Genomic DNA, 115,343 nt, shown 5'->3' with positions numbered 1-115,343 from the left:
CTGCCGAAAGAAAAGCCGCACAGCCAGAGTGCGTCTTTCGGGCGCACCTTCTGCACCCACTCGGCCACCGCCAGCAGGTCGAGCGTTTCGCCGCGGCCGTCGTCGTAGACGCCTTCGGAGGCGCCGACGCCGCGGAAGTTGAAGCGCACGGTGCGCAGGCCCAGCTCGCGCAGGCTGCGCTCGGCCATGGTCACGACCTTGTTGTGCATGGTCCCGCTGTGCAGCGGATGCGGGTGGCAGAGGATGGCCGTGCCAGCCCGGGCCAACTCGGGCTCGGGCAGGTCAGTGACGAGCTCCAGCGCGCCGGCTGGGCCGGGCAGGAGGAGTTCGGCGGTGCTGTCCGGGAACTGGGCGGGGGCAGTCACTGCGGTCATCGGCGAGTCACCAGAGAAGGGGATCGGGGCGCCTGCCTGAGCGGCTGCAGCGCCCGGATTCTACGCTCAGCCCGCATCGGCACGCGGCTGGCGCAGCACCAGGATCAGCGGGTCATGGTCCGAACTGGCCCAGGGCTCGGCGCTGTACGCGTCCGGTTCGCGGGCGTGGCTGCGGTACTTGAAGGCCTCACTCTCGTCGGCATTGATCGCCCAGATCGCGGCATCGCGGACGTCGCTGGCCAGGGCCGGGCTGGCCAGGGCGTGGTCGAGGCTGCCCACATAGCCGCGGAAGTTGTAGCTGAACTGGCCGCTGCGTCCGGCAAGCTCCAAAGCATCGCGATAGCCGGCGTTGCGCAGCAGGCGCACCGGGTCTTCCTGGCTGTAGGCGTTGAGGTCGCCGACGATCAGCCGGCGTCCGCCGTCGGCACCGGCGCTGGGGTCGGTGTCCAGCCACTCCAGCAGCTCGCGGGCAGCGGCCACGCGCGCGGCATTCCAGCAGGCCTGGCCGTCGCCCTGGTCGCGGTCGCCGCCTTGGGCGTTCTCGCAGCCGCCCTTCGATTTCCAGTGGTTCACCACCACCGAAAACGGAGCGCCGCCGGCCAGCGGCTTGAACGTCTGCAGCAGCGGCACGCGGCTGCCGTGCTCGAAGGCACCGCTGTAGAGCGCAGCAGGCGCGCCGACCGGCTCGACCGCGCGAGCGCGGTAGATCAGTGCCACCCGGATCTGGTCATCGCCGAGGGCTTCTGGCGTGCTCACGAACCGGTAGTCGCCGGCGGCGGGCTCACCCTCGGCCTCGGCGATCGCGGCATTCAGGGCATCCACCAGCTCGGCCAGAGCGCTGCGCGCGCCATACCCGTCGTTCTCGACTTCGACCAGGCCAGCCACGTCGGCGCGCGCGCCCAGCAGCACCTGCACCAGCTTGGCGCGCTGACGCTTCAGATCCTCGGCGCTGGCGGCGCCGCGCGGCGTGGGAAAGCCCGCGCCTCTGCCGTTGCCGTTGAAAAAGTTCTCAAGGTTGAAGCTGGCCACGCGCAGGCCGTCCTGCAGCGCCGGCTGCGGCGGGCGCGGCGCCTGCGACGCGATCACCAGGTCACGGCGCAGCTGCAGCGCCCAGCGATCGCCGCGCTGCTCCAGCAGGCCTTCGGCGCCCTCCAGGGTGCTGCCTGCGCGCAGCGGCGCGGCAGATGTCAGCGGGGTGGGCAGGAACCACAGCCGCTCCGGATACTCGCCGCGGCGGCCGTCGTCGAGGATCAGACTGCGGCGATCCTGTTCCTCACCGAAGCCCCGTGCCTCGGCCCCCGGCGGGAACACATCGGTCACCTGACGCAGGCGCTCGCCGAAGCTGACCGTGAGCTCGCCAAAGCGCAGCAGGCCGTCGTTGCCGCTGACCGTCAGCGGCGCTTCGACGCGCAGCCACATGCCTTCATGGCGCTCGTGATCCTGGGCGCGCGCCGGCGCTTCACGGATGACCACCGCCGCGGCGGCGCCGCGACCCAGCACTTCGACCCGGGCCCCGGTCAAGGTGGTCATGGTCGCGCCCTCAGGGCCCAACTCGCTGACCACCGCATTGACCCGCACCCGATCACCGCGGCGCACCCGCGGCTCGGACTCGCGCGGCCACTGCACGAAGATGCCGTCGGAGGTGGCGGGGTCGCCGTCGTCTTCACCCACGGCATCCTGCAGGAAGAACCCACCCAGGCCGCCGCTGAAATTCCCTGTGACCACGCCCTGGATGCGCAGGCGCTGCCCTTCGAAGGGGCTGCGCTCGCCGCTGCCCTGCAGCTCGCCGATATGGCGCGGAGAGGTGGGTACCTGCGCGCTGTCCGGCGGCGGCGAGCAGGCCGGAAGCAGGGGCAGGGCCAGCAGCAGAACGAGAGGGGACAGGCGGGGCAGGTTCATCGGGGGCGGGTTCCTGCAGAGACGACGACGCCGCCTCGGGGGCGGCGTCGTGGGAGCGAGCGGCAAGGCCGGCGCGGAATTACTTCAGGTTGTCGATCATCCAGCGCACCGAGGCCTCGACCTGGGCGTCGCTGAGCGCGGGGTTGCCGCCGCGCGCCGGCATGATGCCAGCGGAGCCCTGGTAGCCCTCGATGGCGTGCTTGATCAGGATATCGACGCCTTGCGGGAGGCGGTTCGCCCATGCGGCCTGCTCCATCTTCGGAGCGCCGGCAGCGCCCGAGGTGTGGCAGGCCCCGCACAGCTGGTTGTAGATGAACTCACCGTCGAGGCTGCCCTCGTAGGCCACCATCGAAGCGGCCGCCTTGGCGGCGGCCTCGGCCGCGGCGGCCATCGCGGCGGCGCCGGTCTCGCCGGCATACACCGCGCCGATCGGCTGCAGCCGCTCGAGCGTGCGCTGCTCGGCCAGGGTGTTGGGCTCCTTGGGTGCGCTGAGGTACATCGCACGTGCGCCCAGGATCAGCACGACCGTCAGCACCGCGAGGGCGGCGATGATCATGGAGAAGCGCTTCAGGAAGACGAGATCGTGATTGACCACGGGATCACCTGCGGTTGTCTGTAGACGGCGGCGCGGCCGGCGCATGGGACGGCGCGGAAACCGCGGGAGTATAGCGGCGGCCCCGCAGACGCGGAAGCGCAGTCCGGCGCGGGCTGGCGGCGGGTGACGCGGTATCGCCCAGCCGGTAGGCTGCGGGGCCCGCAGGTTCCCTCCCAGCCGATGTCACCCCAGCCGCGCACCCGACCCCCCAGCAGTGAGCCCGAACGCAGCCGTGTGCGTCGGCAGCGTCTGGGCTGGGGGCTGCTGCTGCTGAGCACGGCGCTGGGCCTGTTGACCTTTACCGACCGCTATCTGAGCCGGATCACCGGCGGGCGCTCAGCCGACCTGCTGCGCGTGCTGTTCGAGGAGATGTCCGGGGCCTGGGCCGCCGCCCTGCTGGTGCCGCTGATGGTGATGCTGGCGCGGCGCTTTCCGGTCCATGGGCGTGATTGGCTCAAGCACCTCGGCCTGCATGTGGGTTTTGCGTTCGCGGTGGGTGCCGCGCACACCGCCTTGGCCGCTCTGCTGCGCACCCTGCTGGTCGCCCTGCCCGGCTTTTCGGACCAGAGTTACCTGCCTGATCTGCAGCGCGTGCTGCTGGCTCTGCCGAACCAGCTGATCGTGTACGCGCTGGTGATCGCCATCACCCATCAGATCGACCGCTATCGGGCCGCCCGCAATCGTGAGCTGGAAGCCGAGCGCCTGCGCGCCAGCTTGACCGAGGCTCAGCTCGAAGCCCTGCGTCGGCAGCTGGAGCCGCACTTCTTGTTCACCACGCTCAACGCTGTCAGCGAGCTGATCTACAGCCGTCCCTCTGCCGCGGAGGAGATGATCCGCCGGCTCTCGGCGCTGATGAAGCACGCCTTCGCGCCGGCCCGCGAGCACGAGGCCACGCTGGCCGAAGAGCTGCGCGTGCTCGACCTCTACCTCGACATCATGCGGCTGCGCTTCGCCGAGCGACTGTTCGTGCAGATCGATGTGCCCGAGGCGCTGCGCGCGATGCGGGTCCCGCGTCTGCTGCTGCAGCCGCTGCTGGATGCCGCCCTGCGGCGCAGCGACGAGCCCGAGCAGACCCTGGTCGCGGTCAAGCTGATCGCCCGTGAGGTCGAGGGCAAGCTGCGCCTCACCGTGGTCGACCAGTCGGCCTGCAGCGCCGAGCCCGAGAGCGACATCGGACTCGCCAACGCCGCCGAGCGCATCCGCCGCCTGTACGGCGAAGGCTTCGGGCTGCGTCGTCGCCGCGAGCCCGAGGGCAGCGCCATCGACGTCGACCTGCCCCTGCAGCCAGGCGCTGCCAGCACCACGGGTCGGCAGCGCGCGCTCGGCCTGCTGTGAGCGCTGGCGCGCCTGCGCAGGCATAAGAGTTCTCGCCCTGCGCTTGGCAGTCCTGGCGGGCAGCCGCGATGATGTGTGACCTCGCTCACGCCGTGTACCGCCCATGACCGTCGCCGCCCCCGAACTTCACGTCCTCATCCTCGCCGCGGGCGAGGGCAAGCGCATGCGCTCGAAGCGGCCGAAGGTACTGATGCCGGTCGCCGGCCAGCCGATGCTGGCGCATGTGATCGCCGCCGCGCGCACGCTCGCGCCCGAACGCATCCACATCGTCTACGGCCACGCCGGTGAGCAGGTCCGCGCGGCCTTCAGCGGGCAGGCTGACCTGTCCTGGGTGGAGCAGACCGAGCGCCGCGGCACCGGCCATGCCGTGCAGCAGGCCCTGCCGGTGCTGCCGGCGGAGGGCCGTGTGCTCGTGTTGTATGGCGATGTACCGCTGATCCGCAGCGCGACCCTGCGCGCGCTGCTGGCCGCGCCCACGGCACTGGCGGTGCTCGGCGCCCGGCTCGACGACCCGACCGGTTACGGCCGCTTGATCCTGGATGCCGAGGGTCGCGTCGAGGCCATCGTCGAGCACAAGGACGCCAGCGAAGCCCAGCGCGCGGTGCGCTGGATCAACACCGGCCTGATCGCCTGCGAGATCCCGCGTCTGCGCCGCTGGCTGGCCGAGATCCGCGCCGACAACGCCCAGGGCGAGTACTACCTCACCGACATCTTCGCGCTGGCCGCCCGCGACGGCGACCGCGCCGCCTGCGTCGAAGTGATGGACGCCAGCGAGAGCTTCGGCGCCAACGACCCGCTGCAGCTCAGCGAGCTTGAAGCCCTGTACCGCCAGCGCGAGGCGCGCGCCCTGCTGCAGGCCGGCGTGCGCCTTGCTGATCCCTCACGCATCGACGTGCGCGGCCGCGTGCAGGCCGGCATGGACGTCGAGATCGACATCGACGTCGTGCTCGAAGGCGACATCACACTCGGCGACGATGTGCAGATCGGCCCGTTCTGCCGCATCCGCAATTCGACGCTGGCCGCAGGCACCGTGATCCAGGGCCACTGCGAACTCGATGGCGTCGTCACCGACGGCCCCTGCACGATCGGCCCCTTCGCCCGCCTGCGTCCCGGCACCCGGCTCGCCGCCGGCGTGCACATCGGCAACTTCGTCGAGACCAAAAACGCCACGCTCGGCGAAGGCAGCAAGGCCAACCACCTGAGCTACCTCGGTGATGCCGTGATCGGTGCGAAGGTGAACATCGGCGCCGGCACCATCACCTGCAACTACGACGGTGCGAACAAGCACCGCACCACCATCGAGGACGGCGCCTTCATCGGCAGCAATTCCGCGCTGGTCGCCCCGGTCACCGTCGGCGCCGGCGCCACCCTCGGCGCCGGCAGCACGCTCACCCGCAACGCCCCCGCCGGCCAGCTCACCGTGGCGCGGGCGCGGCAGCAGTCGTTTGCGGAGTGGAAGAGGCCTTCCAAGAGCCGGGATTAGGAGGAGAGCCGGGATTGGGGATTGGGGATTGGGGATTGGTAGAGCGCGCTTGTGCCGGCCTTCAGTGCTGCGCTCTGAGCGGGTACCGAGGACGTCAGCACCGGGCGCTTCGCTGCCTGAGAGCCGGGATTGGAGATTCGGGAGTCGGGATTCGTAGAGCGCGCTCGCGGTGATCTTCCGGGCTGCGCTCTGGCCCGAGACCAAGGACGTCAGCCTTGGGCTCTCCGCTGTGGAGGCCGGGTCTTGCGCACGGACAGCGAGCGCAGGCTCCGCGCTTAGCCCCTCTCCCCTCGTGGGAGAGGGTTTGGGGAGAGGGGGGCCACCCGTCGCAGCCTTCACCCCTCTCCCCCCGCCCCTCTCCCTCAAGGGGAGAGGGCAGACCGCATCGGGTCGCGCCCGTGTCGGGAAGTCGCGGCGCGCGCGCTCCGAATCCCCAATCCCGAATCCCTAATCCCCGCTCTTCGCAAACCGCTGCCCGAAGAAATTGCCCTCGTTCCAGCGCGGGCGCTGGGCCTCGTCGGCGACGCGCTGGGCGACCACCTGGTTCAAGCGCGCGAGACGCGCGGCGCTGGGATAGTGGATGGGCTGCTTGGCATCGTCGTTGGGCTGGTGATAACGCTCGCGCAGGAAGGTGTCGAGCTGGGCCAGGCCGTCCACCGCCGGGTCGCGGGCGACCACGCCGCCGTCCATGTAGACCGCGGGAATGCCCTGGCGGATGAAGGCGTACTGGTCGCTGCGCACGAATACCACCTCTTCGGGCTTCGGGTCCGCTGACAGCTCGATGCCGAGCTCGCCTGCGGCCTGCTTCACGATCGGCGCGAGAGAGCTGTTCTCCACGCCGATCGGAATCACGTCGCGCAGGTCGGTGAGCATCACCGGCATGTCCATGTTGACGTTGGCAATCAGGCCCTCCTTTGCCACCGTCGGCCAGCGCGCGAAGTATTCGGCGCCCAGCAGGCCCTTCTCCTCGGCGGTCAGCGCGATGAACAGCTGCGAGCGCTTCGGGCGTGGCGCTGCCATGGCTTGGCGCGCGGCTTCCATCAGGATGGCGCTGCCCAAGGCGTTGTCGAAGGCGCCGTTGTAGATGTTGTCGCCTTCGACCGGCGCGCCGATGCCGACATGGTCGAGGTGCGCGGTCAGCACCACGTGTTCGAGGGCCAGCTGCGGGTCGCTGCCCGGCAGGCGGCCGACCACGTTGACGCTGTCGACCGCCTGCTGGCGCGTCTGCCCGGCCATGCGCACGCGCCAGGGCAGCTCGAAGCCGACCAGCTCACCGCGCTCCAGCCGGTCGAAAACCTCCTCGGCCGCCATCGGTGCGCCGGCGAACAGTCGCTCGGCCACATGCGCGCCCATGGCCGCGGTCGCGGTCAACTCGGGGAAGCTGTCGACGGCCTTGCCGTCCGGTCCGCGCAGGCGCATGGCGGGCACCAGCCAGTTGCGCGCGCCGCGCGCCCAGGGCGATTTGGCCTCGCGCTCGGGGTCGCCGAGGGTGATGACCCCGACCGCGCCGCGCTCGACAAAGCCCGCGTTCTTGACCAGGCCCGAGCTGTAGTAGGCACGCTCGTCGTTGGGGAAGCGCTCGGGCGCACCGCCCAGCACCACCACGACCTTGCCGCGCACGTCGAGCCCACGGAAATCGTCGTGCTCGAACTCCGGCGCGGCCACGCCCTGGCCGACGAAGACCAGCGGCGCTTCCAGCGCATGGGTGTTGGCGTTGAAGTTCACGCCGGGCAGGAAATCGGCCTGGAACTCGAAGCGCTCGCTGCGGCCGGCGTTGTCGCCGACGCCCTCCAGCACCAGCTCGGCCGCGCCCGGCACGCGCTGCGCCTCGATCAGCGGCACGCGCTGGAAATAGCTGCCCTCATCGCCGCCCGGCTCAAGCCCGAGGCGGCGGTACTCGGCGGCGACGTAGTGCGCGGCGATGTCATAGCCGCGAGTGCCGGCGGCACGGCCTTCCAGCAGATCGTCGGCCAGGAAGCGCAGGTCGGCCTCGATCCGCCGCGCGGCGCCAGCGTCGTCGCCGGACGGCGTGACGTCGCCCTGCGGTGCGAGGCTGCAGGCGCTCAGCGCCAGGGCGAGCGCTGCGGCGAGGGCGAGCGGGCGAGAGTTCGGCGACATGCGCATCTCCAAGGATGACGAACAGGGCAAGCCGCTACTTTGGCCGCTGCAGCGAGACCAGTAAGGGCCGAAGGTCACTGCGGGCGGCAACGCCGCTGGCGGCGTGCGGACCTGCTGCGGCTTCTGTGCTAGAAGCTCTGCCATGAGCCAGCCTCCTCGCGCCGACAGCCTTGCCAGCGGTCGCCGCTTGCACCGCAGCCCAGCGCTGCGCGTGCGGCGTCGGTGTGTTGTGCTCGCTTGGCTCGCTGCACTGGCGCTGCCGGCGCAGGCGGCTGTGGTGGAGCGATCGGCCTGGCGTGCTGCCGAGCTGCTGCTTGGACTGGCGCTACTGGGGCTGGCCGGGCTGCTGCTGCATCAGCGTCGCCGCAGCCGTCGCGCGCTCGAACGCGCGCTCGAAGAGGGGCGCCTTGCGCAGCAGAGCCTGCGCGAGCTCCTCGACAATGCGCCGGCGGCGATCTGGCGGACCGACGCCCACGGCCGACTGGTCTTCGCCAATCGGCGCCTGTGCGAGGGGCTCGACAAAGGCGAGGACGCGCTGAAGGCGCTGCCGCGTTTCTATGACGCGTTCGAGCCGGCGGTAGGTGCGCGCATGGCCGGTCGCGACGCCCAGGCCCTGGCGCGCGGCGAGCCGGTGTTCGGCCAGGAGACACGCGAGGATGCGCACGGCCGGCTTCGCCACTTCGATCTGGTCAAAGTGCGCGTGCTCGACACCGCCGGCCGCGCCGAGGGCGTGGTGTCTATCGCCACCGACGTCACCGAGCAGCGCGAAGCCGAGGCGCGCCTGCAGCAGCGCTACGCACTGGAGCGCGAGCTGCTGCAGATTCTGCGTGGCCTGGTCTCGGTCGACCACGCCGAGGTGGACGCCGCGCTCAATCGGGCGCTGGCCCTGATCGGCGGGTCGGTCGACGCTCAGCGCAGCTACGTGTTTCTCATGCACGAAGGCGGGCGGCGCGCCGACAACACCAGCGAATGGTGTGCCGCCGGCGTCGAGCCGCAGCGCGCCGATCTGCAGGGCTGCGAGGTCGACGCGACCTGGCCTTGGGCGATCTCCGAGCTGCGTCGCGGGCGCTGCGTCGAGGTGGCGGATCGCGCCCACCTGCCGCCCGAGGCGGCCGTCGAGGCCGCGCGCATGGCCTCGCAGGGCCTGGCCGCATGCCTGCTGCTGCCGATGCTGGCGGGCGGTGAGCTGGTGGCCTTTGTCGGCTTGGAATCCACCCGCGGACGCTCGCGTTGGAGCGAGGCCGAGATCGGGCTGCTGCAGGTGGTCGGCGAGCTGCTTACCCAGGCGCTGCTGCGCACCCGCGCCGAGCGCCAGCGTCAGGCTGCACTCGATGAGCTGCACGCGCTTTTCAACGCCGTTCCCGATCTGATCTTCGTGCTCGATCACGACGGCCGTTTCCTCGACTTCAAAGGCGGCGACATCGGCCTGCTGATGCTGCCACCCAGCGAGTTTCTGGGGCGCAGGCTCGAAGAGGTGTTGCCCCCCGAGCTGGCCGCGCAGACCCGTCAATCCTTGACCGAAGTGCTCGCCACGGGCGGCTCCGCGCGCTTCGACTACCGCATCCCGATCCGCGGTCAGCTGTGCGACTTCGAGCTGCGCCTGGTCAGCCTGGCCGACGGCCGTGCGCTGTCGATCTCACGCGACATCAGCGTGCGCAAACGCTTCGAGCGCGCACTCGCCGACAGCGAACAGCGCTTCCGCGAGCTGCTGGAAGCGCTGCCCAGCATCGCCGTGCAGGGCTACGACGCCGAGCTCAAGGTCACCTTCTGGAACGCGGGCAGCGAGCAGCTCTACGGCTATCCGCGCGCACATGCGCTCGGCCGCAGGCTGACCGAGCTGATCATTCCGCCGCCTTTCCGCGGGCTCGTCGAGCAGCGCGCCGCGGCATGGTTCGCGGGCGCCGAGGTCGCGCCGCCCGAGGAGTTGCGCCTGCTGCGTGCCGATGGCGAAGAAGTCGTGGTGCTGTCGAGCCACGCCATGCAGCTCAAGGCGGACGGCAGCCGCGAGCTGTTCTGTCTCGATATCGATCTCGGCCCGCTGCGCCGCGCCGAAGAGCAGCTGCGCCTGGCCGCCAGCGTGTTCACCCACACCCAGGAAGGCGTGCTGATCACCGATCCCGAAGGTCGGATCCTTGAAGTCAACCAGGCCTTCGTCGAGATCACGGGCTACGCGCGCGAGGCGGTGATCGGACACACGCCCGCTCTGCTCAAGTCAGGCCGCCACGATCAGACGCTGTTTGCCGAGATGTGGCGCAGCCTGGTTGAACAGGGCCACTGGGCGGGCGAGGTGTGGAACCGCCGGCGCAACGGCGAGGCCTACGCGGAATACCTCAAGATCAACGCGGTGCGCGATGACAGCGGCAAGGTGCTGAACTACGTCGGCCTGTTCGCCGATATCACCGCGCAGAAGTCCTACCAGCAGCACCTGGAGCGGATCGCCCACTTCGATTCGCTCACCGGACTGCCCAATCGGGTGCTGCTGGCCGACCGTCTGCGCGAGGCGATGGCGGAGGCGCGCAGAGAGCGGCAGCAGGTTGCAGTGGCCTACATCGATCTCGATGGCTTCAAGGCGATCAACGACCACCACGGCCACGACATCGGCGACCGCTTCCTGTGTGCGGTGGGCGAGCGCATGCGTGCGCAGCTGCGCGAAGGGGACACGGTGTCGCGTATCGGCGGCGACGAGTTCGTAGTGTTGCTGGTCAATCTGCCCGATGGCGGACCGCTGGAGGCGCTGCTGCAGCGGCTGCAGCGCGCCCTGTCCGAACCGCTGCAGCTGGAGTCGCTGCAGCTGCCGGTGGCTGCCAGCATTGGCGTCAGCCTGTATCCGCAGGACGAGGAGCTCGAAGCCGAGCAGCTGCTGCGCCAGGCCGACCAGGCCATGTACCAGGCCAAGCACGGCGGCAAGGGCCATGTGCGCTATTTCGATGCGGCGCTGGATGCGAGCAACCGCAGCCGCCAGCAGCGGCTGCAGCGCCTGCGCGAGGCGCTGGCGGCGGAAGAACTCGTGCTGTTCTACCAGCCGCGCGTGGATCTGCGTTCGGGTCAGGTGCTCGGCATGGAAGCACTGATGCGCTGGCAGCACCCCGAGCGCGGCCTGCTGCCGCCGGACGATTTCCTGCCGGTGACCGAGGGCGAGGAGCTCGGCATCGCGCTGGGCGAGTGGGTCTTGCGCCGCGCGCTGCGTGATCTGTTGGCCTGGCAGGCGCAGGGCCTGGCGCTGGGCGTGAGCGTGAACATCGCGCCGCGCCACCTGCTGAGCGCCGGCTTCGTCGAGCGTCTGCAGGCGCTGCTTGCCGGCTTCACCCAGCTGGAGCAGGGCAGCCTCACGCTGGAGGTGCTCGAAAGCAGTCTGCTCGACGATCTCGATCGTGCCACCGCGGTGATCGCGCGCTGCCGTGAGCTGGGTGTGGGCTGCGCGCTCGACGACTTCGGCACCGGCTATTCGTCGCTGTCCTACCTGAAGAATCTGCCCTTCAGCGAGCTCAAGATCGACCGCAGCTTCGTCCGCGACATGCTGGCCGACCCGGAGGATCTGGCGATCATCCAGGGCATCGTCGCGCTGGCGCGGGCGTTCCAGCTTCGGCTGGTGGCCGAGGGCGTGGAGAGCAGCGAGCATGCGCGCGCCCTGCTGCGCATCGGCTGTACCCAGGCCCAGGGCTACGGCATCGCCCGGCCGATGCCTGCCGCCGAGGTCGCGCCGTGGCTGAGCGACTGGCGTCCCGACCCGGACTGGTCACGCATCCGCGAGCTGCCCGCCGGCGGACAGGGGGCGATGTTCGTGCAGGCGGGGCATCGAGGTTGGCTGCAGCAGCTGGATGACTGGCTGGGCGGCGCCGACACGGCCACACCGCCGCCGGCGCGACCGGCACGAGGGCTCGGCCGCTGGCTGGCCGATTTGCCGCCGGTGCTGCGCGAGGGGCAGATCGCGAGGCAGGTCTGGCTGGACTACCAGACCCTGCACCAGCGCTTCGACAACGCGGTCGCGGCCTACGCCAGCGACGGCATCAGCGCCGCTCGCCCGCAGCGCGAGGCGCTGCTCGACAGCGGCCGACGCTTCATCAAGGGCCTGGAGGCGCTGGTGGATGCGCTGGCCCAGAGTGCGGGCGGCAGCACCTGAGACGGCCTACTCCCAGGGCTCGACCTTCTCGACGTCGATCACGTAGTGCGACTGCGCCACGCTGTTGCGCGTGGGCTTGATCTCGATCTTGCCGTACACCCAGTAGGCCGCCCAGATCTCGGTCATCTCGATCGGCTCCTCTGGGGCGGCGAACACGATCTGGTTCGGCGGCGGCGGCGGCACGTGGATGCAGGCGCCGAAGTAGGGCACCACGAAGAACTCGCTGATCTTGTTGTCTTCGGTAATCGTCACCGGAACGATGTAGCCGGGCAGGCGGCCCTCGGCGCCGTTCAGCGTCAGCACCGGCGTCGACTCGCTGTAATCCGGCGCCACCGGTTCGCCCTCATGGTCGACCACAGCCTGGTCCTGCAGCAGCTTGAGCTCCTCCTCGGGGATCAGCTCCAGCCAGTCGAACGTCCGCACCTCGGCAAGCGCGGGCAGGGCAAACAGGGCGAATGCAAGGCTGAGCAGCAGACGTTTCATCGTGGGGTTCCGGGGAGTGGGTGGGGCCGAAGCGGCCTACTGGCGCACCATCATGCCGTCGGCCAGCGAGCGCCGATAGGCCAGAAAGGCAGGGATCAGGCCCACCGCCACGCCGGCGCCCAGCACCAGGCCGAGCAGCTTGAGCTCGGCCAGGCTGGGCCAGCCCAGCTCGATGGCGATGCCCGAAGCGCGTTCGAGGGTGGGCGCCATCAGCGCCAGGCCGCCGTGCAGCAGGGCGAGGCCGAGCAGCAGCCCGACCGCGGTCAACAGCAGAGCCTCCAGCAGCAGCAGGGCCGAAACCGTGCCAGGGCCCGCACCCAGCGCACGCAGGATCGCCATCTCGCGGCGGCGTTCGCTCAAGGTGCCGAGCAGGGCCGCCAGCATGCCCAGCAGGCCGGCGGCGACCACGCAGGCGGCGGTGAGCATCAGCGCTTTCTCGACCACGCCAAGCATGCCCCACAGCTGCTGCAGGGCGACGCCCGGCAGCACCGCAGTCAAGGGCTCGGCGCGGAACTCGTTGACCGCGCGCTGCACGGCGAAGGTCGCCATGCGCGATTCCAGACCGACGAAGAACGCGGTGATCGAGCGCGGCTGCAGGCGCTCGGGCGGGATCTCATCCGGTGCCCGGCCGATCCGCGTGCCGGCGCGCCAGTTGATGTGGATGGCCTCGATCGCCTCCAGGCTGACGTGCACGCTGTGGTCGATCGGCGTCCCGGTGCGGGCGAGCACACCGACCACGGTGAAGGGGCGGTCGTCGTGCTGGTTGGGGTTGAGGGTGCCGGTGCCGTGCGCAAGCACGATCGAGTCGCCCAGGGTGTAGCCCAAGCGCTCGGCCACTTCGGCGCCGAGCACCGCCTCGAACAGGCCGTCGAAGGCTTGGCCCTCTGCGAATCGCAACTCGCGGTTGCCGCCGGTGCGCACGTGCTCGAAAAAGCCGGCGGAGGTGCCGACCACGCGATAGCCCTTGTGCGAATCGCCAAGGCTGATCGGCACCGTCCAGGCCACGTCTTCGCGTTCGGCGATTTCGCGGTAGCTGGCCCAGCTGACGTTGTTGGTGGCGTCGCCCAGGTGGAACACCGAGTACAGCAGCAGCTGCACCGGATGCGCGCGCGCGCCGACGATCAGATCGGTGCCGGCAACGGTGCGCAGAAAGCTGTTGCGCGCCTCGTTGCGCAGGCGCTCCACGCCCAGCAGCAGCAGCACGCTGAGCGCAATCGTCGCCACCGTCACCAGCGCCGTGAAGCGGCGGTTGGCGAGGCTGGCCCAGGCCAGCCGAAGCAGTGCGCTCATGCGGCGGCCTCCGTACGTGCGCCCTCGGCCTGCAGTTCGGGCAGGGACAGGCTGCGGTCGAACAGCGGCATCAGTCCGCGATCGTGGCTGACGAACAGCAGGGCGCTACCGGCCTGCGCGCACTCGCGCAGCAGCAGGGCGATGAACTCCTCGCGCAGCTCCGAATCGAGCGCCGAGGTGGGTTCGTCGGCCAGGATCAATTCCGGTGCGCCCAGCAGGGCGCGCGCGGCGGCCACGCGCTGCTGCTGGCCGACGCTGAGCTGGGCGGCGGGGCGCTGCACCAGCGCATCGCGCAGGCCAAGCTCGGCCAGCAGGCGGGTGGCCTGGGCACGGGCACTGCCGTCACGCGCTGCGGCACGTTCGCCGCGGCGCTTCGAGAAGCGCGCCGCCAGCAGCACGTTGTCCAGCGCCGACAGAAACGGCAGCAGGTTGAACTGCTGGAAGATCACGCCGATGTGGTCGGCGCGCAGGCGATCGCGACGGCGCTGCGACAGCCGCTCGGCCGCGTGCCCTGCGATCTTCAAACTCCCGGCCTGCGGCGCGAGTGTGCCGGCGATCAGGCCAAGCAGGGTGCTCTTGCCGCTGCCGCTGGGGCCGGCCAGGAACAGGCGCTCGCCGGCCGCGAGGCGGAAGTGGCGGATCGCCACCGTCGGCACTGCACTGCCCGGCCAGGCGAAGCGCAAGGCATCGAGTTCGAGCGCCGGCACCGGCGCATTTGCGGAAGTCATGGCTGCAGTCGGATCACGCTCTGGCCCGGCGCCAGTCGACCGCCGTCCTGGGCCGAGTCGGTCACCAGCTGGTAGTCGATGCGCTCAAGTTTGGGGAAGTGCTGGAACAGCCGCACCTCGATCGCGCCCAGCGCATCCGGTTGGCTGCATTCGAAGCGATGGTAACTGCGCCAGTTGCTGTGGCTGCCGTGTCCATGGTCATGGCCCTCGTGCTCATGCTCATGGTCGTGCTCGTGCTCGTGCTCGTGGTCATGGTCATGGTCATGGTCATGGTCATGGTCATGGTCATGCGCGTCGGTGTGTTCTGGCAGCGCGGCTTCGATGCGCGCGGTCTGCGCGGTGCAGCCTGCCGCGGCGTCCCAGCCGTACAGCGCGCTGGCGTTGTTCAGCAGCAGCCGCGCCTGCTCGACGCGGGTCACTTCTTCGGCGCCCTCAGGGGCGCGCTCGAAGCCCACGAAGTTGTAGGCCGCGCCTTCGATCTGCAGCTCAAGGGTGTTGCCGGCCAGAGCAATGTCCAGGCGCGCTGCGCCATGTTCGTGCGCGCCCTGCTCACGGTTTTCGCTGGACGCTGCCGCGGCGTCGCTGGCTCCGTGGTTGTGCGCCAGGCTGACACCGGGAGGCAGCAGCGCAACCAACAGCAGCGTGGAAAGAGGTCGAAGCATGGAGGTCTCCCGTCGATGAGATGTTCGCTGTGACGACATGCCAGTGTGGCCGTCGATGCGGAGTATCACGCCACCTGTGAGCGTGATTGAGTTATGTTATAGCTATAACGCTCTCGCGGCGCTCCCATGTCCTCACTCCTCGCTCCCCGCTTCCATCGCCGTTGGATCGATCGCCTGGGCCTCGGTCTGGCCATGCTGTGCGCCCTGCACTGTCTCGCCACCGCCGCCGTACTGATCGGATTTCCCGCACTGTGGCTCAAGCTGCGCTACCAGGTGCCGCACTACCTGTGGCTGTTTGAAGCCGAACGCTGGATCGCCGGCTTCAGCCTGGGCATCGCGGCCCTGGCCTTGCTGCTGGCTTTCCGCAGGCTGGAGGCGCCGGCCGCGCGCAGTCTGCTGCTGGTCGGTGCAGGCGGCGTGAGCGCCGGCCTGTGGTGGTCGCCGCTGGCGCACAGCCTGTGGAGCGTAGCGGCGGTCAGCGGCGGCGCCCTGTTGATTGCGCTCGGTCACTACCTGCAGCTGCGCGGCTGGCGACGCTGCGGCTGACGGCCACAATCGCTGTCCGAACGCTCACACAAGCTCCGTATCCTCGGCCACTCCCACCCATCGCCGAGGCTTCGCCATGCTGCGTACCGCCCTGCTTGCTGCCGCTCTGAGCCTCCCCATTGCCGCCGCAGCCGAAGAGCGTGTGGTGCTGGTGCTCGATGCCTCCGGCTCGATGTGGGGCCAGATCGACGGCCGCAGCAAAATCGAGATCGCCCGCGAGACCGTGGCGGGCCTGGTAGGCGAATGGCAGCCGGAGAACCCCCTGGGCCTGGTCGCCTACGGCCACCGTCGCAAAGGCGACTGCGCCGATATCGAGACCTTGATCGAGTCCGGGCCGCTCGATGCCGCCGCCTTTCTTGGGCAGGTGAATGCGCTGAACCCGAGGGGCATGACGCCGCTGTCCGCGGCCGTCATCCAGGCCGCCGAGTCGCTGCGCCACGTCGAGCAGAAGGCCACCGTGATCCTGGTCTCCGACGGCGAGGAAACCTGCAATCTCGACCCCTGCCAGGTCGGTCGTGAGCTGGAGGCCGCCGGAGTCGACTTCACCGCGCATGTGATCGGCTTCGACGTCGCCAACCCGCAGCACCGGGCTCAACTGCGCTGCCTCGCCGAAAACACCGGCGGTCGCTACTTCAACGCCCGCAACGCTGCCGAACTGTCCGGTGCACTGGGCGCCGTAGTGGCGGTCAGCACCGAGCCCGCGCCGCCGCCGGCCACCGCCACCCTGGACGCCGCCGACAGCGCATCCGCTGTATCCAGCGTTGCGGTGCGCTTCACCGGCCCGGCCGACCGCGGCGACTTCATCGGCCTGTACCGCGCGGCCGCCACGGGGGGCGAACTCGAACTCACCTACGCCTGGGTGGACAGCGCAGAGAACGGACAGGTCAGCGTGCCCACGCCAGCCGCGGCCGGTGCCTACGAGCTGCGCTACGTGAGCCCGCTGCGCAAGGATGCGGTGCTTGCCCAGCGCCCGCTGAACCTCACCGATGTCGAGGGCGCCATCGACGGCCCGGCCGAAGCCAGCGCCGGCACGCGCATCCGCGTCAGCGCCCGCGGCCCCGTGGATGCCCGTCACTGGATCGGCTTCGCGCCGGCCGGCAGCGGGCCGGGCAGCTTCCTCGACTACCAGCGCCCGACCGGCGCGCAGAGCGAGGTCGAGCTGCAGGTGCCGGCCGAACCCGGCGACTACGAACTGCGCTATGTGCTGAACGAATCCGAGCGCGTGCTGGCCAGTCGCCCGATCAAGGTGCTCGCGGCCAGCGTCTACGTGCGCGGTCCGGCGGAGACGAGTGCCGGCAGCGTCATCGAGGTCGAGGCCGACGGCCCGGTCGACGAGGCGCACTGGATCGGCTTCGCGCCGGCGGGCAGCGAGGCCGGCAGCTACCGCGACTACACCCGTCCGGTGGCGGGCCAGACCCGCTACAGCCTCCGCGCCCCCGGTGAGCCCGGCGACTACGAGCTGCGCTATGTGCTGAACGGTTCCGAAGCCGTGGCCGCCCGTCAGCCGATCCGCGTGCTGGCCGCGCAGGTGCGTCTTGAAGCGCCCGCGGAATCGCTGGTCGGCATGCTGGTGCCGGTCACCGTCGAGGGCCCTGCGGGGGGCGGCGCCTGGGTCGGCTTCGCTCCCGTGGGGGCAGACGATAGCGCCTGGGACGGCGAGTACTCGGGGTTCGAAACCAGCCCCATGGCCGTGCAGCTGACCGCACCCGAAGCGCCCGGCAGCTACGAACTCAAGCTTGTCAGCGGCGACGGCAAGGTGCTGGCGCGACGGCCGATCACACTGCGGTGAAAGTCCGCTTGCACAGACGACGATGGCGGGCCTGTGAAGCGAACGCTTAGACGCGCAAAACTCGGGGGCAGAACGCTGGGCGGTGCGCGGCCTGGGTCTGCGCGCGCCAAGGCAGGGCGCTTGCGCGCGCGCGCGCGGGCACAGGGATGCGGTCGGCCGCCCGCCCGCAGGACGCCTGTACCGGTGATTCGCAGATGAGCACGCTGCGCCGCGCCCTCGCCGAGATCGCTCCGCTCGCCGCGCTTGCCGCGCCGCTGGTGGCCGGCCTCGTCGCCTCGACCGGGGTGACCCTGGTCGACACCGCGATGCTGGGGCCGCTGGGTGCCACGCCGCTGGCGGCGGTGTCGCTGACCACCTCGGTGGCGATCATCTTCTACGCGGCCCTGTATGGATTCGCCGGCCCGGTCGGCCTGTTCGCGGGACGCTGCTTCGGCAGCGGCGAGCTCGGCGGCATCGGCCACATCGCCCGGCACGGCGCGCTGCTGGCCAGCGTCGGCGGACTGGCCGGTGCGCTGTTGATGGCCGCGGGCCTGCTGGTGCTGCCCTACGCCGGGCAGCCCGCCGAGGTGGTGAGCGTGATCGGTCCCTACTGGCTGTGCCTCAGCGCATCCATGCTCGCCTTCACCCACGCGATGGTGGTCAAGAACCTGCTCGATGCGGCGGGCCGGCCCTGGCTCAGCGTGGCTGTAATCGTTCTGCCGGCCTTGCTCAACGTGTTCTTCAACTGGCTGTTGATCTACGGTCACTGGGGCTTTCCGCGACTCGGGCTGACGGGGGCGGGCATCGCCAGCCTCGCGGCGCAGGCGATCGGTGCGGCGGCGGGTTGGCTCGTGGTGCGCCGACTGCCCTCGCTGCGCGCCTGGTGGGGGCCGCGGCGTTTGGAGCGCGCCGAGCTTTCGCGGCAGTGGAACGAAGGCCGTCCGATGACGGTGCAGCTGTTCCTCGAAGGCGCCGCGGTGGCCGTGGCCGGCGTGCTGATCGGGCTGTTCGGCGCCGTCGCGCTGGCCGGCAATCAGGTCGCGCTGTCCGTTGGCAGCACGCTTTACATGCTGCCGCTGGGCGTCGCCGGCGCGGTCACGATCCGCATCGCGCAGGTGATCGGCGCCGGCGAATGGCCGCGCGTGGCCGCGATCGGGCAGGCCGGGCTGCTGGTCGTGACCGCCTGGATGGGCGGCTTCGCTCTGCTGTTCCTGTTCGCGGGTGCGTGGATCGGTGCGCTCTTCGTCGACGACCCTGCGGTCATCGCTGCGGCGGCGGCGATCTTCTTCGTGTTCGGCTTCACCCAGCTGATGGACGGCGTGCAGTCGGTCAGCCTCGGCGCGCTGCGCGGCATGCTCGACAACGATTTCCCAACCCGCGTCTCGCTGATCGCCTACTGGCTGATCGCGCTGCCGCTGTCGGCCCTGCTGGGCTTCGCGTTCGAGCTGGGCGCGCCCGGCGTCTGGGCGGGCTTCGGCGTTGGGCTCGCGGGCGCGGCCGGCTTGCTCGCCTGGCGCTTCGTGAAGCTCGCCGCCAGCGAATCGCCGCCCGCGTCGCACGACGCCGACGCCTGAGGCCGTGCCCGGCGCGGCGGCGAAGCGCGCGACCGCGCCTGCCGACGGCTGTGGCCGGCCGAACCTTGCGAATCGCCTAGAACAGCTCACCCTGCGGGGAGGCTGGCGCGATCCGCACCGCCACGCGCCGACGCTGGCTGCCATGGCGCTCCAGCACTTCGCGGTTCAAGCGCGAGAGTTCCGGCTGCTGCTGGCGCCAGGCGCTCAGGCGGGCGCGCGCCTCGCGCGCGGCCTGCACGTGCTCGACGATCGGCGCCGGGTAGTCGCAGCCGATCACCGCGCCGTACTTCGCCTGCTGCACAGCACCCATCTTCCAGGGCTCATGGATCCAGGCGGCCGGCACGTTCGCCAGTTCGGGCAGCCAGCGGCGGATGAAATCGCCGTCCGGGTCCTGGTCCTGCGACTGCTTCACCGGGCTGTACATGCGCGGGATGTTGATGCCGGTGACGCCAGCCTGCATCTGCACCTGGCTGTAGTGGATGCCGGGCTCGTAGTCGGTGAAGCAGCGCGCCAGATGCAGGGCCGGCTGCCGCCAGTGCAGCCACAGCTGCCAGGAGGCGATCGCAACCAGCATCGCGCGCATGCGGAAGTTGAGCCAGCCGGTCTGCACCAGCGCGCGCATGCAGGCATCGACGAAGGGCCAGCCGGTCTCGCCGCGCGCCCAGGCCTGGAAGCGCGCAACGTCGAAATCGCCCTCGCGCAGGCCGTCGTAGCCAGGGTTGACGTTGCGGACTTCGATGGCCGGCTCGGACTCGAGCTTCTGGATGAAGTGGCAGTGCCAATGCAGCCGCGACTCGAAGCTGGCCAGCGCCCGCGGCCACTGACCTCGCAGCTCCTTCGGCAGCTGCTGCAGCTCGGCGCGTCGAAGCCGCGCGGTCTGCACCGCCTCGCGCATCGACAGCGTGCCGAGCGCCAGGTGCGGCGACAGCCGCGAGCAGGCGCGGCCGGCGGTGAGCGGGCTCGACATTTGCCGGGTGTAGTGCTCGCCGCGCTCATGCAGGAAGCCCTGCAGGCAGCGCAGCGCAGCGGCGCGTCCGCCGGGCTGCACGGTTTCATCCCGTGCGGAGGCCGCCAGCCCGCGCGGCCACTCGGGAATCGCGCCCGGCACCAGCGCCGTATGCGCGGGCAGTGGAAGCAAGCCGCGCGGCGCCGCGACCAGCGGGGCGTCCATTAGCGCTTCCCACTGGCTGGCCCAGCGCGCGCGGCGCTTCAAGCCACGGACCACGCCGAACTGCCGCCACTCGCGGAACACCACGCCGCGCTGACGGCACCAGGCGGCCACCGCACGATCGCGGGCGAAGGTCCAGGCGTTGCCGGTTTCCTCGTGTGCGTACAGCGCATCGAAGGGCAGGGCGCGGTGCAGGGCCTCGAGCACCGCGCAGACCTCGCCCTCGCGCACCACAAGCGGCTGGCCGAGCGCGGCCAGCGCCTCCCGCAGCTCGTACAGCGCCGGACGCAGCACCCGCCAGTGCCGCGCGGCCACGTCATCGAGCTGCCAGTAGCCGGGCTCGACCACGTACAGCGGCAGCACCGCGCCGCGTTCGGCGGCAACGGCCAGCGGCGCGTGGTCCTGCACGCGCAGGTCGCGTTTGAACCAGATCAGTGTGGTGGGGAGCGTCATGGGCGCGCAGTGTTGCGGGGTGGGCTCGCGCGGGACGTGAAGCGAGAGCGCCGCGAATCTGCAACCTTTGTTGTTTCAGAGTCGCGCTCCGGCAATGCTCGACCCCGAATCCCGAATCCCGAATCCCGAATCCCGAATCCCGAATCCCGAATCCCGAATCCCGAATCCCATGCTCGTCCAAGCCCCCCGCAGCACCCCCAGCGCCACCGAATTCGCCATCCTGATCGCCGTGGTCCTGGCCGCCCTCGTCTGGTCCGCCATCGACCCCACCGATCGCCTGACCTGGCTGCTGGAAGTGGTCTGGGTGATCGCCGCCCTGCCGCTGCTGATCGCCACGCGCCGGCGCTTTCCGCTGACCCGGCTGCTGTACTGGCTGATCGCGCTGCACTGCCTGATCCTGATCTACGGCGGCGCCTGGACCTATGCGCTGACGCCGCTGGGCCTGTGGGTGCAGGACGCGCTGGATCTCGCGCGCAACCACTACGACCGTCTCGGCCACTTCGCGCAAGGCTTCGTTCCGGCCATCCTCGGCCGCGAGCTGCTGCTGCGGCAGACCGCGCTGCGCGAGGGCGCCTGGCTGTTCTATCTGGTGACCTCGGCCTGTCTCGCCTTCTCGGCCTTCTTTGAGATGCTGGAGTGGTGGGCGGCGCTGGTCTGGGGCGGCGCCGCCGATGCCTTCCTCGCCACCCAGGGGGACGTCTGGGACACCCAGTGGGACATGTTCCTCGCGCTGTGCGGCGCGATCGCGGCGCAGCTGCTGTTCGGTCGCTGGCATGCACGGCAGCTGCCAGCGGCCTGAGTGCGATCCGCTAGACTTCGCGGCGTTTGGCGCGGCACGAGCTGCGCGCTTCGAGACCCTCCATGAAGATTTCGCTTGGCTCAGGCGGCGTGCGCTTCCCCGGCTGGCTGCATGTCGACGCCGATCCGCAGTGGCAGCCCGATGTGGTCGCCGACCTGTCGCAGCCGCTGCCCTTTGCCGATGACTACGCCGACTTCCTGCAGTCCGAGGACTTCATCGGCCAGCTCAGCTTCGCCCAGGCCCGCGAGCATCTGCGCGACTGTCACCGCGTGCTGAAGCGCGGCGGCGTGCTGCGCCTTCTGACGCCCGATCTCGCCGTGCTGGTCGACCACTACCAGCGCGGCGACACCCGCGTGCTGGAACTCTGGAAACGTGAGGTCGGCATCCCGCTGGTCACCGACACCCTTGGCGAGCTGATACACGCCGCGCTGACCTTCGCCGGGCAGAAGAGCTTCTACGACGAGGCCACCCTGCGCGCCCTGCTCGAGCCGATCGGCTTCGAGGTGCAGCGCGTGGCGTACAACGCGAGCGCCTGGCCTGAGCTCCGCGGCCTGGACCTGCGCAGCCCGGACAACGCGATCAGCCTCTACCTTGACTGCCGCAAGCGCTGAGCATGGCCGCGCGTCCGCGTCTGCTGAGTCCACGCGCCTGGCTGCGGCGCGGTCGCGAGTTCACCGAGCTGTTCCTGCTGCCAGTCGCCCTGACCCTGCTGCCCTGGGCCTGGGTGCTGCGGCTCACCCGCGGGCTCTCGCGCTGGCAGGGCTGGTACGTGGAGGAGATCCGCGAATCGGTGGCGCGCGCCGAGCGCTGCGGCTGGGCGCCGGATGCGGCCGCCTTCGCGCGCAGGCTGCGCTGGCGTCTGCTGATCGAGCACATGGACTGCTTCCTGGTGCCGATGCGCGGCCGCGGCTATCTGCGGCGCTGGGTGCGCGCCAGCGGCGACGCGCTGCCCGATCGCGGACCGGTGATGTTCATCGGCACCCACCACGGCTGCGGCTACTGGTTCCTGCCCTATGCGAAGTCGCTGGGCCTGTGCCCGAACATCGTGGCGCCGCGGCTGGGCCCTCTGCTCAGCCGCTCCTCGCTGTTCGGCAACCTCTACGTGCGCCTGCGTCACAAGCTGATCGCCTTCGCGGCCGGCCGACCGCTGGTGTATCGCGGGAACGCAGGTGAGGCGGTGCGGCAGATTCTGATCGAGGGTGACTGCGGCTTCGGCCTTTGCGACATGCCCACCAACCGTCCGGATGCCATCGAGGTCGAGCTGGCCGGGCTCGACACCCGGCTGGCGCAGAACATGTTCGAGATCGCCGCCGCGGCCGGCGCGCCGGTCTATCTGTTCGCCACCGACACCGACCTCGACAGCGGCCAGCGGCAGATCCACTTCCAGCGCGTCGATGCGCTGCGAATCGAGGACCAGGTGCGGGCGTTCGCCGCGATGCTCGACGCTTCGATCCGCCGCGACCCCAGCGGCTGGCGCTTCTGGTCGATCGCCCACGCCTTCTTTCCGGGGCGGTTCCCCGAAGCGCACTGGAGACCCTGATGGCGCGCCTCGTTCTGACCTACCACGCCACCCGCCTCGAAGACTGGTCGCGGAGCGGCGCCGACCTGCTGGGCCTGCGCGCGGATCTGGCGCTGCTGGCGCGCGAAGGCGTGCCGGTGCTGCCGCTGGCGGACCTGCTCGCTCCTGGCTGCACGCGCGGCGTGGCGATCACCTTCGATGACGGCACGCGCATGGATGGCGAGTCGATCACCCACCCCCGCCTGGGCGTGCTGCCCTCGATGCTGTCGGTGCTGGTCGAGGCCCGCGCCGCGCATCCGCGCCTGTGCGTGTCGAGCTTCGTCATCGCTTCGGCGCAGGCGCGCGCCGACCTCGAGGCGGGGTTGGTCGACGACTACGGCCCGGCCCTGATGCACGACGGCTGGTGGCGCGCCGCCGCGCACTCCGGGCTGATGGAGCTCGAAAACCACAGCTGGGACCACAACCATCCGCTGGTAGCGCGGACGGCGCAGCGCGATAACCGCCGCGGCAGTTTTCTCGATATCGAGACCGAGGCCGAGGCCGAGGCGGAGATCAGCGCTGCCAGCGCCGAGATCGAGCGCGTGGTGGGCCGCCGGCCGCGCTGGTTCGCCTATCCCTTCGGCGATGTCAGCGACTTCCTGCGGCGCGACTGGCTGCCGCGGCGCGGGCCGCAGATCGGGCTGATGGCGGCCTTCACCACCGAGCCGCGCGCGCTGTCGCCGGACGACGAGCGCTGGGCCCTGCCGCGTTTCGTCAGCGGCCGCGACTGGCGCGACGACGATGGCTTGCTCGATCTGCTGCGGCGCGCAGGGGGCCTAAGCGAGCGGTAGGCGGATGCGCTGCGCCAGCGCGCGCCGGTCGCCGCCGCGGCTCAGCTCCGCGGCGGATCCGTCTCCGCTGAGCCTTGGGCCTCACCTCGATCTGCTGCGCGCGTGAAGCGCACCTCGCCCGCTTCGATCCGCAGCGGAAACTGCACCACCACGCCGCGCAGGGGCGGGACCTTGGGCGAGGGTGGACGCTGCGGGCCGTCCCACAGGGGCTGCACCTCGTTTGGCCGCGCCGGCTCCCAGGTCGCCTGCTCCAGCGCGCGCTGCTCGGCTTCGAGCTCTTCCTCGATCTCCCAGCTGTAGCGCTTGCGCGGCGGCAGCGGGTCGAGCCGCGCCCACAGCAGTCCGCTGATCACGCCGAACACCGCGCCGGCGAGGTGGTACTCCCAGCTCACGCCGGGCTCGCGCGGCAGCACCGTCAGCAGCATGCCGCCGTAGAGAAAGAAGGCGACGAAGCCGGTGGCGATGGCGACGCGGTCGCGGCGCATCAGCCCCAGCGTCAGCAGCAGGAACATCAGGCCGTGGGTGAGCCCGCTGGCGCCGATATGGAAGCTTTCGCGGGCGAAGCCCCACACCGCGAGGCCGGCCAGCGCCCAGATCAGCGGCAGGCTGCGCCAGGTGGCTTTGGGGAACGAGGCGAAGGCGAGGGTGCCCAGCACCAGCAGGGCCAGCGTGTTCGACATCAGATGCGCCACCGAGCCGTGCAGCAGCGGCGCGGTCAGCACGCCGAGCAGGCCGGCCCACTCGCGCGGACGGTTGCCGAGCACGCCGAAGTCGGTGTCGAAGGCGAGCTCGAAGGCCTTGATCCACCACAGCAGCACGATGAAGCCGCCGGCGATGAACAGACCGCGGCGGAAGCGCTGGCGGTCATGGGCAGCCTGGGTGGCCGGGTCGGGATGGGTTTCGTATACGGGGAGGTCCATGCCGTCGTGGATTTGGGGCGCGTCGCCCTTTGCGCAAGGGTGACCGGGGGCGCGTCGCGCCCGCGAAACGAGGTGACGAGGCCGCAGTCGGCCGCCTCGCGAGCGGCGCCCTTTCAGCCCAGCTTCATGCCAATCGCGCTCGGGCCTGACTCTGCGTACGCGTCGCAACGTATTGAAAAGGCAAAACAAACGCTGTTCATGAGGGCGCTGCGCCGCCCGCTGGGGGCGGCGATCGCTGCGGCTCGGAGCGCCGCGCTCACCCGCTCTTGCTCTTGCTGCACTGCCGCAGGCCGTAAGATGCGCGCCGTCACGCTTCTCCAAGCGCCTTTCGCGCCTCGTGCGTGCCTCGCACGCGACTCACGACACCCCGAATGACCGAATCCACCGCCATCGAGTTCGACCGCGTCACGCTGGCGCGTGGCCCGCGCGTGATCCTGCGCGAGGCCAGCCTGCGCGTGCCGGCTGGCAAGGTGACCGCGGTGATCGGTCCGTCCGGCGCCGGCAAGTCGACCCTGCTGCACGCGGTGACGGGCGAACTCGACGCCCAGGCCGGCCGCGTGCGCGTGCTCGGCTTTGAGCACCCCGCGCGCAGCACCGCCGAGCTGTTCCGCCTGCGTCGGCGCATGGGTGTGCTGCTGCAGGGCAATGGCCTGTTGACCGACCTTTCGACCTTCGAGAATGTCGCCCTGCCGCTGCGCGAGCACACCCGCCTGCCGGAGCCGGTGCTGCGCGAGCTGGTGCAGATGAAGTTGAACGCGGTCGGCTTGGCCGAGGCCGGCGCGCTGATGCCGCAGGAACTCTCGGGCGGCATGGCGCGCCGCGTGGCGCTCGCTCGCGCGCTGGTGCTGGACCCGCCGCTGATGTTGTACGACGAGCCGCTGACCGGCCTCGACCCCATCGCCTGCGGCGTGATCCTGTCCTTGATCCGCAACTTGAACGACAGTCTGGGCCTGACCAGCTTCGTGATCACCCACCATGTCGCCGAGAGCCTCGCGATGGCCGACCACGTGGTGGTCGTCGCCGAGCAGGGCATCGTCTTCGCCGGTTCGCCGGATGCACTGAACGCCACCCGCGATCCCCTGCTGCGTCAGTTCCTCGACGGCGCGCCGGACGGCCCCATCGGCTTCGACTATCGCCGCAGTGGCGCGGGGGCTTCGCATGGCTGAGATGCTCGCTTCGCTCGGCCGGATGGGCCTGTTTCTGCTGCGCGTGCTCGGCGCGATCCGGCCGGGCCACGGCTTTGTGCGCGACACCGCCGCGCAGATCTATTCGATCGGCTCGCGCTCGGTCTCGATTGTCGCGGTCGGCGGTGCCTTTGTCGGCCTGGTGCTCGCCCTGCAGGGCTACCGCACCTTGAGCACCTTCGGTGCCGGCAGCTCGCTGGGCACGCTGCTGGGTCTCACCCTGTATCGCGAACTCGGGCCGGTGCTGGCGGCGATCCTGTTCTGCGGGCGCGCCGGCTCGGCGATGGCCGCCGAGCTGGGCCTGATGCGCGCGACCGACCAGATCACCGCGCTGTCGATGATGGCGATCGATCCCGTGCGCAAGGTGGTCGCGCCGCGCTTCTTGGCCGGCGTGATCAGCCTGCCGGTGCTGACCATGGTGTTCTGCGCCTTCGCCATTCTCGGCGGCTACGTGCAGGGCGTGCTGGTGCTGGGGCTCGACAGCGGCTTCTACTGGAGCTCGCTGCAGCAGAGCATCGACCTGGTCGACGACTTCGGCCAGTCCATCGTCAAATCGATCTTCTTCGGCATCGCCACCACCCTGATCGCCACTTACGCCGGCTACCACGCGCCGCCCACCATCGAGGGCACCTCGATCGCCACCACCCGCTCGGTGGTGATGGGCTCGCTGATGGTGCTGTGCCTCGATTTCATCCTGAGCGCAACGCTGTACTGAGGACGCCATGGCAACTTCTGCAAAGACCGAATGGAGCGTCGGCTTCTTCATCCTGATGGGCTTCGCCTGCGCCCTGGTGCTGGCCTTCGCCTCCACCAACTCGAAGGACGGCCTGCGCGGCGAGAGCTACAGCGTGACCGCGCGCTTCTCCAACGCCGGTGAGCTGAAGGTGCGCGCGCCGGTGCGCATCGCCGGGGTCAAGGTCGGCGAGGTCGCGAGCGTGGTGCTCGACCCGGTCAGCTTCGATGCCATCGCCACGCTGCGGATCAGCAGCGATGCCGGCGAGCTGCCCGCGGACACCGCCGCCGCGATCTATACCAGCGGGCTGCTGGGCGATCGCTACGTGGGCCTGGCCCCGGGCGGCGACCCCGAGCCGCTCAAGGACGGCGACGAGATCCTGCTGACCCAGTCGGCTGTGGTGCTGGAACAGCTCATCGGCCAGTTCATGTTCGGTAACGGCGAATCGGGCGAAAAGACCGACGCCAGCCCTGCCGCTGCGGAGTAAAGGAGACCCCTATGCGCATCACCCATCTCGTGCAGTCGAGCCTGCTTGCCCTGCTGCTCTGCGCCAGCGCGGCGGTCGCCGCCAACGCCCGCCCCGCGGCTATCGTTGAAGAGCGCACCGAAAGTGTGTTGAAGACCCTGGTCGAGCAGCGCGCCGAGTTCAGCGCTGATCGCGGCAAGCTCAACGCCTTCGTCGAAAGCGAGCTCGACGCCCTGTTCGACCGTGAGTACTCAGCCCGCCTGGTGCTGGGTCGGCACAGCCGCGGCGCCGATCCGGCCAAGGTCAGCGCCTTTGCCAACGCCCTGGTAAAGAGCCTGCTCAACAAGTACGGCGCCGCCATGCTCGACGCCGACCCCAGCCTCGATGTGCGCGTCGCCGGCGAGACCGAGCTGCGCGGCGGCCAGATCGTGCGCGTGGCCAGCGAGATTCACCGCCGCGGCGGCGCCCCGGTCAAGGTCGACTATCTGTTCCGTCCGGTGGGTGAGGCCTGGCTGGTGTTCGATGTGATCGTCGAAGGCGTGTCCTACGTGCAGACCTTCCGCACCCAGTTCGATGAGCGCCTGCGTCGGCAGAGCCTGGACGAAGTGATCGAGGGCCTGAACCGCGGCGAGATCGATGTCCAGGGCTGAGCCCGCCCTGCAGATGCGCTTCGAGGCCGGCGTGCTGAAGCTCGCCGGACGCCTTGGCGTCGAAGAGGCCGCGACCTTGCTCGGCGAGGCCGCGCGCCACAGTGCCGCCCTGCAGCGCATCGACCTCGGTGCGCTCGACGACATCGACAGCGCCGGCGTCGCCTGCCTGCACCTGCTGCGGCGTGAGGCCGGAAGCGCTGGCCGAACGCTCGCCCTGCAGCCGGTCTCGTCACGCTACCGCGCCATCTGCGTCGCGCATCGACTGTCCACCGACTGACGCGCGAGCTTGCTCCTCCTCAGTCCAGCCCCACCCCCACGCCACACCCCGTCGCACCGAGCGCAGGAGAGCGCCATGAACACACGCATCGCACGCAGCCTCGTCGTCAGCGCGCTCGCGCTGGCGCTGCTCGGCCTGGGCCAGGATGGCCGCGCGCAGGACACCACCACGCCCCCCAGCTGGGGCCCGGGGCTGGACCTCGAGAACTCCGGCCCGCGCAGCGCCGCGGCCCAGGAATCGCAGAGGCAGCCTGATCCGTGGGAGCGCTTCAACCGCCCCATGCATCGTTTCAACATGACCCTGGACCGCTTCGCCCTGCGGCCCGTCGCCAAGACCTACCAGACCCTGACCCCGGCGCCGCTGCGTAACGGCGTGCGCAAGTTCTTCAGCAACCTGCAGCAGCCCTTGGCCTCGCTCAACCTGCTGCTGCAGGGCGAGCCGGGCCCGGCCGGCGCCGCGCTTGGCCGCTTCGCGATCAACGCCACCGTTGGCATCGGCGGCTTCTTCGATCCGGCCAGCCGCATGGAGATTCCCTACCGTGACGCCGACTTCGGCCAGACCCTGGGGCGCTGGGGCTGGCGCGACTCGCGCTATCTGGTCATGCCGATCTTCGGGCCGGGCACCCTGCGTGATGTCGGCGGCCGCCTCGCCACCACCCGCGTCAGCCCGATCAGCTGGACCGCCAGCGAGTACGGCTGGGGCGTCAGCGTGATGTACGGCATCGACGCGCGCGCCAGCGCCCTGCAGTTCGACGATCTGCTGCGCGAAGCCGAGGACGACTACCTGCTGGTCCGGGACGCCTACCTGCAGCGTCGCCGCTGCCAGATCGAGGACTGCAGCAGCGATCTCCCCGACTACCTGCTGCCCGACTACGACTACGAGATCCCCGACGTCGACCTCGGTGAGATCCGGCGCTGAGAGCATGTGAAAGATCCATCCCCCTACGGCGGCCGCCTCTGGCTGCCCGTGGCGGCAGCGCGCTGCGCGAATTCCGCGGTCACTGGCTCGCCAAACGCCCTTGAATTCACGTACCGCGCCTTGCCACGCACACCCAGAGACGCCTGCGCTATGGCGTCGGGATTTTTTCACTCGCTCTGAGCCCGGCCGGAGGGCGGGCTGAGCACCCGCCCGCCGCTCGAATTCACGGCCGGACGCTCCAGTCGCGCCTACGCTTCGCAGCCCAGGGGCCGATGCCGCCCGACCGCAGACCTCAGGCGTTTCCATGTCCACGCAGCCGCAGCCCGACCGCCTTGATGCCGTGCTCGACCAGGTCTGGAGCCTTCTGATCGAAGGCGCCGCGCGCCGCCAATCGCCCTTCCACCAGGGCGTGTTCGCCAGCCTTGGCGCGTACGGGCCCGACGCGCGCTACGTGGTGCTGCGTCGGGCCGAGCGCGAGACCTCACGCCTCGCTTTCCACACCGATCGCCGCTCGCCCAAGCTCCGCCAGTTGCACGACGACCCGCGCGCCAGCTGGTGTTTCTTCGGTGAGGGCGTGCAGCTGCGTCTCGCCGGTCGCGCCACGCCGCAGCTCGTGGGCGAGGCCGTCGACGCCGCCTGGCAGCGCACCACCGACTTCGGGCGTCGCTGCTACACCGTCGACAACGCGCCGGGTGCCGCCCTCACCGAGGCCGGCAGCGGCCTGCCGGCGGATGCGCTTCAGCCCGGCCTCGCGCCCGCAATCGTCGAACTGGGCCGCGAGCACTTCGCCCTGGTCGAGTTCACTCTTGAGCGGATCGACTGGCTGCACCTCGCCCACAGCGGCCACCGCCGCGCGCAGTTCGAGGCCGAGGACGGCTGGCACGGGCGGTGGGTGCAGCCCTGAGGGTCAGCGCCGGACGCGCGACCACGGAGCAAGTTCAGGATGGACGTGATCCGTGTCGCCCTGGCGCGCCCAGGATTCCGCGCATGTCACACCCCACCCTGTCGCATACTCCGGCCCGCCGTCCTTTCGCCACCGGAGCTGCGCGTGACGCCTGCGATCGAACTCATCGGCCTTGAAAAGTCCTTCGGCCCCAAGCACGCCGTGCGCGATCTGCACCTGAGCGTGCCGCGCGGTGCGCTGTACGGGATCATCGGCCCGAACGGCGCCGGCAAGAGCACCTCGCTGCGCATGCTGCTGTCGATCCTGTTTCCCGATCGCGGCGAGGTGCGGGTGCTGGGCTTCGATTCGGCGCTCAAGGCCAAGGACCGCATCGGCTATCTGCCGGAAGAGCGCGGCGTCTACCGCAAGATGAAGGTGGCCGACTTCCTTCTGCACATGGGCGTGCTCAAAGGCCTGTCGCGCGCCGAGGCCAAGCGCCGCGCCCAGCAGTGGCTGGAGCGTGTGGGCCTGCCCGAGGTCGCCAGGAAGCGCTGCGAGGAGCTGTCGAAAGGCATGCAGCAGAAGGTGCAGTTCATCGCCGCGACGATCCACGAACCCGAGCTGCTGATCCTCGACGAGCCCTTCAGCGGGCTTGACCCGGTGAACATGCGGCTGCTGAAGAGCCTGATCGAAGCCGAGCACGCGCGCGGCTGCACCGTGCTGTTCTCGACCCACGTCATGCCGCAGGCCGAGACCATGTGCGACCACATCGTCATGATCCATCAGGGCCGCAAGGTGCTGGACGATACCCTGGCCGGGATCCGCGCCGGGCATCAGCGCAACGCGATCCAGCTGGAGCCGCTGCGGCCCGCGGCGGAGGTGCCGGCCAGCGTGCGCGCCTTGCCCGGCGTCACCGGCATCAGCGCGCAGGAGGGTGGCTACCGCATCGCCCTGGCCGAAGGCACCGACCTGCCGGCCACGCTGGCCGCGCTGGCGCGCGAATGGCCGCCGGCCAAGCTGGAGATCGTCCGGCCCAGCCTGGAGGACATCTTCATCGACATCGTCGGCACCGACCTCAACGGGGAGCAGGGCGCATGAGCAAGGTGCTGCAGATCGCCTGGCGCGAATTCGTCTCCACCGCCCTGACCAAGGGCTTCCTGTTCGGTCTGGTGGCGGTGCCAGCCATGATGTTGGTCGGTCTTCTGCTGGTGCCGCTGCTGACCAACTTCAAGACGCCGCCCGTGCGCGGCGAAGTCGCCGTGCTCGACCTCTCGGGCGCCGGCATCGACGTGCGGCTGGCCGAGGCGCTGTCGCCCGAGGCCTTCGCCGAGCGCCGTCGCAAGACCCAGGCGCGCATCGATGCGGTGATGCCGGACGCCCTGCGCGGCCTGCAAGGTGGCGCACAGGCGCAGGCGGGCATGGAGGCCGCGCTCGGAGAAGTGCCCACGCTCAGCATCACCGCGCTCGCGCCCGGCGCCGATCTCGACGCCGAGAAGGCGCGCCTGCTGGATACCGGCGAAGGCGATGCGCGTCGCCTCGCCCTGCTGGTGATTGCCGCTGACGCCGTGCGCGCGGGCGACTCGGGCACGCTGGGCAGCTACGAGTTCTACATCCGCAAGAAGCTCGACGAACGCGTGGTGGGTGAGATCCGCGACGCCCTGCGTCCGGCCTTGATCGATGCGCGCATGCAGGCCAACGGACTCGATGCCTCGCAGGTCCGCGCCTTGAACGAGCTGCCGCGGGTGCGCGCCGTCACCGTTGGCGAAGACGGCGACAGCAGTGCGGCGCTGGCGGTGGGCGAGATCCTGCCGATCGCCTTCATGATGCTGATGTTCATGGCCATCATGACCGCCGGCCAGATGCTGGTGACCACCACGGTCGAGGAGAAATCCAGCCGCGTGGTCGAGGTGCTGCTGGCGGCGGTGTCGCCGACCCAGCTGATGGCCGGCAAGATCCTGGGTCAGCTCGGCGTGGGCCTGCTGATGATGTCGGTGTACGCCGGCCTCGGCGTGCTGGCGCTGTTGAGCTTCGCCCTGACCGGTCTGGTCGAGTTCTGGCAGCTCGCCGTGTTCGCTCTGTTCTTCCTGATCGCATTTGCCACCTTCGGTGCGCTGATGGCGGCGGCGGGTGCCGCGGTAAACGAGCTGCGCGAGGCGCAGAGCCTGCTGACTCCAGTGGTGCTGCTGGCGGTCGCGCCGATGCTGCTATGGATGCCGATCCGCAGCGACCCGAACTCCACGCTGGCTACCGTGCTCAGCCTGACGCCGCCGGTCAGCCCCTTCGTGATGGTGATGCGGATCAGCTCGAACACCCCGCCGCCGGTGTGGCAGATCGGTCTGGCCCTGCTGATCGGCCTGCTCTCCGCAGCCGCCGCCATGTGGGTGGCCGGCAAGGTCTTCCGCGTCGGCCTGCTGATGCACGGCAAGCCGCCGAACTTCGCGACCCTGCTGCGCTGGGTGCGGATGGCGTGAGCGGGATGGGGGACGATCGCTGCGCTTGTACGTGCCTGGACGGCCGCACATGACAGCGGTGAGGTTGAGGGTTCGAGTACTCGGGCTGACAGCACTCGGCCTCGCCGCATCGGCGGCTTTGCTTTGGCTCTGCCTGCGTCTGCTTTCCGCCTCGGAGGCTCCGTCTGCGGCCAGCGCAATGCTGGTTGCCGAAAAAGACAGCGCTGCCCCGGACGGCGCTGCGGATCGCCCGGCCGAGTCGCTTGCGCGGAGCTCTTCGTCGCCCTGGAGCGCGCACGCTTCGACGGCGGATCTGTCGGCGCTTCGGCTGCCTGCGCGCGGCACTTCGGTGCTCGATGTGGTGGCGGCCCTGGACAGTCGCGCCCGCGGGGGCGATGCCGTTGCCGCCTGCAGGCTGGCCGTGGAAGTTCTGACCTGTTCACCGCAGAACCTGGATCGCCAGCTTAGGTCGGGCCATGCGCGGTCTCAAATCGAAGCCCTCGCTCCCGAGGACCCGAGGCGATCCGTATGGCTCGCAAGGCTGGAGGAGATTGCGGATCGCAACGAGCAGCGTGCGCGTGCGTGTGAGGGCGCAGATGGGGCGCTGTTGAGGCGCGCCCCCCACTACGCGCTGATGGGTGCGCTCAGGCGCAATCCCACATCCACTGCGATTTTCCTGTCCAGTGATCAGGTCACGGCTGGCATGCTCGTGGCCGACCCTGCGCTGGCCGCCGCCTACCGCCAGCATGGCTGGCCGATGCTGCGCGGGCTGATCGAGAGCGGACATCCAATGGGCGCTTTCCTGTGGCAGGCCGCGCTGCCGAGGCCCGCTTCCGGAGGACTGCAGCCGTTCTCACTGTCCCCGATCTCGGAGTTGATCCCCGCGGACTGGCGGCGGCCTGAGCTTGCCTGGGCCCTGTGGCAGCGTGTCTCGCAGGCCATGGAGGTTCCCGCCTTCGGTCTGCCCGCGGGGTCCACCGATCCCGCCGCCCAAAGCGACGCTGAGACGCTGTTCCAGCGCTACTTTGCGCGAAGTCCCTGGATGCACTTGAGGGACGTGCAGGATGAGCCGCCAGATTCGCCGCTGCGAGGGCTCGACGTCGACGCGCACTACCAGCGGCAGCTGAACTATTGTGACCCGGCGTATCTTCCTTGAGGCGGGCGAACCGGAGCGTGCCATGGGCTGGCCGGAGGCTGAGGGTGCCTAGGTTGGCTTCACCACCATCAGCCAGAAGATCGTGAGCACGCTGAGAAAGGCCGGCCAGCCCAGCCAGAACCACGCCCGCATGGCGCGGTGGTAGGCGGGCGGAAGTTCGCCGCCCGAGCCCGCGGCCGCCGCGGCCAGATCGCGCGCCCGCAGCTGCAGCCACAGCACCGGCAGCCAGCAGGCGCCGACCACGAAGAAAAGCACGACGGAGGCGCGCCACCAGAAGGCCTCGATCGGCCAGCCGAGCTGCGCCGACAGCAGCAGACCGGTCACCAGCTGAACCACCACGGCAGGCGCGGTGAAGCAGGCATCGGCGATCACCACCGTGCGCGCGGTCGCCGCGATCACCCGCGCGTCGCCGCGCAGATGCGCCACCCAGAGGAAGAAGGCGATGCCGAGCCCGGTGCCAAACAGCAGCGTGGACGACAGGATGTGGATCCACTTCAGCCACAGATAGTCCATCGCCCTACCTCCGATCGCTCAGCACCCACAGCACGGCGAGTGCCGGCAGCAGGACGAGATTCTTGGCCAGCCCGCCCAGCGGGTCCAGCCACAGCGCGGGCACCAGCGCGCCGAACACCCCCGTGTAGCCGAGCACCAGCAGCAGGGTCGACGCCACCGCGGCGCGCGCTCGCCAGCCGCTCGCCAGCCATAGCGCAAGCACGAGGTCGACGCCGCCGGCGAAGCGCGCCAGGGCCACGGGTTCAAGCTGCGCCAGCAGACTGCCGGACGCCATCGCTTCGATCTGCGCGGCGGGCGTGACAAAGCCCGCCCAGGCCGAGATCAGGCACAGCAGGATCACGGTCCAACGGAGTACGGGGCCCAACAGATACAGCTGCGCCTGCCAGCGGTCCTGCGCCTGGCTGGGCGTCTGCGCCAGCACCGTCTCCAGATCGCGCGGCGCGGTGCCGAAATCGGCGAGCAATCGTTGATGTGCATCCGGCGCGCAGACATTGCCGCGCTTCAGCATCCGCCACATCGTCTGGCCCATCGGGCCGACGCCGAAACGCTCGCCCACTGCCACCGCGGCATCCACGGCCCACAGCGGCGTCGGCAGCGTGCGCGCGCCTGGGATCCGCAGCCACGCCCGCCAGCGCAGCAGGTAGTCGCGCAGGCTCAGCGGCTGCGCGCAGCCGACCTCGAACACGCCGCGCTGCTCGGCTTCGAGCGCGGCCACCACGAGTTCGCCCAGGTCTTCCGCCGCCAGCGGCTGCACCGGCCATGCGCCCGCGCCCGGCAGCGGCACGGCGACCGGCAGGGCCGACAGTGCGCGCAACAGCGAGGTGCCCCCATAAGAGCCGCGCGGCGTGTAGACGATCGAAGGCCGCAGCACCACCGCGCGCAGCTCAAGGGCCAGCAGTGCGGCATCGAAGCGGTGCTTGGAGGCGATGAACTCGCCGTCGGCAGGATCGCCGAGCGCCGAGATCTGCACGAAGTCGCGGACGCCGTGTTCCACGCAGGCCCGCGCCAGCGCCAAAGGGCCGGTGTGGTGGATCGCCTCGAAGGACTGCGTGGGCGTCTCGCGCAGAATGCCCGCGACATTGACCACAGCATCCACGCCGTCGAGCAGGGCGCGCCAGTCGGTGCTGTCCTGCGCCCGCGCGAAGTCGCAGTGGCGTTCGTCCGCAGCGGTCGGCTGCGAACGCACGCCGCGGATCACACGCCAGCCGCGGGCACGTAGGGCGGCGATGATGAAGCCGGCGAGGAAGCCGTGGGCGCCGGTGATGAGGGCGGTGCGGGGAGGTTGGTCAATCCGGACGGGACACATGGACATCCTGCTCACTGCTTCGCCCCAAGCCCGGACTCCACTTGGAGGTGCTGGCTTTCGTTGAGCGAATGATCTGCCTGAAGGCGGAATTCATCTGCTCGGACAAGCAATGCGTTGCCCGTCTCGCGATCCCCGGCATCTTCCAGAGCTGCGGCTGCCGAGAGGGCGCCGATCTGGATAGTCAAATCCAGCGACGCAAGCAAATGTGGCGCAGCCGCGAACGGAAGAGATGCGTTGCATGCCGAAAGAAGATCCAAGGCGAGCGTGCCACGATGCGTAAGGTCATGGAGCTTGCTCACCGCTGCTCTCGACAAATGCACAAGGTCCAGTTCCCGAGCGCAGATCCTCACCGGAAGCTGTAAAGAGTCGAGGTCTTTCAATGTCTGCGCCAGGAGCTCGAATCGGCCCGTCCCTTCGGCGATTTGGCATAGCTGAACGTCTCTCGCAAACCAACGCGCCCAACACCCACGCAGGAAGGCTTCAGTTTGCGGACGGATCAACGCTAGCGCGCTACCTACATGACCCAGCTTCAGAAGCGCGCCAAAGCTTGCACCGTCTTGATTCGCGAGAATCCACAGCCGTCGGGAAATGTGCTCGCGTGGGACGTTCCCGATAGCAAGGCCCTCCAAGGCGTCCTGAAACGCCGTGGCAGTCCGGAGATGGCAGATGACTACTGACCTGAATGCTTCGTGGTTCATATCGTGAATGCACTCCAACAGCTCGCACTGGCTGACCTTTCCAGCCGAGCCCAGTGTGCAACCGGCATCGTCATGGTGTGCGGTGGCATAGCCCCTCTCCCCTTGTGGGAGAGGGGTTGGGGAGAGGGGTGAGACACCGTGCCGGAAGCCGCCTACCCCTCTCCCCCGACCCCTCTCCCACAAGGGGAGAGGGGGGAGGCGCTCAATCCGACTCACCGGGGAACTCTTGCGCGTCGCACTACCGCAGCCACCGCCACAGCGTACTGCGCGATACCCCCAGCGCTTCCGCGGCCGCATTGCGTGATCCCCCATGCCGTTCCAGCAACGCGTGCAACTCGGTGGCCGAGGGGCGAGTCGACGTCGCGCTCACCGCAGCGTTGCCGACCCGCAGGGAAGCGAGCGCCGACGGATCAAGCGCAGCCGTCGTTACGCCAAGGCCCAACTCCGGCGCCAGCCGCATCAACAGCGCCGCCTCGATCTCCACCACCGCCGGATCGACCTGCGCATGCAGCCGCTCCAGCAGGTTGCGCAGCTCGCGCACATTGCCGGGCCATGGGTACGCAGCCATCAGCGCGATCGCTTCGGCGCTGAACTTCAGTTCGCGCATGCCCAGGCCGCGGCGGCGCAGGCTGTCCTGCAGGCTGCTGATGAGGGCGGGCAGGTCCTCGCGTCGCTCGCGCAGCGGCGGCAGGCGCAGGCGCAGCACGTCGAGGCGGTAGAACAGGTCGGCGCGGAAGCGTCCTTCGGCGACCGCCGCGCGCAGGTCGACGTGGCTGGCGGCGATCACCCGCAGGTCGACCGGGATCGGGTTCGACGCGCCGACGCGCAGCACCTCGCGTTCCTCCAGCACGCGCAGCAGGCGCGTCTGCAGGGCCAGCGGCATCTCGCCGATTTCGTCCAGGAACAGGCTGCCGCCGCTGGCGGTTTCGATCAGTCCGGCTCGGCCGCCACGGCGTGCGCCGGTGAATGCGCCTTCGTCGTGACCGAACAGCTCGCCTTCCAGCAGCGACTCCGGCACCGCGCCGCAGTTGATCGCCACGAATGCGCCGCGCCGGCGTGGGCTGACGCCGTGCAGGGCCTGGGCGACCAGCTCCTTGCCGCTGCCGGTTTCGCCCTGGATCAACACCGTGGCCGAGCTGCTTGCCGCGCGGCGGATCTGCTCGCGCAGCTCGACCATGGCGGCGCTGGCGCCGACCAGATCCTCCAGCGCATGCCGCGGCGCGCCGGGCTTCTTCGCGCGCGGGCTGGGGGCGTGTTCCTCCTGCGCGATCAGCGGGCGCGCGACGTCGAGCGCGCTCTCGAAGGCCTGACGGATCGAGTCGGCCGAGTACATCAGCACGCCCGCCACGCCGGCCTGTTCGGCCAGTTCAGTCACAAGCCCCGTGCCGACGATCGCGCGCACGCCCTGGCTGACGAGATCGCCCACGGCTGAGCGCGCTTCTTCCGCCGTGATGAAGCTGCGCTGGGCGATGTCGAGGCCGAAGTGGCGCTGGAACTCGGCGAACACCGGCAGATCGGTTTCGTGGGTGATCACGCCGATGCGTTCGGCGATGCGCCGCGCGCGCGACAGCGCCTGCATCAGATCGAAACCCGAAGCGCGCACCAGCACCAGCGGACGGCTGATGCGATTGCGCAGGTAGGCGCCGTTGCTGCCGGCCGAGATCAACACGTCGACGCGCTCGCTGGGCAGGCGCGTGCGGATGTGGCGAACGGCGTCCTCGAAGCCGAGGTTCAAGTTCTCGATGCGCGCGCGGCCGTCGAACTCGGGCGTGACTTCGCGCAGCAGCTGCGAGAGGCGCGAGACGGAGGCCGTCCAGATGACGGGCAGGCGGGTCGATTCGGGATGCGCGCTCATGTCGCGTGTTTCAGTGCTGGTGGCGCATTGAAACACTCTTGCGACGGTACAAAACAGCGGGGCCCCGCAGACAGCCTGCGGGGCCCCGGGTGTGGCTTCGGCGTCCGGACCGAGCGGGAGCGCACGGCCTCGGACCGGGGCTCAGCGTTGCTGCATGCGCAGGCCGTCCGCGCCCGCCTCGAAGCCGTTGCTGAACACGCCAAAGGGTTGCACCGGATCGGTGTCCACGCCCGTGTTGTCGCTGGCGGCGCGCTCGACGGTGCCGGCGGGTGGCTGCAGGCTGGCGCTGAACTGCAGGGTGCTGCCGGGCGTGGCGTTGAGGCGCCCCCCGACCTCGAAGCGCAGCATGCCGCCCACCGGCAGATCCACGCTCAGCGCCGGCGCACCCGTGCCGGAGGCCGAGGGGCAGCTCGCGCCCTGCAGTGGCGTACAGATCCACTCGATGTCGCCGAGTGCCGCGGGCGTCGAAACGCTGAACCCTGCGCCCGGCGCGGGGCTCGGGCCGGCGTTGCCGAGCTCGATGCGATAGACCACGGCGCCCTGCGGTGCGACGCTGCTGACGCCGTTGTCGACGCTGATCTGCAGGTCGACGCCGGGCTGGATCTGGACCGTGCGCACCAGTTCCGGCGCGGGGTCGTAGTTGGCATCGCCGGTCTGGTTGGCGCGCAGCTCGCAGGTGCCGGCGCTCAGCAGCTGCAGCTCGTTGCCACTGAAGGCGCACACCGTCGGCGTGAGGTTGCTGACCTGCACCGGCTGGCCCGAGGGGCCACCCGTCGCCGCCAGAGGCAGCGGCGCATCGCCCAACACCGCAGTGGCCGGCAGGTTCAGCTGGATGCTCTGCGCGAAGCGGCGGGTCACGATCAGCTGGAGGGTCTGCTGGCTGCCGTCCTGGGCGATCACAGTCACCGGCACGACATTGGTGCCGGCATTGAGATTAACCGGCAAGGCGGTCCCCGTCGCCGCCAGTTGGCCGCCGACCAGCACCGCTGCCGAGGGGTCTCTCGCCGTCGCGCGAACAGGAATCTGCTGGACCGCATTCGCAACGACCAAGCGGTAGAGGCCAACCGCCGGATTGAAGGCCGGAGTGAGGCTCTGGCCTGGCACCTGCAAATCCGAGAGGCCGCGGGCGAACACGTTGACCGAAACGCTGGCGCTGACCGGCTGGTACTCCGCATCGCCCTCACGGGTGGCGATCACGGTGCAGGTTCCCACGTCGCTGCCGCTGAGCGTGGTTCCCGACAGCGTGCAGGGCGAGCCCGCTTGGAGGGCAAAGCCGAGCGCGCCACTCGACTGGCCGCCTGCAGCACTCACCACGGTGCTGCCGCCCAGCAAGACCAGCGGGGTCTGCGCCGAGACGCCGAATCCGCTCTGCAGCGACCGCAGGATCTCGAAGGTCTGGGTGATTCGTGCGGCCGGTCGGTACTCCGCCGTGCCGGCCTGGTCAGCGGCCACGGTGCACTGGCCGATCGCCCGCAGGCTCAGCGCGCCGGTGGCCGAATCGACCTCGCAGACCTCCGGGCTCAGGCTGCTGAAGCTCACCGCCAGCCCGCTGCTCGCGGTCGCGCTCACGCGGGCACCGCTGGTATTGCGGGGCAGGGGGCCGGGGTTGGGGCCGAAGCTCAGGCTCTGCACGCGGCGCGTGCTCACCGCTGCGGTGGGTTCCGACGCGGGGCTGTCGCCCAGCGCATTGCGGGCCACCACGGTGAAGGTGTAAGCGGTGCCGTCCTGCAGGCCCGAAACGGGGCAGGGCGAACCTGCGCAGAGCCCGCTTTGCACGTTGCCCGGCTGACTGGTCACCACATAGCCCAGGATCGCAAGCCCGCCATCGCGAGCAGGCGGCAGGAAGCTGACGGTCGCACTGGCGTCGCCGGCTGCAGCCGTGGCCGCCGTGGGCGCATCAGGGACAGAACGCTGCACCACCACTACCGGCACCAGCCTGGACAGCGTGGTGCCATCACCCAGCTGGCCCCTGCTGTTGGAGCCCCAGCAGCGCACACCGCCGGACACCAGCACGGCGCAGCTGTGGCGGTGACCGGTTGCAATCGATGCAACCTCGCTGAGGTCTGTCACCTGCACGGGGGTCAGCAGACGCTGCGTGCTGGTGCCGTTTCCGAGCTGGCCGTTGCTGTTGCGTCCCCAGCATCGCGCGGTACCGTCGTCCAAGGTCGCGCAGCTGTGCTCCATGCCGCCGCTGACGCGGGCGACGCCCGTGCCCAGATCGGTGACCGCGCTCGGCAGCGCTTGGCGAGCGAGGGAGCCATTCCCCAGTTGACCGAAGACGGCGAGCCCCCAGCAGAGCGCGGCGCCAGCCCTGACGCCGCAGCCGTGGCTTCCGCCGAAGCGGATCCCGGCATAGGCCGCATCCAAGGCCTCGACCGGGGTCGCCGACGACTGGCTTGTGCCGAAGGTGCCCAGGGCGAGCTGGCCATCACCGTTGCTGCCCCAGCAGTAGGTCGCGCCCGCCGCGCTGCGCGCACAGGCTGAGGTGCCGCCTGCCTCGATGCTCTGCATGGGGCCCGGCAGGCCGACCACGCTCACCGGCGCAAACGGAAAGTCAAAGCTGCCATTGCCGAGCTGGCCAAAAGTGTTTGTGCCCCAGCATTCCACCGCGCCCGAGTGGAGCAGGGCGCAGCTGAAACCGTTGCCAGACGCCACCGCGATTGCCGCGCGGCCCAGCTCGACATCCACCGGTCGGCTCAAGGGGCTGTTGTTGCCGGGCAGGTAGTCGACAACGCTTCCCCAACACTTGACCCCGCCCTGCGCAGTCAGGACACAGGCGTGATTGTCACCCACCGCAAGTTGGGTCACGCCCTGCGACAGCCCCAGCACATCGCTGGGAAAGGCGCTGGTCTCGAAAGGGTCGACGCCACCGTTACCGAGCTGCCCATGAACGTTGGCCCCCCAGCAGCGGACGGCGCCAGTGCTGGTCAGCAGGCAGGTGTGGTTCTCGCCGGCTCCGATGGCGGTCACGCCGCTGACGGCGGTCTGGGCGCTGGCCGCGGGCAGACCGATGCCCACGGTCAACGTGAGCAGCGCGCAAGCGACCTGCAGCAGGCGGTGAAGAGCGGCGCCAAGTCGGCGCGCACGGGGTGTGGCGTACTGCATGGGAACGGGGTCCTCCGCTGGGTTTAAAACAGGTCGGGAACGCCAGGAGGTGGGCGGGGCGCACCGGTCGAGCCTGTTTCGAGCGTTTTGCGCCGGCACCCCTGGCCATCCTTGGCGTGTTCCCGTTTGCGCGACGGGAACGGCTGAGCCCGCAATTCTAGGTGCTCGACTTGAATCTGCCGAGACGCGCGAACGGCAGGCGCCATGTTTCATGCGTGTCTCGCGATGGGTAACGTGTCGCGCATTTGCGACGTCGTGAAACGTGCCTGCCGGCCTGAAGCGCCCGATTCTTCAATGCAATCCGTCCTGTACGGCAGGCGCGCGCAAGCAGCGCAGTTGGCACGGGTCTTGATGTAACAGGCTCAGACCCCGTGCGCTGCAACGCGCGCATCCGCCCCGATCCTTCGACCAGGAGTTCCCATGAGCCACGTTTCCGCCGGCGCCAAGTTCCGCGCCGCCGTTGCCAGCGAGAAGCCGCTGCAGCTGCCGGGCGCGATCAATGCCAACCACGCCCTGCTGGCCCAGCGCGCCGGCTTCAAGGCGATCTATCTGTCGGGCGGCGGCGTGGCCGCGGGTTCGCTGGGCCTGCCTGATCTCGGCATCAGCACGCTGGATGATGTGCTCACCGACGTGCGCCGGATCACCGACGTCTGCGATCTGCCGCTGATGGTCGATGTCGACACCGGCTTCGGGCCGTCCGCCTTCAACGTGGCGCGCACGGTGAAGTCGCTGATCAAGTTCGGCGCGGGTGCGATGCACATCGAGGACCAGGTCGGCGCCAAGCGCTGCGGCCATCGTCCGGGCAAGGAGATCGTCAGCCAGGCCGAGATGGTCGACCGCATCAAGGCGGCGGTGGATGCGCGCACCGATCCCGACTTCGTGATCATGGCGCGCACCGATGCGCTGGCGGTCGAAGGGCTGGAAAAGGCCATCGAGCGCGCCGTGGCCTGCGTCGAGGCCGGCGCCGACATGATCTTCCCCGAGGCGATGACCGAGCTGGCCATGTACCGGCAGTTCGCCAACGCGGTGAAGGTGCCGATCCTGGCCAACATCACCGAGTTCGGTTCGACCCCGCTGTTCACTGTCGACGAGCTGGCCGGCGCCGACGTCGGCATCGTGCTGTATCCGCTGTCGGCCTTCCGCGCCATGAACAAGGCGGCCGAGAACGTCTACACCGCGATCCGTCGCGACGGCACGCAGAAGAACGTTGTCGACACCATGCAGACGCGCATGGAGCTGTACGAAGCGATCGGCTACCACGCCTTCGAGCAGCGGCTGGATGCGCTGTTCGCCAAGGGCAAGAAGTGAGTGAAGAGGAGTGAGGAGTGAGAGGGGCCGCGGCGCGCGGCTTGAGCAGGAAAGAGTGGAGAGAAAAGAGCAACGAGTAGGTGCTGCAGCGACCGGCGTAGCTTGGGCCAAGCGCAGCGCGGCCCAACAACGCAGCCTCAACTCTTGCCCAACACTGGAATGGGGCAGCCTCGGGTTGCGCCTTTGTCTCACCCCACACAACAAGCGAACGGCGCCCCGCCGCGAGAGACACGTTCCGATCTCCGACTCTCACTCCTCTCACCTCACTCCTCTCTCACCCCCTCACTGCTCTCCCATCACCCCTCACTCCAGCTCTACCCCCTGATCCTCGGAGCACCACCGTGACCGAATCCACCGCCCCCGCCACGCCCGGCTTCAAGCCGAAGAAGTCCGTTGCACTGTCCGGCACCGCCGCCGGCAACACCGCGCTGTGCACGGTCGGCCGCAGCGGCAACGACCTGCACTACCGCGGCTACGACATCCTCGATGTGGCGCGCAGCTGCGAGTTTGAAGAGATCGCCCACCTGCTGGTGCACGGCAAGCTGCCGAACCGCGCCGAGCTCAACGCCTACAAGGCCAAGCTGAAGAGCCTGCGCGGCCTCCCGGCGGGTCTGAAGGCCGCGCTGGAGCAGCTGCCGCCGTCCGCGCATCCGATGGACGTGATGCGCACTGGCGTGTCCGTGCTCGGTTGCCTCACGCCCGAGAAGGACGACCACAACCATCCGGACGCGCGCGGCATCGCCGACAAGCTGATGGCCTCGCTGGGCTCGATGCTGCTGTACTGGTACCACTACAGCCACAACGGCAAGCGCATCGAAGTCGAGACCGATGACGATTCGATCGGCGGCCACTTCCTGCACCTGCTGCACGGGGTCAAGCCGAAGTCGAGCTGGGTTGCGGCCATGCACACCTCGCTGGTGCTCTACGCCGAGCACGAGTTCAACGCCAGCACCTTCACCGGCCGCGTGATCGCCGGCACCGGCTCGGACATGTACAGCTGCATCGCCGGTGCCATCGGCGCGCTGCGCGGGCCCAAGCACGGCGGCGCCAACGAGGTCGCCTTCGAAGTGCAGAAGCGCTACGACACGCCGGACGAGGCCGAGGCCGACATCCGGGCCCGCGTCGAGAAGAAGGAAGTCATCATCGGCTTCGGCCACCCGGTCTACACCGTCTCCGACCCGCGCAACGTGGTGATCAAGCGCGTCGCCGAAGAGCTGTCCGAAGAGGCCGGCTCGATGAAGATGTACAACATCGCCGAGCGCCTGGAGTCGGTGATGTGGGACATCAAGAAGATGTTCCCGAATCTCGATTGGTTCAGCGCGGTGAGCTACCACATGATGGGCGTGCCCACCGCCATGTTCACCCCGCTGTTCGTGATCGCCCGCACCAGTGGCTGGAGCGCGCACGTGATCGAGCAGCGCATCGACGGCAAGATCATCCGGCCGAGCGCGAACTATGTGGGGCCGGAGGATCTGAAGTTCGTTCCGATCGATCAGCGCGCCTGATGACAGCTGGGATTTGGGATTGGGGATTCGGGATTCGTTTCAAGCGTGCATCGCTTCGCCCTGCCTGATCTGGTGACGCTGCGAGCTTCTCGCTTTAGGCCCCTCTCCCGACGGGAGAGGGGTTGGGGTGAGGGGCCGAGCGGAGCCCGGGCCCGAACGTGCGAGAGCGTCCACTGGAGCAGCGCAATGTTGTCGAGCCCTGAAGCAGCCTCCACCGACCAGTGCACGCGATCGCTGTGCTTTCGAACCGCCCAGCAAACGGATCTCCCGGCCGTACTCGCATTACTCGCAGACGACACCCTCGGCAAGAACCGCGAGTTCAACGCTGCCAACCCCAACTACCTCAAGGCCTTCGAAGCGATCAGTGTAGACCCCAATCAGCAGCTTCTCGTGGCTGAGCTGGATGGCCGCATCATCGGCATGGCCCAGCTCAGCTTCATCCCCGGCCTGAGCCGCGGCGGCGCCTGGCGCTGCAATATCGAAGCGGTACGTATCGCCTCGGATGTGCGCGGCCAGGGCCTAGGCGCGCAGCTGATGCAGGCCTGCGAGGAGCGTGCGCGTGAGCGTGGATGCAGCTTGCTGCAGCTGACCTCTGACGCGAGGCGCGTCGATGCGCATCGGTTCTATCGCGGCCTCGGCTACGTCGACAGCCACATCGGTTTCAAGAGGCTGTTGCCTCAGTAGAACGCACATCTCTCGCCGCGCGACACGCTTCCGCTCCAAACGAATCCCGAATCCCAAATCCCGGCTCTCAAATGAACACTCAGCACCGCAAACCGCTGCCTGGCACCGCCCTCGACTGGTTCGACGCCCGCGAGGCGGTCGACGCAATCCAGGCGGGTACCTGGGCGACCCTGCCCTACACCGCGCGCGTGCACGCCGAGAACATCGTGCGTCGCTGCGAGCCTTCGATCCTGCGCGAGTGCCTGGAGCAGATCGTCTATCGCAAGCGCGAGCGCGACTTCCCCTGGTTCCCGGCGCGGGTGGTCTGCCACGACATCCTCGGCCAGACCGCGCTGGTCGATCTTGCCGGTCTGCGCGATGCCATCGCCGAGCAGGGCGGGGATCCGGCCAAAGTGAACCCGGTGGTGCCGGTGCAGCTGATCGTCGACCACTCGCTGGCGGTGGAGTGCGGCGGCTACGTGCCCGATGCCTTCGAGCGCAACCGCGCCATCGAAGACCGCCGCAACGAAGACCGCTTCCACTTCATCGACTGGACCAAGCGCTCGTTCAAGAACGTCGATGTGATTCCGCCGGGTAATGGCATCATGCACCAGATCAATCTGGAGAAGATGTCGCCGGTGATCTATGTGCAGGACGGAGTGGCCTTTCCCGACACCTGCGTCGGCACCGACAGCCACACCCCGCATGTCGATGCGCTGGGCGTGATCGCGGTCGGCGTCGGTGGGCTCGAAGCCGAGAACGTGATGCTCGGCCGCGCCTCGTGGATGCGCCTGCCGGAAATCGTCGGCGTCGAGCTTGCGGGCCGCCCGCAGCCGGGCATCACCGCCACCGACATCGTGCTGGCTCTGACCGAATTCCTGCGCAAGTCGAAAGTGGTCGGTGCGTATCTGGAGTTCCGCGGTGAAGGCGCTGCGGCGCTCACGCTCGGCGACCGCGCGACGATCTCCAACATGGCGCCGGAGTACGGTGCGACCGCGGCGATGTTCTTCATCGACGGCCAGACGCTCGACTATCTGCGTCTGACCGGCCGCAGCGACGAGCAGATCGCCCTCGTCGAGAACTACGCGAAGACCGCCGGCCTGTGGGCCGAGGACCTCGCCACCGCGACGTATGAGCGCACGCTGCACTTCGACCTCTCCAGCGTGGTGCGCAACATGGCCGGGCCGTCCAACCCGCATGCGCGCGTGGCAACGGCCGATCTCGCCGTCAAGGGCATCGCGGTCAACCTCGACGCCGCCCGCGCGCAGGAAGCGCAGGGCCTGATGCCCGACGGCGCGGTGATCATCGCCGCCATCACCAGCTGCACCAACACCTCCAACCCGCGCAACGTCATCGCCGCGGCGCTGCTGGCGAAGAAGGCCAACGCGCTGGGCCTGTCGCGCAAGCCCTGGGTGAAGAGCTCGCTGGCGCCGGGCTCGAAGGCGGTGGCGCTGTATCTGGAAGAAGCCGGTCTGAAAACCGAGCTGGAGAAGCTCGGCTTCGGCATCGTGGCGTTTGCCTGCACCACCTGCAACGGAATGAGCGGTGCGCTCGATCCCGCCATCCAGCAGGAGATCATCGAACGCGATCTGTATGCCACCGCCGTGCTCAGCGGCAACCGCAACTTCGACGGCCGCATCCATCCCTACGCCAAGCAGGCCTTCCTGGCCTCGCCGCCGCTGGTGGTGGCCTACGCGATCGCCGGCACCATCCGCTTCGACATCGAGCGCGACGCGCTGGGCCACCGCGAGGACGGCACGCCGATCCTGCTGAAGGACCTGTGGCCGAGCGACGCCGAGATCGATGCGATCGTGAAGCAGGCGGTCAAGCCCGAGCAGTTCCGCCGCGTCTACGAGCCGATGTTCAAGCTGCAGGCGGAAAGCGGCGAGAAGGTCAGCCCGCTCTACGACTGGCGGCCGATGAGCACCTACATCCGCCGCCCGCCCTACTGGGAGGGCGCCTTGGCCAAGCCGCGCACCTTGAGCGGCCTGCGCCCGCTGGCTCTGCTCGGCGACAACATCACCACCGACCATCTGTCGCCGTCGAACGCGATCCTCGCCGACAGCGCGGCCGGCGAGTACCTCGCGAAAATGGGCCTGCCGGAAGAGGACTTCAATTCCTACGCGACCCACCGCGGCGACCACCTGACCGCGCTGCGCGCGACGTTTGCCAACCCGACCCTGCAGAACGAAATGGCGCGCAAGGCCGACGGCACCATCCGCCGCGGCTCGCTGGCGCGGGTCGAGCCGGAAGGCCAGGTCACGCGCATGTGGGAAGCGATCGAGACCTACATGGAGCGCGGCCAGCCGCTGATCATCATCGCCGGCGCCGACTACGGCCAGGGTTCTTCACGCGATTGGGCGGCGAAGGGCGTGCGCCTGGCCGGTGTAGAAGCCATCGTCGCCGAGGGCTTCGAGCGCATCCATCGCACCAACCTGATCGGCATGGGCGTGCTGCCCTGCGAGTTCCTGCCGGGCACCACGCGGCTGACGCTGGGCCTGGACGGCAGCGAGACCTATGACGTCATCGGCGAACGTTCACCGGGCGCCACCCTGACCCTGATCGTTCACTGCCGCAACGGCGAACGCATGGACGTGCCGGTGCGCTGTCGGCTGGATACCGCGGAAGAGGTGTCGATCTACGAGGCGGGCGGTGTGCTGCAGCGGTTCGCGCAGGATTTTCTGGCGGGGGCGGTGTGAGGGGGCGGCACGGGCTGCGTCGCAAGAGCACATGCACACGCACGTGCAACGACGCGCTTTTGCCGGATTGAAGGAGCGTTTGCTCGCCCTCGGGCGAAACACCATCGTGGCCTGAGCCCCTCCCCCCTGGAGGGGGACGGGTTGGGGAGAGGGGGATGGAATCTCGCGACTTCGCCAAGAGCTTGCGCAGGAACCTGACGGATGCGGAGCACGTGCTCTGGCGCAGGCTCCGGGCGTACCGGCTCTGTGGCCAGAAGTTCAGACGCCAGCACCCTATCGGACCCTACGTCGTCGACTTCGTGCATCTCGGCGCAAAGCTGGTCGTTGAGGCTGATGGGGGGCAACACCTAGAGTCTGCGTCGGATTCGGAACGCGATGCATGGCTTGCCGATCGCGGCTATCGGGTGATGCGCTTCTGGAACCACCAGATCCTGCGGGAGCCTGAGGCGGTTCTGGAGCAGATTTTGAGCGCGCTGCAAGTGTCTTCCCCCTCTCCCCCAGCCCCTCCCCCTCCAGGGGGGAGGGGAGAAAAGAACCCACGTTTCGAGGACTAGGCCATGCCCCACGCCCCCCAACTCCGCATCCCCGCCACCTACTACCGCGGTGGCACGTCCAAAGGCGTGTTCTTCCGCCTCGAAGACCTGCCCGAATCCGCGCAGGTGCCCGGGCGCGCGCGTGATCGTCTGTTCCAGCGCGTGATCGGCGGTCCCGACCCTTACGCGAAGCACACCGACGGCATGGGTGGCGCGACCTCGTCGACCAGCAAGTGCGTGATCCTCTCGAAGAGCGCCAAGCCGGGGCACGACGTCGACTACCTCTACGGCCAGGTCTCGATCGACAGCGACTTCGTCGACTGGTCGGGCAACTGCGGCAACCTCTCCACCGCCGCGGGTGCGTTTGCGCTGCAGGCGGGCTATGTCGACGCCAGCCGCGTGCCGAAGGACGGCATCTGCGTGGTGCGGATCTGGCAGGCCAACATTGGCAAGACGATCCTGGCGCATGTGCCAGTGACCAACGGACAGGTGCAGGAGACCGGCGACTTCGAGCTCGACGGCGTGACCTTTCCGGCGGCCGAGATAGTTCTTGAGTTCATCGATCCCGCGGATGAAGGCGAAGGCGAGGGTGGCGGCGCGCTGTTTCCCACCGGCAATCTCGTCGACACGCTGGAGGTGCCCGGCATCGGCCCGCTGCAGGCGACGATGATCACCGCCGGCATCCCGACCGTGTTCGTCAACGCGGCTGAGATCGGATTCACTGGCAGCGAGTTGCAGGGAGAGATCAATGGCGATGCCGCGGTGCTCACGCGCTTCGAGGCGATCCGCACCGCCGGCGCGCTGCGCATGGGTCTGATCAAGACGCCGGAAGAAGCCGCCAAGCGCCAGCACACGCCCAAGGTGGCCTTCGTCGCGCCGGCCGCCGACTACCTCAGCTCCAGCGGCAAGACGGTGCGCGCTGACGAGATCGATCTGCGCGTGCGCGCGCTGTCGATGGGCAAGCTGCACCACGCGATGATGGGCACCGCGGCCGTGGCGATCGCGACCGCGGCGTCGATCCCGGGCACCGTGGTCAATCTCGCGGCCGGCGGCGGCGAACGCAGCGTGGTCCGTTTCGGGCATCCGTCAGGCACGCTTCGCGTCGGCGCCGAGGCGCGCTTGGAGAACGGCGAGTGGATCGTCACCAAGGCGATCATGAGCCGCAGTGCGCGCATCCTGATGGAAGGCTATGTGCGGGTGCCGGCCGACAGTTTCTGAGCTGCGCCCTGATCGAAAAACAGAAAGGCCCGGGCATGCCCGGGCCTTTCTGCATCAGCGGGACGGCAGCGCGCCTCAGGCCTGTCGGCGAATGCGGTCGGCGCGGCGCTTCGGGTCCGGATGGGTGCTGAGCCAGGACGGGTTGCCACCCATCGCCGCCAGCTTGTCCAGCGCGCTGACCGCCGCCTTGCGGTCGTAGCGCTTGCGGGACATGAACTCCAGGCCGTAGTCGTCCGCTTCGCGCTCATTGCCCTGCGAATGCTGGGCGGTGATCACCGCCTCCAGCAGGCCGCCGAGCTGGCTGGCTGCCAGCTGGGCGACGTTGCCGTTGCCGGACGAGGCCGCAGCGTCACGGGCAGCGCTGGTGGCCAGCGCGGTCTGCATGCGCTTCTTCTGATGGTTGTGGGCGATGTGGCCGATCTCGTGGCCGATCACGAAGCGGATTTCGTCGTCAGTGAAGGCGTCCATCAGGCCGCTGTAGAAGCGCACGCTGCCGTCGGGAGTGACGAAGGCATTGATGATGTCCTCCAGATGCACCTTGTAGTTCAGGCGCAGGCCGTTGTCTTCCTCAAGGCCGCGGGTGATCGCGGCGAGCCGCTGGGCATAGGGATTGTTGGCGGGCGCTACGCGCGCCTGGCTGTCGGCGTGGGCGGCCATCTGCGCACCGTAGGCGCGAATCTCCTCGTCGCTGAGGGTGGCGGCGGCCATGCCCTTGCGGGCGGCACCGAACAGGCCGCCGAGGTTGCGCTCGCTGGCGAGCGCAAGCCCGCTGGCGGAAACAAGGCCGATTCCTGTGATGAACTGTCTGCGATCCATGTGGCTGGCTCCATGCGGGCGAAAGCCCGCGGCGTGCTGGAAGAAAAGGGATATCCCGGAGTGCCCGTCGGCATCCGTCCGACCGGGGGTGTGAATAATTGTGTCGAGGCTCTGCGATGGCAAGACCGCTGGGAACCCTGGGGTTTCCTTTCGTCGCCGTGGCCGCGCAAGTGCCGGAAAAGCGTCGCCAAAAACGCAGAAGGCCCGGACGGGCCGGGCCTTCTGCGGACACTCAGACGTAGAACGCGCGCCGCGCTCAGCGCTCCGGCTGCGCCGACGGCAGGGTGCGCGGTGCGCCCACCACCGACAGGGTGAACTCACCCTCACCGGCGTCCAGGCTGCTGACCACCAGACGGCCGATGCCGTCCTCGTCCAGGGTCAGGCTCAGCTGCGAGCTGGTGCCGCCGCCGCTGTCGTCGTCGCTGGCTTCCTCGATCAGGCGATCGCCTTCCAGCACGCCCCACTTGAGGTAGGCGTCGAAGGCATCCGACTGCAGGCGCACGACCACGCGCTGGCCGGGGCGGCCGTCGATGCGGAACACCTCGAAGCGGGTCTCCTCGTCATCGAACGGGTCGTTCTGGTCGAGGGTGCCGCGCACCGAATCGCCGACGGCGACCGGCAGCACATTGATCGGGCGCTTGGCCGGCGGCTGGCCCACGAACACGGTGTACTCGCCGCTGGCATCGTCGGAAGCGCTGGTGACCTTGACCACGCCGCGGCCGCTGTTGTCGAGGGTGAGGAACAGACGGGCATTGAGGCCGGGGCCGCTGTCGTCATCGCTCACGCTGCTGGTGAAGCGGTTGCTCTGCAGCTGACCGAACTCGACGTAGGGGTCGAAGGCGTCGGCGTTGACGCGCACCACCACCTCCTGGTTGCGGCGGCCGGACACGGTCCACAGCGCGTAGGGACGATCGTCGTCATCGCGCGCCGAGCTTTCGTCCAGCGTGCCCTTGGTCTCGGTGTCGAGACGCAGCGCCTGCGGGCGGGCCGGTGCCGGCGCCGCCACTGCGGTCACGGTCAGGGTGAACTCGCCGGCGGCATCGGCGCTGATGCTGTTGGCGCGGATCTGCGCCTTGCCGGAGGCCGGCAGCGTGTACGTCAGCTGCGGATTGAGTTCGCCGCCGCTGTCGTCGTCGAACTTGCAGTCCTCGGAGCAGCCCGGGGCGGCCGTGCTGCCGACCGCGAGGAAGCCGTCGAAAGCGCTCGATTCCATCTTGACGCGGATGCGGTCGCCGGCGCGGCCCCTGTACTCGTACAGCGCGTAGGGCGTGCCGTCATCGGCCTTGGGCGCATCGGCGCCGAGGCTGCCGCTCACCGGAGTGCCGGCGCGGATGGCGGTCTGGGCCAGCGCAAGGCCAGGCAGGCTGGCCGCAATCAGCAGGCCGGGCAGCAGCTGCGCCAGACGCTTCATCGCCGGCGCGCGGGGGGATCGACTCATGGAGTTCACCTGGAGTGGGTCAAGCGGGAGAGGGGCCGCATCCCCTGCATGCGGCGACAGCGCGGTGCGCGTCGGCCGCCATTCTCGCAGAACCTTCACGGCCCGGCGCAGCGGCTGCGGACAGGCCCGGGCAGGAAATGACGGGCGGCGGGCAGTGCCGCCGGGCGGCGCGCCGAAGCGCAAGCGGGCCGACTGCGATCTCGGCAGGGTGCGCCGACTTCGCCCGTTTCAGGCCAAGGCCCGCAGCGGCAGCTCGGCGTGCTGCGGACGGGGCTGCCAGGGCGACCAGGCCGAGCTCAGGGCAGGCCCACGCTGGCTGCGTGGCGCCGGCCCGCTCAGGTCGAGAAAGCGGTTGAACAGCGCCTCCGCACGCGCCTGCTGGGCGTGCACCAGGCGCCGCGTTTCGGCTTCGATATGGCCGGCATCGTGGCCGAGGCCGGCGTGCTCCAGCTCGCGCCGATAGTGCGGCGTCTGCAGCCAGCGATCGATCAGCGTGGCGTTGGCTTCAAGGTGGAACTGCAGGCCATAGGCGCGCTCACCGTAGCGGAAGGCCTGCTGCTCGCAGTGCTCGGAGTGCGCCAATCGCTCGGCGCCCGCCGGCAGCCCGAATCCGCAGCTGTGCCACTGGAACACCGGCGCGCCGCGTCCGAGCGGGGCGAACACGGCATCTCGGCGCCCGGCCTCGGTGCTGTCGATGCGATACCAGCCGATTTCGGGCCGACGCAGCCGCTGCACCGGCGCGCCCAGCGCATGCGCCAGCAGCTGGGCGCCCAGGCAGATGCCCAACACCGGCAGGTCACGCTTGAGCGCGTCCTCGATGCAGCGCAGCTCGGTGCGCAAGTGCGCCCGCTGGCCCAGCTCCTCGACGTTCATCGGCCCGCCCAGGACGATCAGGCCGTCGTAGCGTTCGACCTCGGGCTCTGCGTCCGGGGCGCGCTCGAAGTTGACGAAGCGCAGCCGGTGGCCGCGTCGGCGCAGCAGGGCGTCGAGCGTGCCTGCGGGCTCGGCGGCGACGTGCTGGAAGACGAGGAAGCGGGACATGCGAGGGCGGCGGGCGGCGTGGCGGGTGCGGTGGGCTGATGCTGGGCAGCGCGCGCGCCCGCGGCAAATGAGCTTCGGTGCTATGACATGACGCGGGGCTTGCTGGCCCGCCCGCGTTGACCGTGCGGTGCCGGGCCTCGCCCGCCCGGCAGGTTCGTGCCAGGTGGGCGCGCCGGCCGCCGCAGGGGCGCCTGCGGCGCCGCGCCCGCCTTCAGCGCAGCAGCGCGCGCAGCGCCGCCAGCCGGGGGCTGTTGGGGCCCAGCGCGTTCGCCAGCGCATCGAGCCGCGCGGCGCGCGGTCCGGCCTCGCCCCGCGCCAGCGCCAGCAGCAGCTCGGCCTCAAGGCGTTCGTAGTGATCGCTGGCAAGGCTCTGCGCGTGCGCCTCGCAGCCGCCGACATCGCTGCTGTCGACGCTGGCCAGGCGACGCGCCAGCGCGTCCTGCAGGCGCAGACAGTGGCCGCCGCCGACCAGCCGCGCGGGCATCGCGCCCGGCAGTGCGGCCAGTGCGGACAGGCTCTGCGCGTAGGTTTGCGCCGCTTCGCTGGCGCGGCCGGCGCGGGCGAGTGCGGGTGCCAGCGCCAGCTGCGCGCGCGCCGTGAACAGATGGGCCGGGCCGAAGCGCCCCTCGAACAGGCCGATCGCAAGCCGGTACGAATCGACGGCTGCCGTGGCCTGGCCACGCGCGAGCTCGAGATCGCCGAGGCTCAGATGGGTGAAGCCGGCATCCGGCGAGTCGGCGCCAACAAACCGCGTCTGCAGGGCCAGGGACTCGCCCAGGAGGCGTTCGGCGCGCTGCAGGTCGCCGCGCAGGGTGAGCAGCTTGCCGAAGTTGTTGGTCAGCGCGCCGAGCGCCGCCGAGTCGCCGAGCACCGCGCGCTGCACCTCGAGCGCGCGCTCGAACAGGGCCTGCGCTTCGCCCAGCTTGCCCTCGCTGAAGGCGATCGCCGCCAGATTGTTCAGCACGTTGCCGACCTGGGTGCTGCGGCCCAGATCGTTGCGCTCGAAGCCGGCCAGCGCGAGGTTCAGCCGCTGGCGCGCCTCGGCCAGTCGACCGGCCTGGTAGTAGGCGGTGCCCAGATTGTTGTCGGCGCTGGCGGTCAGCGGGCTGTCGGCGCCAGACACCGCATAGCGCAGGGCGGCGGCGCGCTCATAGGCGGCCAGCGACTCCGGCACGCGTCCAAGCAGGCGCAGGCACTGGCCGTAGTTGCCCAGCACATTGGCGATCACACCGCGCTGGTCGGAGCGCTCGGCCTCCAGCAGGCGGATGGCCTCTTCAGCGCGCTCGCAGGCGCGCCCGGCTTCGCCGCGGCGCACGTCGACCAGGGCCAGATCGCCCAGCACCTGGGCGCGCAGGCTGTTCGGCGCGCTGCCGTCGTCGACCTCGACGAAGCGATCGAGCAGGGTGCCGGCGGCGCTGTAGTCCTGCAGATAGACGTAGAGCTCGCCCACCGTGGCCAGCACCAGCTGGCCGGCCGCCGGGTCGGTCGCGAAGGCGCGCTCCAGCTGGCCCGTGCTGTTGACCAGCAGGTCGCGCGCCGACAGCCGCGAGACGTCGCCGGATCCGGCCGCGGCCTCGCGGAACATCAGGCCCAGGTGTTCAAGCACGGCCTGGTAGCGCTGCGCCTGCACCTGCGCGGCATCGCGTTCGGCGGCGGTGGTGCGGGCCTGCCACAGCACGCCGCCGAGCCCAGCGCCGAGCGCCAGCGCGGCGGCGGCACCGAGCCCTGCGGCCAGCCGATGCCGGCGCAGCCACTTCGACAGGCGGTAGCCGAGGCTGGGCGCGTGCGCGCGCACCGGGCGGCCGTCGAGTGAGCGCCGCAGGTCGTCGGCCAGCGCCTCCACCGAGGCATAGCGGCGCGCGGGGTCGCGCTGCAGGGCCATCTGCACGATCGCGTCGAGATCGCCGCGCAGCCGCGCCCGCGGCACTTCGCCCGTCTCATGCCGGCTGGGTGGGTCGGCATCCTCCTCGCAGACCCGGCTGATGAAGCTCGCCCAGTCGCCGTCGAAGCCCGGATGCGGCGTGCGCCCGGTCAGCAGCTGGTAGAGCAGGGCGCCGAGCGCGTACACGTCGGTGCGGGTGCTGACCGGCTCGCCGCGCAGCTGCTCGGGCGCGGCGTACTCGGGGGTCAGCGCCAGCGCACGGGTCTCGCCCTGCTTGGCCTCGCGGTCGAGCAGCTTGGCGATGCCGAAGTCGAGCAGCTTGACCTGGCCGTCGCGGTTCACGCGCACGTTCGAGGGCTTCAGGTCGCGATGCACGATCAGCTGCGCATGCGCCTCGCTGACCGCCCCGCAGATGTCGAGGAACACGCGCAGACGCGTCTCAAGGTCGGGCTTGGTCTCGGCCGCCCAGCGGTCGAGGTCCAGGCCCTCGGCCAGCTCCATCACCAGATAGGGTTGGCCGTCAGGCAGCACGCCGCCGTCGATGAGGCGCGCGATCGCCGGGTGTTCCAGCCGGGCCAGCAGCTGGCGCTCGCGCTCCAGCGCCTGCTTGAAGCGCAGGTCGGAGTTGCGCAGCAGCTTCACCGCCGCGCGCTTCTCGAAGGCGCCGTCGGCGCGCTTGGCCAGGTAGACGGTGCCCATGCCGCCGCGGCCGATCTTCTCCAGCAGCTGCCAGGGCCCGGCCTGCAGGCCGCGACGGTCGGTGGTGCGCTCCTCGGTGACGCGCGCCGCCAGCCCGCCCAGCTTTGGCAGATCACGGTCCTCGGCGCCCAGGCCCTTCAGCAGATCGGGGTAGAGATCGGGGTGGATCTCGGCGCACAGGCGCAGGAAGTTGTCGCGCTCGGCGCCGTCGAGGTCGAGCGCGCGATCGAGCAGCGGCTCCAGCCGACGGAAACGTTCCGACAGCGAATCGCTCATGGCGCAGCACCGCCGTCGACGTCCTCGCCCATCGGCTGATCAAGCGCGATGCTGAGGAACGCGCGCGCCTTCTGCCAGTCGCGGTTGATGGTGCGCTCGGTGACCTCCAGCAGCTCGGCGGTCTCGGTGGCGGAGTAACCGGCGAAGTAGCGGTACAGCACGACCTGGGCCAGGCGCGGCTGCACCTTCTCCAGCTCGCTGAGCGCGGAGTCGACCTCCAGCAGGCGCGCCAGTTCGCGCGCATCCTCGCCGGGCTTTTCGTCGAGCTCGCGCTGCACGTGCTGCATGCGTTTGGCTTCGGCCAGGCGCGAGCGCGCGTGGTCGATCAGGATCTGCCGCATCGCCCGCGCCACCAGCGAGAAGAAGTGCGCGCGGTTGGCGAGGTTGGGGTAGTCGGCCCGGCGCAGCTTGAGGTAGGCCTCGTTGACCAGGGCCGTGGTCGACAGCGTCTCGCCCGGCTCCATCTGCCGGCGCTGCGCCCGCGCCAGCCGGCGCAGGTCGCTGTGCACCAGCGGCAGCAGACTGTCGAGCGGGTTCGGGTCCCCGGCCGCGGCCAGGATGGCGGTGATCTGCCCCAGAGGGCTGTCGTCTGCGATGCGCTCCATTCCACTCCCCGCGTGCGGCCGCCCGGACATCCCCCGCCGGATTGTGCCCGGCCGCCGCGTGAAGGGGAAAGGCGGAGAGCCGGAATCACCGGGGTCGCTACGGAGTTTTCGCGTCGCCAGCTTCGGGCGCCTCTGCTTCGAGCCGCGCCTGCTGCTCGGGCATCAAACGCCGCCCAAGTTCAAACACCGCCGAACAGGCACCGAGAAAGCCGAGGAATCCCCACACCCCGCCCTGCTGGATCACCTGTGCGGGCCAGATCGATGCGGCGATCATGTTCTTCATCGACTCCACGCTGAAGCCGATCAGCCAGTCGCGCAGCAGGCCTTGCGCCCACTCGGAGGCGTCGCCCATTTCCTGCAGGCTGCCCACGAAGGTCTGCGCTTCCAGCCGCAGAAACACCGAGAGGCCCACCAGCCCGTACACGCCCGCGCCCCACTGGCTCAGCTGGCGGTCCAGCAGGCGATCGATCGGGCCGCCGAGCGGCGCCGGCAGCAGGCTGATCGTGGCGGCGCCGACATAGGTCAGCACGAAGGCGCACCACAGCGGGATCAGCGGGTGCTGCAGCACGTCCAGCTCCGGCAGCAGTCGACGCAGCAGCAGCAGGCTGACGGCCACGGCGGCGAGCGCCGGCAGCAGGAACAGGACGCGCGAATCGCTGGACGTACTCCGCATGACCACCTCCAGTGCAGGGCGGAAAAGCATGCCAGCCTCGGGACGCACAGCGGCGCCCGGGGCGGATCCCGGATCAGGCGATGATGACCGGCCCAGGCGGTGCGCGTGACCTGGGTCTGCGGTGGTTGCGCGGCGGTGGCCGCGCGGCAAGCGTGCGGCCTACCGGATCAGCCGTCGGCGCGCAGCGATTCCGCGGGGTCTATCCGGGTGCTGGCACGTGCTGGCAGATAGGCGGCCAGCGCCGCCAGCACCGCCAGAAGCAGTGGCACGCCGATGAAGGCCAGCGGGTCGAGCAGGGTGATCCGGTCGGTGAACTGCGCCAGCGCGCGGGTCAGCGCAAAGGCCAGCGGCAGGCCGATGGCGAGTCCCAGTGCGATCTGCGTGCGCGCGTCGCGCATCACGGTGGCGATCAGACGTGCACGCGAGGCGCCGAGCGCGAGCCGCAGGCCGAGTTCGCGTCGCCGCTGCTGCACGCCGTAAGCCACGAGGCCATGCAGGCCGAGGCAGCTGATCGCGAGCGCGATCGCGCCCAAGGCCTGGGCGATTTCTGCGGCCACGATCAGCGGCAGCCGCTGGATCCGCAGCGCCGAGCTCACCCGCAAGGGGGCGCATTCGCTGCTGGATGTGCCATCGGCGCAGGCCCGGTACACCGCCACGATCGTCTCGGGACGGGTGTCGCTGAGGCGCAGCAGCAGGCTGGCGAGCGCGGGGTCGCCGATGCGTGCCGGCGTGTACACCACGGGCCCATCGCTGCCAGCGAACAGGAAGCCCGTGGCGATGTCCGGTACGACCCCGATCACTTCCACGCGGCGGGTCGACTCCAGGGTCTCGCGGGTTGCTTCGTCGGCGTCTGCGGGTTCGCCGTTCCAGACCTCCTTCTCTTCGATGAGATCCAGCGTGCGTCCCAGCGGATCCTCGCCGGGCCACAGACTCTCTGCGGCGCTGCGGGAGAGCAGCGCCACCGACCCCGACTCGTCCGGATAGGGCAGGCGACCGCGCAGGGGCTGCAGGTTCAACAGCCGCAGCCACTCGCTGTCGACCGGCCGGATCTGCGCGGTGAGGCTGAGCGCGGAGCCGGACGCATCGACGGTCCGGACGGCTCCCCGCAAGGGCTCGCCCATCAAGGGCATGTGCGAGCTCGCACCCACGGCTTCGACCTGCGGCAACTCCAGCAAGCGCTGCCGACGGAGTGCGGGCGCACTGCCCGCGGAGAGGCCAAGCAAACGCTCCGGCGCATAGCCGAGCGGCGTGTCCAATGCGTTCCGCGCATTCGCGGCGATCAGGCCGGCGACGACCAGCAGAAAGCAGCTGGCGGCGATCTGGGTCACCATCAGGCCACCGCGCAGTCGGGCCGCCGTGTTCGAACGCAGGCTCTGGCTCAGGCTCGATGCACCACCATCGAGGACGCTGCGACGGGTCACTGCCAGCGCCGGCAGCAGCCCGAAGGCGAGGGTGCACGTCACCGCCAGCAGCAGCGCCGGCAGCACGCTGTCCCAGCCCAGGCGCACCTCGACGAGGCTGGCGCCCAGCTCGGCGAGCAGGCCGAACACGCGTGCGTGCACCGGCGCCAGCAGGAGGCCGGCGAGTCCGAGCGCAAGCAGGGTGGCCGCCGCACCGATCAGGCCACACTCGACCAGCAGGCGCGACAGCAGGCGCGTACGGCTCGCCCCCAGTGCGCTGCGAACGCCCAGTTCACCGGCGCGCGCAGCGAAGCGTGCGAGCACCAGATTCGCAAGGTTGGACGAGCCGATCAGCAGCATCAGCAGCACGGCGATACCGGCCGGAATCGAAGCCAGCATCAGCTCCTCGCGATCGGCGGCGCCCAGGCGACCGAACTGCCGCTCGACCTCGATCGCGTCAAGGCGCATGAACTCAGGCCGCGCGGCCGAAAGCGCAGCGACCCCGCTCGCCAGCTGTTCTGTTGCGAGTCTGGCGGTAGCGTCCTGCGCCAGAAAGCCGCTCACTGTGTGCAGCAGGTCCGCCGGGCGCGCACCGAACAGATGGCGGTGGTCGACCTGACGGATGAAGTAGAGCTGGGCGATCGGATGGCTGCCGTTGAAGCCGCGATCGGCGACCCCGATCACTTCGAAGATCTGCCCCTCGATGTCGAGGCTGCGGCCCACGACATCGGGTGCGCGCTCGAACAGCTGCTCCCAGCCGTTCTCGCTCAGCACCACGCCGAAGCGATCGGCCTCGCGTCCGCTGCCGAACACGCGACCGATGCGCGCGCCTACGCCCAGCAGTTCGAAGAAGTTCTCCGAGACCGCAGCGCCCATGCCCTTCTGCAGGCGCGTGTCGACGAGCAGCGGGTGCCCCAGCGTGCGCACGCTGTAGAGACCCTCGAAGGCCGCTGGCGGTGATGCAACCAGAGTTTCCGCCTCATCGGCGTTGAACTGCGAGAACCGGGCCTGCTCCGCACTGCGCCCCTCCAGGCTGACCCAGCGCTCGAGGCGTTCGATGGGCGGCGACTGCAGGGCATAGGTCGCAAAGATCGCGTGCAGCAGCAGGGCCGCGGCCAGCGGCAGGGTGAGCACGCCCACCGCCGTCAGTGTGTACAGCGGGCTGCGGATCAGGCTGCGCGCGGCATAGCGCAAGTCACTGACCAGGGCGTCCACCCACGCCAGCCCCCGTGCGGCGCGCACGCCGTCGCGATGCAGTTCGAGCATGCCCAGCTCGATCCGCGCACGGCGCAGGGCTTCGGCGCGGTCCAGGCCCTGCGCCTCAAGCTCGTCGGCGCGGCTCTGCAGGTGGAAGTCCAGCTCGGCCTTGAGCTCGCGCTCGACGCGCGGGCGGGCGAGCACATCCTTCAACCAGCGCAGCAGACGATGCGGGCTCATGCGCGCAGGCTCCCGGGCTGGGCCGCGAGCACGGCGTCCATCGCCTCCACCAGCTGGCGCCACTGGCGGGTGTCCTCGCCGAGGCGAAGGCGTCCGGCCGCGGTGATGGCGTAGTACTTGGCGCGGCGGTTGTTGTCCGACACCCCCCACTCGGTGCTGACCAGGCCCTGTGCTTCCAGCCGGTGCAGAGCTGGATACAGCGCGCCTTGCTCGACCAGCAGAACGTCACGCGAGCTGCGCTGGATGCGGTGCAGCAGGCCCAGGCCGTGCTCGGGCCCGAGCGAAACGGCCTTCAGCGCGAGCATCTCAAGCGTGCCGGGCAGGACGGGCTGGCTCATGGTCTCACCTAGATCATTTAGGTGAGACCAGCGTACTCCTCTAAATTGCTGAGGGGAAGCGTCTCAGCAGCGGCCGGGGCGCATGTGCAGGATGCCGCCCATCGGCCCTTCAACAAAGACCACGCCTGCGCGACGGCCCACCACGGTCCAGGCGGCGTCGCCGCCGCCGAACAGGTCGTCATCGACATAGAAGACCGCGCCATCGCGACGCAGGGGAAACTTCGGTGGCTCCGAACCGATCGGCATCATCGATCGCGTATGCATGTAGGTGACGTAGTCGGCGCCGAAGTACCAGCGGAAGGCCTCGTCCACGCGCTCGCTGTCCAGCTCGGTCGAGACGCCGAACTCGCACCAGTCGCCGACCAGAACGCTGGCATCCGCGGCCTCGGGTTCGGTGTCTCTGCCGGTGCGCCTCGACACGGTCGGGTCGTTCACCTTGACCTCGCCCGAGCCCTCGCCATCGCAGGCGATCTGGCGGTACTCGTGGCCGCCGCCGGGCAGCGGGCATTTGTAGACCTTGGCCTCGGCGGCGCCGGAGCTGCAGGCCAGGACGAGAACAGCGAGCAGCGTTATGCGCATCGGTGCGACTCCGGGGAAGGGGCGCGGAGGATACGCGGACCGGGGCGCTCTGTATCGCCCTGCGCCGATGCTAAGGTGCCGGGCCCGCGCCAGCCGGCGCGCCCCCGAAACGGACAATCCTCATGCAAACGAACCCGGGCAGCGCGCTGATGATCGAAGTCGGCGCCGGCGAATTGATCGACAAGATCACCATCCTGCGAATCAAGCGCGAGCGTATCACCGACGCCGCCAAGCGGCACAATGTCGTCCACGAGCTGGGCGTGCTGGAGGCCGCAGGCCGCCAGCATCTGTCGCCCTCAGCCGAGCTGGCCCGGCTGGAATCCGAGCTGCAGGCGATCAACGAAGCGCTGTGGCAGGTCGAGGACGACATCCGCGACTGCGAGGCCCGCGCCGACTTCGGCGAGGCCTTCATCGCGCTGGCGCGCTCGGTGTATCGGCTCAACGATCAGCGTGCGGCGATCAAGCGGGCGATCAACCTGCACTGCGGCTCGGGCATCATCGAAGAGAAGTCCTATTCCGGCGCGCCTTGAGCCGGCCGCGGCAGCTTCGTCCTGACGGTCAGGTTCAAGGGGCGCTCGACCCAGGCCCGGGCGTGGCGCCGTCGCCGTCGCCCTGACCGAGCCGCGGCAACACGGACTGCAGCACGCGCTCGACGCTGAGCTCGGCGAGCACATCCACTTCGATGGCATCGAAGTCCCCGCGGCGGATGCCGGTGCGCTCGGCCGAGGGGTGCGGGCCGAACAGCGCGAGCCCGGGTCGACCGAGGCAGGCCGCGAGGTGGCTGGGTCCGGTGTCGTTGCCGACCACGAAGCCCGCCTGCCGCAGCACCCCGGCGAGTTCGAACCAGTCCAGCCAGCCCTGCTCGCCGAGCAGGCAGTCGCCTGGGATCTCGCGGGCGAGTGCGAGTTCATCCGGGCCGGGCGCTGTGACCACGCGGTGGCCGCGCGCCAGCAACTCCGCGGCAAGCGCGGCGTAGTGCGGCCAGCGCTTGTGCGGATGGCGCGCGGCGCAGCCGGGAACGAGCACCACGTAGCCGGGCTGCAGACCCTGCGCGCTCAGCAGGGACGATACGTCGGCCGCCATCCACGACACATCCGGTGCGCGGCTGTGGGTCGCTTCTACGCCGGCGGCGGCCAGCTGCGGGCCGAAGCCTTCGATCATCGAGCGCGGCTTGGGCCCCGGCTCGCGGCCGCTCCAGGGCAGGCCGCGCAGCACCCAGCGCCGGTACTGCGCCGTGCGTCCGGACTTCTGCAGATCGAAGACGCGGGCGAAGCCCTCGCGGCGCAGCGCGCGCGCCAGCTGCAGGTTCTCACCCAGCCGCCACAGCGGCGCGCGGCGGTCGATCAGCAGGCGATCCACGTGCGGGCAGCGCTCCATCAGACGCCGGTAGGGCGGCGTCGTCAGCAGCACGATCTCCCAGTCGGGGTGCGCCGCGCGGAGGTCGCGCAGGGCCCCATCCGCCTGGATCAGGTCGCCGAAGGCGCCGTGCTTGATGACCAGGAGACGCTGACCGGGCGCGACGCGGGAATCCTGGGCGGCAGACATCCGTCGTTCGACCGTGAGCTTGGGAGGCATAAGCGTGCCGGATTCGCTGCTCGCTGTGTCGCCCTTGCTGGCGCTGGGTCGGCGATCCCAGGCGCGGCCGATGAACCTGCCTGGGCGCACGGCCGCTGCCTGCGGAAGCCGCCTCGGCACCGCGCCGCTGCGGCTTCGACGCGCGCGCTCAGAGCGCCCGCATCGCAGGGGCGCTGGGTGCCCATGCGGCGAGCAGGGCCGCCGCGGAGGCGTGGCAGCGCGCCAGATCCGCGCTGTCGCCTGCATTCGCCGCAGCGCCGGCGAAGGCATCCCCGCAGACAGCGAGGTTCGTGTCGTGGCAGAGCAGCAGAGGCTCGGGCAGCGGATCGTGCATCCGCGCGTAGCGCCAGCGGTGCGCGCTGGCGTAGACGAACTCCGCTGCCGCAAGACCCAGCGGCTGCAGCACCGTCTCAAGCACCTCGGCGGGCGCGGCTTCCAGTAGGGACAGGCTCTGCGTGGCGTCCAGCTGCAGCACCCAGCGCTGCAGGGCCCGCCCTGTGCTTTCGCCGCCCGGCAGTGCGTCCTGCGAGACCAGCCGCGAGCCCTCGGCAGCGAGCCGCGACGCGTCGAGCAGAGAGGCCCCTGCCTCGTGTGCCAGCAGCAGGCTCCAGTTGGGCACGCAGGTGAGCGCGTGCAGCCGCTCGCTCCATCCCGGCTGCAGCGCAGCCAGCAGGGCGGCGCTCTGGGGAGCGGGCGCGGTCAGCACCAGCCGCTGCGCCTCGGCCAGCAGCACCGCGTCAGCATCCCACAGCTGCCAGCGCGTGCCGCTGCGCTCGATGCGCGCGACCTGGGCGCCGAAGCGCGCCGCGATCGTGCCGATCAGATGCTTGGGCAGCGCCTGCACCCGCGGATCGGCGGCGTTGAGTGGGTCCGTCAAGCCCAGGAACGGCTGGCGTTCGCGCGGCACTGCGCGCGCCCAGCCCGTGACGGTTTCCAGCGGACAGCCGTGGGCGAAGCTGCCGCTGTCCGTGCGCCGCAGACTGAGCCGCCCTCCGGGGCCGCGGCCCTTGTCCAGCACGGCCACCGAATCCCCTGCTGCGGCCAGCCCGTGGGCGATCAGGCTGCCGGTCAGGCCGGCGCCAAGGACGAGAGTGTTGACGCTGGGTCTGCCGATGCTCATCGCGGCAGAGTGGTGAGGCCCGCGTGCAGCGCCGGTGTAGGGGCAGCGATCTGCTGCCGCCGCGGCAACCGCTTAGCGCGGCAGGCCGGCGCAGCGCGGCAGCCTCCGCCGCGTGGGGAGATGCCCGCGCGCGGAGGGTAGGGCGGGTGTTCCACTCGACAGGCGTGGGCCCCTGACCGCCGCAGGACGAAGCAAGCGCTCACGCGCTCGCTTCGTCACCACGAACGCCCCTCGCGGCGCCAGCCGAGGGGCCTGCAGCTGCCTGTCGCGGCTGCGCGGCTGGCCTTTCTGTCTGCGCTACTGCCGCTCGAAGGCGCCCAGGTCCGGGGCGCGACCGCGGAACGGCAGGCCGACGTTCACGCCGGCATCGATCAGCCGGCTCGACGGCGCCAGTCGGAACAGATCATTGGCCGGCAGGGTGCCGTCCGGATTGCGTCGCTGGGTGGCCAGCGAGAGATCCAGGTTGACGAAATCGCCGCGGCCCACCGCGATGCCGTTCCAGGTGTTGTTCGAGGCATTGGCGTTGGAGACGCTGTCGCCCGAGCGGCCCTGCAGCGAGATGTTGTTGCGCAGGGTGTGGCGCTCACCCGAGTTCAGCGCGTTGCCAAAGCCGAAGTTGACGCCATTGCTGAAGCCGGTGTTGTTCAGCAGGGTCACGCCGCCGGCGTTGTTGTTCTGATCGAAGCCCTTGTTCGGATGCCCGAACGCCACCGAGTTGACGATGCGGTTGCGCTGCGCCTTGCGGTTGCCACCGAGCTTGAAGCCGTTGCCGTTGCCGTCGAAGCCACCGTAGCCCCAGACGTCGACACCGTTGCGGAAGGTCCAGCTGTTCTCGATCACCACCGGCTGGGTGCTGTCGAAGGTGTCGAAGCCATCGTCCGAGTTCTCCCAGGCGCGGCAGCCGAAGAAGCGGTTGCCCGGGCCCTGGGTTTGCTTGGGCGCGAAGCCGTCGGCCATGCCGCCCTTGTTCTTGGGGTCGTAATTCCGATACGCATCGGAGTTGATGACCGTGGTGTACGAACCGCCCTTGTTGATCTCAAGGCCGGTGTTGCGGTTGTCGTAGAACGCGGTGTTCTCGAAGGTGTTGTAGCTGCCGGTGACATAGGTGCCCTGATAGCCGGCGCGGGTGACGTCGATGCCCTTGAAGTACCAGTAGCTGCCGGTCAGGTGGAAGCCGTAGGAATCCTGCACCCAGGTGTTGGCGGGGAACTGGAAGTCGATCACCGCGCGTCCGCAGTTGGCTCCGACCAGATAGATCGGCGAGCCTGCGCTGCCGGACTTGCTCAGCGTGATCGTGTTCTTGGCGCCGGCGGTGTACGGGATGCGGTAGGTGCCGGGCTGCAGAAGCACCATCTGGCCGGCGGTGACGCGGCCCAGCGCGGCGGCCAGGCTCATCGGCGCGCGGAAGCTGGTGCCGGCGCCGTTGGCGGCACCGTCCGGAGTGACGTAGTACACGCGGCTCGCCCGCAGATTGCTGGTCTCGGTACCGCAGCCAGTGACGGTCTGCGCCTGCGCCGGCGCAGCCAGAACCAGAGCGGTCAGGCCGCTCGCGATAAGCATCTTGAACATGGGAATGCACCTGTTGGTCTTGTATGGGATCACACAGGCTGCTGGGCTCAGCCATGTCTGCCGGTGACCACCCCCCTCTGGGTGACCGGCGCGCGAACTGTACGGGCCTGGAATCGCCCGTCCCATGAACTGCGCAGCAGTTTTGGGGAGACGCCGGCGTATCGCTGCACTGCAGCGAAGTCGGATGAAAGGCGGGCAACTCAGGCCAAAGGCAAGGCTCCGAGCGCGCGGCCGGCATCGCGGATCGCCGCTTCGCGCGCGCCCTCGGCTGCGCAGCAGCGCATCGCGCGGCCGCGCGCGCAGCTCCGCGAGGCAGTGTCAGATCCGACAGTTACGCCGCTGCACCAGTGTCTGCCAGCATGCGCAACAGCTTCGGCCGGTCCCAGCGGTGTGCGCGCTCGGGCCGGCGTAGGCAGCTCTGCGTGGTCCCTGCCTGCATGCCCTTGGATTCACGGCCTGAGTTAGGCCGCAAGGCATGTCGCCTGCGACTCCGAGCCTGCACTACACGACGAGGACGCGGAGCGAGGCCGCGTCCTCTTTTGCAGCCGTTGAAGCAGCCTCTTCCCTCTGCATCCGCGCTACGCAAACGGAGTCACTCGCATGCCTGTCGATCCTGTAATCGGCGTCTTCATCGTGGTGAAGGGCCTCTTCAGCACGCCCAAGTTCGTTTCGCTGCCACTCCCCGCGACCGTGCAACAGGTCATGGACCTCACGCCGGGCCTCACCTACACCACCGCCCCAAGCCGAATCGTGCCCTCACGGACGATCGTCTCTTCGATCAGCTACCAAGGCAGAACCATTGCCAACAAGCTCGGCCCCAAGATCGGCCAGCCCGGTGAGCAGGTGCTGCAGTACCTGGTCAACGGCGCCTATCCGCCGGGCCCACGTCCCACTTTCCAGCAGACCCAGGTCAACTGGGGCGATGTGATCACCTGGTTCCTCTACACGGTGCCCGATCACCAGGTGCCGCGCGAAGAGCGAGTCTCGGCCTCGCCTGTGGCCAGCTGAGCAAACATGGGCTTCGGCGCTCTGTCCGAGCGTCGAAGCCTCAGTGCCTTGAGCTTTTGGTGGTGGTGTGAACCGCGGACGTCGCGTCCGCAGCGGCCTCGCTCAGAACCGCCAGCCCGCGCCCAGCGTCACCGCCCAGGGGCGGTAGTCCCCCCGCACAGCGCCGAGCGTGCTGCCTTCGCCTTCCAGCCGCAGGCTCGACGCGCGCAGCTGGCGCAGGCCGAGATCGAGATACCAGCGGTCGCCGAGGTCGTAGCGCACCCCCGCCAGCAGCTGCAGCGCGGTGTCGTCGCCGCTGAACGAGCGCTCGCCCGCCGCGGTTTCGAAGTCGATGTCGACTTCGGTCAGAGCCACCACGCCTGCGCCCACGTAGCTGCGCGCGCGCGGCGAGCCAAACAGGTCGAACTCGTAGAGCGCGTTCAGCGCGAAACCGGTCGAGGCATAGTTGCCCTCGCCCTGCAGGGCCGAATTGCGAAACACCGCGCCGTCGCGGTCGACGCTCTGATAGGTGAACTCCGTCTCCAGTCGCCAGCCGCTCGCGAACCGATAGCCCACCGCGCCGCCGGCCAACAGGCCGCTGGAGAACCCCGCCTTGCCGGTTTCGGGCGCACTGCCTTCGAGCCGCAGGGTCTGGTCCGACTGTCCGGTGAGGCCGGTCAGCACGCCGGCGTACCAGCCGCTTTCCGCCTGGGCGGGCATCGATGTCGCAACGAACAGGCAGGCGGAGAACAGGGCCAGCCGTCCTGCCAGGGGGCTTGTCTTCATGAGGAGGTTGTCCAGGGTCGATCCGGCGAGGCTGCCGGGGCGGCCACAGCATCGGGCGGCGGCGACGTGCGCGGCCGGCAGCGCCCACCAGTGGTAGCTTTCGTGCACCAGCGGCAACGCGCCGCACGCCCGCGTGATGTCCGTGACGTCGACTTTCACCGACCCGCCCCGCTTCTGGCTGCAGATCGCCGCGCTCACCGCGCTGCTGGCCCTGCTGTTCGCCGCCCTGCAGCCGCCGCCGACCGCGCATCTGGGCTTCTTCACCGCGCTGCTGGCCTGGGCGGCGCACATCGGCCTCGGCATACTTTGCGCCCTGTTCGCCACCCGCCTGCTGTTGGGCCTGCGCCCCACGCTGGCACGGCGGCCCTGGACCACCCTGCTGCTGAGCGGCCTGGCCGGCGCCACCGCGTTCACGCCGATCGCCCTCGGCCTGGAAGCCCTGCTGCCGGCGCCCCCGCCTGAACCCGTCGATGACTGGCTCGATGCCTGGGAGCTCGCCGGCGGCACGCGCGCGCTGGCGGCGGAATGGCTGTCCCTGCTGCCCAGCTATCTGCCGGCCTGGCTGCTGATCAATGCGATGCCGATGCTGCAGGTGGCACAGCCGCAGCTGAGCCCTGCCGCGATGCACGCGTACGCCGGGAACGTCGCTCAGCGCGGACAGGCAGGTAGCGATGCCCCGAGCGATCGCAGCGGACCTGCGGAGTCGCGCGCTCGCGCCTCGCACCGCGACGCGGAGCCCCACCCGGAAGCCGGCCCCGACCGCCCGTTCGACGCTGCCACCGATGTCGAACCCGAGCCCGGGAGCTCCGCGGACTCCGCACACTCGACGCTGCAGGTGGATGACGCGGGCAGCGAAGCCGTCGCGCTGGGCGCGACGCCGAGCCCGGCCGGGCGCGCAGATGCGGTCGAAGGTCTGCTCGATCGCCTGCCGCTGGCGATCGGCCGCCAGCTGGTGTCGATCAGCTCGGATCTGCACTACCTGCAGGTGGTCACCCGCCGCGGTCGCGCGACCGTGCTCGGCAGCCTGGCCGAAGCGGAAGCCGAGCTCGGCGCGCGCGGACTGCGCATCCACCGCTCGCACTGGGTGGCGCTGGACGCCGTGCGCCGCCTGCGCCGCAATGCCCAGGGCTGGCGCTGCGAGCTGCACGACGGCCGCGCGCTGCCGGTCAGCCGCCGCCGCGCCGCCGAGATCAAGCAGCGGCTGGGGAAGGACTTCGTCATCGAGTAGCCGAGCCAAGGTGGACGCGCAAGCGCGCTCGCCGCTGGCGCTGCCGCGAGCGCGAAGGCAACTGAGGCGCCGTATCCATGCGAACCCGCTGCACCTCAAGCAAGTGTGGAGTACGGAGCGCTGCTTGCTTGGCCACCTTGGCTCGACGTGCTGCGAACGGCGAGGACACGTCCCGGCATCCGGCAGACTGCGACAGCCCTGAAATGGCCGGGCCACATGATCCCGACCTTGGGTGCCTGCACCGGTTCGCGCTTCCCGGCTCGCGCTTCTTGAGAACGATTCGTGGATGTGATTCGTGGATGTCGAAGTCCATCGGCACGTCCAGACCACGAGTCCAGATCACGAGTCCAGATCGCGAGTTCACCACTGCTGCTCGAACGCGCCCGCATCGCAGGCGCCCACGTTGCGCGGCAGGCCTCGCACGTCCGTAATCGAGCACAGTGATGGCTGACCGAAGTTCACCTGCGGGCGGGTGATGCCGTCGTTGGTCCAGCCGAGAACGCTCTTGTCGCCACCGAAGGTGCCGACGCTGAGGGCGAAGCTGGCCGAGCTGCCGTAGGCATCCAGGCCCGCCTGGAAGTAGCAGCCGCCCGCGTAGCTGCTGAACTGATTGCCGCCGTTGCTCATGATGATTCCATGCTGCCCGTAGCAGTTGTCGGTGCCGCCGATCACGCTGTTGGCGATCGTGAAGCCCGACCCGGGACACGCGGTGTGATGGGTCAGGTGCAGGCTGGCGGGGCCCATGGTGGGTTGGCCGTGCCCATCGGTGCTGACGTGGATAAAGTTCGTGTAGCCCGTACTCGAGATCACTTCGCCATTGCCGATCGAGGTATTGGCATGGAACGAGCTGTCGTAGGCGCTGACAATCTGGCACTGGCTGGATATCGCTCCGCCGCGCTGGGTCGCATGGTTCTGGTTGAAGCTCGCGCGCTGGATGGCCAGCAGGCTCTGACGGGAGCCCGACGTGGCGTAGTCCGCCGCAATCGCGCCGCCGGAGCCGTTCTGCGCACTGTTGCGCGCGAACTCGATGTCGTTCATCACCGCCCTTACGGCACGCAGCATGACGGCCCCGCCGCTGGCGGCCGCGTTGTCGTACAGGCGCGCCTGTTCGAGCGTCATGCCGGCGGTGGTGCCGGCCACGGGACTGGCGAAGGACTGGAGCCGCATGCTGATGGCACCGCCCTCGCCAACCGCGACATTGCGTTCGAACACGATCGGTGCGGCGCCGGAGACGGAGAAGATGTTCGCGTAGCCGGGACCGACCAGGGAGAAGCCGCCGCCATTGCCTCCCGCACTGTTGTCCGCGACCTGGGTGCCGTCGCCTTCGCTGCGCCAGACCATTTGCAAGGCGTAGGAAATCACCGTCGTTTCGGCGGGCACGGCGTCCACGGCCCCGCCATGCTGCAACGCGGTGTTGTCGAGCAGTCGCGCGCCGTCTCCGATGACAGTTCCCGTCTGCCGCAGGAAGAGGGCGCCGCCATACTGCGCCAGGTTGTCGCGCAGCGTGGTGTCTACCAACGACAGCACGTACGCGCCGGCGCCTTCGCTCGTGTACGCGCCCCCGAAGTGGATGGCACCGCCGGTCGTGCCCTCGCAGCTCTCGACCACCACGTCGCGGAGGTTGAGGTCGCCGGCCCAACGGTCGATGCAGCCCCCGGCGGCACCGCGTCCGCCGGAGATGGTCATGGCCTGCAGGTCGATCTGGTAGTCACCGCTCGCCGTCCACACCGGGTGCTTGTGCGGTGTGAACATGTGCGGAGGTGTCACCCCGCTGCGCCAGCGAACGCGTGTGCGGGCCGAGCCCGCGCCTGCGACATCCAGAGTGTCGGTCACCAGCAGAGGACCCGAGCGTCCATCGGGCGTGGTGGCACTGGTCGCGCGCGTGAGTTCGTACACCGCGCGCCCTAGAAGGATGCGGTCGGGTCCTGGACGCTTGTTCGCAGCCAGCACCGCCTCGCGCAGCGAGCAATCTCCGCCGACCCTGCATTGGCTCAACGTCACGCCGTCCGGTGCCGGGTCATCGGTCCGAGTCACCGTGAAATCGGCCGCCCAGAGTGGGGTGGTGAACGCACTGAGGGTAACGACGAGTGACAGCGTTCGCATGGCAGGCTCCTTCGAGGATGAGTACCTCGAGAAACGCGGAATCCACGCCGCGGGGATCACGGTCGTCGACAGCGGGCGCATCGAGGGTTATCCGCCGGCGCCGGATGCGACCGCCCTATCAACGCGGTCCCCGATGCAGGCACCTACACCGAGGCCAAGGCCGACGAACCGCCTGCTGATCCTTGTACAGTGCACGGGAAGACGCGCACCAACGGCGGAAGCCGCGCGACGATCGGCCGGCCACAGCGTCTGTTCCTGGCGCGGACGAGTGCGGAGAGCGAAAACCCGAAGACGAAACGATCCGGCCGCGCCGCAGTGCTGCCTTGGGCCCGCTGATGGGGGGCGATGCGAAATGGCGGCGTTTGCTGGTGTTCACCGCAAGCCACCGAGCGTCAAGCGAACGCGTTGCGGGTAAGGTCGCGGAAGCGCGGATAGCATCGCGCGCATGCGGCGGTCCTCGCCGTGGGTCGCCTGCAGTGCCCAGCGCCCGGCCCGACTGCGCACGATCTTGCGCTACGTGCAGGTGGCTGCGCTTTCGTACACTTCCCGCATGCGCGCATCCGCCGACTTCAGCTATCGCTCCGATCCGCAGGTGCCGGGCTTCGACGATCGCTTTCCCATCGCCTTGATGGACGCCGAGTGCGCGCTGTGCTGTTTCGGCGCGCGCATGATTGATCGGCTCGATCGCAGCGGCGAGATCCGCATCTGCCCGGTGCAGACCGTCTTGGGCCGCGCGCTGTTGAGCCACTACGGCCTGCGTGTCGACAGCCCTGAGACCTGGCTGCTGCTGGAGCGCGGGCAGGTGCTGGGGGATTTCGAGGCGCTGATCCGGGTCGGCGAGCGCAGCGGCGGCTGGGGGCGCGCCTTCTGCCTGCTGCGGATCGTGCCGCGGCCGCTGCGCAAGCGTCTTTATGGATGGATCGCGCGCAATCGCTACCGCTGGTTCGGGCGTGGCGATCTGTGTGCCTTGCCTGCGGCCAGCCTGCACGCGCGCCTGATCCGCGATCCGCCATGAAGGTGCTGGTGCTCGGCGGCTACGGCGTGTTCGGCGAGCGCGTGGCACGCCTGTTGGCGCGCGACGGCCACGCGCTCATCGTCGCCGGGCGCGATATCGCTCGCGCGCAGGCACTCGCGCACGAGCTGGGTGCGCAGGCGCTGCGCTTCGATCGGGATGCCGACACCGGGCTGCTGGCAACTCTGGGTATCGACCTGCTGGTCGATGCGGCGGGCCCGTTCCGGACCGAGGGCCAGCGCCCGTATGCGCTGGTCGACGCCTGTCTGGCGGCGCACATCCACTACCTTGATCTGGCCGACGACGCGGGTTTCTGCGTCGGCATCGCGGCCTTGGACACTCTGGCTCGCACCCACGGCTGCGTGGCCCTGTCTGGCGTGTCCAGCGTGCCGGCGATCTCGGCCGCTGCGGTGCGTACGCTGGCTTGCGGGCTGGAACAGATCGAGTCGATCGACACCGCGATTCTTCCGGGCAATCGGGCGCCGCGTGGGCTGTCGGTGATGAGCAGCATTCTTGAGCAGTGTGGGCGCATGCGGCGCATCTGGCTGGATCGCGGCTGGCGCGACATGCGCGGCTGGAGTGCGCCGAAGCTGTATCGACTGGGTCCATTCGGGCAGCGCCGGGCGTACCGCATCGGCGTGCCGGATCTGGATCTGTTCCCTCCGCACTTCGGCGCCGGCAGCGTCAGCTTTCGGGCCGGCCTTGAGCTCGGCGTCATGAGCCGCAGCCTGGCCGAGTTCTCGCGCCTGCGCAGGCGCTGGCCGCTGCCGATCCGGCCCGGGCTGGTGCGCCTGCTGCGCGTCTTCGCCGATCTGCTCAAGCCCTTTGGCAGCGATCGCGGCGGGATGGTGGTGGAGCTGATCGGGCGTGCGCCGGATCAGCCCGAATTCGAGCGCAGTCTGCGCCGCTGGACGCTGCTGGCCGAGCAAGGCGATGGCCCCTGGGTTCCGGCGATGCCAGTGCGCGCGCTGCTTCGAAAACCGCTGCCGCTGGCCGGGGCGCGGCCCTGCCTCGAAGCGCTTGAGCTGGGTGAGCTTGAGGCTGCGATGAGCGACTGCAGCATCCGCTTCGAACGCCACAGCAGCACGCTGCGCGCGCTGTTCGCCAGCGTGCGCGGACTGGACCTGTCGAGCCTGCCCGCGCCGATCCGCGCCAGCCACACGGTGTTCCACACCCGCGTGCTGCAGGGCAGGGCGCGGGTCGAGCGTGGCGATGGCCGGCTCGCGCGCCTGCTGTGCGCCGTGTTCGGTTTTCCTGCGGCCACCGATGACATCGAGGTCGAGGTCAGCAAGACCCGCGAAGACGAGGGCGAGCGCTGGCAGCGCCGTTTCGGCACGCGCTGCTTTCACTCGCGCCTGCGCGTAGTGGAGGGCTGCCTGCGCGAGCGCTTCGGCCCGTTCGAGTTCGAGTTGGGCCTGAACCTGTCCGGCGAGGCGCTGCACTTCCCGGTGCGTCGCGGCTGGCTGCTCGGTCTGCCGCTGCCGAGTGGGCTGCTACCGCGAAGCGAGGCGCGCGAGTACGTCGAAGCAGGCCGCTTCCACTTCGACGTTGCGCTCGATGCGCCACTCGGCATCGGGCGCTTGGTGCGCTATCGCGGCTGGCTTGCCTGAGCCCGAATTGCGGGCGGCCACACGCAATGGCAGCAAGCTGCCCAGCTCCAGGAAGGCCAGAAACCCCAGCAGATCTGCCACCGTGGATGGGAAGATGCTGCTGGCCCGGGCCGGGTCGAAGCCCAGTTGCCGCAGGGTCAGCGGTACGCCAGCGCCAGCCAGACTCGCCGCCATCCGATTGGACGCGAGGGCCGCTCCGGTTCCCCCGTTCTGCCCTGCCAGCGCGATCCGCCCGCGGGGAACCCTGGCCACGGACTGCAGTCAGGCGATCGCCTTGGTCCTGGAGCGCTCACCGTGACCCAACAGAACTCTCTCCCTGCATTGATGTCCGCGCGCTCCACCTGCTGGGCGATGTGGTCGGCCACCGCCATCGCACTCGCCTTCGCCGCGATGCCGGGAGCGGCGAACGCGATGGACTGCGACACCCTGTACGCGTCGCAGCTGCCGAAGGCGCTCACGCTCGACTACCCGCAGTTCGATCAGACCCCGGGCCAGGGGTTTCGCGTGCTCGCAGAGGCACGCTGCCCGCGTCAGGCGGCCGATCTGATCGAGGTCTGGATCGCCCACACCGGCGACACCCGCAGCAGTCCGCGCTGGCATGTCGCCCAGCTGCGCGGCGAGGCCGGTCAGATCGAGGCGGCCCGCGTCGCCGCGCAGGCCAGTCTGCGTAACGATGAAGCGGCGGATGCGCCGTTCCGCTGGAACGCACACGTGCGCGCTTACATCGCCTTCCTCGACGGCGACCGCAGCGCCTTCGACGCCGCCCTGGCCGAGCTCGATGCAGCCACTGCGATGCACGCGGGAAACGGCATCAATGCCGACTTCTGGCGTCGCCTGCAGCCGCATTTCGCACTGGGCTATGCGGGGGCGTTGACCGCCGAATGAGAGCTGCGGGAACCCTTCGCCCTCTGCCGCCGCCTCTGAAGGCCCTTGGTGGTGGCGCAGTGCGTGAACGGTGTGGACGCTGACTCGGCGTCTACGCCCGGCGGCCCGGCGCAGGCGACCGCGGAGAGACCCGTGGCGCTCGCCTGCTCAGCCTCGCCGTCTGCACTCACCGCAGTCACACTGTGCGCCGGCCGTCTTCCTTGGCGAGCCATCCGGGTGGGGACGCTGATGATTCGAAAATGGAGACCGGCGCACCTGCGGCGCGTGCTGGCGCTGTTTGCGCTGGCGTCCCTGCTGGTCGGCTGCATTCGCGGCGGCAATGAGCCACCGCCCTCCAGCTTCGCGCGTGCCGATCCCGGGTTCCGCGATCCCCAGTTTCCCGAATGCCCGAATCTGGAAGGCAGCTACACCCTCACGCCAGACCCCGACAGCGAATTCGATCCGGCCGCGCACTTCGCCGGCGTGCCTGGCGACCGCACGGGTGCCGCACTGCTGATCGAGCGTGGGCCGATGGGCTGCCGTTTCGATTCCGGCCACCTTCAGCCGGGTGAATCCACCACGATCTGCGGGCTGCAGTTTCGACTGCGGCGCGCGAGCGCGGACGTCGACCGTGATGCGGATGCCCTGCGCCAAAGCGATCCGGAGGCCTACGCGCGCTGGTGGCGGGTGGCGCGCGAAGGCGTTTCCCTGCAGGGCGCGCTGCACCTCAACCTGCACGCCTACGAACAGCGCCTCGCCCAGCATGGGCCGGTGCAGGATCGCGGCGGTGCGCTCAGCCACCACGACTGCGAAGACGGCTGGCTGGAGCTGGAGAGCGGCTTTCGCGACGGCTACCCGCAGGTCGTGGAGATCGCCCGCGACGAGGTGGGCGGACTGATCGCTCGTCAGACCGTCGAGCTTTCGCGCAGCGAGATCACGGTCTGGTGCGGGGATGGCTGCAAGGGCATTCCCTACGCGCTGGAGACCGAAGCGCGCTGGGCCAGGCTGGCGCCGGGCGAGCGACCGCCGATGTGGTCGCTGGACCCGCAGCGCCTGCCGCCGCTGGTGCGGGCAACCGACCCTGCGATGGCCGCGTCGTCGCAGCCCGCGCTGCAGCTGGCGGTCATCGAGCCGGTGGGCGTTCTGCCGCCGCCCGATTCGGTCGAGCCGCTCGCGTCATTCCTGCGCGTATTCGAACTCGAAGACCGGATTCGCGCCCAGCTCGACGATCAGCGCATCGACATCTGGCGTCCGGAAGGCAAGCGTGTGCTGGTCACCGGCACCACCCGCAACTCGGCGGCAACGCACAGCTTCCTGCGCTTGCTCGAAGCCGACACCGAGGTGGCCCGCGCCGAACTGGTCTCGATCTCGGTCGAGGGCTCGCGCATGCGCTTTTCAATCTTTCTGGACCTGCGTCCGCGCTGAGCGGTGGCGCCCACGGGCAGCGCTGCGCTCGCCGACAGTGCACTGCGAACGGGAGCCGCCGCAGCCAGCGTCCACAGCGAGCCGCAGGCACCGATAGTCAAGCGGCTTGGCTCGCCCGTCGCGTTGATCAGGTCCGCGGGCGTAAGGCGCGGGCACGCATGGCAGTCTCGCGGCTCGTTCTTTCGACTGCGGTGCGCACATGAAGAAGGGCAGGCGAGGTCAGGGCTCCCAGGGCGATACGGCCGGCGTAGATGCGCAGCGGCGTGAACTGTTGCGAATGGCGATCGCGGGCTCGGTGGTGGGCGGGCTCGGCCTGCAGGCGGGCGTGGGCCAGGCGCAGTTTCCGCCCGCGGCCACAGGTGGCGACACCGTGTTCGCCGATGGCTTTGAACTGCGCGGTCCGGCGCCCGGCACGCCGCTGACGACCCTGCGTCTGCTCAGCGCGAGCGCGCAGACCGCGCCGTGGACAGCCATGCAGGCGTTCCGCAAGGGCGATGTGCCGGCGGGCTTCAGCGTCATCGTCTCGGGTGCGCAGGCGCAGGCGACGATCAAGAACAGCTGGCCTGACGGCAGCGCCAGGCTGGTGATTCTGGCGGGCACGGCGGTCCTGGGTGTCGGCGAAACGGTGCTCACGCTGGCGGCCGGCGCAGCGGCCACGGGCCCGCTGCTCAGTACCGCCGCACTGATGGCCGTGATGACGCAGCCCGTGGTGTTCAGCGCAGGCGCCTTCGGCACGGCCAGCTTCAGCGGCGCGGACTGGTCGGCGCCGTTCCAGACCTGGGTCAGCGGGCCGCGGATGTCGAGCTGGATCTACCGCAAGCCGATCGGCGCCGACGCGCATCTGGTTGCGTGGCTGGAGGTGCGGCTGTATGCGGACGGTGCGGTCGAGGTGCTGCCGTGGATCGAGAACGGCTACCTGCTGGTGCCCGGGCCGACCAACAAGAACGCGGTCTACACCTTCACGATGGGCGGCACCCAGCGCTTCAGCGGCGCGATCGATCTGAAGCACCACCAGCGCACGCCGCTGATCAACGGCACGGCGCTTTCGTATTGGCTGGGCGCGGATCCGGGCGTGATTCCGCTGGCGGACCCGACCTACCTGCAGCGCACGGAGCTGGTGCCGACCTATCGCGCCCGCGTGGCGGAAACGGCGGCCGTGATGCAGGCGCAGACCGCCAGCTTCGCGCCCCTGCAGCAGGGCCGCTTCGTCTATGGCAACGACGACATGCAAAGCGGCGGCTATCAGGAGCCCATCGGCCTGCTGCCCGAGCATGACGTGCTCTATCTCACCGCCGAGTCGGCGGCACGCCCGCGGGCCTACGGCAGCGTGGTGCGCAACGGCTACAGCGCGGGCCGCTACGGCATTCACTACCGCGACGAGGCCACCCACCGGATGCTGCGCTTCAGCCAGCAGGCCCGCCGCAACATCGGCGACAGCCAGGGCTTCAGGGACAACGGCAGTGGCGGCGGCATCCCGCTGGCCACCGGCGGCAACCCGCCGATCTGGGACACCGCCCACAGCCCTTCGGTGGGCTACCTGGCCTATCTGCTGACGGGCCGTTTCTACTTCATGGAAGAGGCCCAGTTCGCGGCCTGCACCAACTTCCTGGGGCACTCCAGCGACAGCTGGGGACGCAACGGCACGCAGGGCCTGGTGCAGACCGCCGTTGGCGCCTGGCAGACCCGTGCGATGGCGTGGCAGTGGCGCACCCTGGCCCAGGCCCTGGCGGTCACGCCCGACGACGACGCGACCCAGCGCAGCGAGTTTCTCGCGAGCGTCGAGAACAGCATCAATGCGCTACACGCCACCTATGTGGCGCAAGCCAACAACCCCTATGGCTTCATCCTGCCGGGCGAGACCGGGGACAACGGCACGCTCAACGACATCAAGGTCTGGCAGCAGGACTTCGTCACCGCCGCGTTCGGCTACTCAATGACGCTGGGCCTGCCGCTCTCCGCTGCAGTCCGCACCCGGCTGACGGAGTTCTTCGAGTGGAAGGCGCGGAGCATCGTGTTCCGGTTCGGCACCGCAGCGCAGTTCTGGTACGTCAACGCCAACCGCTACTCGGTGAAACTTGGCGGTGCGCCCTACAGCGCCAGCGCCTTCCTCAGCGGAACAGGCCCGTGGCCTGCGAGTGCGGCCGCCCTCTATGCCAACACCCTGGCTGCAGTGGATGGGGGCAACGAGCCCAGCACCACCGAAGGCGTGCTGGCGATCGAGTACGCCACCGCGGCGTCCACCGCACGCGGCAACTGGGGCACGCTGCAGATGGCGATCGCCTACGCCGTGCGGCACGCGGTGCCGGGCGCGCTCGAGGGCTACAAGCGCATGCTGCGCGCCAGCAACTGGAACAGCATGCTGGTCACCCAATGGAGCGCAGCGACGCCGGTGATGAGCGTGGCGCCGGCCAGCGGCACCGAGCCCGCCTGGCTGGCCGCCGCCGCGCCTGCCGTGCTAGAGGCCGTGCCGGTGCCTGGCACGGTGTGGCGCTTTGGTGCGGGCATCATCGACGCGTGGGGTCTGCTCGTGCAGGTCGATGGCACGGGGCTGCTGTACTCGTCGGCGAACGGCGGGCACAGCGACTCGGCCGACAACGGCGTCTACAGCGTCGATGTGGAAGACCACGCGCCCGCCTGGAGCCAGCGCATCGCCGCCACGCCGCCCGGAAGTCTCATCGCCAACGCCGCCTACATGGCCGACGGCAAGCCGGTGAGCCGACACGGTTACCAGCATGGTTTCTACATCGCTCAGCGCCAGCGCGTGATGCTGTTCGGCGCGCGCGGGCGCTGGTCGGACGGCAACGACCGCTATGCCGTCGATGGCCACAGCACCGGGCCCGCGCACGCGTGGGATGGCGTAGTGCCCGGCGCACCCGGCGCCAGCGGCAGCGGCTATCCCGACGTGCGCCCGGGCTTCTTCGGCATCGCCCACGACCCGCTGACCGGCAACGTGTGGACTGCCGGTGGCGACCTCTGGGTGCAGGCGACCAACACCTTCATCGACCCGCCCGGCTACAGCGGCACGCTGCGTTGGGGTTGGCAGTTCGACAGTCTCCGCGGGCGCTTCGCCGGCTTCCAGGTCAACGACGGGCAGGGCTTCGGCAGCGATCCTTTCCGTGGCCAGATCATGGATCGCAGCACCGGCGTCGCCACCCCCATCACGTGGGCGACAGACAGCGAGACCACGGCTGCGATCGCCGAGATCAACGCCGCCAACCCAGGCGTGGGAAACCCCGCGGCGATCTCCAACTACTGCTGCAGCTGCTACGACTCCGGAAACGACTGCTTCTGGCTGTACTTCGGCCACACCAGCAGCGGCTCTGCGCTGACCCGGCGCTTCTACCGGATCACCCCACGGACGGGCGCGACCGGCTGGGCCATGCAGCGTGTGACAACCACGGGCGTCCTGCCGGGCACCCCGGGCTCGGGCTCGGGCATCAACGGTCGCCTGCGCTATGTGGCATCGCTGGGCGGGCTCGTGCTGATGCCCACCGAAGCGAGCGGCCTGTACTTCGTCAGAACGCTCTGACAGCGGCAAGCGTTGCGGCGATTGCTGGAGCGATGGCCGAACAGAGCGCACCGGACTGCCGTCTGCTGCGCGCCAAGGACGGCGCGCTCGCGGATAGAACATCCACGTGCTTGATCCGCGTTGTCGTGGGTGAACCCGACTCACTTCGGCGGGCCGCGGATGCGCGTCGCCACCCGGCCGAGCGAAGCCGCAGATCAGTCCATTGCGCGGCGCGCGTGCAGACAGGTGCGCAGCCTGTTGCCGGCGGGCTTACTCGAAGCTGTTGGCGAACACGTGATCGAGATCGGCCGTGGGCAGAAACCACAGCTCGGCCGCCGCACGCGCCAGCAGCACGAAGCCGCGAAGTGCGGGCACGTACAGGAACCTGCGCTGGATGCCCGAACCGCTGGGTGGGCCCGCCGCAGGCGTGCCCGAGGTGGGCAGCAGATCCATCCGCCAGGCGGCGCCCGTGCCTGGGGCTGCCGTGTACACCCGACCGGCCTCGCCGTGGTGGTAGAAGCAGAAGCGGTCCAGCGTCGGATCGAAATCCATGCCCGCATAGGTCGGCGCGGCCGCGATGAACGCGGCGAGCGCGGCGTTGTTCTCGAAGCTGACGGCACCGCCGTTGCCGGTGCCGGCATCAATGACGCGCGCGACCACGCCGAGCTGCGGGTCGTAGCCCTGACCATCGCCGAACTGCAGGGAGAACAGCTGATTGCGGCGCGGGTCGAGCGCCGCGGGGAAGCGCCCCAGCGTGCCGTTGCCCGGTCGAGACCAGGTGTTCGCAAGGACGTCGAAGCGTCGACCGCTGGTGGTCCAGACGTTGCCGGCGGCATCCAGCACCACACCAAAACCGTCGAAGGGCGAGATGTCTGCGAAGGTGAAGCGCGGCAGCCAGCTGTCGCTTCCCAGGTGAAACAGATCCATGCCCGGGCCGCTGGGCGTGCCGCCGCCATAGCCGAAGCGGCAGCCGGACAGCAGCACGGCATCCCGGCTCTGCACGTAGTGGATGTGCGAATAGGTGTGCCGCGACGTGGGCAGGCCGTCGGCGTAGTACAGAACATTGGGCTGGACCTGCGTGCTGCCGGCGCGGCGCGTGCGCCAGCGCGGTGCATCGTCGAACAGGCTCAAGCTGTAGACGCCGTTGTCGGCGCTGTCGCTATGGCCGCCCGCCGCCGCGATGATCAGCTCGCCGGTCGAAGGCTTGAGCGCCATGCCGCAGTAGGCATCGATGGCGGAGCCGCCGGCGCCCGCGGTGCCGGCAATGGGGAACCACTGCAGCAGCGGCCGCTGCAGGCGCCAGGCCGGTGCCGCACCCAGCAGCGACGCCGTCGCGGACGCACTCCACAGCGAGGAAGCGCCGGCCAGAGCACTCCCGCCGATCGCTGCGCCCAGCATGCGACGGCGGACGGGATTACACGGGGTGGACATGTGCGGGCCTCGGGCGAGTGAGTGCTGCGAGCCTACGCATCAGGCGACAATCGAGAGCCCCTGCACCGACAGTCGGGCTGTCGGGCCGACCGCGGGTGTGATCCCAGATCGGCCCCGCGCTGCGTTTGGCAGAACCGGGGCCTGACAGCTCCGCGGAGGACCGTCGCGCCCGCGCGCGCGATGGTGCCAGCGGACGTTGGCGGTGAGACCGTGCGCCGCGTGTGCCGAAGACGCGCCCTCCATGGCGCGCGGCAACGCTGAATTCTTCAGCGTTGCCTTGGCTGCGCTCAGTCCCAGCCGTTGATGTATTCGGCCGTCGCGCTCAAGGTGCGCTGCTCGCCCGTGGCGACGTTGCGGACAGTCACCTGCGCGGTTTTGACGTGGTCCCAGCGCGCATTGATGCTGGTGAAGCAGCTGAGCGAGCTGTCGCAAGCGAAGTTCCAGCTGTAGGTGTAGTTGCCCGGGGGCAGCCCGACCACTTCGAACACGGCAACCGATTCCAGGTCCGCGCCGCCGGGGGTCCACACCGAGACGCAGAAGTCGGTGGCCAGCTGGTCGAAGGCGTAGGTGTCGACATAGCAGGCGAGCTGGGCCTGGTCGAGACTGCCCGCCTTGGCGGGCGCAGGCATCAGACACGCGGCGGCTGCGCTCGCCAGAAGAACGGCCAGCAGTGAGGGCTTCAGAGTCATGGGATGCTCCTGATGGAAGTGAAGGAGCGGCTGGCGCCCTTGCGTGCGTCAACCGCGCGGCGATGCTAGGAGTGAACAGTCGGCCGGTTCAACGGACTGCAGGGGCCGTGCCCGGCGCGCAGCCCAGCGGGCAAGCCCGCGGCGGCATCCGCGATACAGGGCGCAGCCCTTGCTGCGCGCGGCGTGCGGCGTGTTTCTCGCGTTGCCCTGGGCGGGCTCGCCACCCTGCCAGTTCTGACAGGGTGGGCCGCGTCGTCCGGCGCATCGCCGGCCATGCCTTGCGTGTGCGGATGCGCTGCATCGCAGCTGACGGAGCGGGCGACTTCCCGCCGCCGGCGGGTCTTGCCGCCGCAGGCGCCTGTTCAGCGCTGCTGGCGCCGCAGGAACAGCCACAGCCCGCTCGCGCTGATCCAGCACAGCGCCATGGCAATCAGCAGCAGGACTGCGCGATGGCCCGTCCAGCCGGTCTTACCCGCGTGCAGGGGATACAGGCTGTTGAGCACGCTCGGCCCCAGGCCGGTGCGGGTGGCGTCGATCGCCTGCAGCACGCTGCCCGTGGCGGGATCGATCGCGAGGTAGGAACGACCGTTGGGATGCAGCTCGGCGGCGCGCTTGAGCCGCAGCACCAGCGGTGCGTCCACGCTGCGCGGCAGGGTGAGCATGCGCAGCTGCGCATCGGGGAAGTGTTCGCCGGCGCGAGCGAGCACGCGCTGCCAGTCGGCTTTGGCGAGCGGAATCGCCGCAGGCACGGTCTGCGGCGTCGGGCTGAGCGGTCCGTGCGCGCCCAACAGACCGTTGAAGAGCGCTGCGGCCTGGGTATGGAAGACCAGCGAGGCGCCTGAGACGGCCATGAAGCCCAAGCCCAGACTGAGCCACACGCCCTGTGCGCTGTGCGAGCGCAGCAGCTCGCGGCTGTGCGCGCTGCGCGGCCGCCAGTGGCGCAGCGGCAGGCCGCGGCGCAGGCGCCACCACAGCAGCAGGCCGCTCAGCAGCATCGCCATCAGCAGCAGGGCGATCGCGCCGACCATGAGGTGACCGGTTTCGCCGGCGAGCAGATGCGCGTGCAGCTCGAACAGCGCGCCGGGCACGGTCTCCAGGGGCCCCCACTCGGCGATCAGGCGGCCATCGAGTGGATGGTGCAGACGCTGGCCGCCGCCGGGCAGGTAGTGGACGTAGGCCGGCAGCGCGTTCTTCGGGAAGGCCACGGTGCCGCCGATGGCCTGCGCCTGGGCGATGACGTTCGCCAGCGCCTGCGGCGTGGGCGCGGGCGCGGCAGACAACTCCGCCAGCACCGGCAGACGCCAGCGCAGGTAGTCATCGGCGAACAGAAGCAGGGCGCCGCTTCCCGCGATCGCCAGCAGGGCCAGCGCGAGCAGGGCGCCGATCCAGCGGTGCAGCAGCACCAGCGCACGCATCGGATTCAGAACGTCCGCTGCCAGGACAGCGCCAGGCTGCGACCGGCGCCAGCGAAGAAGGTGTTGTTGGCCTGGCTGGTTTCCGCCTGCGAGAAGTAGGTGATGTAGCTGCGGTTGAACAGATTCTCGATGCCGAACTGGAAGCGGCCGACCTCGCTGTCGTAGCCGAACATGAGGTCGGCGATGGCGTAGCCGCTGAAGTTGGCGTTGCCGCGATTGGCGGGGCCTTCGAAGCGGCGACTCTCCAGCAGCGAGCCCTGCAGGCGTGCGCTGAAGCGCTCGGCGAACTCGCCCTGCACGTAGAGGTTCAGGCGATCCGGGCCGAGGTTCAGCCCATCGAGGTCGCTGTCGATCGCGCCGTCGCGATTCGAGTCGTAGCGCCCTTCGGTGCGCGCGTAGTTGCCGCCGAACAGCCAGCCCAAGTCGGTGAGGTAGTCGAGCGACAGCTCGATGCCTTCGATCTCGGTGCGCTGGCGTTCGACCTCGAAGATGCCGGCGCTGTTCAAGCGAAGAAGGGCGCCGTTGTCCGAGCGCGAGTCGAAGGCGGTGAGGCGCGCGCGCAGGCTGCCGCTGTCCCACTCGATGCCGATCTCGCGGTTGTCGCTGACGATGGGCTCGACGGACAGCAGGCTGTCGACGTCCACGCCGGGCGTGCTGACGGCGCGCAGCACGCGGCCCACGTCCGGCATGGTGAAGCCCTCGGCGTAGCCGGCGTAGAGCGCCCAGTCCGGCGCGAAACGCCAGACCGCACCTAGGTTGCCGAGGGTTTCGGCGAAGTCGGGCGAGCCGCCGCGCACGGCGACCGCGTTGGACGAGGCGATGGTCGTGTAGTCGTCGACGCGCACTTCGGCGTCCTCGTAGCGCAGGCCGCCGGAAAGGTTCAGCGTGTCGCCCAGCGCGAGGTTGCCCTGCACGAAGGGCGCGAGGCTTTCGAAGCGCGTGTCCGGCACCCAGGCCCGGCCGCTCCGTGCCAGCACCTGCGACGAGTCGTCCTGGAACCAGTCCATGCCGAGGGTGAGCAGGTGCGCCTCGATGGCGCGGTTCCAGGTGAGCTTCAGCCCGCGCTTGTCGGAGAGCTCGGCGGATTGATCCAGGAAGGCCGGGCCGTTCGGCGTCAGCCGGAAGAAGCCGGCAAAGGTGCCGCCCTCGAACAGCGCCTCGTAGGACTGGTCGAACAGCTGCGCGGTGAGCGCGCCGCCGAGCAGCGAATCCTCTCTGTATGTCAGCGAGGCGGTGGTGACATCGTTGCGCGCCGGATCGCCGACCTCGGCCGACGGGTCGCCGCGCCGGGTGCCGGTCAGCACGCCCTGCGCGCGGTTGCCGTCGACGCTGCGGAAGTCGCCGTTCCGCTCCAGCAGGTAGTCGCTCAGCATCAGCTCCAGGCTGCGCCTATCGCCCAGCCGCCACAGCGACTTGAAGAACAGCCCGCGCGAGCTGGAGTCCATGATGTCGCCCTGGGTCGGGTACAGGCCCACGGGATCGCCCTCGGCATCGATGAACAAGCCGCGCTCCTGCAGCGCCACGCCGAAGGCGATATCGACCGCGTTGAAGCGTCGACCGGTGAGCGCCGACGCCTTGTACGACAGCGCATCGCCGTCGAAGCCGTCGTCGCTGTTGAGGCGCGTGTTCAGCGTGGTTTCCCAGGCGTCCGTGGTGCCCGGCTGGCGGGTCACCATCTGCACCACGCCGCCGGTGGCGCCCACGCCCTGGATCGCGTTGGAGCCGTTGATCACTTCGATGCGCTCGATGAAGTCGAGGTCGATGGTGTAACCGTCGCGCTGGCCGTCGCGCAGCGCGTTGTGCTGCGGCACGCCGTCGATCAGGAACAGCGGATTGCGCCCGCGCAGGCTTTCCCCGCGCCCGGCCAGCTTGCGCGTGCCGGGCGCAAAGCCGGGCACCGTGTACTCCAGCACGCTGGACAGCTCGTCGCGCAGGGTGGCCTGGGTCTCGATCTGCGTGCGGTCGAGCACGGTCACGGTGCCCGGCATCGCGCTCACCGGCGTCGGCGTGCGGGTGGCGGTGACGACGACGGCGTCCAGGGTCTTCTTTTCGGCCTCGGCGGCATCGCCGGCCGCCGGCTGCGCGGCCGCGGAGTGAGCGAGGGAGGTCAGGATCAGCAGGGCGAGCAGGCGAGGGCGGGGCATGGTTCAACGCTTTGCGAAGGCACAGCCCGCAAACACTAAGCGGAATGCGAGTGATTCGCAACCGCGTCACGAGGCCGGACGATGGCGATCCCACTTGCGTGTCCATCCGAACGCGGACGCCCGAAGCAACACCGAGCAGCTCCGCTCAAGCCGGGGCCATCGTCGTAAGCCGGCAGAGCCGCTCAGGGCGCTTGCCCTGCGGCGGGCGGCGCGTTCGACGCGGCGCGCGGGCGAATCGTCGAACGAGTCATCTGCGCGCGGTGGCGGCGCGCCGGCAAAACACGCAGGCTTTCGGCGTCGTCGTCCACGAGCGCACCGGCATGTCCGAGCTTCCGCCTCTCGACTCCGCGCGCAGCGCGCGCATTCTTGCCTGGGCCGGGGACGACCCCGCGCTGCAGCCGCGCTTCCGGGCCCAGCTCGCCGGACGTACCGGCTGGAATGCCGCGCGCTGCGCGCGTGCGATCGACGAGTACCTGCGCTTCTGCGCGGTGGCCGCCCGGCTTGGCGGACGCGCCGTCCCCAGTGCGGCGGTGGATGAGGTCTGGCATCTGCACCTCACCTGGACGCGCGACTACTGGGATGACTTCTGCCCCCGCCGTCTGGGTTTTGCCCTGCATCATCAGCCGGCGCGCGGAATCCCCGGTGAGCGCGCCTGCCTGCGCGAGGCCTATGCAGAGACCCTGCACGCCTATGCCGCCGAATTCGGAACGCCCGCGCTCGAGTGGTGGCCGGCGTGGTCGACGCTGCGCCGCCCAAGCCACCGCCGTCGCTGGGCACGGTTGGCCGCAGCGCTCGGCCTGCTGCCGGCAGCGGCGATCGCCTACCCCGGGCCGCTGGACTGGCGGGGGCCTGACTTTCTCTGGCTGTATCTGCTCCTGCTCGCGGCCTGCCTGCTGCTGAGCACTGGCCTGCGTCTGTGGCATCGCAGGCAGCGCGATGCCACGCGCAGCTTCGCGCCGGGCGAACCCTCGCCGTGGCAGCTCGCCTACCTGCGCGGCGGTCCGAAAGCGGTGGTCGATGCGGCCGCGGCGCAGCTGCACGAAGAGGGCTTTCTCGGCTGGGATGACGCCGGCAGACGATTTCTTCTGCTGCGCCGTGAGGATCCCGAGGACCCGCTGCTGCGCGGCGTGCTGCCGACGCTGTGCGGCAGATCCTCACGCTGGGGTCGCGCAGAACAGGCGGGCGCAGTGCAGCAGCTTCATGACGCGCTGGTTCGGCAAGGCGGCTGGCATGCGCTGCAGGACGCACAGCGGATCGCCGCGCAGAGTGCGCTGCCCCTCTGGCTGCTCGCGGGCTTGGGAGTGGCCAAGACTGCGATCGGTGTGCTGCGCGATCGGCCGGTCGCCTTGCTGGTGTTCTTCGTGGTCGCCACCGTGGTCGCTGCGCTGCTGTTCCAGTTCAGGCGGCCGGGCGTCACCCGCGCCGGACGCCAGCTGCTCAAGGCGCAGAAGGCGCGCCATGCGCTTGCCTTGCGTGCACCGCGCCGCGGCCAGCTGGCGCTGGCCGTTGCGCTGGCGGGCACGGGCGTGTTGGCTGGCACCGAACTGGCTGGCTACCACGCCTTGCGCTATCCGCCCTCCGGCGGTGACAGCGGAGGCTCCAGCAGTTCCGACGGCAGTTCCGACAGCGGCGGGGGTTGCGGGGGCTGCGGTGGCGGTGATTGAGGGCGTCTCCGAGCCCACCGCTCGCGCGGCTTCGCATGGAGGCGCAAGCGCCGCGATCGCCGCGGTCTCGCCATGTCCTTGTGTTCCTCGACGGCGGCGTGGCCGCTGCACTGCCAGCGTCGGTGCAGCCCGTCAGCTCAGCCAAGCGCGGACCCGTTCGAACACGGGCGGATAACTCAGCAGCAGGCCAAGCAGCCAGAACACCGCAAAACAGCGCCCGAGGAAATCCCAGAGGTGCTGGGAATCGGCGAAGCGCTCAAGGTCGCTCCAACGCGAGCCATCGCCCCAGGACCAGCGGTTGCCCGCGTGCATGAACACCAGCGACACCGGCACCGTAGCCCATGGATGCCACCAGCCGAGCAGACAGAACACGAGCAAGCTGAGCAGAAAACCATTGCGCAGCAGCCAGAGCGGGGTGAACACCAGCGCCCCCCAGTTGCTCCGCGTGGTCCACTGCATCGCGTCGGACATCTGGCCGCTATCTTGGGGTCGGCTGAGCATGCTCAAGAATCTCTGTGCGGAGCGAAGCCTCGACGTATAGCCGGCTTGCCACGGTCTGTCGACGCGCTGCGCTTGGCCCCGTCGCCTCTGCCCCGGGGTTCGTCTTCGTCGGGTTGTCGTCCGGCGAGGTGTGCGACTTCGCCCCTGCTCGCCGGGCGCAGCGCCTGCACTGGCATGAGCGGCGCTGACCTCCAGCGTCGGGCGCGAGTTCTGTCGGTGGGACAGACAGCCTCGCACGCCTCTTCGAGAGCCCTGCTCTCGGTCGCCGCCCGAGGAAAAGCGGCGGTCGCTGTCAGCGGCACGCAGGCCTCGATCATCGACCGCCCCGTCTGCAACCGGATGCCGGGTGCGCGTCTCCAACGCATCCGAAGCGCGGCACGCACGCGGCGCACGGAGGAGCGACCAGTGAACGCACGGAAGAACCCAGGACGAAGCCAGCTGAACCTTGCTACGGAGTGCATCGCCCGGAATGCTTCGCCCATTCGGCGGGTTTGCCGAATATCCGCGCGCCTCTGCGCCGCGGTGATAGCGCTCGGCCTGCAGGCCAGCATGGCTGTTGCCCAGCCCGGGCCGCCGCCGGATCCGGCGGCAGTCGCCCTGAGCGCCAACGAGAGCCGCGAGGTGGTGCTCGCATTGGCAGAGGTGCTGCGCGAGCGCTTCGCTTTTCGCGAGCGCGCCAGCGAAGCCGCAGGCAAGATCGAGGCGCTCGAACAGCAGGGTGCGTTTCGCGAGGCCCGCACCGCGGCCGAGCTGCTGGCGCTGATCGAGCAGCAGATCACGCCCATCGTGGCTGACGGCCATTTCCGCGCCCGCTACTTCGGGCCCGAGGCGGTCGCTGGCTTCAGCGAGGCGCCGCCGTCGGCGGAAGAAGTCGCGGCCTTCCATGAGGAGGTGCGCCTGCGCGGCGGCGAAGTGCCCGAAGTGCGCTGGCTGCCGGGCAACGTCGGCTACCTGCGCATCCACATGTTTCTCGATGCGGCCCCCAGCGCCGAGCAGCTGGCCCTGGCGATGGGCATGCTCGCGCATACCGGCGCCCTCATCGTCGACGTGCGCGGCTCACCGGGCGGCGAGCCCGCCGGCGTGGCCAACGTGATCGGCCATTTCGTCAGCGTCCGCACGCCGACCGTGCGCGTGCAGAGCAGTGACGAGGCCGCGCCCGACCGCACCTTCCACGCGGAGCCGCGAACGCCTGCCTACACCGACAAGCCCGTGTACGTGCTCGTCGATGGAGACACCGGTTCCGGCGCCGAAGAGTTCGCCTACGACCTGCAGGCGTTGCAGCGCGCGACCCTGGTCGGTGAGACCACTGCGGGCGCGGCCACCCCCGGTGGCTACCGCCCGCTGGCGCATGGCTTCGTCGCTTTCATCCCCATGCAGATCGTCGCCAACACGATCACCGGCACGAACTGGGAAGGCGTCGGCGTGATCCCGGACGTCAGGGTGCCCGCCGCCGATGCACTGGCACATGCGCACCGGCTGGCGCTGGAGACGATCCTGAAAGACGCAGAGGGCCCGCGCCGCGCGATCGCCGAAGAAGGGCTGGCATCGCTTGAGTCAGCGAAGGCGCGCCCGAACGAAGGCCGCGCACGAGAGCCCCAGTAATCCTGCAGGTGTGCTGTGTCCCCAGCCGAAGCGGAAAGCAGGCACCATAGGGTGGGCCCCGGCCCACCATGAGCTGAACCCCGCCTCAGCCATCGCTACCCCGGCCCCGGTCATCGCTGGCGACGTTCTGCGCGCACCTGTACAGATCTCCACGCGCGATGCACCGGCGCGCGACCCGACGCCTTGGTGGGCCAAGGCCCACCCTATGTCCCGATACACCGGCGTGCGACCCGTCTGGTCCTCGCGCCGCCAGCGCCGCCGGGAGACCGCGATAGTCACGAAACCGAAACGATTCAAGCCTTGCGCCCAGTGCCTCTTTCCAATCCAATCTCGCTGCAGCTGCGCGGATCAACCCGTCGGAAACATGGCAAATGAGCAACAACAGAAGAACGGAAGAAAAGCACACGTCGGCTTGGGCGCGGTTGTTGCTGGCTTTGCAACTCGCGGCGATCCCAGCACTTGCCTCGGCACAGGACGAGCGCGGCAGCTTCTATCTGTCCGACGCGCTGGTGCACTACATCAAGCCCGATACGGCGCTGTCGCGCACGCCCATCATCATGATTCCGGGGCTGAACCTGTCCTCCTACATCTATCTGACAACCCCGGACGGACGTGAGGGCTGGGCGCAGTTCTTTGCTGCCGCCGGTCATGACGTGTACGCCATCAACAGCCCGGACTACGACTTCGCCCGCGGCGGATTCAGCGTTGCTCCCTTCACCGTTCCCGCGGGCGGGCCCGCCGCCGTGGGCAGCTCGACACCTGCCTGGAGCCAGGACATCTGGCGGCGCTGGGGCTTCGGCTCATCCCAGGGAAATCCTTACCCGGATACGCGCTTTCCGACCGCGTCATTCAGTGCGTTTGCGGCCAACTATCCCTATGTGGACAGTGCGGTCTCCCCCATCAGCTTTCCCGAGGCAGTCATCGATTTGATCGACCAGGTCGGCCCGGTGTACCTGATGGCGCACTCGGCCGGTGGGCCAAGCGCGTTCGCCGCAGCCAAGGCCCGGCCGGGACTGGTGCGCGGGCTGCTTATGGTGGAGCCCACCGGCGCACCGGTTGCGAGCGACTTTCCGGCGCTTGCGGGACAGTCGATGTTCGGCGTGTACGGGGATTACCTCGACTCGCGCAACCAGACCACCCGCAAGCTCGCGCTGGAAGAAGCTGCAGCCCTGTTCATCCAGAACGGGGGCATGGCACAAGTGGATTCCCTGCCCGACGACTACGCGATCGACGGCAACACGCACCTGATGATGCAGGACAACAACAGCGTGTTCGTGGCCGGCCTGTTTCTTGCCTGGCTGCAGCAGCTGGAGCAGGAAGGGGCCCTGTTCGTCGATGGCTTCGAAGCGGCGCCTGTGCGGTAACCGACTTGCGCGGAATCGTGAGCGGGCGGCGAGCAGGTGAGGGCGCGTCGTGTATCCGCCGCTCCGGTGCCCACGTTGCGGTCAAGGCCGTTGCATGCAGTCGCAGCGCAGCCTGTGTGTCGATACACGTGTGATGCTCGCGCCCATCGTCCATCGCGACACACATCCTTCGGACAGGCCGTTCTACCCGTCCGGCTGGACGAACGCAAGGCGCGCCACGCAGACTCGGTACGCCGCATCCCCTTCCTTCCAGTGAGCTCAGCCATGCTTCGCTCTGCCGCCGCGTTGCTTCTCGCCCTGGCCGCGTTCGCGGCGCATGCGCAGGAGGGGCCCAGCGATCTCGCGCCACCTGCCGCGAATGAAGCCACCACGGAGCCTGCGCCAGCCGGTCTTGAACCCTGGTCGCATGGCAACGATTGGGAATGGCTGCGCCATGCAGAGCCCGACACGATCTTGTGCCCGTTTCGCGGCCGCATCGACTACGAACACGGCGAGATCGAATGCGGGCTGATCCGCGTGCCCGAGAACCGCGAGGTGGCCGGCAGCCGGACCATCGAGCTGCACTACGTCCGGATCAAGGCCACGGGCAAGGACCACGAAGACAACACCGTCGAGACCCGGCCCGACCCGGTGATCTACCTGACCGGCGGCCCGGGCGTGGCCGTCGAGGTCTATGTCGACCGACTCAAGGAGCACCGTCTGCTTGCGCAGCGCGACCTCTACATCCTCGAGCAGCGCGGCATCGGCAGTTCCGGCGATTTCTGTCCGTTCTTCAGCAGTCGCAACCGCGCCGAGCAGATTCACGCCGACCGTGAGGCCAGCGAACGCGCGAACCTGGAGCAGGCCGCGGTCTGCATCGAGGGCGCCCGTTCGAAGGGCGTGGATGTGACCGGCTACAACACCTTCGAGAACGCCCGCGACGTGAAGGCACTGCGCCTGGCGCTCGGTCTCGACCAATGGAACGTCTGGGGAATCTCCTACGGTTCGGTGCTCGGCCAGGCCTACATGAAGGTCGATCCGGAGGGGATTCGCGCGGCGGTGATCGACGCCATCGTGCCGCTGGATATCGGCGAGCTGATGCGCCTGCCCTACTGGCATGACGCCAACCTGAGCCGACTGTTCGAGGCCTGCGCGGCGCAACCGGACTGCGCCCGCGCCTATGCCGGCCTGGCCGAGCGCCACCTGGCCGCCATCCAGGCCGTGAACGACGCGCCGATTGCGGTCGAGGTCGAGCCCAGCGAGATGTACCCGCAAGGGAAGGCGTACTTCTTCGCCGACGTGATCGCCGGGCTGCCCTTCAGCCTGATGTACGAGCAGAAAACCCATCCGGCCCTGCCGGCCATCATCGACGGGCTGACCCGGGCCGTGGAGTCCGGCGACGACACCCTGTTTCGCGCGCTGGCGGTCGTCACCAGCGAAGATGCCGGAACGGAAGTCGAGGCCTCGAGGGGCATGTCGTCCGCTGTGCGCTGCATGGACGGCTATGTCGACGGCCTTGCCCGGGTCTCGCCCGAAGACTTCCGACGGTTTCCCGAGCTGGCCCACGCCTTCGGTCATCCGGCGGTGATCCAGTCGATGCCCGAGCGCTGCCGTGCGATCGGTCTGGCCCCCCGCGATCCGGCCCAATTCGCGCCGGTTCAGACCGATCTGCCGGTGGTCGTGGCCAACGGTCGCTGGGACCCGATTACCCCGGTGGCCCTGGCGGAGCACATCATGCCCGGCTTCAAGAATGGGCAACTGGTGATCTTTCCGCACGCCGGACACGGGCCGACGCGCTCGATCGAGTGCGGCGGTGACTGGCTCAACACCTGGTTTGACGACCCGAGCGCGCCGGTGACGCGTGAGTGCGTGGACAATGGCGAGCAAGCCGCCGAGTTCATCGCACCCTACTTCCGAAGCTCGGTCGTCATCGACGCGCTGGCACTCAGGGGCGAAGACGAATCCCGGCTCAAGGCGCATGGTGCATGGGTGGGCGTATCGGCCGGAATCACCCTGATTGCCGCGCTGTTCCTGCCCCTGGCTTGGCTTGGCCGGCGCCTCAACGGCCATGCACTCAAAGGTTCCGGCGGCAGCCGGCTGACGGTGTTCCTGGCTGCACTGCTGGCCACGGCCTGGCTGACGGGCCTCGGCCTGGCCGCCTGGCAGACCAGCGAAGTGACCGAGGCCATGCTGCTGTTCGGATTGGTTCCCTGGGCAGCCTGGGTGGCCTGGCTGGGGCCGCTGAGTGTGCTGGTCGCGGTCCTGGCCCTGTTCCGCGTGTGGCGATCGCGGCGCGATATCGGGCTGGCCAGCCGGATCGGCCTGCTGCTGGCTCCCTTGGCCGTGATCAGTCTGGGCGTGGCGGGACAGGTCTGGTCGCTGTGGCCGTTCTGAGCGATGGCTGGCCCAGTGCGCTCGCCGCGACTGAGGCCCGACCGGGACTGGCGCGCGGTCTGCTCTGGGTGGAGCCCACCGGTGCGCCGGTGGCGAGACGCACCTGATCCTGCAGGACAACAACAGCGAGTTCGTGGCCGGTCTGTGTCTCGCCTGGCTGCAGCAGCTGGAGCATGAATCAGCCCTGCTCGTCGATGGCTTCGAAGCGGCGACCTTCCGCTAACGGGCTTGCGCGGAATCGCGAGCATGCGGCTGCTGGTCAACCCGCCTTGATGTCCGCCGCGCTGGCTCGCAGCGTGCCGTCGATACCGTTGCGCCCGGGGGCACAGCGGTGGGCTCGCTCCTGATCGGGCGTAAGCGTGGACAAGCACCCGACCGGAGCTGCGCGCCTGTCCGGGAAAACAATGCGCCTCTTGTCAACTTCTGTCGCAAGCGCTTACCCTCGCGCCGCCTCCGGGCACCCGCCTGAGCCGTGCAATCCACCGCCAGCCCAGGGTTGGCTGGACCTTCTGCGTCGCCCCGCGCTTCGAACGCCTCTCCGGCATCGAGGCCGATCGAGAACTGATGTTCCTTTTTTGAACTTTTGGAGTTTGTTTGATGAATATGCGATCTCTGACCACGGCCGTGGCCGTGGGCATCGTGGGTGCTGCGGCTCAGGTGGGCGTGTCCCATGCCGTCCACATCGATCCGGCCGGTCTGGGCCAGGTTCTGATCTACCCCTACTACACCGTCAACAAGGGCAACAGCACCCTGGTGTCGGTAGTGAACAGCACCGATCAGACCAAGGCCGTCAAAGTCCGCTTCCTGGAAGGCCGGAACTCGGAAGACGTCCTCGACTTCAACCTGTACCTGTCGCCGTTCGACGTGTGGACCGGCGCCATCGTTTCTGACGGCCCGGAAGGCGCCACTCCCTCCAGTGCCCCGGCTGCTCGCCTCTTCACCAGCGACAGCTCGTGCACGGTGCCGGCCATCCCGGCCGCCGGTGTGAGCTTCAAGAACTTCCAGTACGCCGTTGGCGACGTGAAGGCAACGGGTCCGTGGGTGCTGAGCCGCACGCGCGAAGGCCACCTCGAAATCATCGAGATGGGCGTGCTGACTGCGGGCGGCAGCTTTGCCAACGCCGCTGCGCACAGCGCGCAGGGCGTGCCTGCGAACTGCGCGCTGCTGGGCAGCGCCTGGTCGACGACGGGGACTGGCACCTGGCTGACCAACGCCAGCGCCCAGATCGAGCCGCCGTCCGGCGGCCTGTCCGGGGGCGCCGAGATCGTCAACCCGGGCAATGGCACCAACATCAGCTACAACGCCGATGCCATTGACGGCTTCTTCGTCTCAAGCCGCGCCAACCTGCACACCGAGCCCGGCTCGGTGCTGCCCAGCCTGGCGCAGGCGCAGAGCAACGATGCCGGTGACGCCACCGCGATCGTCTTCAACGACGGCGTTCTGACCCCGTTTCCGTTCACGGGCACCGGCGCCGGCCTGCGCGCGGTCTCGGCTCTGTTCATGCAACAGCACATCTACAACGAGTTCGCCAGCCGCAGCTCGGCCAGCCTGTCGGCGCAGTCGGAATGGGTTGTCACCTTCCCGACCAAACGTCTGCACCTCCGCCAGACTCAGCCGGCGCGTCTGCCGTTCCGCGCCCCGTACAACCTCTCCAGTGGCGGTGCGTGTGAGATTGTGCAGACTGTTTCCTGGAACCGCGAAGAGAGCGTCGTGGCTCCGAACGGCACTCACTTCCCTTCGCCCCCGCCGGGCCAGGGCTGGGTCCAGCCGGAGCTGTGCTTCGCCGCTCAGGTGGTGACCTTCAACCAGACCAACGTCGGTGACTACCTGCGCTTGGGCAACCGTTCGGGTGTGCTCGGCGCGTACTATGCGCGCAACTTCGCGGCGGGCAACTCTCTGGAAGGCTTCGCTCGCATCCGTTTGGGCGAGCAGGATCCCTTCTCCTTCAGGCAGAACTTTCTGCCGCTCGCCACCCCGACCGAGAACGCTCAGAACACCACTGCTCTGGTGGGGCTGCCGGTTACCGGATTCTGGGTGGCCAACTACGCGGGCACCGGTAGTCCGGGCGTGCTGGCGAACTACTCCGTCGTGCACAAGCACCGCGCCGATCGCTTGATCGAAAACGTCTCGACCCAGATCGTTCCGTTTCCGGGCTCGACCACCATCCCGCCAGCCACCACCCCCGTCTGGCGCCGCCCGATCACCGCGCTCTAAAGCGATGGCCGAGGCCTGGGCCACAAGGACAAGAAGGGCAGGTCCGCACGCGTGACCTTCCGCCGGCGCGGACTCGCCGCAGAGTTCGACGCCTCTGCCGAGCGCCGGGCGCCCACGCGCACTGAGGGTGCGTCCGTTCGGCGGCGCTGGGTTTGCCGGGTGCAGCCCGGCAGGAGACCGGTGGGGCGTGGGTGGGTCTGGCCTTGGGTATGGCCGCGGTCGCACGATGAAGCGCCGCGGCACGCTTGTTCTGCAGAGACACGGTTGGCATGCTGCGCGCGCCTGTCCACGGAGCCGCCGCATGTCCGCACTCAGTGCGTCTGAATTGGCCTGGTATGCCACCGGGCGCTTCTATCGCGCCGCCGATGGCAGCCTGGCGGACTACGGCTACTTCCTGCACCTGCCGTTTGCCGACTGCGCCATGTTCAGCGGTGCGCCCGGTGAGACCACGGCGCACTTCACCTTTGCCGCGCAGCCCTTCAGAGACCGCACCGCGACCAACGGCAGCCTGTCCCTGGCCTTGGATGCGGTGGGCGAATTCTCGCTGTACCTGCAGCGCGTGCCCTGCGGCAACTTCGACAGCCCGGACTCGTTTGCGCAGGGCGAGCGCATTGCCCTGTTTCGCCGCAGCACCCTGGTGGTCGATACCACCCTCAGCGCTGCCGTCGGGTCGGCGACGACGACGCCTCTGCTGATCGCGAATCTGTTCACGGCCTGGCTGATTGAGAGCGCACCGTTCGAGCGGGATGGCAGGCGCTACGATCTTGGCGCTGCGATCGGGCGCGGGGTGACCCAGATCGGGTTCGCGGCCACCACACCGGCCTTGCCGGCGCCGAGCGGCTACAGCGTCGTGGTGCCATTTACCGGCTCGGCCATGGCCTTGGGCCGATAGGCGCCGAGTGGTACTGGCCTGCCGCTTGGACTGGCGCTCGGCCTCAGCAAAACCTCTGGCCGAAAGGCTCAGGCGCGACCTTCAGTCCGTCATGCGGTGCGGATCTCTAGCAGGCCGTTTTCCAACAGCCTGCCAGGCCCGATGGCTGCAGCCTGGGAGGCGATCGGTGGCGTGTCGGTGGGTCGGTTGACGTCTAGACACGCACGCCTTCGTGGACGCTCGCGCGCTTGGTGAACCGCAGGCGCAGCGCGTGCTTGGGCTTCAGCGCCAGATCGATCACCGGCTCGGGCAGAGCGTCCCCCTCAGCCAACGCAAGCTCGAAGCGCTCGATCACGTGCGCCGCCACCAAGGCCATCTCCACCATCGCGAAGTGCTGGCCGAGACAGAAGTGCGGGCCGGCGCCGAAGGGCAGGTAGGCGCCACGCGGCAGCGGCGGCGCCTCGGGCAGAAAGCGTTTGGGCAGAAAGCGTTCGGGTTCCGGGAACGAGCGCGGGTCGCGGTGCAGGTGCCAGATCGGCACGACGGCCAGCGTGCCCTTGCGGACCGGCGTGCCGTCGATGACCACGTCGCGCAGCGCGACGCGGTTGAACAGCGAGGTCGAGGGCGGGTATAGCCGCATCGCTTCCTTGAGCGTGGCGTTGAGCCATGGCAGGCGCGCGAGGACGTCGAGCCCGGCACCCTGCGCCCGCGCGCCCGCCACCTCGTCGCGCACGCGCTGCGCGATGTCCGCATGCGTCGCCATCAGGCCGAGCCACCAGGTCAGCGCCGACGATGCCGTGTCGAAGCCGGCGGCGAACAGCAGCACGCAGTTGTCGTGGACCTCCTGCGCGCTCAGGGCCGCCCCGCTGCCGCTCGAAGCCTCGTCGCGCGCGGCCAGCAGGCGATCCAGCACGTCGCCGCCATCCGCCGGCTGCTCGCGCTTGGCCCGGGCAGCGATGTGATCGGCGATCAAGCCGTGCAGCACGCGCAGGCTGGCGCGCTTCGCCGCGCGCCCCGGATGCGGCAGCCAGGCCGGCGGCACCCACGGCCAGAACACCTCGCGCATGCTCTGGCGGGTCAGTGCGCGGATCGCAACCGACACCCGCATTGCCTCCGCGTGGCAGGTCGCATGCGAGAACAGGGTGCGCAGGATAACGTCCATGGTGATGCGCGTGGTCAGGAAGTCGACATCCACCACCGCCTGCGCGCCCTGAGCGGTGGGCAGTTCGTCGGCAAGGCTCGCCTCGATGGCGTCGCGCATCAGGCCCATGTAGCCCGCCATCCGCTTGGGCGAGAACGCCGGCGTCAGCAGGCGTCGCTGGCGCTCCCAGTCCGGGCCCTCGGTGGTGAGGACATTGCGGCCCTGGAAGGACGCGAAGATGTCCAGCAAGCGCGCTTCGCGTTCGAAGCTGTCGCCGTGGTCGACCAGGATCTGGCGCACGGCGTCCGGGCGGAAGAAGTACACGATGCGCCGGAACAGCACATCGACCTTGGCGACATCCCCCAGTCGCCGCTGCAGCGCGTGACCCACGCCGAGCGGATCGCGGCGGATCGCCGCCAGCAGGGGCAGGCCGAAAGGGCGGCCCGGCAAGGGCAGGGTGTCGTGGACCGGGGAGGTGCGCATCAGGGGGCTCCAGAGACGTTCGAAGTCGGGCGCGCCGCCATCCCGTGCAGGGCCAGGTCGAAGGCGGCGAGGAAGCGCGTGGTCAGATCGATGGACGGGTCTTCGAGCCAGCCCGCCACGGCACCGAACAGCAGGTACTCGACGCTGGCCGCGAGCATCGCGACATCGAGCCGCGGGTCGATCTCACCGCTCTGCTGCGCGGCGGCGAACATCGCGGCGAGGATGCCGCGGGTGCCGTTGTCGATCGGGGCGGCCTTCGCATTCGCCGGCGATGCACCGCCCTCGCCGTAGCGTGCCTGGCGGGTGAGGTAGCGCAGGTAGGCCGGCAGGTAGGCGCGGCGCGCGCTGTTCCACTGCGCCGACTCCGTGAGCAGGTAGCGCATGCGCGACTCGAAGGTCGGATGGGCCGCGAGCGCGGCCGCGCGCTCCTGCATGCCCGCGGCGATGTCTTCGCGCATCCGGTGCGCGAGCAGCGCCTCCTTGACCGGGAAATGGTCGTACAGCGTGGCCTTGGCGACCCCGGCTTCGGCGGCGATCTGCTCCATCGTCACGGCATCGAAGCCCTGCGCCTCGAACAGGCGGAAAGCCGTGGCGGACAGGTGCGCAGCGGTTCGCTCGCGCTTTCCGGGGCGCCGGGGATTGGCGGGAGCAGCGGATGGGCGCATGTCAAAAGCGTACGTCGTCTGATTTCAGACATCGTATGGATATCCCGCTGCGGCAGCAAGTGCCGGCAGCGGTTTCGTCCAGCGCGGGGTCTGGACGCTCGACGGAGGCCCTCCCGCAACCCCCGCGTTCTTTGCGTCGCGCACGCGTCGGCTGGCGTCGCGGATGCTGTCGAGACAGGTCTGGAACGTCCGGATCCCCGGCAGAGCTGCGCTTGGGGTGAATAAGGACCGCAGCCGTTCCGGATCTTCCGCCGCCAGACTTGCCCTTCAAGTCATATCGACCATGCTGGCCGTACCGACTTCGGGAAGCCCGCCGTGATCACTGAAACCAGCGTCGTCGCCTTTCGCCAGAACCTCGGCGAGATGCTGGACCAGGTGCAGTACCGACACGACAGCATCGTCATCAACAAGGACGGCAAGCCCGTTGCCGCCCTCGTCGACGCGCGGCTGTTCGCATGTATCCGCCGCCTGCAGGCGCGCTTCGAAGCACTGTGGGCGCGCATCGAAGCAGGCCTCGCGGCAACTCCGCAAGCCGATGGCATGGCGGAAATCGATGCCGCCGTTCGCGAGGCCCGCCGCCCCGGCGCCGAAGGCTGAGACGCATGGCGACGCTGCGCGTGGTGCTGGACACCCATGTCCTGCTGTCCGGCATCGCCTACACGGCCAGCGTGCCCGGCAAGATCCCCGCGGCCTGGCGGCACGGTTCGGTCGAAGTGCTGCTGTCCGACTACATCCTGGGCGAACTCCGTCGTGTGCTGCCCAGGCTCGCGCATCGGCACGGGCTGAGCGCCAGTGAGATCGATGACCCGGTGGATGCGCTGTCGATCCAGGCGGAAGTGATCGAACCCGCAACCGCCAGCGCGCCGGACCTGCGCGACCCGAAGGACCACGACGTGCTCGGCACCCTGATCGCGGCGCTGCAAAACCAGTGCTGCGGACTACTTGGTCACCGGTGGCAAAGACCTGCTCGCGCTGGGCGAACGGCACCCGATCCTGTCGCCCGCGGACTTCTGGGCGAAGCATGCGGGGCTGTGAGACGGCTCCTGACAGCGGACCGGCTCGGGATCGCTGACAAGTGCGAGATCCGTGAACCGGGGCGAGGATGCTACGAAGCTAGGCTTGAAGACTCATCGCGCCGCCCCCGACTGCTGACAGGACAGTCCAAGGTGCGGAACCTAGCTGGCTCATGTCCAGCAGCAGTGGGAGGCGGCGACGACACTGTACGCAGCGATCGATCTTCATTCCAACAACGGGGTGCTGTCCGTCATCGACGAGCAGGACCATGTGGTGTTCGAGCGGCGTTTACCCAACAGCTTGGAGCAGGTGCGCCCTTCCTCAAGACGCTGAAGGCGCTCGCCGTTGAGTCGGCCTACAACTGGTACTGGCTGGTCGACGGCCTGATGGATGCCGGCGTGGATGTTCGGCTCGTGAACACGGCGGCGGTTCCGCAGTACGCAGGCCTGAAGCACGACAACGACCACACGGATGCGCGGCATCTTGCCCATCTGCTGCGCCTGAACCTGCTGCCCGAGGGCTACATCTACCCGCGTGAGCAACGCGGCGTGCGCGATCTGCTGCGACGACGCTTTTTGCTGGTGCGCCAGAGCGCGAGGCTGACCAACTCGCTGCAATGCGCGTGGTCGCGGCGCAGCGGATACGGCATTCGCACCAACGTCCACACACAAGTCGACCCGATGGAACGCTGGGTGCTGGAGTCGATTCGTTGCACGCCCGAACCGCAAGCTCTGCGCAGCGTGCCGGGCCAGTCGCGCAGCGGCGTCGTGAAGGCGTAGCGCGCAGCGCGTTGTCGCGAAGCAACCGGGTGACACAGGCGTCGTCGAACCCGATTCAATGGCAGGGGCCGCCTGCCCGGCGAGCCAACGAAGGGTTGGACGCGCAACGCGCGAACCACGCTACCTGTGCAGCCGAAACCGGCCACATGGACGCCACGGCAGAACCGTTCGGGCGCTACGCGCCTAGGCTTTCACTCGCTACGCTCGCATGGTGAGTGTTTGGGGCGGCGATGCCGAGGGCGGGAGACCGCTCGAACCAGAATGTGGCGAAGCAAGCTTCGACGCTGGTGCGGCCAGGGGCCGCAGCCACATCGAAACAGAGGCGGGACGGTCAAGCCACGAGAGGGTCAGCAGGAAAAGAGAAGCCCGGAAAAGGGGAGGAGTTCTGTCGGCCCTGTTGACACGGGCGGCCCACTGGTGACCCCGCGTCTCGCTCGCCCTCGCTGATGGGTGATGGCTTCACTTGGGTGGATCGGGATCTGCGCTGATCTCGCGCGTCCTACCTCGGAATATTTTGGATCTGAGCAGAGTTACAAACCTCGCGTTACCGATTAAGATCAGAACTGTTGGGCAGGCCGTCTGTCCCGACCTCCGGAATTTTCGGAGAATGACCCAGCCCGCGAGCTACTTGCGGCTCGCGCGTCTTTGAACAGGAGATTGACCCATGCGGACCAAGATTCTGACCGGCTTTGCGGCGCTCACTTTGGGCGCGACAATTGGTTTCACCAAGGTCCAGGCTGTCGAGGTCGAGGATTGCCCCTTGTACTGCATCCAGCAGTACCAGGCCTGTCTTGCATCCAGGCCCGACACTCCCTTCCATCGCAACCTTTGCGAACGGCACTACCGTGACGTGTGCATGACCGACTGCGGCGGCTATCTCTAGCTGATCGGCTCCTGCGGGTCGTTGCCTCGGCCCGCAGGACTTGGCGGCCTCAACCTGTAAGTGCGAAAGGCTGGGTGAAGGCCCCAGTCTCTTCGGCGAGTTCCTTGTTCAGGGTTTTCCAGGAGCCTGCGCAGCTGACGAGGCGGCGCAGCGGCGGTAGGTGTTGAAGAGGCCGCCGTTGTTTCCGACTGCCCGATGCACGGGCTGGTCTGAAGTGCATGGCGCTGTGAATCTCGTTGGAGGGTGCGGCGCTGACTGCAGACCCTGGGCCTGCGTTTGGCTCATGCCCGAGCCGCCATCCGTCGCAGATTCATCGCTAGGCGCACCAGTTTCCATTCAGCCCGTACCTTCTCGACAACAACCCGATCGAAAACGCTATCCGCCCGATCACGCTCGGTCGCAAGAACTGGCTGTTCCTCGGCGGCACGAAATCGGGCCCACGCGCCGCCGCGATCATGAGCCTCGTCACCACCGCAATGGCCAATGGCCTGTCCCCGCAGGCCTGGCTGACCGATGTGCTCACCCGTCTACCGACCACGCGCAACCGCGATATCGACAGCGTGCTGCCAATCGAGGGCTGGGCGGCGGTCAGCGGCTGAGGCCCAGCACAGCGCAAAGCGCTGCGGTAGGTGTGGTGGGTGGACCCATACGGTAGGCCAAGAAATGGCCACCCCTCGTCCGCGCCCTACGCGCATCCCTGCGCTCCGGGTACGCGTGAGTCGGTCGGGGTTTTCGGACAGGCCGTCCCTGGCCTGTCCAAAACCTTGGCCGCATCCGTGCGGCCAACCCGCGGGCTGATCGACCGCCTCCCGCCGCCCCCCAGGGGCCTCGGGCAAAGCGCGGGCTCCTGCCCGCAGGAGCCGAAGCCGAAGCCGAAGCCGAAGCCGAAGCCGAAGCCGAAGCCGAAGCCGAAGCCGAAGCCGAAGCCGAAGCGTGGCGATCCCATAGGGTGGGTCTTGACCCACCGGACCTCGACACTCGCCTCCGTCGCGTCAACGCGCGTCGGCTGCGCGTGTCGCGCATCCCCCGCGACCTCAAGGAACCCCCGGCGCGCGCTCTCAACCGGGCACGTGGAAGAGCGATGCATGCGCGGTGCGCACGTAGCCACGAACGCCCGCGTCGCCGCGAGCTTCGACTTAGGACAAGCGTCTATCGAAGGTGTCCGTGCGCGACACGCGCGCCCTAGGCGGGTTGTTTCTTCATCACCCGCGCCAAGCCCCCCTGCAGCGCCCGCACGTCGTAGCCCAGCCGGGTGAGGATGAAACAGGCCGCCGCGCTGCGTTCGCCGGTATTGCAGTAGACGAGCACGGGACGGCGGCGATCGAGCTGCTCCACGGCGCCTTCGCGCAGGGTGGCCAAGGGCAGGTTGATGGCGTCGCGCAGGGCGCGCTGGCGGAACTCGCTGGGCAGGCGCACATCGACCACGCGGGCTCCGGCGCGGGTCAGCGCGGCGGCCTCCTCGACCGTGGCCCAGTCCACCGCCGGCGGCTTCAGCACGGTTTCGAATTCCTGCCGCGACAGCCGCATCAACCGGCAGTCCTCCAGCGTGCGCACCGTGGCGTTGCGCGCGCTGTTGGACAGCAGAGCGTCCTCGCCGAAGCAGTCGCCGCGGACCAGATAGGCCACGATCACCGGTTGGCCGTCGAGCGTCTTCGCCACCGACAGGCTGCCCTGCTTGATCACGTAGAAGTAGTCCGGCTGTGCGCCCTCCTCGATCACGCGCTCGCCGGCCGGCACGCGGATCTCGCGGAAGGCCGCGAACATCCGTTCGATGTTGCCGGTGGGCAGCTTCTGGAAGGCGCGGCTGCCCAGCAGGCGGTAGACCCAGGCGTTGTCTTCCGCGCTGTCGGCCTGTTCGTTGCGGTGCCGGCACAGCTGGTCCCAGGCCAGCAGCTTCTCGGTAGCACGACGCTCAAGGCGCACCACATCGGCGCCCTCCGGCCCGGCGATGGCGGAGAAGCGCCGCGGCTGCGCCTCGCCCACCGGGTAGCGGCCCTGCAGGCTGTCCGACTCGATGCGCTTGCCGCGCCCGTCCGGGTACTGGCCGTCGATCTCGCCGCTCAAGAGGTAGACGAGATCCTCGTCGATCTCGCCGGCGCGGAACAGCGGCTCGCCGGGTCCGTAGTGCAGCAGGCTGGCGTCGCCCGCCAGGTGTTCGAGCGTATCGCGACGCAGGCTGTCCAGCGGATAGAGCGAAGCGAGACGCTGCGGATCGATGGCCATGGCGTAACTCCGGCGAAGGGCAGGGGGCTCAGGCGAGCAGCCTATGCCAGAGCGGCAAGGAAAGCAGCGAGAGTACGATCCCGTAGCCGACAAAGGCCGCTGCCAGCCGCGGCGCCAGACCGTGCGAGATGGCCAGCGCACCGGCGGTGATCATCGGCGGCATCGCGGTCTCCAGCACCGCCGCCCGCGCCATGTCGCCGGACAGCCCCAACAGCGGCAGCAGCAGCCAGACCAGCAGGGGCATCAGCGCCAGCTTGTAGCCGATGCCCACCGCCAGCGGCACGGCTTCGCGCGCGGGCAGGGTCAGCCGCACCTGCAGGCCCACCGCCATCGCCACCACCGGCAGCAGCGCGTCGGCGAGGCGCTCAAGAATCGCGTCGATCGCCTGCGGCGGCTGCGCGGGCATCAGGGTGAGCGCCAGCACCAGGGCGATGAAGGGCGGGAACTTCAGCACCCGCAGGCCGATGTCGCGCGGACGCGGTCGGGTGTCGCCGCCGTAGCGCGCCAGCACCCACAGGCCCCAGGTGGAGAGAATCAGAAAGCTGCCGAACTGGTCGTAGACCACGGCGTAGCGCAGCGCGTACTCGCCCAGCATGGCCTCGATCAGCGGATAGCCGAGGTAGCTGGTGTTGCCGAGCGGCACGCACAGCAGCAGCACCGCGCGCTCGGCTTCGCCAAAGCGCAGCAGGCGTGCGGCCAGCAGCACCAGCGCGATGCTCAGCAGCAGCACGATCCAGGGCACCGCCACCAGACCGATCAGCGCGGTGCTGAACTCAAGCTTGGGCGCCGCCCGCAGGATCGCCGCCGGCAGACAGACATAGAGCACGAAGCGATTCAGCACTTCGGCGGCGTTGTCGGCGAACAGGCCGCTGCGGGCGGCGAGCATGCCGACCACCAGCATCACCACGATCAGCAGGAAGGCATCGAAGGCCATGGTTCAGCGTGCAAGCGAGGGCCGCACAGCATAGCGGTGCGCGCCGGCGGCACCGATCCGACCCGATCCGACCCAGGCCGCGGCAGCCCCTGCCTCAGCCGCCGGCCGCCAGCCGCAGTCGGGCCGTGGCCTGATCGAACTCGGCCAAGCGCAGCTGCAGACGCGCCAGCGCGAGCTCCAGCGCGTCGGCCTCCAGCTCGGCGGCCTGCGTCTCGATGAACTCGGCGGCCGCCGACAGCGCCATCGCGCCGACCAGGGCCGCGGCGGCTTTGATCCGATGGGCTTCGCGCGCCAGCGCTGCACGCTGGTCGCGCAGGCGTGCGGCTTCGGCGGCCTCGACGTCCGCGCGCGCGGCGTCGAGGAACTCCTCCAGCACCTGACGCAGGGCCAGTGCATCCTCGCCCAGCGCTTCGCGCAGCGGAGCCGGGTCGAAGTCGGGCAGACCCGCATCGGCTGCGGGCGCTGTGCTCGCCATCGACACCGTCTCGGCGTTCCTGCCCTCGGTCGCCTGATCGATCGCGTCCAGATGCGGCAGCCAGTGGCGCAGGCGGCGCAGCAGCGTATCGATGCTGGCCGGCTTGGCGATGTAGTCGTCCATGCCGGCGGCAAGGCAGCGTTCGGCCTCGCCCTTCAGCACGGCGGCAGTCAGCGCGATCACCGGCGTACGCGCCAGCCCGCGGGCCGACTCCTCGCTGCGCAGTGCGCCGGTCAGCTGGTAGCCGTCCATCACCGGCATGTGCAAATCGGTCAACACCAAAGCGAAGCGTCCACTTTGCCAGGCGGCCAGGCCCTGGGCGCCGTCGTTGGCGGTCTCGCAGCGGAACCCGGCCAGCGCGAGCTGACGGCTGACCACCAGGCGGTTGGTCGGATGGTCGTCGACCAGCAGCACCAGACTGCGTTCGCGCTCGGCTTCGGCGGGGCTCGGAAGAACACGACGTCCCGCCAGTGCGGGCGCCGCGTTCTCGGGCTCCGCTTCGATCTGCGAGGGGTTGGCGAGCGGCAGTTCCAGGTCGAGCTGCAGCACGGTGCCTTCGCCGACGCGGCTGCGCAGGCCGATGCGCGCGCCCATGCGCTCCGCCAGCAGCGCGCAGATCGCCAGCCCCAGGCCGCTGCCGCCGAAGCGACGGGTGGTGCTCTGCTCGGCCTGGGCGAAGGGCTCGAACAGCTGCGCCTGGGCGTCTTCCGGGATGCCGATGCCGGTGTCGCTGACGCTCAGCCTGAGGCCTTCGCCGCGCGCGCCAGTCGCGGTCCGATCCAGGCTGACGTGGACGCCGCCGCGCTCGGTGAACTTGATGGCGTTTGACAGGAAGTTGCCGAGGATCTGCCGCAGTCGAAGCGGGTCGGCAAGGTAGGCCGGGCCGACTGCGGGGTCGATCCGGCAGTCGAGGCTCAGGCCCTTGCTGGAGGCCGCGGCGACGAAGTTCAGCACGCAGCCTTCGACCAGGCGGCGCAGATCCACCGGCGCCGGCGTCAGCTCCAGCTTGCCGGCCTCGATCTTCGAGAAATCGAGGATGTCGCCGATGATCTGCAGCAGGGTGTCGGCCGAATGGCGAACCAGCGCAAGCGCGCGCCGCTGGTCCTCGTCGAGCCGGGTGTGCGAGAGCACTTCCACCATGCCGGTGACGCCGATCATCGGCGTGCGCAGCTCGTGGCTCATGGTGGCGAGGAAGGCGCTTTTGGCGCGATTCGCGGAGTTCGCGCGCAGCTCGGATTGACGCAGCTCGGCGCCGTAGCGCCGGAGCTCGCGGCGCATGTCCTCGAAGGCGTCGACGACTGCGCCCAGCTCACCGCCCGGTCGGACCACGGTGCGTTCGCTGAAATCGCGTTCGCGCAGTCGCTGCGCGAGATCCTGCAGACCTTCAATGCCGCGGACGAGGTTGCGCGAGAGCCGCCAGCCGAACGCCACCACGATGCTCAGCGTGAACAGGCTGAGCCCAAGCCGCCAGGCGCTGGCGCGACGCACATCCGCGCGTTCGCTTTCGAAGCGCTGGTCAGCGGCGCTGATCGCGAGATCGGCCAACAGGCGCAGGCGCAGCGTCACCGGATCGAAGGCGGCATCGAAGCCGCTGCTGCACAGCGCGTCGAGGCTGCCGCGATCATCCGCGCGCAGGGCCTCGATCGCCGCTTGCGCGGTGCGATCGGCCACCGATTGGGCTTCGCCGATCTGCGCGATCAACGCGCGGCCGGCGGTGTCGCTGGGCGCGCGCCGCAGGCCCTGCCAATGGGTCGCGATGCGCTCCCGCGCCGCTTCTGCCAGCGCCGATGCCTGTACTGCCGACATCCGCCCGTAGTGGGCGCTGCACGCGGCGCCCGCGATGTCCTGCCCATACGCCTCGGCGATTGCGCGCGTGCCGGCGAGCTGGGCCATGGGGCCTTCAATCATCCACTGCAGGCTGGCCGCCTGCCGCCGACCGCCGATCTCATCGATCAGCAGGACGGTCGCGGCGGTGCCGACCAGCAGCAGCATCAGGGCCAGCAGCTGGGCGCGGATGCCCGGACGGCGCAGGCGCAGGTTCATCCCGGCGGCCTCGCCGCCGGGCCGCCGCGGTGCGGCGGCGCTCGGCGACTCATCCCTCGGGTCGCCGCCAGGCACCGACCACCCCCGGCAGCTCCTCGCCGGGCACCGGACGACCGATCAGGTAGCCCTGGGCATAGGTGCAGTCGAGTTCCGCCAGCATCTGCCACTCGGCCGCGGTTTCCACGCCTTCGCCGACCACCGACAGCCCGAGTTTGCGAGCAAGCTCGAGGCTGGCCTCAACCACCGCGCGCCGGCGCGGGTTGCGCTGCGCGCCGGTGACGAAGGTCTGGTCGATCTTGAGTTCGGTGAAGGGGATCTGCGAAAGCTGCGACAGCGAGGAGTACCCGGTGCCGAAGTCGTCGATCGACAGCCCGAAGCCCTTGAGCCGCAGCCGGGCCAGGGCCTGCAGCGCGGTGGCGGCCTCCTGCATCACGGCGCTTTCGGTCAACTCCAGCACGATCTGCGAGGGCGCCACGCCGTGCCGCTCGGCGACCTGCTGGAAGCGGTCGGCAGCACCGGCCTCGATGAGGCCGAGCATGGACACGTTCACTGCCACCCGCAGCGACAGCCCTTCGGCCGCCCAGCGCGCCTGCCACTCGCAGGCCTGATCGAGCATGCGCAAAGTCAGCGCTTCGATCAGCCCGGCGTTCTCCAGGGCCGGGATGAACTGGGCGGGCCACACCATTTCGCCGTCGCTGCGGCGCCAGCGCGCCAGCGCTTCCACGGTGACGACCCGGCCGTTGTCGACCGTGACCTGGGGCTGGAAGTAGGCGACGAACTCGTTGTCTCGCAGCGCCTGCTGCAGGCACTCGGCGCTGGGCGCGCCGAGCGGGCTGGCGCCGATCGGTGCGGCTTCCATCGCCAGCGTCGACAGGACGTCGCGCAGCTTGGTGCTGGTCAGCGGCTTCTGCACGCTGCCCAGCACGCGCAGCCCGTAGGCCCGCGCCATGTTCTCGACGGTCTGCTGCAGGGCGGGTTCCAGTGCGCTGGCGACTACCAGCGACTGCGCCAGCCCGGTGCCGGCAATCGCGGCGATGAACTGCACGCCATCCATGCCGGGCATGTCGAGGTCGACCAGCAGCACCTGCACGGGCTGCGTGCGGGCCTGCAGCAGGGCCAGCGCTTCCTCGCCGCTGGCGGCGTCCAGACACTCGCCGCAGCCAAGGTCCTGCAGCAGGCGCAAGGCCATCCGCCGCTGGAAACCATGGTCTTCCACCACCAGCACCGACACGCTCGCGAAATCCACGCCTCGCCCCCTGTGCATGTGCCCGGGAAACCGCGCCGCTTTCCCGGTAGCGATCCTGTCGACGTCGACAGAACCCGAAGCCCACTGTCACCCCGGCGATCCGGCGCTTGCGGACCCCCGGCGATGCGCGCCAACGCCCGATTCGACTCGCCCGCGACGCGCGGACGCCAAGCCTTGCCCAGCCACCCCGCCGAGTAAAGCCTGTCAGCCGGACCCTGCAGACTGCGTCACAGCGCGGAACGTAGGGGCACGGGCGCGCTGCGAGCGCCGGCACGAAAGGCTTGCAAGATGCAGGCCTGGCAGCGCTGGCGTCGCCGGGCCGGCGGGGCGATGCGCAGCGTGGCCGCTTCGTCGCCCTCGCGGCTCCAGCGTGGGTCACGCCGGAGCGGTCGGCAGGCGCGGCCGCTCAGCGCGAGCCGAGCAGTGCCTGCCGCATCGACTGCAGGGCGAAGCGCTCATTGGGGCTCAGGTCGCGGGTGCGGGCCTCGACGGCCTCCGCACTCTGCCACTGCTCGGGCCGCGCCGTCTGCTCGGCCTTGAAATACGCGAGCGCGGTCTCGCGATCGCCCTGATTCCACAGGGCCAGGGCGAAGGCCAACGGCACCCAGTCGGGATGACCGCCATGCTGCTGCCAAGCCTGCGTCCACTGCCCGCGCGCGCCATCGAAATCGCCCATCCGGAACAGGATCCAGCCGGCATTGAAATGCACGCGCCGACGCAGTTCGCTGCCTGCCTCGCTGTAGCGCTCGGCGCTCTCAAGCTCTCGCCCGACTCGGGCGCGCAGGCCGCGATCCACGAGCATCTGCGCGTACTGCAGGCGCGCCAGTGCATTGCGCGGTTCGCGACGCACGAGGTTTTCCAGCGCACTGCGCGCTGCCGTGTCCTCGGCATCGATCGCTTTCACAGAGCGCCCTGCCGGGTCAGCCTCCACGTAGGCGGCATCGGTCGGCGGCAGCGTCTGGGCATGCGCCGCCGGAAACGCGAACACGACGATCAGGCACAGCCCCTGGAGCAGGGTCTTGCAGTGCGTCTTCACAAACATTTGAGCGTGCCCCTGTGCACGGAATGAAGCGAGCGCCGCTGCGTGCCAGAACCCGACGGCGGCGACAACTGGCGTCGAGCATACGAGGCTGACGAGAGGTCGAATGTTAGAATTTGTGGTCTTCCTCGCCCCGGTCACAGCCGATGTCCGCCACTGCCAATGCCATCCCGGCCGTCCTTCTCGACGCGCCGCGCATCGACCTCGACTACAGCCTCGAGCACAAGTACACCCGCGAGTCGGGGCGCATCTATCTGTCCGGCGTGCAGGCCCTGGTGCGCCTGCCGCTGATGCAGCAGATGCGCGATCGCGCGCAGCAGCTCAACACCGCCGGCTTCATCTCCGGCTATCGCGGCAGTCCGCTCGGTGGTTTCGATCTCGAACTGTGGAAGGCCAAGAAGCATCTCGCGACCTCAGCCATCCACTTCACCCCGGGCCTCAACGAAGACCTTGGCGCCACCATGGTCTGGGGCAGCCAGCAGACCAATCTGTTCGAGGGCGCGAAGTACGACGGCGTGTTCTCGATGTGGTACGGCAAGGGTCCGGGCGTGGACCGCTGCGGCGACGTGTTCAAGCACGGCAACGCCGCCGGCACCTCGAAGTTCGGCGGCGTGCTGGCGTTGGCCGCTGACGATCATGCCTGCCGTTCGTCGACCCTGCCGCATGGTTCAGAGCTGGAATTTGTTTCGGCGATGATGCCGGTGCTGAACCCGGCCGGCGTGCAGGACATCCTCGACATGGGCCTGCTGGGCTGGGCGATGTCGCGCTTCACCGGCCGCTGGGTCGGCTTCAAGACGATTGCCGAGACGGTGGAAAGCTCGGCCTCGGTCAACGTCAATCCGCACCAGCTCGACATCGTCATCCCGACCGATTTCGAACTGCCCGTCGGCGGCCTGAACATCCGTTGGCCGGATCCGCCGCTTGATCAGGAAATGCGCCTGCACCGCTATGCGGTGGCGGCGGCGCAGGCCTTCGCCCGCGCCAACCAGATCGACAAGGTCATCATCGATTCGCCCAAGGCGCGCCTGGGCATCGTCACCACCGGCAAGAGCTACCTCGACGTGCTGCAGGCGCTGGAGTACCTCGGCCTCGACCGCCGCACCTGCGAAGACATCGGCATCCGCGTCTACAAGGTCGGCATGACCTGGCCGCTTGAGCCCGAAGGCATCCGCCGCTTCTGCGAGGGGCTGGAAGACGTTCTCGTGGTGGAAGAAAAGCGCGCCTTCGTCGAGTCGCAGATGAAGGAGTACATGTTCAACTGGCAGCACCGCCCCAGCGTGGTCGGCAAGTACGACGAGCAGGGCCAGTGGTGCCTGCCCAGCACCGGCGAGCTCACGCCCGCCACCATCGCCCAGGTGATCGGCAAGCGCCTGAAGCGCTTCTTCAGCTCGGAGGCGATGGAGCAGCGCCTGCGCTGGATGGAAGCCAAGGAGGCCGAGCTGGCCGCGCCGCGTGCGAGTTTCCCGCGCGTGCCGCACTACTGTTCGGGCTGCCCGCACAACACCTCGACCAAGGTGCCCGAGGGCTCGCGCGCGCTGGGCGGCATCGGCTGCCACTACATGGTCACCTGGATGGACCGCCGCACCGACACCTTCACCCAGATGGGCGGCGAAGGTGCGACCTGGTGCGGACAGGCGCCCTTCACCGACACGCCGCACGTGTTCCAGAACCTCGGTGACGGCACCTACTTCCACTCCGGCAGCCTCGCCATCCGCCAGGCGATCGCGGCCAAGGTCAACATCACCTACAAGATCCTCTACAACGACGCCGTCGCCATGACCGGCGGCCAGCCGGTGGACGGCACGCTGACCGTGCCCGACATCGCCCAGCAGATGCGCTCGGAAGGCGTGCAGACGATTGTTGTGGTCTCGGACGATATCGAGAAGTGGTCCAAGCCCGAGATCTTCCCGGCCGGCGTCGAGTTCGAGCATCGCGATCACCTGGAGGCCGTGCAGAAGCGCCTGCGCGAGGTGAAAGGCACCAGCGTGCTGATCTATGACCAGACCTGCGCCACCGAAAAGCGCCGCCGCCGCAAGCGCGGCAAGATGGTCGACCCTCAGCAGCGCACCGTCATCAACAGCCTCGTCTGCGAAGGCTGCGGCGACTGCGGCGTGCAGAGCTTCTGCGTCTCCGTGCTGCCCAAGGAAACCGAATACGGCCGCAAGCGCGAGATCGACCAGTCGAACTGCAACAAGGACTTCAGCTGCGTCAAGGGCTTCTGCCCGAGCTTCGTCACCGTCAAGGGTGGCCAGCTGAAGAAGAGCAAGCGCGTTAGCGTAGAGGAGCGCTTGTCCAGCCTGCCGATGCCGCAGTTCAAGTCCGATCTGGATCAGCCCTGGAACATCCTGATCACCGGTGTCGGCGGCACTGGCGTGGTCACCATCGGCGCCCTGCTGGGCATGGCTGGCCATCTGGAGAACAAGGGCGCCAGCGTGCTTGACCAGACCGGTCTGGCGCAGAAGGGCGGCGCGGTTACCACCCACATCCGTATCGCCAAGACCCCGGCCGACATCCACGCCGTGCGCATCGCCGCCGGTGAGGCGGACCTCGTGCTCGGCTGCGACATGGTGGTGGTCAACGACTACTGGGCGCTGTCGAAAGTGCGCGCCGACCGCAGCGCGGTGGTGCTCAACAGCTACGAGGCCATGCCGGGCCCCTTCACCATGAAGCCCGACATGCAGTTCCCGGCCAAGGACATCATCGAAGCCGTGCGCGTGGCGCTGGGCGGACGCGAACCGATGCTGGTCGATGCCACCCAGCTGGCCACCGCCCTGCTGGGCGACGCCATCGCCACCAACCTGTTCATGCTCGGCTACGCCTGGCAGCAGGGCCTGGTGCCGCTGTCGCTGGAGTCCATCCTGCGCGCCGTGCAGCTGAACGGTGCGGCGGTGGAAATGAATACGCAGGCCTTCAACTGGGGCCGTCTGGCCGCGGTGGACATCGAGGCCGTTACCGAGGCCGCTGGCCTGTCGAAGCCGACGGCCGAGGTGACTGCGATCACTCCGGCGTCGCTGGACGACCTGCGGCTGTCGGCCAACCTCGACCAGATGATCGAGCGCCGCGTCGCCTTCCTCACCGACTACCAGGACGCCGCCTACGCGGCGAAGTACCGCGCCCTGGTCGACAGCGTGCGTGCGGAAGAGGCGAAGCGCGCGCCGGGCTCGACCCAGCTCACCGAGGCCGTCGCCCGCTACTACTTCAAGCTCATGGCCTACAAGGACGAGTACGAAGTGGCGCGCCTCTACACCTCGGGCGACTTCCTGAAGCGCGTGGCCAGCCAGTTCGAGGGCGACTACAAACTGCACTTCAACCTGGCGCCGCCGCTGTTCGCCAAGCGCGACGAGAACGGCAAGCTGATGAAGGCCGAGTACGGCCCCTGGATGCTCAAGGCCTTCGGCGTGCTCAAGCACTTCAAGGGCCTGCGCGGCAGCAAGCTCGACGTCTTCGGCTACACCGAGGAGCGTCGCAGCGAGCGCGCGCTGATCGAGGAGTACCGCAGCACGATCGAGCGTCTGCTGGGCGAACTGAGCGCGGACAAGCTCGGTCTCGCGGTCGAGATCGCCCGCGTGCCCGAGCGCATCCGCGGCTATGGTCACGTCAAGGAAACCCACCTGGAGCAGGCGAAGAAGCTGCGCGAGGAACTGCTCGCCCGCTGGCAGCAGCCGGCGGCGCAGGCCTCACAGGCGGCCTGACCGGCGAAGCGTGTGAACGAATACGGGGCCCTGCGGGGCCCCGTTTCGTTGCTGCCGCGAGCACGCGCGGGAATCGCGCTGCTACAGTCCACGACAGTCACGACGGCGGGCGAGGTGGCGCATGCACTCGGTTCTGGTGGCGAGCAGCAAAGGCGGCTGCGGCAAGTCGACGATCGCGACCCAGCTGGCGGCCTGGGCCGCGGTGCAGGGCCGACGCACGGCACTGGTCGATCTGGACCCGCAGGGTTCGTCCTTGCACTGGTGCGAACGCCGCGCCCAGACCGATGCGCCCGCGGTGCTCGGCCTGCACGGCGAGGATGGCCGCTGGCAGAAGCGCGTGCCCGAGGACACCGAGTGGCTCGTGTTCGACGCACCGGCCGGCTCGCAGCCGGCCACGCTCAAGGCGGTGATCGAGCGCGTTGATGCCCTGCTGGTGCCGGTGCTGCCCTCGGCCTTCGATCTCGAAGCCACGGCGGGCTTTCTGGATGCACTGTCCAGCCATCGTCGGATGGCGGATGGCAGCCTGCAGGTGGGCTTGATCGCCAACCGTCTGCGCCTGAGCACCCAGGCCAGCCAGCGCGCGCTCGCCCAGCTCGCCGAATGGCCCTGGCCCCTGCGCGCGGAGCTGCGCGACTCGCAGAGCTATGTGCTGCTGGCGGCGCTGGGCAAGAGCCTGTTCGACTACGACAATGAGGCCGTGCGCGCCCAGGCCGAGCCCTGGCAGCCGCTGCTGCGCTGGCTGACGCGTAGCGGTCGCCGGCCACGGAGCTGAATGCCAGGCAGCGACGCCCGCATCAACAGTTTCGCTAAGTCGCGATTAAGCCCCTCGGGCCTAGGGTCCGTTCACCGCGCAGTCCGCGCGCCTACTGCGTCACCGGAGCCTTCCATGCGCAAGACCCTCGCCCTCCTGCTCGCCCTCACTGCCGGCAGCGCAAAGGCCTACCAGCCCGAGGCCGGGTTGTGGTGGAACCCGAACGAGAGCGGCTCCGGCTTCACCATCGAGCTGCAGGACAACCTGCTGGTGTTCACCGGCTACCTCGGCGAGGCCAATGGCCAGCCGGTCTGGTACACCTCGGCGGGCTTCCTGAACGGCAATGCCCTGTACGAGGGCGACCTGCTGCGATTCACCAACTCGCAGTGCGCCGGCTGCAGCTACAGCGGCCCGCCGCAGAATCAGCGCGTGGGCTCGCTGCGTCTGGCATTCGACGCCAATGACCCGACCCGCGGCACCTTGACCTGGAACGTGCCGCCGCGGCCGATCCGCAGCATGCCGATCGAGCGCTATTACTACTACTACAAGCGCGGTGGCGACGGCACGGCGCCGATCCAGGTCACCAAGATGCTCGGCGAGTGGAGCCTGAACCTCGACTTCAGCGACTACCCCAACTACAGCGCCTTCCGCTTCAGCGGCGATGTGCTGGTGTTCGACGAGGCCAATCTGAGCCAGGGCACCTGGTACTTCGACGGCTGCCGCAGCGAAACCTCACTCGATGCCGAATGCACCGCCAACGCGGTGCGTTTCAACGGTGCCTCGGGCTTCTACAGCGGCACGCGCCGCCGGCAGTCGATCGTGGTCGACGACAACAGCGTCAACAGCAGCGGACAGCGCCTGTGCATGTACTACGAAGCGCCGGTGCAGGCCGAGTACTTCAGTGCGGGCGCCACCGGCAACAACGATGGCGGCTTCACCATCTTCCCCTGCAGCGCCAACCCGCTGAACTACGTGCTGTATCCGCTGCGCGGCTTCCGCTCGGCCAGCCGCACCTTTGTCGAGACCGGCCGTGGCCCCAGCAAGCGCGAGGCAACTGCGGCCGTCGACCCTGCGCCCGCGCTGCGTGAGGCCGCACCGCTGAAGAGCGTTGATCAGCGCAAACGCGAGCAGGCCGACGCCAGCTACGTCGCCTTCGAGAACGAGGTGCAGGCGCTGGTGCAGCGGGTCGACGCCAAGCGCTGAGGCGACGCTCAACACTTCAGCGTCGTCGCGCGTCATGGAGGGCGCGCCCGCGGATCGAGCAGGTACGTGCTCGATCCGTGCTGCCCAGAAGTGCATCTCCCAAATCGTGGACACTACGCCGCCGCGGCCCGACCGCGGCGGCGTTTTCCTTTCTGCCGGTTGTGCCGCCCGTGTCCGACGCGTTTCCCATCGATCCCCTGCTGCCCGAAATCCTGGCCAGCCTGTCCCGGCAGCCGCGCCTGGTGCTGGAGGCCCCGCCCGGCGCCGGCAAGACCACGCGCGTGCCGTCGGCCCTGCTGGACGCGCCTTGGCTCGAAGGCCGCAAGATCCTGATGCTGGAGCCGCGCCGCATTGCCGCACGCGCGGCCGCGAACTTCATGGCCAGCGCACGCGGTGAACAGCCCGGCGACACCGTCGGCTATCGCATCCGCTTCGAATCCAAGGTCGGCCCGCGCACCCGCATCGAAGTCGTTACCGAGGGCATCCTCACCCGACTGATCCAGGACGACCCGCTGCTCGACGGCATCGGCGCGCTGATTTTCGACGAGTTCCACGAGCGCCATCTCAGCGCCGATCTGGGGCTCGCGCTCGCGATCGAAGTGCAGGCCCAGCTGCGCCCCGACCTGCGCATCGTGGTGATGTCGGCCACGCTCGACGGCGAGCGCCTGGCCAAGACGCTCGACGCCCCACGCCTCACCAGCGCCGGCCGCAGCTATCCGGTGCGCATCGCCTACCCGCCGCGGCAGGGCAATGAGCCGGAAGACGCCCAGTTGAAGCGTGCGGTCGAACTCGCGCTGCGCGAAACCGACGGCGACCTGCTGGTGTTTCTGCCCGGCCTGCGCGAGATCCAGCGCGGCGAGCGCCTGCTGTTCGAATCGGCGCAGGCGGTGAATGCGGAGGTGCTGCCGCTGTACGGCGAGCTGCCGGTGGAGCAGCAGGCCGCCGTGCTGAAGCCCTCCAGCGACGGCCGCCGCCGCATCGTGCTGGCCACCAATGTGGCCGAGAGCAGCGTGACCCTGCCGGGCGTGAAAGCCGTGATCGATTCGGGTTTGGCGCGCGAGCCGCGCTTCGATCCGAACTCCGGCTTCTCGAAGCTGATGACGGTGAACATCTCCCAGGCCTCGGCGGACCAGCGTGCCGGTCGCGCGGGGCGCGTGGCGCCGGGCGTCTGCTACCGCCTGTGGCCGGAGAGCCAGCGCTTGGAGCCTGCACGCCGGCCCGAGCTGATGCAGGTCGAGCTCTCGGGCCTCGTGCTGGAGCTGCGCGCCTGGGGCAGCGACGCGCTGCCCTTCGTCGATGCGCCGCCGCCGGGCGCGCTCGCCCAGGCCGAAGACCTGCTGCGCGCGCTCGGTGCGCTCGATGCCTCTGGCGCGCTCACGCCGCTGGGCCGGCGCATGCTGAAGCTCGGCACGCATCCGCGTCTGGCGGCCATGCTGTGCGCGGCACCCGATGCGCAGGCGCGCGCGCTGGCCTGCGATCTGGTGGCGCTCATCGAAGGCCGCGACGTGCTGCGCGGTGAATCGCGTCGTCGAGAGGACTGGGCCAGCCGCTGGCAGGCCCTGCAGGACTTCCGCGCCCGCCGCGGCGGCCACGACACCGATCGCAGCGCGCTCATGGCCGTGGAGCAGGCCGCGCGCAGCTGGCGGCGACGTCTCGACACCACCGCCGAAGTCGCCAGCGTCTCGCCGCACCGGCTGGGCGAGCTGCTGCTGCACGCCTACCCCGACCGCATCGCGCACGTCCTGCCGAACGACCGCCTGCGCTACGCGCTCAGCAACGGCCGCATGGCCAAGCTGATGTCGGACTCGCCCCTGGTCGGCGAACCCTGGCTCGTCATCAGCGAGCTGCGCGCCGACAGCGGCGATGGCTTGATCCTGCGCGCCACCGGCTTCGACGAAGAGGCGCTTGAACGGGAATTCTCCGAGCGCTTCATCGAGCGCGACGAGGCCGGCTGGGACGAAGCCGCGCGCGCGGTCACTGCCTCGCGCGTGCGCCGCTATGAGCAGATGGTGCTGAGCCGCAAACCGATCGGCAAACCCGACGCCGAACTCTGCGTGCAGGGCCTGATCAGCGGCATCCGTCGTCTGGGCCTGCAGGTGCTGGACTTCAGCGAGGCGCAGCGGCAGTGGCAGCAGCGCGTTGCCCTGCTGCGCGCCCACTGCCCCGAACTGGGCCTGCCCGACCTCAGCGACGAGGCGCTGCTGGCGACACTCGACGCCTGGCTCGGCCCTTACCTCGGCGGCAAGACGCGGCTGTCGCAGATCGACCCCGCCCTGCTCGGCGAAGCGCTGCGCTCGCGCCTCGACCACAGCCAGCGCCAGGCCATCGACCGTCTCGCACCCACGCGCATCACCGTGCCCTCGGGCATGGAGCGCGCCATCGAGTACGTGCCGGAACAGCCTCCGGTGCTGGCGGTGAAACTGCAGGAGCTGTTCGGCCTCGCCGACACGCCTGCAATCGCCGACGGCCGCGTGCGCCTGACCCTGCACCTCTTGAGCCCCGGCGGCCGCCCCATCCAGGTGACCCAGGACCTGCGCGGCTTCTGGGAGCGCACCTATGCCGAGGTCAAGAAAGAGCTGAAGGGCCGCTACCCCAAACACCCTTGGCCCGACGACCCCTGGACCGCACAGGCCACGCATCGGGCGAAGCCAAGGGGGACGTGAGCGGCCCCGCGCGGGATGCGCCCGAAGTGAAGCGCCGCTTTGCGTCCCTCTCCCCTTGTGGAAAGCGTAAACAAGGCGTCGGCTGT

At 69.4% G+C, this 115,343-nt stretch carries 89 protein-coding genes and 2 pseudogenes (1 of these 91 running past the window's edge); 49 read left to right on the top strand and 42 right to left on the bottom strand.

Annotation, left to right across the window (positions count from 1 at the left end; genetic code table 11):
- The 3 genes from H4O13_14625 to H4O13_14615 form a co-directional block, all read right to left on the bottom strand.
- Positions 1–374, bottom strand: partial view of an alpha/beta hydrolase gene (locus tag H4O13_14625; protein MBE5316625.1) — the 5' portion only. Its footprint begins 307 nt before the window's first position; the window shows 374 of its 681 coding nt (coding positions 1–374); the start codon lies at positions 372–374; its stop codon lies beyond the left edge, outside the window.
- Between the two features lie 66 nt (positions 375–440).
- Positions 441–2,273, bottom strand: a complete 1,833-nt coding sequence (locus H4O13_14620; GenBank protein ID MBE5316624.1) for an ExeM/NucH family extracellular endonuclease — start codon at positions 2,271–2,273, stop codon at positions 441–443.
- A 79-nt stretch (positions 2,274–2,352) separates the two neighbouring features.
- Positions 2,353–2,868 (bottom strand): cytochrome c5 family protein, encoded by a 516-nt coding sequence (locus H4O13_14615; GenBank protein ID MBE5316623.1) that lies wholly within the window; start codon positions 2,866–2,868, stop codon positions 2,353–2,355.
- A gap of 180 nt (positions 2,869–3,048) precedes the next feature.
- Between H4O13_14615 and H4O13_14610 the strand changes: the two genes are divergently transcribed.
- Together H4O13_14610 and glmU are read left to right on the top strand one after the other, a co-directional pair.
- The gene (locus H4O13_14610; protein ID MBE5316622.1) at positions 3,049–4,203 is read left to right on the top strand and encodes a histidine kinase; all 1,155 of its coding nucleotides are present in this window, start codon (positions 3,049–3,051) and stop codon (positions 4,201–4,203) included.
- A gap of 103 nt (positions 4,204–4,306) precedes the next feature.
- Complete coding sequence (glmU, locus tag H4O13_14605; protein ID MBE5316621.1) at positions 4,307–5,686, top strand: bifunctional UDP-N-acetylglucosamine diphosphorylase/glucosamine-1-phosphate N-acetyltransferase GlmU; 1,380 nt, start codon at positions 4,307–4,309, stop codon at positions 5,684–5,686.
- A 447-nt stretch (positions 5,687–6,133) separates the two neighbouring features.
- Here glmU and H4O13_14600 read toward each other — a convergent pair whose 3' ends face one another.
- Positions 6,134–7,804 carry a M28 family peptidase gene (locus H4O13_14600; GenBank protein ID MBE5316620.1) on the bottom strand — a complete coding sequence of 557 codons (1,671 nt, stop codon included), beginning with the start codon at positions 7,802–7,804 and terminating at the stop codon, positions 6,134–6,136.
- 142 nt (positions 7,805–7,946) lie between these two features.
- Here H4O13_14600 and H4O13_14595 point away from each other — a divergent pair, with 142 nt between their 5' ends.
- Positions 7,947–11,924 carry an EAL domain-containing protein gene (locus tag H4O13_14595; GenBank protein ID MBE5316619.1) on the top strand — a complete coding sequence of 1,326 codons (3,978 nt, stop codon included), beginning with the start codon at positions 7,947–7,949 and terminating at the stop codon, positions 11,922–11,924.
- Positions 11,925–11,930: 6 nt separating this feature from the next.
- On the opposite strand, the gene H4O13_14590 is transcribed toward H4O13_14595, so the two are convergent.
- From H4O13_14590 to H4O13_14575, 4 genes are read right to left on the bottom strand one after another with little or no spacing between them, the layout of a single operon-like run.
- A complete protein-coding gene (locus H4O13_14590; GenBank protein ID MBE5316618.1) occupies positions 11,931–12,407 on the bottom strand; it encodes a DUF3299 domain-containing protein in 477 nt (158 codons plus the stop codon).
- 36 nt (positions 12,408–12,443) lie between these two features.
- Positions 12,444–13,697 (bottom strand): ABC transporter permease, encoded by a 1,254-nt coding sequence (locus H4O13_14585; protein MBE5316617.1) that lies wholly within the window; start codon positions 13,695–13,697, stop codon positions 12,444–12,446.
- The gene (locus tag H4O13_14580; GenBank protein ID MBE5316616.1) at positions 13,694–14,425 is read right to left on the bottom strand and encodes an ABC transporter ATP-binding protein; all 732 of its coding nucleotides are present in this window, start codon (positions 14,423–14,425) and stop codon (positions 13,694–13,696) included. Before H4O13_14580 ends, H4O13_14585 begins: the two co-directional genes overlap by 4 nt.
- Positions 14,422–15,087: a DUF2796 domain-containing protein gene (locus H4O13_14575; protein MBE5316615.1), complete on the bottom strand. Its 666-nt coding sequence runs from the start codon at positions 15,085–15,087 to the stop codon at positions 14,422–14,424. The genes H4O13_14580 and H4O13_14575 overlap by 4 nt, the downstream gene beginning before the upstream one ends.
- Positions 15,088–15,213: 126 nt before the next feature.
- Between H4O13_14575 and H4O13_14570 the strand changes: the two genes are divergently transcribed.
- The 3 genes from H4O13_14570 (at position 15,214) to H4O13_14560 (ending at position 18,975) form a co-directional block, all read left to right on the top strand.
- Complete coding sequence (locus H4O13_14570; protein MBE5316614.1) at positions 15,214–15,633, top strand: MerC family mercury resistance protein; 420 nt, start codon at positions 15,214–15,216, stop codon at positions 15,631–15,633.
- Between the two features lie 76 nt (positions 15,634–15,709).
- Entirely contained in the window at positions 15,710–17,422 is a 1,713-nt protein-coding gene (locus H4O13_14565) for a VWA domain-containing protein (GenBank protein ID MBE5316613.1), read from the top strand.
- 194 nt (positions 17,423–17,616) lie between these two features.
- The gene (locus H4O13_14560; protein MBE5316612.1) at positions 17,617–18,975 is read left to right on the top strand and encodes an MATE family efflux transporter; all 1,359 of its coding nucleotides are present in this window, start codon (positions 17,617–17,619) and stop codon (positions 18,973–18,975) included.
- Positions 18,976–19,051: 76 nt separating this feature from the next.
- Here the strand turns inward: H4O13_14560 and H4O13_14555 are convergent, their stop codons facing one another.
- Positions 19,052–20,596, bottom strand: a complete 1,545-nt coding sequence (locus H4O13_14555) for a deoxyribodipyrimidine photo-lyase (protein ID MBE5316611.1) — start codon at positions 20,594–20,596, stop codon at positions 19,052–19,054.
- A 169-nt stretch (positions 20,597–20,765) separates the two neighbouring features.
- On the opposite strand from H4O13_14555, the gene H4O13_14550 reads away from it, so the two are divergent.
- From H4O13_14550 to H4O13_14535, 4 genes are all read left to right on the top strand, one after another.
- A complete protein-coding gene (locus H4O13_14550; protein ID MBE5316610.1) occupies positions 20,766–21,395 on the top strand; it encodes a DUF2238 domain-containing protein in 630 nt (209 codons plus the stop codon).
- Positions 21,396–21,457: 62 nt separating this feature from the next.
- Positions 21,458–22,006, top strand: a complete 549-nt coding sequence (locus H4O13_14545) for a methyltransferase domain-containing protein (GenBank protein MBE5316609.1) — start codon at positions 21,458–21,460, stop codon at positions 22,004–22,006.
- 2 nt (positions 22,007–22,008) lie between these two features.
- Positions 22,009–22,935, top strand: coding sequence for a hypothetical protein (locus tag H4O13_14540; protein MBE5316608.1), 927 nt, complete (start codon positions 22,009–22,011; stop codon positions 22,933–22,935).
- A complete protein-coding gene (locus H4O13_14535) occupies positions 22,935–23,744 on the top strand; it encodes a polysaccharide deacetylase family protein (GenBank protein ID MBE5316607.1) in 810 nt (269 codons plus the stop codon). Before H4O13_14540 ends, H4O13_14535 begins: the two co-directional genes overlap by 1 nt.
- A 41-nt stretch (positions 23,745–23,785) precedes the next feature.
- Here H4O13_14535 and H4O13_14530 read toward each other — a convergent pair whose 3' ends face one another.
- Positions 23,786–24,664 carry a rhomboid family intramembrane serine protease gene (locus tag H4O13_14530; protein MBE5316606.1) on the bottom strand — a complete coding sequence of 293 codons (879 nt, stop codon included), beginning with the start codon at positions 24,662–24,664 and terminating at the stop codon, positions 23,786–23,788.
- Positions 24,665–25,035: 371 nt separating this feature from the next.
- Between H4O13_14530 and H4O13_14525 the strand changes: the two genes are divergently transcribed.
- The 10 genes from H4O13_14525 (at position 25,036) to H4O13_14480 (ending at position 33,381) form a co-directional block, all read left to right on the top strand.
- Positions 25,036–25,830 (top strand): ATP-binding cassette domain-containing protein, encoded by a 795-nt coding sequence (locus H4O13_14525; GenBank protein MBE5316605.1) that lies wholly within the window; start codon positions 25,036–25,038, stop codon positions 25,828–25,830.
- Complete coding sequence (locus tag H4O13_14520; protein MBE5316604.1) at positions 25,823–26,563, top strand: ABC transporter permease; 741 nt, start codon at positions 25,823–25,825, stop codon at positions 26,561–26,563. The genes H4O13_14525 and H4O13_14520 overlap by 8 nt, the downstream gene beginning before the upstream one ends.
- A 7-nt stretch (positions 26,564–26,570) precedes the next feature.
- On the top strand, positions 26,571–27,068 hold the full coding sequence (gene mlaD, locus H4O13_14515) for an outer membrane lipid asymmetry maintenance protein MlaD (protein MBE5316603.1): 498 nt from the start codon (positions 26,571–26,573) through the stop codon (positions 27,066–27,068).
- 17 nt (positions 27,069–27,085) lie between these two features.
- Positions 27,086–27,697 carry an ABC transporter substrate-binding protein gene (locus H4O13_14510; protein MBE5316602.1) on the top strand — a complete coding sequence of 204 codons (612 nt, stop codon included), beginning with the start codon at positions 27,086–27,088 and terminating at the stop codon, positions 27,695–27,697.
- A complete protein-coding gene (locus H4O13_14505; GenBank protein MBE5316601.1) occupies positions 27,684–27,974 on the top strand; it encodes an STAS domain-containing protein in 291 nt (96 codons plus the stop codon). The genes H4O13_14510 and H4O13_14505 overlap by 14 nt, the downstream gene beginning before the upstream one ends.
- A gap of 75 nt (positions 27,975–28,049) precedes the next feature.
- Positions 28,050–28,892 carry a VacJ family lipoprotein gene (locus tag H4O13_14500; protein ID MBE5316600.1) on the top strand — a complete coding sequence of 281 codons (843 nt, stop codon included), beginning with the start codon at positions 28,050–28,052 and terminating at the stop codon, positions 28,890–28,892.
- Positions 28,893–29,196: 304 nt separating this feature from the next.
- Positions 29,197–29,796: a pyridoxamine 5'-phosphate oxidase family protein gene (locus tag H4O13_14495; protein MBE5316599.1), complete on the top strand. Its 600-nt coding sequence runs from the start codon at positions 29,197–29,199 to the stop codon at positions 29,794–29,796.
- Between the two features lie 144 nt (positions 29,797–29,940).
- Positions 29,941–30,873, top strand: coding sequence for an ATP-binding cassette domain-containing protein (locus H4O13_14490; protein ID MBE5316598.1), 933 nt, complete (start codon positions 29,941–29,943; stop codon positions 30,871–30,873).
- The gene (locus tag H4O13_14485; GenBank protein MBE5316597.1) at positions 30,870–32,246 is read left to right on the top strand and encodes an ABC transporter permease; all 1,377 of its coding nucleotides are present in this window, start codon (positions 30,870–30,872) and stop codon (positions 32,244–32,246) included. Before H4O13_14490 ends, H4O13_14485 begins: the two co-directional genes overlap by 4 nt.
- Before the next feature lie 400 nt (positions 32,247–32,646).
- Positions 32,647–33,381, top strand: coding sequence for a hypothetical protein (locus H4O13_14480; protein MBE5316596.1), 735 nt, complete (start codon positions 32,647–32,649; stop codon positions 33,379–33,381).
- Positions 33,382–33,429: 48 nt separating this feature from the next.
- Here the strand turns inward: H4O13_14480 and H4O13_14475 are convergent, their stop codons facing one another.
- The 5 genes from H4O13_14475 to H4O13_14455 all read right to left on the bottom strand — a co-directional run bounded on the left by H4O13_14475 (position 33,430) and on the right by H4O13_14455 (position 40,858).
- Positions 33,430–33,894: a DUF2269 domain-containing protein gene (locus tag H4O13_14475; GenBank protein ID MBE5316595.1), complete on the bottom strand. Its 465-nt coding sequence runs from the start codon at positions 33,892–33,894 to the stop codon at positions 33,430–33,432.
- Positions 33,895–33,898: 4 nt separating this feature from the next.
- Positions 33,899–35,200: an SDR family oxidoreductase gene (locus tag H4O13_14470; protein MBE5316594.1), complete on the bottom strand. Its 1,302-nt coding sequence runs from the start codon at positions 35,198–35,200 to the stop codon at positions 33,899–33,901.
- Between the two features lie 11 nt (positions 35,201–35,211).
- Positions 35,212–35,898 (bottom strand): hypothetical protein, encoded by a 687-nt coding sequence (locus H4O13_14465; GenBank protein MBE5316593.1) that lies wholly within the window; start codon positions 35,896–35,898, stop codon positions 35,212–35,214.
- Positions 35,899–36,136: 238 nt separating this feature from the next.
- Positions 36,137–37,753, bottom strand: coding sequence for a propionate catabolism operon regulatory protein PrpR (gene prpR / locus H4O13_14460; GenBank protein ID MBE5316592.1), 1,617 nt, complete (start codon positions 37,751–37,753; stop codon positions 36,137–36,139).
- Positions 37,754–37,894: 141 nt separating this feature from the next.
- Complete coding sequence (locus H4O13_14455; GenBank protein ID MBE5316591.1) at positions 37,895–40,858, bottom strand: cadherin-like beta sandwich domain-containing protein; 2,964 nt, start codon at positions 40,856–40,858, stop codon at positions 37,895–37,897.
- A gap of 420 nt (positions 40,859–41,278) precedes the next feature.
- On the opposite strand from H4O13_14455, the gene prpB reads away from it, so the two are divergent.
- From prpB to prpF, 6 genes are all read left to right on the top strand, one after another.
- Positions 41,279–42,166, top strand: a complete 888-nt coding sequence (gene prpB, locus H4O13_14450) for a methylisocitrate lyase (GenBank protein ID MBE5316590.1) — start codon at positions 41,279–41,281, stop codon at positions 42,164–42,166.
- A 341-nt stretch (positions 42,167–42,507) separates the two neighbouring features.
- Entirely contained in the window at positions 42,508–43,671 is a 1,164-nt protein-coding gene (gene prpC / locus H4O13_14445) for a 2-methylcitrate synthase (GenBank protein MBE5316589.1), read from the top strand.
- Positions 43,672–43,857: 186 nt separating this feature from the next.
- Complete coding sequence (locus H4O13_14440; protein MBE5316588.1) at positions 43,858–44,355, top strand: GNAT family N-acetyltransferase; 498 nt, start codon at positions 43,858–43,860, stop codon at positions 44,353–44,355.
- A 71-nt stretch (positions 44,356–44,426) separates the two neighbouring features.
- Positions 44,427–47,033 (top strand): Fe/S-dependent 2-methylisocitrate dehydratase AcnD, encoded by a 2,607-nt coding sequence (gene acnD, locus H4O13_14435; protein ID MBE5316587.1) that lies wholly within the window; start codon positions 44,427–44,429, stop codon positions 47,031–47,033.
- A gap of 155 nt (positions 47,034–47,188) precedes the next feature.
- Positions 47,189–47,587: an endonuclease domain-containing protein gene (locus H4O13_14430; GenBank protein ID MBE5316586.1), complete on the top strand. Its 399-nt coding sequence runs from the start codon at positions 47,189–47,191 to the stop codon at positions 47,585–47,587.
- Positions 47,588–47,590: 3 nt separating this feature from the next.
- Positions 47,591–48,784, top strand: a complete 1,194-nt coding sequence (gene prpF, locus H4O13_14425) for a 2-methylaconitate cis-trans isomerase PrpF (protein MBE5316585.1) — start codon at positions 47,591–47,593, stop codon at positions 48,782–48,784.
- 75 nt (positions 48,785–48,859) lie between these two features.
- On the opposite strand, the gene H4O13_14420 is transcribed toward prpF, so the two are convergent.
- From H4O13_14420 to H4O13_14380, 9 genes are all read right to left on the bottom strand, one after another.
- Complete coding sequence (locus H4O13_14420; protein ID MBE5316584.1) at positions 48,860–49,600, bottom strand: M48 family metalloprotease; 741 nt, start codon at positions 49,598–49,600, stop codon at positions 48,860–48,862.
- A 256-nt stretch (positions 49,601–49,856) separates the two neighbouring features.
- Positions 49,857–51,038: a hypothetical protein gene (locus tag H4O13_14415; GenBank protein MBE5316583.1), complete on the bottom strand. Its 1,182-nt coding sequence runs from the start codon at positions 51,036–51,038 to the stop codon at positions 49,857–49,859.
- A gap of 228 nt (positions 51,039–51,266) precedes the next feature.
- On the bottom strand, positions 51,267–52,079 hold the full coding sequence (locus tag H4O13_14410) for a type 1 glutamine amidotransferase (GenBank protein MBE5316582.1): 813 nt from the start codon (positions 52,077–52,079) through the stop codon (positions 51,267–51,269).
- Between the two features lie 211 nt (positions 52,080–52,290).
- Positions 52,291–54,936: a serine/threonine protein kinase gene (locus H4O13_14405; GenBank protein MBE5316581.1), complete on the bottom strand. Its 2,646-nt coding sequence runs from the start codon at positions 54,934–54,936 to the stop codon at positions 52,291–52,293.
- Entirely contained in the window at positions 54,933–55,541 is a 609-nt protein-coding gene (locus H4O13_14400) for a sigma-70 family RNA polymerase sigma factor (protein MBE5316580.1), read from the bottom strand. Before H4O13_14400 ends, H4O13_14405 begins: the two co-directional genes overlap by 4 nt.
- Positions 55,542–55,638: 97 nt before the next feature.
- Entirely contained in the window at positions 55,639–56,244 is a 606-nt protein-coding gene (locus H4O13_14395) for a hypothetical protein (GenBank protein MBE5316579.1), read from the bottom strand.
- Positions 56,245–56,381: 137 nt separating this feature from the next.
- Complete coding sequence (locus H4O13_14390; protein MBE5316578.1) at positions 56,382–59,051, bottom strand: ABC transporter permease; 2,670 nt, start codon at positions 59,049–59,051, stop codon at positions 56,382–56,384.
- Positions 59,048–59,389, bottom strand: coding sequence for a PadR family transcriptional regulator (locus H4O13_14385; protein ID MBE5316577.1), 342 nt, complete (start codon positions 59,387–59,389; stop codon positions 59,048–59,050). The genes H4O13_14390 and H4O13_14385 overlap by 4 nt, the downstream gene beginning before the upstream one ends.
- A 63-nt stretch (positions 59,390–59,452) precedes the next feature.
- Complete coding sequence (locus H4O13_14380) at positions 59,453–59,968, bottom strand: hypothetical protein (protein ID MBE5316576.1); 516 nt, start codon at positions 59,966–59,968, stop codon at positions 59,453–59,455.
- 122 nt (positions 59,969–60,090) lie between these two features.
- On the opposite strand from H4O13_14380, the gene H4O13_14375 reads away from it, so the two are divergent.
- Complete coding sequence (locus H4O13_14375) at positions 60,091–60,498, top strand: hypothetical protein (GenBank protein ID MBE5316575.1); 408 nt, start codon at positions 60,091–60,093, stop codon at positions 60,496–60,498.
- A gap of 34 nt (positions 60,499–60,532) precedes the next feature.
- Here H4O13_14375 and H4O13_14370 read toward each other — a convergent pair whose 3' ends face one another.
- The 3 genes from H4O13_14370 to H4O13_14360 form a co-directional block, all read right to left on the bottom strand.
- A complete protein-coding gene (locus tag H4O13_14370; GenBank protein MBE5316574.1) occupies positions 60,533–61,513 on the bottom strand; it encodes a glycosyltransferase family 9 protein in 981 nt (326 codons plus the stop codon).
- Between the two features lie 178 nt (positions 61,514–61,691).
- Entirely contained in the window at positions 61,692–62,663 is a 972-nt protein-coding gene (locus H4O13_14365; protein ID MBE5316573.1) for an NAD(P)-binding protein, read from the bottom strand.
- A 297-nt stretch (positions 62,664–62,960) separates the two neighbouring features.
- The gene (locus H4O13_14360) at positions 62,961–64,232 is read right to left on the bottom strand and encodes a right-handed parallel beta-helix repeat-containing protein (GenBank protein ID MBE5316572.1); all 1,272 of its coding nucleotides are present in this window, start codon (positions 64,230–64,232) and stop codon (positions 62,961–62,963) included.
- 600 nt (positions 64,233–64,832) lie between these two features.
- Here H4O13_14360 and H4O13_14355 point away from each other — a divergent pair.
- On the top strand, positions 64,833–65,240 hold the full coding sequence (locus tag H4O13_14355; GenBank protein ID MBE5316571.1) for a hypothetical protein: 408 nt from the start codon (positions 64,833–64,835) through the stop codon (positions 65,238–65,240).
- Between the two features lie 102 nt (positions 65,241–65,342).
- On the opposite strand, the gene H4O13_14350 is transcribed toward H4O13_14355, so the two are convergent.
- Positions 65,343–66,203 (bottom strand): porin family protein, encoded by an 861-nt coding sequence (locus tag H4O13_14350; GenBank protein MBE5316570.1) that lies wholly within the window; start codon positions 66,201–66,203, stop codon positions 65,343–65,345.
- On the opposite strand from H4O13_14350, the gene H4O13_14345 reads away from it, so the two are divergent.
- On the top strand, positions 66,148–67,233 hold the full coding sequence (locus tag H4O13_14345) for a LytTR family transcriptional regulator (GenBank protein MBE5316569.1): 1,086 nt from the start codon (positions 66,148–66,150) through the stop codon (positions 67,231–67,233). The genes H4O13_14350 and H4O13_14345 overlap by 56 nt on opposite strands.
- 360 nt (positions 67,234–67,593) lie before the next feature.
- Here H4O13_14345 and H4O13_14340 read toward each other — a convergent pair whose 3' ends face one another.
- Positions 67,594–69,336: a hypothetical protein gene (locus H4O13_14340; GenBank protein ID MBE5316568.1), complete on the bottom strand. Its 1,743-nt coding sequence runs from the start codon at positions 69,334–69,336 to the stop codon at positions 67,594–67,596.
- A 550-nt stretch (positions 69,337–69,886) separates the two neighbouring features.
- Between H4O13_14340 and H4O13_14335 the strand changes: the two genes are divergently transcribed.
- Complete coding sequence (locus H4O13_14335; GenBank protein MBE5316567.1) at positions 69,887–70,351, top strand: DUF393 domain-containing protein; 465 nt, start codon at positions 69,887–69,889, stop codon at positions 70,349–70,351.
- Complete coding sequence (locus H4O13_14330; protein ID MBE5316566.1) at positions 70,348–71,958, top strand: DUF4166 domain-containing protein; 1,611 nt, start codon at positions 70,348–70,350, stop codon at positions 71,956–71,958. The genes H4O13_14335 and H4O13_14330 overlap by 4 nt, the downstream gene beginning before the upstream one ends.
- Here H4O13_14330 and H4O13_14325 read toward each other — a convergent pair.
- Positions 71,842–72,132, bottom strand: a complete 291-nt coding sequence (locus H4O13_14325; GenBank protein MBE5316565.1) for a magnesium transporter — start codon at positions 72,130–72,132, stop codon at positions 71,842–71,844. The two genes, H4O13_14330 and H4O13_14325, sit on opposite strands and share 117 nt — an antisense overlap.
- A 120-nt stretch (positions 72,133–72,252) precedes the next feature.
- On the opposite strand from H4O13_14325, the gene H4O13_14320 reads away from it, so the two are divergent.
- The 3 genes from H4O13_14320 to H4O13_14310 all read left to right on the top strand — a co-directional run bounded on the left by H4O13_14320 (position 72,253) and on the right by H4O13_14310 (position 77,776).
- Complete coding sequence (locus tag H4O13_14320; protein ID MBE5316564.1) at positions 72,253–72,843, top strand: hypothetical protein; 591 nt, start codon at positions 72,253–72,255, stop codon at positions 72,841–72,843.
- A gap of 228 nt (positions 72,844–73,071) precedes the next feature.
- The gene (locus H4O13_14315; protein ID MBE5316563.1) at positions 73,072–74,247 is read left to right on the top strand and encodes a hypothetical protein; all 1,176 of its coding nucleotides are present in this window, start codon (positions 73,072–73,074) and stop codon (positions 74,245–74,247) included.
- 199 nt (positions 74,248–74,446) lie between these two features.
- On the top strand, positions 74,447–77,776 hold the full coding sequence (locus H4O13_14310) for a hypothetical protein (GenBank protein MBE5316562.1): 3,330 nt from the start codon (positions 74,447–74,449) through the stop codon (positions 77,774–77,776).
- 249 nt (positions 77,777–78,025) lie between these two features.
- Here H4O13_14310 and H4O13_14305 read toward each other — a convergent pair whose 3' ends face one another.
- The 4 genes from H4O13_14305 to H4O13_14290 all read right to left on the bottom strand — a co-directional run bounded on the left by H4O13_14305 (position 78,026) and on the right by H4O13_14290 (position 83,434).
- Positions 78,026–79,186, bottom strand: coding sequence for a hypothetical protein (locus H4O13_14305; protein ID MBE5316561.1), 1,161 nt, complete (start codon positions 79,184–79,186; stop codon positions 78,026–78,028).
- Between the two features lie 287 nt (positions 79,187–79,473).
- On the bottom strand, positions 79,474–79,875 hold the full coding sequence (locus H4O13_14300; protein MBE5316560.1) for a hypothetical protein: 402 nt from the start codon (positions 79,873–79,875) through the stop codon (positions 79,474–79,476).
- Positions 79,876–80,237: 362 nt separating this feature from the next.
- Positions 80,238–81,290, bottom strand: coding sequence for a PepSY domain-containing protein (locus H4O13_14295; protein MBE5316559.1), 1,053 nt, complete (start codon positions 81,288–81,290; stop codon positions 80,238–80,240).
- A 5-nt stretch (positions 81,291–81,295) separates the two neighbouring features.
- Positions 81,296–83,434: a TonB-dependent receptor gene (locus H4O13_14290; GenBank protein MBE5316558.1), complete on the bottom strand. Its 2,139-nt coding sequence runs from the start codon at positions 83,432–83,434 to the stop codon at positions 81,296–81,298.
- A gap of 320 nt (positions 83,435–83,754) precedes the next feature.
- Here H4O13_14290 and H4O13_14285 point away from each other — a divergent pair, with 320 nt between their 5' ends.
- Positions 83,755–85,098 (top strand): TIGR04222 domain-containing membrane protein, encoded by a 1,344-nt coding sequence (locus H4O13_14285; GenBank protein ID MBE5316557.1) that lies wholly within the window; start codon positions 83,755–83,757, stop codon positions 85,096–85,098.
- 132 nt (positions 85,099–85,230) lie between these two features.
- On the opposite strand, the gene H4O13_14280 is transcribed toward H4O13_14285, so the two are convergent.
- A complete protein-coding gene (locus H4O13_14280) occupies positions 85,231–85,569 on the bottom strand; it encodes a hypothetical protein (protein MBE5316556.1) in 339 nt (112 codons plus the stop codon).
- A 579-nt stretch (positions 85,570–86,148) separates the two neighbouring features.
- Between H4O13_14280 and H4O13_14275 the strand changes: the two genes are divergently transcribed.
- From H4O13_14275 to H4O13_14255, 5 genes are all read left to right on the top strand, one after another.
- Positions 86,149–87,201 (top strand): S41 family peptidase, encoded by a 1,053-nt coding sequence (locus tag H4O13_14275; GenBank protein MBE5316555.1) that lies wholly within the window; start codon positions 86,149–86,151, stop codon positions 87,199–87,201.
- A gap of 371 nt (positions 87,202–87,572) precedes the next feature.
- Positions 87,573–88,565 (top strand): hypothetical protein, encoded by a 993-nt coding sequence (locus tag H4O13_14270; protein ID MBE5316554.1) that lies wholly within the window; start codon positions 87,573–87,575, stop codon positions 88,563–88,565.
- Positions 88,566–88,829: 264 nt separating this feature from the next.
- The gene (locus tag H4O13_14265; GenBank protein ID MBE5316553.1) at positions 88,830–90,938 is read left to right on the top strand and encodes an alpha/beta fold hydrolase; all 2,109 of its coding nucleotides are present in this window, start codon (positions 88,830–88,832) and stop codon (positions 90,936–90,938) included.
- A gap of 597 nt (positions 90,939–91,535) precedes the next feature.
- A complete protein-coding gene (locus tag H4O13_14260; protein MBE5316552.1) occupies positions 91,536–93,152 on the top strand; it encodes a hypothetical protein in 1,617 nt (538 codons plus the stop codon).
- 301 nt (positions 93,153–93,453) lie between these two features.
- The gene (locus H4O13_14255) at positions 93,454–94,044 is read left to right on the top strand and encodes a hypothetical protein (GenBank protein ID MBE5316551.1); all 591 of its coding nucleotides are present in this window, start codon (positions 93,454–93,456) and stop codon (positions 94,042–94,044) included.
- Positions 94,045–94,237: 193 nt separating this feature from the next.
- On the opposite strand, the gene H4O13_14250 is transcribed toward H4O13_14255, so the two are convergent.
- Positions 94,238–95,647: a cytochrome P450 gene (locus H4O13_14250; protein MBE5316550.1), complete on the bottom strand. Its 1,410-nt coding sequence runs from the start codon at positions 95,645–95,647 to the stop codon at positions 94,238–94,240.
- Positions 95,647–96,312 carry a TetR/AcrR family transcriptional regulator gene (locus H4O13_14245; protein ID MBE5316549.1) on the bottom strand — a complete coding sequence of 222 codons (666 nt, stop codon included), beginning with the start codon at positions 96,310–96,312 and terminating at the stop codon, positions 95,647–95,649. Before H4O13_14245 ends, H4O13_14250 begins: the two co-directional genes overlap by 1 nt.
- A gap of 315 nt (positions 96,313–96,627) precedes the next feature.
- Here H4O13_14245 and H4O13_14240 point away from each other — a divergent pair, with 315 nt between their 5' ends.
- The 5 genes and pseudogenes from H4O13_14240 to H4O13_14220 all read left to right on the top strand — a co-directional run bounded on the left by H4O13_14240 (position 96,628) and on the right by H4O13_14220 (position 99,587).
- The gene (locus H4O13_14240; GenBank protein ID MBE5316548.1) at positions 96,628–96,909 is read left to right on the top strand and encodes a type II toxin-antitoxin system Phd/YefM family antitoxin; all 282 of its coding nucleotides are present in this window, start codon (positions 96,628–96,630) and stop codon (positions 96,907–96,909) included.
- Positions 96,910–96,914: 5 nt separating this feature from the next.
- Positions 96,915–97,347, top strand: a pseudogene (locus H4O13_14235) (putative toxin-antitoxin system toxin component, PIN family).
- Positions 97,348–97,511: 164 nt separating this feature from the next.
- Complete coding sequence (locus H4O13_14230; protein ID MBE5316547.1) at positions 97,512–98,105, top strand: transposase; 594 nt, start codon at positions 97,512–97,514, stop codon at positions 98,103–98,105.
- A 664-nt stretch (positions 98,106–98,769) separates the two neighbouring features.
- Entirely contained in the window at positions 98,770–98,988 is a 219-nt protein-coding gene (locus H4O13_14225) for a hypothetical protein (GenBank protein ID MBE5316546.1), read from the top strand.
- A gap of 344 nt (positions 98,989–99,332) precedes the next feature.
- Positions 99,333–99,587 (top strand): annotated as a pseudogene (locus tag H4O13_14220) (transposase domain-containing protein).
- 583 nt (positions 99,588–100,170) lie between these two features.
- On the opposite strand, the gene H4O13_14215 reads toward H4O13_14220, so the two are convergent.
- The 5 genes from H4O13_14215 to H4O13_14195 form a co-directional block, all read right to left on the bottom strand.
- Positions 100,171–101,211, bottom strand: a complete 1,041-nt coding sequence (locus H4O13_14215; GenBank protein ID MBE5316545.1) for a cyclic nucleotide-binding domain-containing protein — start codon at positions 101,209–101,211, stop codon at positions 100,171–100,173.
- A 28-nt stretch (positions 101,212–101,239) separates the two neighbouring features.
- Entirely contained in the window at positions 101,240–102,145 is a 906-nt protein-coding gene (locus tag H4O13_14210; protein ID MBE5316544.1) for an AEC family transporter, read from the bottom strand.
- 94 nt (positions 102,146–102,239) lie between these two features.
- Positions 102,240–104,663 carry a response regulator gene (locus H4O13_14205; GenBank protein ID MBE5316543.1) on the bottom strand — a complete coding sequence of 808 codons (2,424 nt, stop codon included), beginning with the start codon at positions 104,661–104,663 and terminating at the stop codon, positions 102,240–102,242.
- A gap of 49 nt (positions 104,664–104,712) precedes the next feature.
- Positions 104,713–105,909 (bottom strand): EAL domain-containing response regulator, encoded by a 1,197-nt coding sequence (locus H4O13_14200; protein MBE5316542.1) that lies wholly within the window; start codon positions 105,907–105,909, stop codon positions 104,713–104,715.
- A gap of 406 nt (positions 105,910–106,315) precedes the next feature.
- Positions 106,316–106,951: a hypothetical protein gene (locus tag H4O13_14195; protein ID MBE5316541.1), complete on the bottom strand. Its 636-nt coding sequence runs from the start codon at positions 106,949–106,951 to the stop codon at positions 106,316–106,318.
- A 143-nt stretch (positions 106,952–107,094) separates the two neighbouring features.
- Between H4O13_14195 and H4O13_14190 the strand changes: the two genes are divergently transcribed.
- From H4O13_14190 to hrpB, 4 genes are all read left to right on the top strand, one after another.
- Positions 107,095–110,640: an indolepyruvate ferredoxin oxidoreductase family protein gene (locus H4O13_14190; GenBank protein ID MBE5316540.1), complete on the top strand. Its 3,546-nt coding sequence runs from the start codon at positions 107,095–107,097 to the stop codon at positions 110,638–110,640.
- Between the two features lie 121 nt (positions 110,641–110,761).
- Positions 110,762–111,412, top strand: a complete 651-nt coding sequence (locus tag H4O13_14185; protein MBE5316539.1) for a ParA family protein — start codon at positions 110,762–110,764, stop codon at positions 111,410–111,412.
- Between the two features lie 114 nt (positions 111,413–111,526).
- Positions 111,527–112,594 (top strand): hypothetical protein, encoded by a 1,068-nt coding sequence (locus tag H4O13_14180; protein MBE5316538.1) that lies wholly within the window; start codon positions 111,527–111,529, stop codon positions 112,592–112,594.
- 170 nt (positions 112,595–112,764) lie between these two features.
- On the top strand, positions 112,765–115,257 hold the full coding sequence (hrpB, locus tag H4O13_14175; GenBank protein MBE5316537.1) for an ATP-dependent helicase HrpB: 2,493 nt from the start codon (positions 112,765–112,767) through the stop codon (positions 115,255–115,257).
- The last annotated feature ends 86 nt before the right edge of the window (positions 115,258–115,343 follow it).

The organism is Lysobacterales bacterium (assembly GCA_014946745.1).
GTDB lineage: Bacteria > Pseudomonadota > Gammaproteobacteria > Xanthomonadales > Xanthomonadaceae > Aquimonas.
This window is presented reverse-complemented; position numbering and strand designations above follow the sequence as displayed.

Excerpts from the sequence above, each read along its gene's own strand:
- H4O13_14520 (MBE5316604.1), top strand. The coding sequence starts at position 25,823 with ATGGCTGAGATGCTCGCTTCGCTCGGCCGGATGGGCCTGTTTCTGCTG.
- prpR (MBE5316592.1), bottom strand. The coding sequence starts at position 37,753 with ATGAGCGCGCATCCCGAATCGACCCGCCTGCCCGTCATCTGGACGGCC.
- H4O13_14285 (MBE5316557.1), top strand. The coding sequence starts at position 83,755 with ATGTCCGAGCTTCCGCCTCTCGACTCCGCGCGCAGCGCGCGCATTCTT.
- H4O13_14280 (MBE5316556.1), bottom strand. The coding sequence starts at position 85,569 with ATGTCCGACGCGATGCAGTGGACCACGCGGAGCAACTGGGGGGCGCTG.
- H4O13_14215 (MBE5316545.1), bottom strand. The coding sequence starts at position 101,211 with ATGGCCATCGATCCGCAGCGTCTCGCTTCGCTCTATCCGCTGGACAGC.
- H4O13_14210 (MBE5316544.1), bottom strand. The coding sequence starts at position 102,145 with ATGGCCTTCGATGCCTTCCTGCTGATCGTGGTGATGCTGGTGGTCGGC.
- H4O13_14315 (MBE5316563.1), top strand. The coding sequence starts at position 73,072 with ATGATTCGAAAATGGAGACCGGCGCACCTGCGGCGCGTGCTGGCGCTG.
- H4O13_14335 (MBE5316567.1), top strand. The coding sequence starts at position 69,887 with ATGCGCGCATCCGCCGACTTCAGCTATCGCTCCGATCCGCAGGTGCCG.
- H4O13_14355 (MBE5316571.1), top strand. The coding sequence starts at position 64,833 with ATGCCTGTCGATCCTGTAATCGGCGTCTTCATCGTGGTGAAGGGCCTC.
- H4O13_14560 (MBE5316612.1), top strand. The coding sequence starts at position 17,617 with ATGAGCACGCTGCGCCGCGCCCTCGCCGAGATCGCTCCGCTCGCCGCG.
- H4O13_14495 (MBE5316599.1), top strand. The coding sequence starts at position 29,197 with ATGTCCACGCAGCCGCAGCCCGACCGCCTTGATGCCGTGCTCGACCAG.
- H4O13_14405 (MBE5316581.1), bottom strand. The coding sequence starts at position 54,936 with ATGAGCGATTCGCTGTCGGAACGTTTCCGTCGGCTGGAGCCGCTGCTC.
- H4O13_14410 (MBE5316582.1), bottom strand. The coding sequence starts at position 52,079 with ATGTCCCGCTTCCTCGTCTTCCAGCACGTCGCCGCCGAGCCCGCAGGC.
- H4O13_14250 (MBE5316550.1), bottom strand. The coding sequence starts at position 95,647 with ATGCGCACCTCCCCGGTCCACGACACCCTGCCCTTGCCGGGCCGCCCT.
- H4O13_14290 (MBE5316558.1), bottom strand. The coding sequence starts at position 83,434 with ATGCCCCGCCCTCGCCTGCTCGCCCTGCTGATCCTGACCTCCCTCGCT.
- H4O13_14600 (MBE5316620.1), bottom strand. The coding sequence starts at position 7,804 with ATGTCGCCGAACTCTCGCCCGCTCGCCCTCGCCGCAGCGCTCGCCCTG.
- H4O13_14620 (MBE5316624.1), bottom strand. The coding sequence starts at position 2,273 with ATGAACCTGCCCCGCCTGTCCCCTCTCGTTCTGCTGCTGGCCCTGCCC.
- H4O13_14500 (MBE5316600.1), top strand. The coding sequence starts at position 28,050 with ATGAACACACGCATCGCACGCAGCCTCGTCGTCAGCGCGCTCGCGCTG.
- H4O13_14535 (MBE5316607.1), top strand. The coding sequence starts at position 22,935 with ATGGCGCGCCTCGTTCTGACCTACCACGCCACCCGCCTCGAAGACTGG.
- prpB (MBE5316590.1), top strand. The coding sequence starts at position 41,279 with ATGAGCCACGTTTCCGCCGGCGCCAAGTTCCGCGCCGCCGTTGCCAGC.
- H4O13_14390 (MBE5316578.1), bottom strand. The coding sequence starts at position 59,051 with ATGAGCCCGCATCGTCTGCTGCGCTGGTTGAAGGATGTGCTCGCCCGC.
- H4O13_14505 (MBE5316601.1), top strand. The coding sequence starts at position 27,684 with ATGTCCAGGGCTGAGCCCGCCCTGCAGATGCGCTTCGAGGCCGGCGTG.
- H4O13_14565 (MBE5316613.1), top strand. The coding sequence starts at position 15,710 with ATGCTGCGTACCGCCCTGCTTGCTGCCGCTCTGAGCCTCCCCATTGCC.
- H4O13_14545 (MBE5316609.1), top strand. The coding sequence starts at position 21,458 with ATGAAGATTTCGCTTGGCTCAGGCGGCGTGCGCTTCCCCGGCTGGCTG.
- prpF (MBE5316585.1), top strand. The coding sequence starts at position 47,591 with ATGCCCCACGCCCCCCAACTCCGCATCCCCGCCACCTACTACCGCGGT.
- H4O13_14195 (MBE5316541.1), bottom strand. The coding sequence starts at position 106,951 with ATGTTTGTGAAGACGCACTGCAAGACCCTGCTCCAGGGGCTGTGCCTG.
- H4O13_14260 (MBE5316552.1), top strand. The coding sequence starts at position 91,536 with ATGAATATGCGATCTCTGACCACGGCCGTGGCCGTGGGCATCGTGGGT.
- H4O13_14270 (MBE5316554.1), top strand. The coding sequence starts at position 87,573 with ATGAGCAACAACAGAAGAACGGAAGAAAAGCACACGTCGGCTTGGGCG.
- H4O13_14375 (MBE5316575.1), top strand. The coding sequence starts at position 60,091 with ATGCAAACGAACCCGGGCAGCGCGCTGATGATCGAAGTCGGCGCCGGC.
- H4O13_14540 (MBE5316608.1), top strand. The coding sequence starts at position 22,009 with ATGGCCGCGCGTCCGCGTCTGCTGAGTCCACGCGCCTGGCTGCGGCGC.
- H4O13_14580 (MBE5316616.1), bottom strand. The coding sequence starts at position 14,425 with ATGACTTCCGCAAATGCGCCGGTGCCGGCGCTCGAACTCGATGCCTTG.
- H4O13_14340 (MBE5316568.1), bottom strand. The coding sequence starts at position 69,336 with ATGCGAACGCTGTCACTCGTCGTTACCCTCAGTGCGTTCACCACCCCA.
- H4O13_14310 (MBE5316562.1), top strand. The coding sequence starts at position 74,447 with ATGAAGAAGGGCAGGCGAGGTCAGGGCTCCCAGGGCGATACGGCCGGC.
- H4O13_14475 (MBE5316595.1), bottom strand. The coding sequence starts at position 33,894 with ATGGACTATCTGTGGCTGAAGTGGATCCACATCCTGTCGTCCACGCTG.
- mlaD (MBE5316603.1), top strand. The coding sequence starts at position 26,571 with ATGGCAACTTCTGCAAAGACCGAATGGAGCGTCGGCTTCTTCATCCTG.
- H4O13_14595 (MBE5316619.1), top strand. The coding sequence starts at position 7,947 with ATGAGCCAGCCTCCTCGCGCCGACAGCCTTGCCAGCGGTCGCCGCTTG.
- H4O13_14525 (MBE5316605.1), top strand. The coding sequence starts at position 25,036 with ATGACCGAATCCACCGCCATCGAGTTCGACCGCGTCACGCTGGCGCGT.
- H4O13_14385 (MBE5316577.1), bottom strand. The coding sequence starts at position 59,389 with ATGAGCCAGCCCGTCCTGCCCGGCACGCTTGAGATGCTCGCGCTGAAG.
- H4O13_14190 (MBE5316540.1), top strand. The coding sequence starts at position 107,095 with ATGTCCGCCACTGCCAATGCCATCCCGGCCGTCCTTCTCGACGCGCCG.
- H4O13_14300 (MBE5316560.1), bottom strand. The coding sequence starts at position 79,875 with ATGACTCTGAAGCCCTCACTGCTGGCCGTTCTTCTGGCGAGCGCAGCC.
- H4O13_14585 (MBE5316617.1), bottom strand. The coding sequence starts at position 13,697 with ATGAGCGCACTGCTTCGGCTGGCCTGGGCCAGCCTCGCCAACCGCCGC.
- H4O13_14255 (MBE5316551.1), top strand. The coding sequence starts at position 93,454 with ATGTCCGCACTCAGTGCGTCTGAATTGGCCTGGTATGCCACCGGGCGC.
- H4O13_14610 (MBE5316622.1), top strand. The coding sequence starts at position 3,049 with ATGTCACCCCAGCCGCGCACCCGACCCCCCAGCAGTGAGCCCGAACGC.
- H4O13_14365 (MBE5316573.1), bottom strand. The coding sequence starts at position 62,663 with ATGAGCATCGGCAGACCCAGCGTCAACACTCTCGTCCTTGGCGCCGGC.
- H4O13_14590 (MBE5316618.1), bottom strand. The coding sequence starts at position 12,407 with ATGAAACGTCTGCTGCTCAGCCTTGCATTCGCCCTGTTTGCCCTGCCC.
- H4O13_14420 (MBE5316584.1), bottom strand. The coding sequence starts at position 49,600 with ATGGATCGCAGACAGTTCATCACAGGAATCGGCCTTGTTTCCGCCAGC.
- H4O13_14370 (MBE5316574.1), bottom strand. The coding sequence starts at position 61,513 with ATGTCTGCCGCCCAGGATTCCCGCGTCGCGCCCGGTCAGCGTCTCCTG.
- H4O13_14295 (MBE5316559.1), bottom strand. The coding sequence starts at position 81,290 with ATGCGTGCGCTGGTGCTGCTGCACCGCTGGATCGGCGCCCTGCTCGCG.
- H4O13_14330 (MBE5316566.1), top strand. The coding sequence starts at position 70,348 with ATGAAGGTGCTGGTGCTCGGCGGCTACGGCGTGTTCGGCGAGCGCGTG.
- H4O13_14305 (MBE5316561.1), bottom strand. The coding sequence starts at position 79,186 with ATGTCCACCCCGTGTAATCCCGTCCGCCGTCGCATGCTGGGCGCAGCG.
- H4O13_14465 (MBE5316593.1), bottom strand. The coding sequence starts at position 35,898 with ATGAACCACGAAGCATTCAGGTCAGTAGTCATCTGCCATCTCCGGACT.
- H4O13_14265 (MBE5316553.1), top strand. The coding sequence starts at position 88,830 with ATGCTTCGCTCTGCCGCCGCGTTGCTTCTCGCCCTGGCCGCGTTCGCG.
- H4O13_14275 (MBE5316555.1), top strand. The coding sequence starts at position 86,149 with ATGGCTGTTGCCCAGCCCGGGCCGCCGCCGGATCCGGCGGCAGTCGCC.
- acnD (MBE5316587.1), top strand. The coding sequence starts at position 44,427 with ATGAACACTCAGCACCGCAAACCGCTGCCTGGCACCGCCCTCGACTGG.
- H4O13_14325 (MBE5316565.1), bottom strand. The coding sequence starts at position 72,132 with ATGGCGGCGAGTCTGGCTGGCGCTGGCGTACCGCTGACCCTGCGGCAA.
- glmU (MBE5316621.1), top strand. The coding sequence starts at position 4,307 with ATGACCGTCGCCGCCCCCGAACTTCACGTCCTCATCCTCGCCGCGGGC.
- H4O13_14360 (MBE5316572.1), bottom strand. The coding sequence starts at position 64,232 with ATGTTCAAGATGCTTATCGCGAGCGGCCTGACCGCTCTGGTTCTGGCT.
- H4O13_14185 (MBE5316539.1), top strand. The coding sequence starts at position 110,762 with ATGCACTCGGTTCTGGTGGCGAGCAGCAAAGGCGGCTGCGGCAAGTCG.
- H4O13_14455 (MBE5316591.1), bottom strand. The coding sequence starts at position 40,858 with ATGCAGTACGCCACACCCCGTGCGCGCCGACTTGGCGCCGCTCTTCAC.
- H4O13_14205 (MBE5316543.1), bottom strand. The coding sequence starts at position 104,663 with ATGAACCTGCGCCTGCGCCGTCCGGGCATCCGCGCCCAGCTGCTGGCC.
- H4O13_14530 (MBE5316606.1), bottom strand. The coding sequence starts at position 24,664 with ATGGACCTCCCCGTATACGAAACCCATCCCGACCCGGCCACCCAGGCT.
- H4O13_14485 (MBE5316597.1), top strand. The coding sequence starts at position 30,870 with ATGAGCAAGGTGCTGCAGATCGCCTGGCGCGAATTCGTCTCCACCGCC.
- H4O13_14550 (MBE5316610.1), top strand. The coding sequence starts at position 20,766 with ATGCTCGTCCAAGCCCCCCGCAGCACCCCCAGCGCCACCGAATTCGCC.
- H4O13_14570 (MBE5316614.1), top strand. The coding sequence starts at position 15,214 with ATGTCCTCACTCCTCGCTCCCCGCTTCCATCGCCGTTGGATCGATCGC.
- H4O13_14470 (MBE5316594.1), bottom strand. The coding sequence starts at position 35,200 with ATGTGTCCCGTCCGGATTGACCAACCTCCCCGCACCGCCCTCATCACC.
- H4O13_14555 (MBE5316611.1), bottom strand. The coding sequence starts at position 20,596 with ATGACGCTCCCCACCACACTGATCTGGTTCAAACGCGACCTGCGCGTG.
- H4O13_14380 (MBE5316576.1), bottom strand. The coding sequence starts at position 59,968 with ATGCGCATAACGCTGCTCGCTGTTCTCGTCCTGGCCTGCAGCTCCGGC.
- H4O13_14180 (MBE5316538.1), top strand. The coding sequence starts at position 111,527 with ATGCGCAAGACCCTCGCCCTCCTGCTCGCCCTCACTGCCGGCAGCGCA.
- H4O13_14225 (MBE5316546.1), top strand. The coding sequence starts at position 98,770 with ATGCGGACCAAGATTCTGACCGGCTTTGCGGCGCTCACTTTGGGCGCG.
- H4O13_14440 (MBE5316588.1), top strand. The coding sequence starts at position 43,858 with ATGTTGTCGAGCCCTGAAGCAGCCTCCACCGACCAGTGCACGCGATCG.
- H4O13_14575 (MBE5316615.1), bottom strand. The coding sequence starts at position 15,087 with ATGCTTCGACCTCTTTCCACGCTGCTGTTGGTTGCGCTGCTGCCTCCC.
- H4O13_14245 (MBE5316549.1), bottom strand. The coding sequence starts at position 96,312 with ATGCGCCCATCCGCTGCTCCCGCCAATCCCCGGCGCCCCGGAAAGCGC.
- H4O13_14395 (MBE5316579.1), bottom strand. The coding sequence starts at position 56,244 with ATGCTTTTCCGCCCTGCACTGGAGGTGGTCATGCGGAGTACGTCCAGC.
- H4O13_14415 (MBE5316583.1), bottom strand. The coding sequence starts at position 51,038 with ATGAGTCGATCCCCCCGCGCGCCGGCGATGAAGCGTCTGGCGCAGCTG.
- H4O13_14400 (MBE5316580.1), bottom strand. The coding sequence starts at position 55,541 with ATGGAGCGCATCGCAGACGACAGCCCTCTGGGGCAGATCACCGCCATC.
- H4O13_14430 (MBE5316586.1), top strand. The coding sequence starts at position 47,189 with ATGGAATCTCGCGACTTCGCCAAGAGCTTGCGCAGGAACCTGACGGAT.